The sequence below is a fragment of the Gammaproteobacteria bacterium genome, from assembly GCA_013817245.1.
Lineage (GTDB): Bacteria > Pseudomonadota > Gammaproteobacteria > HTCC5015 > HTCC5015 > JACDDA01.
The window spans coordinates 1-111,199 of record JACDDA010000008.1; the positions used below are offsets into that span (position 1 = coordinate 1).

Here is a 111,199-nt window from a genome sequence, read left to right on the forward strand (position 1 = left end):
ACTCATGCATGGCCATATTGGCTTCATAAGTACCGTGCATCCCGAGCATACCGATAAAATATTTATCGGTAGAAGGATAAGCGCCTAAACCCATCAAAGTACCCGTGGTGGGATAAGCTAAAGCACGCACAAAACGCGTTAACTCATCGGAAGCACCGCCCAACACCACGCCACCGCCAAAATAAATCATCGGGCGTTTCGCCGCTAATAACAAATCAACAGCTTTGCGAATTTGCCCAGAATGCCCCTGCACCGCCGGACGATAGGAGCGCAAACTGACTTCTTTGGGATATTCAAAAGGAATCTTCACCTTGGGATCGGTCGCATCTTTAGTAATGTCGACCACTACCGGACCGGGGCGGCCAGAGGTTGCAATATAAAAAGCCTTCTTCATAGTCACCGCAATATCTTCCACGCGATTAACTAAAAAATTATGTTTTACGCAAGGACGCGTGATGCCGGTTGCATCCACTTCTTGAAACGCATCGCTGCCAATTAACGTGCTCGGCACCTGTCCCGTGATCACAACCATCGGGATCGAATCCATATACGCGGTCGCAATACCCGTAATGGCATTGGTCGCTCCTGGTCCCGAAGTTACTAAGGCAACACCAGGCCGACCCGTGGCACGGGCATAACCGTCAGCGGCGTGAACCCCGCCTTGCTCATGACGCACCAACACGTGCGCCACATCTTTCTGCTGAAACATCGCATCATAAATGTGTAACACCGCGCCGCCCGGATAGCCGAAAACGTATTCCACGCCTTCGTGCTTCAGGCACTGCATCAAGATTTCGCCACCGGATAAAACCACAATTGCCTCCAAAAGGGACGCTCGAACAGAAGTATAAAAAGAGTGCGTCAAAAGAACCGGCAAAACTACTGCTTCTAAGCGCGAAGGTCAAGCGAATCAAGGGCTTGAAGGCTAAAACAGGCGGTAAATAGCGATTTCTAAAGGTGGCTTGCCGGGATAGTCATAGCCCGGCTTTATGCAAAGCTAAAAACTATGAAACTTACTCAAACACTCACCCAACTATTACTCAATTCAGAAGTTAACGTCGTACTTCGTCTTGTTCACGCTTATATTGTTCATAACTTTTATTCGCCGCGTCTAAACACAGTTCTCGTTCAGGACTCGTTAACACGTCTTGGCACTCTTGCTGACGCGCACCTTCTGACGAACTATAAATGTCTTTATTCGTGCAGCCCACAAGCAAACCCAAAATCAACCCACTTAACAATAATCCACGCATACCGTTCTCCAATTAAATGTTAGACGTTAAACGCTGCCATTTATCGCCATTTGCTATCACAGCATACCGCGCCCAATTCGCAAATTCATCTCTAGTGCATTGCACATTATTATTCCCACGATCACGTCCAGCAACTACTTGATAATCTAGTTGATGCGCATCGTCTGCGGTCATCGTTTCACTCAATACTCGCCGCACTGCCCAATCATCGCCCAAACGACCATTACTATAAAAACCACCGACTTCGATCAAACTCGTGTCTAAAGGTGTCATTTGCGCATGTTGATTCGCTAAAGCAAAAATTTGCGCAAGATCATCTTCACTGACATCAATAAAAGAATCAATTTGGCGCAACGCCCATGCAAAATCGCCGTGCGTAAATTGTGTTTGTGGCGGTGTGTTTATTTTCGTTTTACGCGCCCATGCGGCTGGATAACGTCGCCATGCAAACGGCGCATTCACTAGCAGCGCCACGATTAAAATAACGACTACATTGACGCCAATTGGAAACAACACATACTGCCAACCTAATGCGTGTACGGTTTCCCCACCAATCACCGCTGACAAAGCAGTGGCGCCACCCGGCGGATGAAGACAACGTGCGTAATGCATCGCGGCAATAGCGCAGCCCACCGCAATAGCGGCTGCGAATATAGGTTGCGAAATAAATTGCTGACAGGCAACGCCAATTAATGCGGATAATAAATGACCACCCACTAATGACCACGGTTGTGAAAGCGCGCCATGCGGTACTGCAAATAACAACACTGCACTCGCGCCCATGGATGCCACAATTAATACTTGTGCTTGCACGCCTAAACTGCGCGTACACTCCGTGCTGATTAGCAAAATAAATAAAATACCGCAGAAACCACCGATGGCAGAAATAATACGCTCTGCATGACTGACGGGGCTAAATTCTATGCCCCACCAATGTAATAATTTTGTTGACCAATGAACTGCTTGCACGCCATAAACCCTAATAACAATTGATCGTATTAATTCTGTATAAATTTTTCAGAACACACTTACTTCGATTTATTTAAAATATTAACAATTGATGGAGAAACCAATTCGATAGTTTCAAAAGGCATATTAATGCCTTCTTGCATGAAGGTTTTAAATATTTTTTCACGCAACTCATAACGCTTGTGTATATGTTGGCGCTCATTTTCAAGCCAAACCTGCAATTCCAAAGCAACATTATAATCATTCAACTGCGTCACAACCATTCGAGGTTTTGGTTCCGTCATATAGTCGGTGTCATGATTCACTAATTGCAATAATACAGCACGTACACGATCTAAGTTTTCATTAACATCTATCGTCACTGCCACATCCAAACGCAAATGCGGAAAATTTGTATAGGATGCGACCGTTTTATTCATTACCTCGGCATTGGGTACCGCTAACATACGGCCGTCTATTGTTACAATCCGCGTGGTGCGCAAAGTAATTCGGTCCACACGGCCGTATTTTCCATCGATCTCAACTAAATCATCAATGGTAAAAGGTCTGTCCAAAAAAATCAGAAAACCCGAAATAATATTTGATAACGTATCGCGCAAAGCAAAACCAATCGTCAAACTCAACACGCCTAGGGATGCCAACATCGTTGTCGTTTGCACACCAGCAACGCTCAAAGCAACTAAAATACCCGCGCCGATAAAAAAAGATCTAAATATTGCGTCCAATAAAGCCGCACTGGTCTTATCAACTTTTGCTCTAAACTTCGGCATTAATAAATTTTGCAACAGTCGCCACAATACGTAAAACAGAACAAAAACTATGATTATCAACAACACATTAATTAATGAATTTGCCAAAAAACCGCCTATCCGTGCCGCCGAAAAATAATCTCTTATTTGAGCAACAAAACCATCTAACACATAATCCATTTTATTCTCCCGCAGCGATGCCCTAGAAATACGTCAATGTCATTAAAACAGCTTTACAAAGTCTACACCATCAGGATTAACGCTGGCTCTTCAAAGTGCTCGCTAAAGCGAAGCAGCTGAACTCTTGATTACTTTGTTTAAAAAAGATCGCTCAAAATTACAATAATCGACCCAAATAAACTTTCTACAATAAAAACCGCCGCATGATTCTCTTGGCGTAGAGGCAAATGCGTTCTTGGCAATACTTGCTTTAAAGAATTTTGCAATACACCAAGTTCTGATTCGCACGCCATTGTCATTTGTTAACAGACTTATTACCTGCACATCTCTAAATTAGGAAAACACCTGATAATTAAATCAACAAGCTTATATTTAATTTCAATACTCACCAAACATTTTCCCAGAAAATTATCATCTTTCCAAGCCGAGCATTTTCTACTCTACCTGCCGCTATTTATTTCAAGGAGATAAGTTTATGTCAGAAACCAACACTATGATCGACAAAACGCGATTTGATTTTAATCTCCATAGTCTCCACCAGCGTCATCAAATTCAACCGCTGACTCTTCTCGCTTGCGCCTAGGAATAGGATGAGACATTTCTATTGATGGTGATTCAGAATCGACGCCTTTATAGTTTTCTAGTTCAATCACGCCTCTTCGCAAAGATCGCGCATATAAAAATCCAGAACCTAACAGAAAAAATAATGCACCTCCTATCGCTAGCCTACTATTTATCCACCAATACGTTGCAGCAAATACGCCGGCGCCAAGTGTCAAAATCAACACTATATTTTCATAAGCACTAAAGTTTCTTTTTTTAATCATTCGCATTCCCTTTGAGCGTGCGAGCAAAAATATATCGATCACTATTTATTCTTTTGTCGCCCAATCATTGAATATTTAGCGAAGACTATCAAGAACCCCTACGATAGAACCACAATATTCCCCACCAAGATATCTATTAATCGCAGACAAGATTAACCTTTGACTTTAATTTAATGAATTGTTAGCCAGCACAGATGTCAGTAGGATTACGACATTGTGCTGAATTGGCCAATAACAGGATAAACCGGGTGCAGTTGCCGCTCTTACCAATACGAAACAAAAACTACCTAGCTCAACGCTGGCTTACGCTGCTGTGCACCTGCACTTTATTACTAGCAATGCCAACAAAGGCCGCGAGTCCTTTTACGTCATTGGAGCGCGAGCCTTTATTACCTTCCATTGGCGATCCGGCTGATCGACATTTATCACCAAATGATGAACGTGTATTGGGCGCGGCTTTTATGCGCGAGCTGTATCGTCAAGGCAACATTTTAGATGATCCAGAAATTGTCGAATATATCCAACATTTGGGTAATACGCTGGTCACACATTTAGACGAACCCTTGTTTAATTTTCATTTTTTTGTGGTCAACGATGTTCGTATTAATGCATTTGCGGTACCCGGCGGTTACATCGGTGTTAATGCGGGTTTAATTTTCAACACGCGTAATGAAAGCGAATTAGCTGGCGTCGTTGGTCATGAAATTGCTCATGTCGAGCAACGTCATATCGCACGACAAATTGCGGATGCAAAAAGTAAATCTATTCCAACCCTTGGTGCAATACTGGCGGGCATGCTATTGACAATGGGCGGCGCGGGTGATGCAGGTGCCGCACTTATCTATGCGGGCATGGCAGGCGCGCAACAAAATCAAATTAACTTTACGCGCATCCATGAAATTGAAGCTGATCGGGTGGGCATGCAATTATTACAACGCGCTGATTATGATCCACAAGGTATGGCCAATTTTTTTAAAGTACTACAAGGCAAAAGCACGAGTCGTACGCCTGATTATTTAGAATTTTTACGTACTCATCCTTTAGATAATGATCGCATTGCTGAAGCTGAAGCACGCATCGCACAATTTCCAGCGCGCAAACACGTTAGCAGCGAACGCTACACGCTTGCGAAAATTCGTTTGACTACATTAACGAGTAATGAACCTACCGAATTACTGCGTCGTACTGCAATAAATCATGACGCTAGTCCATTAGCGAATTATGCTTATGCACAAGCCTTAGAACGGAATCGTAATTTTGCGGCCGCCGCTGACATACTAAAACTTTTGGTAAAACAATTTCCTGAAAATCTGCCGTATGTGTTGGCATTAGCCCGCGTGGAATTAGCGCAAAATCATGCGCAACAAGTGCAAGTTTTGTTATATAACGTGTTACAGCTTTATCCCGATCACTACGCCTTAGTCATGTTATACGCTGAAAGTTTAGCTAACAGCGAAAATGTAGTAGCAACGATTGCGGCAAATGATGAAATGCACAGCAATACTGAACCATTAAATAACAAAACACCTGAGCGACAAGATAAAAAAAATCTCTCTCCAGTTGCGCCGCTGCCACAAGCCATTCACGTTCTTGAACAATATTTACGTAAACACCCGCCGTTAACACCGGTTTTTTATCGGCAACTGGCAGAACTTTATAATCGTAACAAACAAAGTATTTTGGCCAATCAACAAATGGCTGAATATTATTTTTGGAAAGGTGATTATCAAGCGGCTATCGCGCAACTACGTGATGCCTTAAACGACAAACCTGGCATCATTACGCGTCGACAAATCGAAGAGCGTTTAAATGCTATTGTCAAAATGTCGCGTCGTGATAATAGCTAACAAAACAGCATTAGCTATTGAGAATCGGACTTTAGAATGCAGCCATTAGGCAAGTCGCTCGTTTCCCTCTCTATAATAAAGAAAACATTACACCACCGTCTTGGCGCCAAACCACATCCACCGCAAAATGATGAATGACGTGCGCTCGAATATTTTATGACGCCCATCAGCAACGACCAACCATTACAAAGCCTCAGCCAGCGACCTTAAAAGCGCCATAAAATTGTCACTTTTCTGGTTTACAAGCACTACAGAACTTAAAAAAACGTTAATATATCCATCGTTAACAAAGCTTCAGCTCAACAGCTGGTCATTACTATTTGTAATCTCAACAATGGCGCCTCTTGGTATTTGGTTATAGCATGCGGTCGAATAATTGACAGATGTTCATAGAAGTCAACAACATGACCGAGCAATCCCCCTCCTTGATTGGAGCCGTGGTCCGCGCTTTGCGAAAAGCACGGGGTTTAGGCGTCAATCAACTTAGCGCTGCCCTAGAAGTAGAAGCTGCCAACCTATCCCGCTTTGAGCGCGGGTTGCCTGGTGGTGTCAGCATTGCGCGCTATTTAGATGCCATCGCTTTTCGTTTAGGCACCTGTGGTTCGGTCATTTATGCCATTGCCGAATACACCAGTGATGATCCTGCTTTACTCGATAACCCAGAAAAACTCGGACTGATGACCGATCATTTAACAAATTTGGTAAAAAATTACCTGACGCTGCCGCTAGCTGCACAACAGGATATCGATGGGATCATCAAACACCATGCCAACACGCAAACTCAATGAACTAATCAATCAAGCCCAATTACCTTCGGCGGTTGATGTGATCGCCAAACTACAGCAAGCCGTTGCCGCCAGTAACAGCTCGACGCAACACATTGCCAACACCCTCAAAACCGATGTAGGTCTAAGCGCACGCATATTACGTTTAGCGAATAGCGCGTTTTACGGCAGTCAATCCATTGAAACGGTGGAACAAGCCATTGTTTTGATTGGCACGGATGATTTAATCGCCTTGATTATTTCCACCGAAGTCATTGATGTGTTCCGTGGTTTAGAAATGCACCTCGACATGCAGCGCTTTTGGCGCATTAATCTGTACGGGGCGCTCACCGCTAAACAATTGGGTCGCCGTACGCAATTAGATACTTCCAGCTTATTTACCGCTGGTTTACTCCGCGGCGTAGGCGAGCTGGTGTTATTTCGCGCGCTGCCCGACCTCATGTCCGAATTATTAAGCGGTACTTGTGCGGATCATCCTCGTCATGAATTAGAAAAGAACACCTTGGGTTTTGATCACGCGGCCGTCGGCGCGGCGTTATTAGAACGCTGGAAATTGCCCGAAAGCGTGACCATACCGGTACGTTATTACTTAGAACCGGCGCAAATCACGGGGCCTTATCATTATCATGCGGCCATTTTGAATTTGGGCCATCAAACCGCCCTATTCGCACATGACGCCTGTGCGACACCCATTATTGATCATTATTTAGGTGAACTCACCGGCGTGGGTGATGATGAACTAGTGGCCGAGATCAAGCCCATGATTGATGCGCAATTCGAAGATGCCGCGGGCGTCCTGTTAGGTAATTAAATCCCATCTCTATAAGTTCCGATCCGAGCTATTCAATGAATTGAATAGGTTGAATGGGGGGGCGTTTAAACTTAGAATGGCCGCCCTAAATTTCCATTCATACTGACTCAAAATAGCCTAATCTGATGAAAATTCTTGTCCCTATTAAGCGCGTCATTGATGCCTATGTCAGCATCCGCGTTAAGTCCGATGGCACGGGTGTTGAAACCGCCAATGTCAAAATGTCCATGAATCCATTTTGCGAAATCGCCGTTGAAGAAGCGGTGCGACTCAAAGAAGCCGGCAAAGCCAGCGAAGTCGTCGTCGTCACGATGGGTACACAAGCTTGCCAAGAAACTTTGCGTACGGCATTAGCGATGGGCGCTGATCGCGCTATCTTGATTCAAACCGATGTGGATGTGCAGCCGTTAGCAATCGCTAAAAGTTTAAAAGCATTAGTGGCTACTGAAGCGCCTGAATTAGTGATTTTAGGTAAACAATCCATTGATGCGGAAAATAACCAAACCGGTCAAATGCTGGCGGCTTTATTAGAGTGGCCACAAGCCACTTTCATTTCAAAATTAGAATTACAAAGCGGTCGTGTACAAGCCACGCGTGAAATTGACGGCGGCTTAGAAACCATTTCAATTCAAACACCCGCCATTGTTACCACTGATTTACGTTTAAACGAACCACGTTATGCAACGTTACCCAACATCATGAAAGCCAAAAAGAAACAGTTGGATATCGTTACGCCTGAAAGCTTAGGCGTTGATGTAACACCGCGCATCACCACTTTAAAAGTAGAAGAACCTGCCAAACGTTCCGCAGGTGTTATGCTCGAAAGCGTCGCCGATCTTATCGGTAAACTCAAAAATGAAGCCAAAGTGATTTAAATCATGAGCACAGTTTTAGTTGTCATTGAACACGATAATAGCCACCTTAAACCCGCCAGTCTCAACACGCTAGCGGCCAGCGCGCAACTCGGTGCGGTGACGGCACTCGTCATTGGTCACAATGCAAAACCAGTTGCAGATGCTCTGACAAAAGTAACGGACGTCAGCAAAGTATTATTAGCCGATGCTCCACATTTTGCACATCAATTAGCGGAAGATGTGGCTGCGCAAGTGATCGCAGTTGCAAAAGATTTTGATTATGTCATCGCACCCGCCACTACTTTCGGCAAAAACTTTTTACCGCGAGTCGCCGCCGTATTAGATGTTGCGCCTATTTCTGATATCACCAAAATTATTTCGGGCGACACTTTTATCCGTCCCATTTATGCCGGTAACGCGTTTGCAACTGTAAAAAGCAGTGATGCAAAAAAAGTATTAAGCATGCGTCCCACCGCATTTGATCCAGCGAAAACTGATGGCGGCAATGCCAGTGTTGAAACGATCAGCGCCACTGCATCAGCCGGCGTTTCGCAATTTGTGAGTCAAGAACTCACCAAATCTGAACGTCCTGATTTAGGCAGCGCGCGCGTTGTGGTGTCGGGTGGTCGCGGGGTTGGTAGCGCAGAAAATTTTCAACTCATCGAAAAACTCGCCGACAAATTAGGCGCAGCGATTGGTGCATCACGCGCAGCAGTAGATGCAGGTTATGTACCGAATGATTATCAGGTCGGTCAAACCGGTAAAATCGTTGCACCGGAATTATATATTGCGATCGGCATTTCCGGCGCTATTCAGCATCTCGCCGGTATGAAAGATAGCAAAGTAATTGTTGCGATTAATAAAGATCCTGAAGCTGCTATTTTCCAATTAGCCGATTACGGTTTAGTTGGTGACTTATTTAAAATCATACCTGAGTTGGTTGACGCGCTGTAAGCGTCAACCGACTGTACTTTATCTTCTAAATATCATTCATTATTAAAGTGGGAGTTGCCATGGAACGCGAATCGATGGAATTCGATGTTGTGATTGTGGGTGCAGGCCCAGCGGGTTTATCCGCCGCCATTAAACTCAAACAATTAGCCAATGCGGCTAATCATGAAATCAGCATTTGTGTCGTTGAAAAAGGTTCTGAAGTTGGCGCACATAGTTTATCCGGCGCCGTGTTTGAACCCAGCGCACTAAATGAATTAATTCCTGATTGGAAAAGCAAAGGCGCTCCACTACATACCGCTGTTATAAATGACGACGTGTATGTTTTTCACAATGCGACTAGCAGCATTAAAGTTCCCAATATTTTTGTACCAAAAACCATGCACAACGAAGGCAACTATCTTATTAGCCTCGGTAGTTTAGTGCGCTGGTTAGGCGAACAAGCTGAAGCATTAGGCATTGATATTTATCCTGGATTCCCTGCTGCAAGCATCGTTTACGCAGACAACGGCGCAGTGAAAGGTGTTGTTACTGGCGACATGGGTATTAGTAAAGAAGGCGAACACAAATCGAGTTTTGCGCCCGGCATGGAATTGCTCGCAAAATACACTGTCTTTGCAGAAGGTTGTCGCGGTCATTTAGGCCGCCGCTTAATTGAAAAATATCGTCTCAACAAAGATAAAGATCCACAACATTACGGACTCGGCATTAAAGAATTGTGGGAAATTCCTGCGGCGCAACATCAGCAAGGTTTAGTAGTGCACACTGCCGGTTGGCCGTTAAATGAAACTGATTCAGCAGGCGGTGGCTTTTTATATCACTTAGAAAATAATATCGTCGCGCTAGGTTTGATTGCTGATTTGTCGTATAGCAATCCACACATGAGCCCATTTGATGAATTCCAACGCTTCAAATTGCATCCTAAAATAAAACAATACATCACCGGTGGTAAACGCGTTTCTTACGGCGCACGCGCTATTACTAAAGGCGGCTTGCAATCACAACCAAAAATGCATTTTCCCGGCGGTTTATTAATTGGTGATGACGCGGGCACGATGAATTTCGCTAAAATTAAAGGCAATCACACCGCCATGAAATCGGGCATGGTCGCCGCCGAAAGTATTTTCAAAGCATTACAAGCCAATCGCGCCAATGACGATATCAAAGAATTTGCCGATGCTTACAAACAATCATCTGCTTATAAAGAATTATGGGCGCAACGCAATTTCGGTCCCGCACAACATAAATGGGGCAACATCATCGGCAGTGCTTATGCCTTTATTGATATCAACATCTTTAATGGTTATTTACCGTGGACTTTGCGTGACCCAAAAGCCGATCACGAACAATTAAAACTCGCACAAGACTGCAAAAAAATCACTTATCCGAAACCGGATGGCGTTTTTGTATTCGACAAACTGTCTTCTGTGTTTTTATCAAACACATTTCATGAAGAAGACCAGCCCGGTCATCTAACGCTAAAAGATGAACGCATTCCTATTCAATATAATTTGAAACACTTTGATGCACCTGAGCAACGTTACTGCCCCGCAGGTGTTTATGAGATTGTTGAAGAAGGCGATCAACCGCGTTTACAAATTAATGCGCAAAATTGCGTACATTGCAAAACCTGTGACATCAAAGATCCGCATCAAAACATTGTTTGGGTAACACCTGAAGGCGGCGGCGGGCCCAACTACTCGCAAATGTAATTCGCAAATACAATTCAATAATAACTTAACTAATAAAAATGCCGGCGTTGCCGGCATTTTTATGCGTGATCAAACATTTATTTAGCTATAAAAAAACAACGCCGGCTACTGCGGAACCGGCGTTGTTTGGCTCTTCGGAGGAGGTAAGCCAACCTCTTGCTCAACATGCTCTAACTAACCATCTTCAGGGGGTGTTGGTTCCCAATCCATGAGCCCCAACGCTAAGTTAGAGCACCCCCTGTTGGTGAAGTTCCAATAAGGTTTCATTTTTTTTAGCTAATAAACGCCTTAACACACCATCAGTATCCTCACCCAGGGTTGGCGGGGCTTTTTGACTTTGCGCGTTGGCTGCCGAAAATTTCACTGGCTGCAGCACTTGCGGCACTGTGCCATGAATATGCGCAAGCGACTGCTGTAAACCGCGATGTTGTACTTGAGGATCGGCAAATACTTGCTGCAAATTATTAATAGGTCCGGCGGGCACATGATGATTTTGTAATAGCATTAACCATTCCGCTACATTTTTTTTGCGTGTTTGTATTTGTAACAATGCAATCAGAGCTTCACGATGTTGCACGCGTGCCGCATTAGTCATAAAACGCGGATCTTCAGCAAGACTTGTACACTCCGCCAATCCGCAAAATTGTTGGAACTGCCGATCATTACCAATTGCCAACATAAAATAACCATCAGCTGCCGGCATCGCTTGATAGGGCACAATGTTCGGATGCGCAGTGCCCTGACGCTGCGGTATTTCATCACTCACCAAATAATTCAATGCTTGATTCGCTAACCATGCAACTTGTGTATCTAATAAAGCAACATCAAGGTGCTGACCAATGCCGGTACGTTGACGTTGATGCAACGCAGCCAAAATGGCATTACTCGCGTACATGCCTGCCATTAAATCCACTACGGCTACACCGACTTTTTGTGGTTGACCACTATTGTCACCCGTAATGCTCATCAATCCGCCCATGGCTTGAATCATCGCATCGTAACCGGCTTGCTGCGCATACGGTCCGGTTTGACCAAAACCAGTAATAGAACAATAAATCAAACGCGGATTAAGCGCTGACAAACTCGCATAATCCAAACCATATTGACTCAATCCACCGACTTTATAATTTTCAATTAATACATCACTAATACTTACTAATTCACGAATCAATGCTTGGCCCGCGGCTTGTGTAAAATCAATCGTCACCGAATGTTTACCACGATTCGCGGCTAAATAATAAGCGGACTCAGTAGTATCGTCGCCTTGCGCATTTTTTAAATACGGCGGGCCCCAACGACGCGTGTCATCACCCTCGCCTGGTTTTTCAATTTTGATAACCTCCGCACCATAATCAGCTAATAACTGACTAGCCCAAGGCCCGGCTAATATGCGACTTAAATCTAATACTCGAATATCGTTTAATAAACTCATACTATTTCCATTAATGAAGAGCACGGGACACTTTCTATTACCAACAATCTTTGCTAACGTAAGCCATACTTTATAAAAAACTTCAGCAGACATAATACAATGATTAATAAAAATAACTGCATTTCTTTATTTAAAAACGCATCTTGGTTTAACCGCGTCGCTCGATATTGTTCACTCGTTTTTGCGGCAATATTATTCAGCGGATGTGTGCCACCGCCCGCCAAAACACCTATGGATGCCATTCATATTAGCGCCGCTAATAATCCCGCAGATGCTCACATCATATTACTCCCGGGACGCGGCGATCATGCAGAAGATTACGTCAAAAATGGTTTTACAAAAATATTACAACAACGTTATCCGCATATTGGCATTACTGCGGCTGATGCACATATGGGTTATTACCGCGAACAACAACTGGATATTCGTTTGCAGCAAGACATTATTCAGCCAGCGCAAAGTGCTGGCCATAAAAAATTCATCTTGTGCGGTATTTCATTAGGTGGCTTGGGCGCATTGATTTATAGCAAAAATCATCCACAAGATATTAGCGAAATATGGTTAATTGCACCTTTTTTAGGTGAGGATAACATCATTGCAGAAATTAATGCAGCCGGTGGTCTTATGGAATGGCAACCGCAAAACATTGCTGAGAATGATTGGCAACGCCAACTTTGGTTATGGATTAAACAATGGCATATTGAAGGCCAAACCATTCCTATTTATCTTGCCTATGGCGACAAAGATTATTTACACGAAGGTCATGTGTTGCTCAGTAGCATTTTACCCGCCGATAAAATCGTGCATATTCCGGGCAAACATCAGTGGAATACCTGGCGGCAGCTGTGGCCTTTATTACTAAACAAGGTCGATCAACATTCTGCTAACTTAAAAAAACATTAACGCACACTGAACTTAACTGCAGACAATGTTTTAACTTCTTTAGTGCTTTTTAACCATATGGTCGCACTAAGAGAATATTGGCCGCGACGCACAGGCCATAAATAACGTCCGCCAGGACTGCTTTGCAATTTCCCATTAATGCGCCATTCCGTTTTTAAAATATCTTCGGGTTTGTTAATGACAAACTCGAAGTATTGTTTGTTCTGCGGAATACGCGGGTCATACGCAAGCTGCAAACTCATATTGGGTTGTCGAATAAAATACGTACTGGCTAATTCACCCCACTGTATTTTATTTGTTGGTAGGTAACGTTTATCAAACCATTCGGGTTCTGCAGCACATTGTTTATCGGCTAAACGCCCATCTTCAATACACACCGAATAACGTACTAAACCGGCACTCATTTTTAAAGCGGCGGTGTCACGAAAACGATTTAGCTCAGCCATCATCGAACGCACTGCTAATGCCGGGCCTGTCGAACCTGTTAATTCTTGCATCGCTTGTTGATCAAGATCGCCAAACCATGCACCGACTAAATAACGATCGTTAAACGCAAGCGTCCAAGCATCACGATAATTCGTTGACGTGCCGGTTTTAACCGCCGTTTGCGACGGATAATTTAATACGCCTGCATCGGAAAATTCTAAACTCCGAGCTTGTACGTCGGATAAAATATTGGCAATTAATGATGCGGATTGAGCGCTCAGCATTTGAGTATGTTGCATTGGCTGCGCTTGCAAACTCCGCAACGGCGAATAAACACCTTGGCGCGCCAATACAGAATACGCTTGCACTAATTCATACAAACTCAACTCACCATTACCTAACGCTAAACCATCACCATAGACCTTCACCGTTTGTTCAAGATTACGTATCCCAACACGACGTAACCATTGCAACAAATCACTAGCACCAACAAACTGAATGGTCCTTACCGCCGGCACATTTAAGGAATTTGCCAACGCTTTGCGTAAACTAATCCAACCATAATACTGACGAGAATAATTTCTATAATCATGCTGACCAAAGCCCACTGCTTCTTTTAAAGGCGCATCGTTAATTCGCGTTGCAGGTGTCCAACCTTTTTCTAACGCTAGCGCATATACAAAAGGTTTAATCGCCGATCCCGGTTGTCGTACCACTGTTACCGTGTCATACCATTGCGCAGCAGATTTAGCGGAATCTTGTTTTTGATGTGCAACCGCCCACGCCAAAATAGCATTGTCTTTTAAATCCACGACCAACATACCCGCGGCACTGGCGTTGCGTTTATGTAAGTTATTTAAACGTTGCTGCAAAATTCGTTGCGCTACCGCTTGTATATCAATATCCAAGGTCGTGGGCAGACGACCACGCTGTACCCCTGATGTTGGCGGCAAACTGTAAACATGTCGCGCAAAATACTCTGCGCCTTCTGGCGATTTCGGATATTCAATGGCGAGTTTTTGTTGATTAATTTTATCGATTAGTGTTTTTTCAATTAGCGCCTGCGCATACATGCGCTTTAATAATTGTGCAATCGCTTTCTCGACTAAAATAGAGTTTCGATGTAAATCATAACGACCCGGCGCACGTACCAACACCACCAAAGCCAACATTTCTTTTTCATTTAAGGTATCTAAATCACGCGCAAAATAATAACGTGCCGCTTGTACAACACCGCGTCGCTGCGCTGCATAAGGCACTTGATTAAAATAAAATTCTAATAACTCAATTTTGCTAAAACGTTGTTCAAATTGCTTAGCTTCAATTCCTTCTAACCAACGCGACCATAAGGTTCTCTCACGTGGATGCCATAAACGTACTACTTGTTCAGTCAGCGTACTAGCGCCGCGCACCGCATGACCCGCACGAATATTTTGCCAAACGGCATGGCCACGAGCCCGCCAATCAACACCGTTGTGTTTAAAAAATCGTGCGTCTTCCGAAATAACTAAGGCATTGACTAAAAAACGGGGCATCTCATGAATCGCGGCTACATCATATAAATTCCACTGATTTTCAAATGTCAGCGTTAAAATACGCCCGGCTTTATCCGTTAATTGTGGTTTTTGAATATGCTGGTAAACATTCAAACTTTTTGGTGCGGCTTGAATAAAAAAAACAGTCGCAATTAACACGCATAAAAAAACAGCGGCCAAAGTGGCCGCTGTATAAACAATGACACTTTTATAGTTGACTGCCATTAAGGCGCCATTTTCTTATCAACTACCGTAGCAGCGTCACGCACTTTTAAAGTCGCAGGCGTGCCCTTACCAAACACATCTGGATCATACATTTCTTCTACATTTACCGGCATCACACTGAATTCGCCTTCGGCAATTACTTGCGCGCTATAGGACACATGATAATTACCTGCCGGCAAATAATCCGAATAAAAACGCACCGCATCATGACGTAGTTCTCTATGATAAAAATTCCAATAAGAAATGCCATAATCTTGCCAGTCACCAAATTTGAAATACCATGAACCACTCGCAGGTTTAAATGCACCTTTGTCCGTATCGATAGTAGAGCTAGTGGCTAAATCACGATTTACAGGTTCCAAACCGCCAGGCACAGGATCATCAATCACAACAAAATGTCTGACCGTAGGCACGGACACATAAATATCCACACGCACTACATCACCGCGTTGCAACAACATAGGCGTAGCCAATATTTCCCAGCCATTTTTACGTTCTATACTGTATTCACGATGTACTTCAATGCCGGCATTAATTGCTTTGCTCGACACTTCCGTATTAGCATATTGAAGACGCGTCGCATAATACATGCGGCCCGTGCCTTCGCGATTAACAGTTAAATTCGTCTTCAAGCCAGATTTTATTTCGGCTTGAGCATCTTTTAAGGTAACAGCAGGTTGACGCAAATCACTAAAGCTTGTTTTGCCAACCAAGCGTTTCTCTATCATCGCGGTAGCGGTGAAATTAACCGGATCTTTTTCATAAACTCTGGCGAATTCCAACAAGCTATTCATACAAAACATATTCTCTTGGGTATTTTCCCAATGATCTCTATTACCACGACTTTGCGTAATGGCTCGCACCATTTTAAAAGGAATATCGCCAACTTTAGCGAAGCCCTTGTCAGTTACAGCCGTGACTAATAAAGCCGACAACACCGCACAATTAGAACGCAAGGGCGTTGTTAATAATTGGCTATAGCCATCAGTCAAGGTTTCGTTAAATTGAAACTTACCGCCCGATTGACTAGCACTCGCTAAAATATTATTTAATACCGTAGTTACTTCCGTTGAAGAGCCATCGATTCTATTCGCAGCCATTAATAAATGGGCTTTGCCAAACAAATCCATTTGCGTTGCATAAGGAGCGTAACGCTTGATATCACTTGCATCGACCACGCCTTGATCTGCCAACGCGGCTAAAGCCACTGCACGCACCGTTGAAGCCATGCCTTTTGAATAAAAACTGGGCGCTGAATCTTCGCGTAAAAAGGTTTTTAAATAATCTTGCAGACGTTTCTCAACATCAGCAGGAATATCTTCACCAGCAGCGCGTAACCAATTAAATGCTAAAGCCGTATATGCACTTAAATAAGGATCAACGTATTCGTTATTGGCAACCCAATACGTCATACCGCCATTAGGTGCTTGAAAACTTGCGGCATTGTCTAAGGTAGTTTGAGCTAAGGTTTTCGCATCCGCCCACATTAAGCTATCCGGTAAGTATTGACGCATACCATTGTAATGCGAAGCCATCACCGCTTTAGTTAAACGTTGCTCCCAACAGGCATATGGATAATCGCGCACATAATCAAATGCACCCGCAACATTGCCTATGACGCTAGGCGAAACAACGACACTAATGCCACCGACATCGCTGTAAATATTTTGCGGAAATTGGATAACTTCGGTGACGTGATCTTGAGTCGTAGTGCCGTAATTTGCAGCAGTAATTAACGAACGTCGTTTATTAATCGGCAGTTTGTATTCTAAAGCGTCACTGTCCACTGCATCGTTAGCATTCGCTCTGAAAACTAATTGACCCGCTTGTTTAGTTTTAACATTCAACCAAACCGATTCACGTTTATAAGGCAACAAAGTAATCGACTGCTCAAAAGTAGTTTGGCTTTGTGGATCTAACGCGGCACCACTGACGGCGGCGCGCACGGTTACTGTTTTCGCTTTATCAGTACGATTCATTACCGTAAAGCCCGCTTTAAATTGATCACCTTCCAATGCTTGATTCGGCATCACCGGACGAATCTCGATGGGTTGATTGACGGTGAAGCGCGTTTCACCTAAACCCATACGTTCATTGGGCGTAACCGCTAATACAAAAATTCGCCAGCCGGTTAAATTATCCGGCACTTTAAATTCTATATTCACTTTGCCATTAACAGTTTTAATAGAAGGATTCCAATACGCGACGTATTTTATTAAGTTACGAAAATGTTCATTGGAGCTCGACAAACCATCACCGCCCGGATTCGCGCCTTTTTTCTCAAACTTTTGCAAACCAACTAATCGCGTCAGAGTATTAAAATTTTTCAAATCCAAAGAATCTAATTGATTAAAGCCCGCATAAGGATCGTAATAATCACGCTTCTTGGTATTTAAATCCAAAACAGCTTCATCTAATACTACTACCGCTAATTCAATGGGCTCTTTTAATACGCTGGCATCTTTGGGATTAACTGTAATACTGGCTTTCACTATTTGACCCGGTTTATAAGTGCTTGCCGTAGTTTTTGCTTTTACTGTCAACGCACGACTATCATCTTTGACAATTACACGTGCATAACCTATTCGATAAGTAGGTTTACCTAAATCCACACCGGTGGGACTTAACGGTTGCTCGACACGCGGCGATGTCACTAAGACCGACACGTACACGCCCGGGAAGTCATCTGGCTTTAAAGGCACTTCAATAATCGGCGTACTCGAATCCAATACTTTGATCCATTGACGCATCACGCCATAACGCTCGACCGTGATTAATGCTGTTGCACCTGGAAATGGATTTTTAACTAAGAAGCGTGCGGTTTGACCAATTTTGTAATCTTCTTGTTCCGCGATCATGCTTAAACGCGCATCATCACTTTGTTCCCACACCACATTGCCTTTACCGCTTACCCACGTATGCGTAGTGGCGCTGTGTTTGCGCTTTTGAGTATCTTGAATATTGGCCGTGATTTTATAATAACCAGGATTTTTCGGCGTAAAGTGACAATTACTAATCACCAGTTGCGAGGACGCTTTACAATTGGCAACATTCACCCATTCAGTAATATAACGCGTTAAATAAGCATTACCTGCGCCTTTAACTCGCGTTGCTTTAGTCTCTTGATATTCAATGGCAATCGTTACCGGTGTTGATGATTTTAATTTTCCATCGAGACCAATCACCGCATATTCTACGCGCGCAGGTTTATCTTGCTCATACACCCACTGCGTATTATGTAACCCCACAAAACGATCACGGCCTGCGTATTCTGCGCTAACTAATGTAGCAATGGATTTGCCTCTATCATCACTAACCGCAGCCTCCACCTCGAGTCGGCCATAAATAATATTATAATCATCCAGCTTTAATACGTCGTTAAGCTCACCCATGTTATTAGAAACGAGTTCTTGCTGATGAATCGTTTGTGAATTTCCATAAGCATCTGAGCCAAATTCAAAAGATTTTAATTTCGGATCGTTAACAGGAATATCCATCGTTTTTAATTGTACGGTCAGCCGCGTTTTAGCATTCGTATAAGGCCCGCCTGCATGCAATGCTGCACTCACGCGCATATCTAATTTATCATTAGGTTTAAATTGCTTACCATTCAAATCAGCAGAAACTTTAAACGCCGCAGGGACAAAATCCGTTACCAACACCGACATGGCCGACAGCGTATCGTCACTGCTTGATGCTTTTATAGAAAATTCATATTGGCCGGTCGTCGCGGCTTTTTCTAAAACTAATTGATCAGCAAAACTACCGAATTCATTTAAGCTAACATTTTCTTTTTCATAAACGGATTGTCCTTGCGGATCCATTATTTGAATTTTGTAGCCTTGCTTCGGCGGAGCAACCCAGCGCGTATTACTTTGGTTACGCACATAAATTTTAAATTGAATCGTATCGCCGGGTTTATAAATGCCTTGCGCTGTTGTACCCCACGCTTTCATATGACCGTGTTGTTTTTGTAAACTCGGCCATATATCCGACACCGGCACATCAAACTGATTATCTAATGGTAAAACCGCCATATCCCGGCCATCATCAACACGCAGCATAAAACGCGCATGCTTATCATCATAACTTCTATCTACTATGCTTAATGAAGGATCCAAATTAACAATGCCCGGCAACCACGCGCGACCTTGCGCATCGGTTTTAGCTTCCGCTAAAGCTTTGCCTTTTAAATTTAATTCAGTGTAAGCAGTTTGATAAATTTTTAACGTTGCGTTAGCTACCGGCTTGCCATTATCAAAACGCGTCACCCACGCTAATGAGGAAAAGTGTCCTAATTTCACATGCACCATAAAAGGCGAAATTTGCGTAAAAAATCGATGCTGATTTTCATATGAGTTGATCGCAGGAACCGTTTGCAAATGCCCATACAACAAAGCACTTTTGCCCGCTAACAAGGGACGTACATTGAGTGGTGTCGCAAAAGCCACATCTTTTACTTTGGGTAATGTTAAGCGCGCCGTGCTATGGCCATCGCCTTCTGGAAAAACCACATGATAGCTGACATCAATATAATCAAGATTGGTCACATACAGCGGCAATTCGCTATTCACATTTTTTTCTAGCACTGCAATATTATTCGGCATGCGCAAGTCAGGGCTGCGATGCGCCGTGGCAAATTTCATATCAACATTATTAGTTAAACTACGGCCAAACTCGTCAACAATTTTTTTATCTATCAATAAAGTGTACAAGCGAAACGCTTTTAAATATTCGGGGATCCAAACAATATATTCAGCACCTTTTTCATGCGGCGAATCTAGTCGACTATAGTCTTCTGAATTTTCCCAAGGATCATAATCTTTACGACCACCCGCTAAATCGGGTGTTAGTTTCATCGACTTTTTAACTGCACTAGAAAGTACCGGCGCGGTGAATACTAAACCGACTGAAGATAAAGGGTTACATTGCATTTGTTCTGGCGTTGCATCTTTTGAATTTTTTATATCAGTGGGAGCAATTAATTTCTGCGTATAATTTTTTTCATCAGATTTTTCAGTATTTTTTGCCGCTGCTGCTTTAACTGTACAGCGCACACCTAAAAACTTAAATGCAGGGAATGTATTAAAACTTACGATGGCGCGTGATTCCTTGCCTTTTACAGGCCCTTCACTGGAAATCAAGCCTGGTTTAATCCATAACGCAGTGGTGCTATCCAAGGGTAATTCTTTACTAGGTGCAATCCACCAAATAGTACTAGTCGTTTTATTTCCTGTTGATTGCGTCGCGTGTTTTTTTACGGCTACCCAAATGTCAGTAAAGGTACCACTTATCCACGGCTGATCTGCATTTGCTCGTAAATTTTCGGCATCATCAATAATGTCCACGGGCACTGAGCGACCATCAGCATCAAATACAAAATTTTCGATTACGGATTCACGAGTTACGGCTTGATTAAATACAACTTGTATGACGGGCAGGCTCGGCGACAACCATGTTTGAAAATTATAATAATCAACAACGGGACGTTGTGTGTTAAAAACATGTTCATACGCTGTATTTAAAACAGAGCCATCTTCTGCGGTGATGCCGGCTTTTATTTTAAGCGTATAGTGGTGTGCTAATTTGAAGCGGTTTTTTTCTGTCAACTGACACGCTAATGCACTGGTATTTAACCAACGCCATTCGCAATTAATAGTCGGTTCAATCGTAATGCCTAGTTCTTTACTACTAGCAGCCATGTCACCAATAGGTACCACTGGCCGATCAAATTGAATAACGATTTGACGTTCGGCAGGAGCGTCATCACCTTCCGGTGTAATACGCTGGATGCGCAGTTCTTTATCTTGTGGCACTAAAGCCGAATCAAATGCACGGGGGGGTGCGGCTGCGCTGCTGCCCAGCAATAAAATACTACTGATGACACAAACCAAAATACTGCTGCGCATATCGTACCTTTTTTTTAAAAAGTGACTTTATTGACGTGCCAGAAAAATATTACAACGACAATCCGCGTTCATTTAATTCGACAGCGGAGGATTTTATTTTATTGAGTAATAGCATCAGCGTTTCTAATTCTTCTGTGCTGAGACAAGCAAATATTTTGCGCACATAATCTTCGTGCATTTTTGCCATGGTTTTAAACTCAAGCAAACCTTTATCGGTTAATTTCAAATAATGCGTGCGCCTATCATCGGGTGACGGCCAACGCTCTACTGAACCATCTTTAACTAAGCGATCTGCGATATTAGTAATGTTGGCATTGGTAACCATTAACCAATGTGACAATTCGCCCATGCTTAAACCTTCCGGCGCACGTTCGAGTGCCGCCATCACATCAAAACGTGGCAAGGTAGTATCATGACGAGTGCGTAATAAAGTACGAATACCATGAGTAATATGGTGTGAACAAGTGAGTAAGCGCAACCAACCACGCAATACTTGCTTACGACCCGCAACATTGCCGAGTTTATCGTCCGCAAAATCCAATCGGTTTGTTGCCATTTTATTTAGCCAGGTTATCTATAAAGAACTTTCACTTTCTAAGATAAAGGCCTGCTGTATGCAGGCCTTTATGTATTTCTATCACTTCAATAATATTTAAAACGCGTTTTCACCCGTTAAGGCCATGCCCACTACTAATTCGTGCACAGTTTGTGTGCCTTCATAGGTGATCACGCTTTCTAAGTTCAATGCATGACGAATCGCGCTGTATTCTAGTGAAATACCTGCGCCACCCAACATGTCACGTGCATCACGTGCAATGTCGATTGCCATACGAATATTATTCCACTTCGCCATTGAAACTTGTGCTGGTTGCAATTGGCCTTTGTCTTTCAAACGACCTAAACGCAATGACAATAATTGCGCCATGGTAATTTGACGCGACCATTCGGCTAAACGAGTTTGAATAGTTTGCGTTTTATTTAATGAACGACCGAACACTTCTCGTGTTTTGGTGTAGTCCAACAATTCTGCTAAGCAAGCCTGCGCTGCGCCAATACCACCCCAGGTTATGCCATAACGCGCATTGGTTAAACACATCAACGGCGATTTTAAACCTGCCGCTTTCGGCAAACGCGCAGATTCTGGCAAACGTACATCTTCAAAAAACAATTGTGACGTTACTGATGCACGTAATGACATTTTGTGTTTAATTTCCATCGCCGTAAAACCTTTAGTATCGGTTGGGACGATGAAACCGCGAATACCTTCTTCGGTATCTGCCCAAACAATCGCGATGTTGGCGATGTTGCCATTGGTAATCCACATCTTCGCGCCATTCAGAACCCAATCTGAACCAACACGCTTAGCTTTGGTTCTCATGTTTGACGGATCAGAACCACCGTGCGGCTCAGTCAAACCGAAACAACCAATGACTTCACCACGCGCCATGCGCGGTAAGTATTGTTGTTTTTGTTCTTCAGAACCAAATTCATAAATCGGATACATGCACAAGCTAGATTGCACAGAAGCAAAACTACGCAAACCAGAATCACCGCGCTCTAATTCTTGGCAAATCAAACCATATTGCACGTAATTCAAACCCGCGCAGTCATAACCTTCAATGGTCGCGCCCAGCAAACCTAAATCGGCCATACCTTTAATTAATTCTTTTGGAAACTTACCTTCTTCGAAGCATTCGCCAATAATCGGCAATACTTTGTCGTCTACAAAACGTGCAACAGAATCTTGCACCATACGTTCGTCTTCGCTGAGCTCATCACGAACATTGTAAAAATCCATCGGGTTAATCGCCATGGCTTTATCTCCAGTAAAATTCTAAAAATGCAGGTTAATAAAATGAATCAGATTAGCCGTCGATAACGGCAGTGGTTTCAATTTCAATCTTGGCGCGATCTTCCATCAAGGCAACAACTTGTAACATTGCCATCGGTGGAAAAACCTTACCGAGAACTTCGCGATAAGCTTGGCCAATTTCTTTTTGGCGGCTTATATATTCTTTTTTATCTGTAATAAAACAAGTCATGCGCACGATGTGCTTAGGCTCTGCACCACCCTCTTTCAACACCGCAACGGTGTTAATTAAGGTTTGTCTAAATTGTTCAACAAAGTCATCCGTTTCAAATTTGCATTCGGCATTCCAACCGATCATGCCTGCAACATAAAGTGTGTTGCCCGTTTTAACGCCGTTTGAATAACCAAGTGGTTTTGCCCAACCTGCGGGTTGCAATACTTGCATTGTTTTTCCTCGTTAAGTAAATACTTATTCGCCTGCAAAATCGCTTAAGACTGCGCGGGCAATAATGATTTTTTGAACTTCACTTGCGCCTTCATAAATACGCAAAGCGCGAATTTCACGATACAACTCTTCAACCACACTGCCGACTTTAACGCCAAGTCCGCCAAACATTTGCAACGCTTTATCAATGGTTTCTTGCGCATGATCGGTTGCATACAACTTCGCCATTGCCGCTTCGCGCGTGACGCGTTCTTGCACGCAATCTTTCGTCCAGGCAGAGCGATAAACTAACAACGCACTCACATCAATATCTAAAGCCATCTCGGCTAACTTCGATTGCGTAATTTGCATTTCTGACAACGGCGCACCAAACAAAATACGTTTAGTCACACGACCTAAGGCTTCATCTAATGCACGTCGCGCAAAACCTAATGCGGCTGCGCCGACAGTGCCACGAAAAATATCTAAGGTGGCCATCGCAATTTTAAAACCTTGACCAGGTTTGCCTAACATGCGCGTAGCAGGTACGCGCATGTTAGTAAATTTCAAACGCGCTAAAGGATGAGGTGCAATCACTTCAATACGTTCTTCGATTTCCAAACCCTGCGTATTAGCGTCTACAACAAATACACTTAAACCTTTTGCACCAGGGCCTTCGCCGGTACGCACAAACACGGTGTAATAATCGGCAATGCCACCGTTGGAAATCCAAACTTTACCACCGTTGATAATATAATCATCACCGTCTTTAATCGCCGTGGTTTTTAATGCAGCGACATCTGAACCCGCTTCTTCTTCGGTTAATGCAAAGGCAGCAATTTTTTCGCCCGTTGCAACTTTAGTAAGAAATTCTTTTTTAATACTGTCCGATGCAAATAAGGACAATGCACCTGAACCTAAACCTTGCATGGCTAACGCAAAATCCGCTAAGCCCGAATAATAAGCCAAAGTTTCGCGCAACAAACTAATGCTACGCACATCCAGTTTTTCATTAACGCCGCCGTAAGGCGCAATCACACAATGTTTTAACCAACCTGCTTTGCCCAGTAATTTCACTAAGCGCTTACAAGCTGCGTCAGTGCCGCCACTGTGATCTTCAAGCTCAGCATGATGCGCTTGGCACCAAGTTTCTAATTCAGCTTTGAGTTGACGATGACTATCATCAAGAAAAGGCCACTGTAGATAAGATTTTTCTGCCATCTTAATTACCTTCGAATTTAGCTTTTTCTTTATTTACAAAAGCCTGATAAGCACGTTCAAAATCTTTGGTCTTCATGCAAATCGCTTGCGCTTGTGCTTCCATTTCAATCGCGGTATCTAATGACACATCCCATTCGATATTTAATTGATTTTTAGTCATCGCATGCGCGAAGTTAGGACCTTCTGCTAAACGCTTCGCCGTTGATTTGGCTTTTTCTAATAACTGATCGGCTGGCACGATTTCATTAAAGAAACCCCAACGCTCGCCTTCTTCCGCACTCATGATGCGACCGGTAAATAATAATTCCGAAGTGCGACCTTGACCAATCAGACGCGGCAATATTGCGCACGCACCCATATCACACCCAGCTAAACCTACGCGCGTAAACAAGAAACCCGTTTTAGTATCGGGCGTGCCATAACGCATATCAGATGCCATCGCGATAATTGCGCCCGCGCCTACCGCAATACCATCCGCTGCACAAATAACCGGTTGCGGACAATGACGAATCGCTTTTACTAAATCACCGGTCATGCGTGTGAATTTTAATAAATTACCCATGTCCATATCAGTCAAAGGCCCGATAATATCTAGCACGTCGCCACCCGAACAAAAGTTGCCGCCCGCGCCAGTGATAATCACGACTTTAATTTCATCGATATAAACTAATTTGCGAAAGGTATCGCGTAACTCGGCATACGATTCAAACGTTAAGGGATTTTTACGATCAGGACGGTTCAAAGTCACAATCGCAACTTCGCCTTCAACTTCCCACAAGAAATGTTGCGGCTTAATATCTTTTAAACTTGCATCGCTTACCGTAATGTCTGTCACGCGTGATCCTCTTTGTTGCTTTTAACTATAGAGCTACATTACTTCGCCGCCGGAAACCGAAATGGCTTGACCGGTAATTGCATCTGAACCTGCACCACATAACCATCCGACCGCTGTTGCAACTTCCGCAGGTTTTACTAAACGTGCTTGTGGATTATCAGCGGTTAACGCTTGTAGTGCTTGCGCTTCTGTTTGGCCCGTTTTGGCCACGATGTTTTGTAAAGAACTGGCGACGATGTCGGTGTCAGTATAACCCGGACATACTGCATTCACGGTGACGCCTTTACGCGCCAATTCCAACGCCAACGCGCGGGTTAAACCGATCACTGCGTGTTTGGATGCAACATAAGCCGTCACATACCGATAACCTTTTAAACCAGCGGTGCTAGCAACCGTGACAATGCGCCCCCAACCCGCTTCCACCATCCCGGATATCACTTGTTGGCAGCACAAAAACACGCCGGTCGCATTCACGTCCATGGTTTTTTGCCAACTGGCTAAAGACGTTTTAGCAAAAGGTGCTGACTCAGCAACCCCCGCATTATTGACCAAAATATTGATAGGCCCGAATTGTTTAACGGCGGTAGCAAAAGCGCTTTTAACCGAAGCCTCATCACTAACATCAACTTGCACGCCTTGGGCTTCAACGCCGGACTGCTCAGCTAATTGAGCCGCTTGCGCCTGTACCCGTTCTTGGTTGCGGGCCATCAAAGTGACTTTCGCACCGGCATCGGCTAATTCTCGCGCAATCGCCAAACCGATGCCTGTGCCGCCGCCGGTGACCACGGCATGTTTATCTTTCAAACTGGCCAAATTCGCTGTGTTCATGACTTAAATATCGTCTCGTTTGCTGTTTATTCTGCTTAATAATCAATAGCTAAGCGTTTGGTGACGGCGCGGATCCCGCTTGCAGCGTTAACTTACTGCTGTCACTCAAAAACCCGCCGTGGTGCAAAATCTACTAGAAATTAGTTTAAACTTAAAATAATATTAGTTTAAGCTTAAAGTAATTCGCGGGTATTGTAAGCTTTGCGGCGATAAGTTCAAGCCAAAACCCGATCCCGGCTCATCGTGCTGGGGCTATTATCACTCGAATTTTACAGCTGGCGTAAACGTCAACTCACCGGAGAACCAACATGGCAAAAGGCCTGAAAATAGTCTGCCTGGGCGGCGGCCCATCATCCTTGTATTTCTCGATTTTGATGAAAAAACAGAATCCAAATCACGATATCACCGTCATTGAACGCGGTCCGCGTCATGCGACCTGGGGTTTTGGCGTGGTATTTTCCGATGAAACCTTAAAAGGCTTCATGGAAGCTGATGCGCCTACCTACAAGCGCATTGTTGAACAGTTTGCGTACTGGTCGGAAATCGACACTGTCATTCATGATAAAAAAATTACTTCTGACGGCCACGGTTTTTGCGGCATGTCACGTTTACGTTTGCTCAATACTTTCCATGATCGTTGCGATGAACTCGGTGTGAAATTACGTTTTGAAACCGACATTACCAATCTCGATCAATTGGAAATGGATCAATACGATTTAGTATTAGCCGGTGACGGCGTTGCATCGATGTTACGCGAAAAATACAAAACCGAATTCGGCGCTGACATGGATTGGCGTGCGAATAAATTTTGTTGGCTCGGCACCACATTACCACTCGATGCGTTCACGTTTATTTTCCGCAAAAACGAGCACGGCTGGTGGTGGGTACACGCCTATCGTTACGAAGAAGGCATGAGCACGTGGATTGTAGAATGCTCTGAACAAACCTGGCGTAATGCTGGTTTAGATAAACTCGAAGGCGATGTTGCAAAAACAGAAGCGTTTACCAAAGCGTATATGGAAAAATTATGGGCGCCGGATTTAAAAGGACATCCATTAATTACCAATCGTTCTATTTGGCGCACCTTCCCCGTGGTTAGTAACCAAAAATGGTTCCACAAAAATATTGTGTTAATGGGTGACGCAGTACGTTCAGCGCATTTCTCCATTGGTTCCGGTACCAAATTAGCAATGGAAGATGCAATTCATTTAAACAATTCGCTGAAACAACATAGCGATGTACAAACCGCATTACAAAGTTATCAAGATAGTCGCAAACCTGATGCCGATCGTTTGATTCGCACCGCGATTACCAGCTTGAGTTGGTTTGAACATTTAGATCGTTATGCTGAAACCCAAAGCGCTGAACAATTCACTTTCAATATGTTGGCGCGTTCTAAACGCATCACTTATGAAAATTTACGTTTACGTGACCCTGCTTACATTAAATCCGTTGATCGCTGGTTTGCTGAAGAAGCCAAAGCGGCGAGCGGCTTTGATGATATCGATTTAGAAAATCCTACCGTGCCCATGTTTCAACCTTTCAAGATTGGCAATATGCGCGTAGAAAATCGCACTGAGTTATCGGCGATGTGCCAATACTGCGCAACCGATGGCTTACCGGATGATTGGCATTTGATGCATTACGGTTCGCGTGCAGTTGGTGGTACCGGTTTAATCAATACTGAAATGACGTGCATTTCACCTGAAGCGCGCATCACTCCCGGGTGCACCGGCATTTGGAATGATGAACAAACGCAACAATGGAAACGCATTGTGGATTTTGTGCACGCACACAGCAAATCCAAAATTAGTTTGCAGTTAGGTCACGCCGGTCGCAAAGGCTCGACCTGCGTACCGTGGAATGGCGGTATCGATCAGCCATTAAAAGAAGGTGCATGGGAAATTATTGCGCCGTCCGCGATTCCTTATTTGAAAAACAGCCAAGTGCCACGCGAAGCAACGATTGCTGACATGGATAAATACGTTGCTGATTTTATCAACGCTACCAAGAACGCTGAAAAAGCCGGCTTTGATATGATCGAAGTGCATTTTGCACACGGTTATTTATTGTCAGGTTTCATCAGTCCTTACACCAATAAACGCACCGATGAATTTGGTGGTTCTATCGAGAACCGTTTGAAATTTCCGTTGCGCGTTTTAAAAGCAGCACGTGATACGTGGCCAAAAAACAAACCTATTTCAGTGCGTATTTCTGCAACGGATTGGGTTGGTGAAGGTGGTTTAACCGAAGCGGAAATGTTAATCGTTGCGCGCAAGATTAAAGAATACGGTGGCGACATCATTAACGTTTCAACGGGTCAGGTTACTAAAGACGAACAACCTATGTATGGTCGTATGTTCCAAGTGCCATTTGCAGATCAAGTGCGTAACGAAATTGGTATTCCTACCATTGTTGCCGGTAACTTCACGACAGCAGATCAAGTGAACACGGTGATTGCTGCAGGCCGTACTGACATCGTGGCATTGGGTCGTCCGATTATGAACGAACCACACTTTGCATTAACCGCCGCTGCGCATTACGGTTTTGATAAACAGTATTGGCCACCGCAATATATCTCCGGCAAATTCGCCGCGAAGATTAAAGCTAAAACCGAAAATGCAGATTTGTTGGAATTACGTTTAGCTGCGAAGCCGCCGAAACCCCAAGAAGCGTTAGCGATTGCATTGGCACGGGGTGAGTTACTCGCGAAAGATAAAAAATAATATTTTAAGTAATGCCATCAAAAAGCCCCGTAGCTAGACCACGGGGCTTTTTTTATGTCGGATGGTTTTGATAAATAACCGCTATCAGTTACGAACAGAAAAACCAGCAGCGGCGCAACGAATCGACAAAAGACGTAGAGAAAATGGTGGGTCGTGCAAGATTCGAACTTGCGACCAATTGGTTAAAAGCCAACTGCTCTACCGGCTGAGCTAACGACCCGATATGACAGCGGAACAGGTTCCGCAAAAGAGCGCGCATGATAGCGAAGTCAGGCAGCAGGGACAAGAGAGAAAAGACCGACCGCGCCAGATTTCTATAGGACTTCTATAGAATTTCTTTGGCAAATTCACGCTTATTGATAACGCGTAGGATCCACCACGGCAGCAGCGGCAAAACCCGCTTTGCGCAAACGACACGCATCACACACCCCACAAGCAAGACCTGTGGATGTAGGTTGATAACACGATACCGTCAGGCTGTAATCCACACCTAACGCCATACCTTGCTGAATAATTTCAGCTTTGCTCATGTTAATCAGCGGTGTTTCAATCTTAAACCGCCTGCCTTCTACACCCGCTTTCGTGGCAAGATTCGCCGTCGCTTCAAAAGCTTCAATAAACTCAGGGCGACAATCAGGATAACCCGAATAATCGACTGCATTCACACCAATAAATATATGTCGCGCTTCCAAGACTTCAGCCCAACCTAACGCAATCGACAGAAATACCGTGTTGCGTGCAGGTACGTACGTCACTGGAATGCCACTGCTCAAGGTTTCGGGTACTTCAATAGCATCATCGGTTAATGCAGAACCACCAATAGTGCGCAAATCTAAGGTCACGGTTTTATGTGTTAACGCGCCCACCGTTTCAGCAATCTGTTTTGCGGCAATTAATTCTGCGCGATGTCGTTGGCCATAATCAAAGCTCAAGGTGTAACACGCAAAACCCGCTTGTCGCGCCATCGCCAACACGGTCGCCGAATCTAAACCACCGGAAACTAATACGACTGCTTTTTTATTTTGATTCATCAATATAAAACCGAGTTAATGACCAGGCGTATCGCCCCAAATATATTTATGCAATTGCACCTGAAAACGTACCGGCACACCGTCTTGCAATATCCACTCAGCTAATTCGCGATTAGATAATTGTCCATGACTAGGCGAAAACAATAACTCGCAGCGACTGCTTAACGCATATTGTTGCAAAATAGTTTTAGCCCATGCGTAATCAGCGCGACTACAAATTACAAATTTAATTTGATCGTGCTTAGTAATGTAATCTAAATTAGTCCACAGATTCCGCGCTTGTTCACCTGAATCGGGCGTTTTGATATCTAACACTTTGCTGACACGCACATCGACTTTGCTAACATCAATCGCACCACTGGTTTCTAAAGAAACCTCATAACCCGCATCACACAATTTTTCTAACAAACCAAAACAATTTTTCTGCGCCAACGGTTCGCCGCCGGTGACCGTCACATAACGCGCAGAATAACTCGCCACTTTTGCTAATACGTCTTCACATGTCCACCATTCGCCACCGGTAAAAGCATAAGCTGTATCGCAATAATGACAACGTAAAGGACAACCGGTTAAACGCACAAACACCGTGGGCAAACCCACCGTGCGCGCTTCACCTTGCAAAGAGAAAAAAATTTCTGTTAGTTTGAGTCGTTGTCCAGCCGCTTCAGGCTGAACATTCACCCGAATAGATTCGAGAATAGATTCGAGCATTGATTAATGACCTTCTTGCGTCATTCTTAATAAACGTTTTTCCGCCAAAGGCGCGACCGATGAGGCTGCATGTTGCTGAACAACCATATTTAAATATTGGCGCGCGTTGTCCCACTGCTGCATTTCATAATAGGTATAACCTAACTTCAAACGCGTATCTGCAATTTTTGAGCTTTGCGGATATTTTTCAATCACGGTAGTGAACTCTTTAATCGCTTGATTAAAATTTTTCGAAACATAATTCGCCTCACCCAACCAATATTGCGCATTATCAATTAACTTGCCGTTGGGATATTTTTTTAGAAATGCCTGAAACCCTGCAATCGCTTGATCGTAACGACCATTGCGCAATAAATTAAAAGCCGATTGGTAATCGGCTTTTTCTTGCGCGGGATCTACACTGACAGAACCCTCTATAGGCACAGGTGGAACACCACCAGTGGAACTTATCGGCATGCCCGGCGTAATGGGAGTAACAGGCGTAATGGGTGTAGCGGGCGTAACTGCATCAGTGGTAGGTGGCGCACTCGTTTGGCCGCCGCCTAATTGCAGATCATTTAAACGTCGATCAATATCCAGATACAAATCTTTCTGCCGTTTTTTAATACCTTCAATATCATTGCGCTGCACTTCCAATTCGCCGCGCAGTGCTTGCAAATCGGCACGCACACTTTCTATTTGTTGCTGCAAATCTGTTAATACCTGATTTTGCAAAACTGCTTCTAAACGCTGCAAACGCTGATCCATCTGCACCAGACGCTGCTCAGCAACAATGTTCGCAGCTGCGGCATTACCCAAGATGGGTAATGCCAACAATGCTGTAAACAGTGTTACCTTATTAACGAGCGTCATAAACTAATTCAACACGACGATTTTTTCCCCATGCTTCATCACTATGATTTACATCAATAGGTAATTCTTCACCAAAGCTCGTAACACCGATGTTGTCTTTAGGTGCGCCTTGCAACAATAAAAATTGTTGTACAGATTTTGCACGCTGTTCGCCTAACGCTAAATTGTATTCACGCGAACCACGTTCATCGGTATGACCTTCTAAACGAACTTTAACACTAGGATTCGAAACCAAGTATTGGCTATGTTTAATTAACAATTCTTGATATTCAGGTGCAATATCTGCTTTATCAAATTCAAAATACACGACGCGCTTAGCTAATGGGCTATTAGGATCATCAATTGCGCTTTTTGGAAAAGTACATGGCGGCAAACAATCATTTAAACCGCTCGTTTCTACACCAGCAGTATCCGTTGCAGCTGCTTGGTTAGCATCTGCCGCTGCGGCATCTTCTGGTTTGGTAGGACTAGCTGTTTCACAACCACTAAACAAAACGGTTGCTGCTAATAGTGCAAGTGTGGCTATACGTAGTTTCATATTAAGACTCCTAAATAAACAATAAAAAAAACAAAAAATTAATCAGTAATAAAAGGACCCCAGGTCGGCTCGCGAATATCGCCTTCACTGGAACTAAAACGCTGTTGCACGCGCCCATCTATGGACACCGTTGCTAATACACCTCTGCCGCGATACTCGGTAGCGTACAGCAACATCGCACCATTCGGTGCAAAACTCGGTGATTCATCTAATTTACCGCGGGTTAACACGCGCAAAAATCCACGCGCACGATCCAATACACCCACATGATAACCGCTACCATCACGAGTGATAAAGGCTAAGGATTTACCATCCGGTGATAATGATGCGCTCGCATTATAATTACCTTCAAAGGTTATGCGTTTAGCACGCGCATCGCCATCACTGACGGGCATTTGATACAACTGCGGCGCGCCACTACGTCCTGAAGTAAAAATAATATCTTGACCATCTTTTGTCCATACGGGTTCAGTATCAATCGCACCGTTTCGTGTTAGCTGACGTACTGCTTTAGTCTTTACATTTAATACGTAAATATCAGGATTACCGCCGTAAGAAAGCGTCAACGCTAATTGTTGCCCATCAGGTGAAAAACGCGGCGCACCATTAATACCGGCAAAGCCTGCTAATTTTTCCCGCGCGGCGGTTGCAACATCTTGCAAGAAAATTTCTGGTCTGCGATTTTCAAATGACACATAAACTAATTTACGACCATCAGGCGACCAAGCAACGGACATCATAGGTTGTCGCGATTTCAAAATAGTCCGTGGGTTACGGCCATCGGAATCCGCTACTTGCAAAATATATTTACGCACGCCGGCTTCACTCACCGCTTCTATATAAGCAATTCGTGTATTAAACGCGCCTTTAGTGCCGGTGATAGCTTCATAAATTAAATCGGCTATCGCATGCGAAGTGCTCACTAAACGATCCGGTTTAGCTGGCAAACGATGACCTAACAGTTGTTTTTCAGTGGCGACATCAAACAATTGAAACTCAGCAACATACTGACCGTCTTGTAATAACAAACGACCAATCGCCACATGTTGAATGCCTAGGGCACGCCAATTTTTAAAATTGATTTGATTCGCTTGCGTGGGTTTTTCTAACATATCGGCGGGCGCTAGCGTTTTAAATTGTCCACTGCGATTTAAATCAGCTGAAATAATATCGGCCATCTGCAATGGCGTAGCCGTTGTACCATTCCATGCAAACGGCACAATCGCAATCGGTCGCGCAGCATCGCTGCCCCCGACAATTTCAAATTGAATAACCGCATTCGCGGTCAGTGGCAACATACTTAATAATATTAAACACCAACGTAATATCATGCTTATTCCTGTTTAGGACGAATATAAAATTCAATGCTTCGATCAAATAATGCGGCATTCTGTGGTTCTGGTAAAGGTGAGGCGCGATAAGCAGCGGCTTCAATAGACTGCTTAAATGCATCATCCCCATTACACTGACTTAAGGTGACATCTACTACTTCACCTCCGGGTATTTGTTTTACAAACACCTTGCATACATAGTCCGCTTGAGTCGACGGTGGTTCAATCCAATTCCGCTGAATTTTCTGTTTTATCGCCTCAATATACAAGGCACGCTCAGCTGATAATGTTTTTGCGCGTGCTGCTTGCTCATTGGCTAGTTGATCAGCACGGTGTTTTTCATCGGCTAGGCGCTGTTGTTCTTGTACGCGCTGTTGTTCTTGTACGCGCTGTTGTTCTTGTAATTGTTTTTGCTGCGCTAGTTTTTCTGCAACTTTAGGATCGGGTAACGCAGGCACCGAAGGTTTTACAGGTACTGGTTTTGGTTTCGGCGGTTCCGGTTTAGGCGCAGGTTTAGGTGGTTCGGGTATAGGTTCTGGTTTGGGTGGCTCAGGTATAGGTTCTGGCTCTTCTGGTTTTACCGGCGCTGGTTTTGCCGGTTCAACTTGTTCAATGGCTTTACCTTCTATAACAAAGGCATCGATTATTTTGGCGGGCATTTCTTCGTTAGCACGTAAACGAAAATCCAAATTAATCCCCAATACCGCTAATAATCCTACGTGAATCAAAATAGAAATCACTAATGGTGCAATATACGATTGCTGCTGTGTTTGCTCTGTTCGCTGGCGCACGCTCTATAATCTCACATCACTACGCACATTAACGAACAGAATTAGCATGTTTCGCCGGTTCCGTCATAAGGCCCACTTTTTCTGCGCCCGCGGTTTGTAATGCGACCATCGCCTGCACTACTTTGCCATAATCAGTTTTATGATCGCCTTTCACCACTACCGGCGTTGTTGGTTTGTGTTTTAACACCGTGCTGACGGTTTTTTGAATCGCAGATAAATCGGACGGCTTATTCGGCGCTTTGCCAATATTTAAATAATAACGTCCTTTCGCATCAACGCTGACAACGATAGGTTCTAACTTATCAGGCGGCAAAGGTTTCGCGCTCGCTTCCGGCAACGTCACTTCCACACCTTGCTGCAACATCGGTGCAGTCACCATAAAAATAATTAGCAACACCAGCATAACGTCGATATAAGGCACAACATTAATGTCAGACATTGGTTTACGACGTTTATTTGTAGAGCTCGCCATAGCTATAACTCTCGATCTTTAATCAACGCGAATAAAATTATCATTCTTTTGCAAACGCTTGACGTTGAATCAAGGTAGAAAACTCATCAACAAAGTTTTCATAACGATTTGCTAAACGTTCAACTACATTTGTAAATCGGTTATAGGCAACCACCGCAGGAATCGCCGCGAATAAACCAATAGCGGTTGCGACTAACGCTTCTGAAATACCGGGCGCCACCATGCTTAATGTCGCTTGTTGCACATTCGCTAAACCACGAAACGAATTCATAATGCCCCACACGGTGCCAAACAATCCCACATAAGGACTGGTTGAACCTACCGTTGCTAAAAAATTTAAATGGGTTTCGAGTCGATCAATTTCACGCGATAACGCAACTTTCATTACCCGCTGCGTGGTTTCGACAATGCGTTCAGGGGATTTCTGAGTGCGGCTTAAACGCGCATACTCAGCAAAACCTGCTTCAAAAATCCGTTCCACTCCCGACAAACTACCGGCACGTTCATTCACTGCGGTGTACAGCTCTCGCAGATCACCACCTGACCAAAAGGCTTCTTCAAAATTATTAGCTTGGCGTTTGGCTTCCGACAACATGCGAATTTTTTGCACAATGAATAACCACGATGCTATTGAAACTATCAATAACAAGGCCATTACGCACTGCACCACAAAACTAGCTTGAGTAATTAAATGTAAAAAAGACATATCAGTATTCACGTTAGAAACTCTCCAAAACAGCATCTGGTATACGTACAGGTTTAAAACGACTCGCACTTAAGCAAGCCAGTTTGATAGTAGCATCTAATAAAAGTTCTTGCGGCTGCTGCACTCCATCGGCGCGCCAAATTTGTTGCGCAAATATTAAAGTAACGCGACTTGCTTCAAGGGGTTTAGCGATGATGATTAATTGATCACTTAAACGCGCCGGTTTAATATATTTAACGTGAGCTTCGGCGACCGCAAACATAATATCGTCTTTATGCTGCATTACTGACAATTCAAAACCACGCACAGATAAAAATTCGCTGCGCGCATGATCCAAGTATTTCAAATAGTTCGCATGATAAACCACACCGCCGCCGTCGGTATCATCAAAAAAAACTTTTCGATGAATTCGGTGCTCGTTAACTAACGCCTGACTCACGAAGGGACTCACAAATTGATTCACGAAATTCTGCTCATATTAATTACGGTAACAACGATGGCTGCGTCAAGGAGACATCGACATTACTTGTCACATCATTAGCTGCATCACGTGACGGCGCTTTTAAACCGAAATGCTGATACGCCAAATCAGTGGCGACCCGACCGCGTGGCGTACGCATCATAAAACCTTCTTGAATTAAATACGGCTCCACAACTTCTTCTAAGGTACCGCGCTCTTCACCAATCGCCGCCGCTAAATTATCTAAGCCTACCGGCCCGCCGGAAAATTTTTCAATCATGGTTAACAATAAACGTCTGTCCATGTTATCCAAACCGTGCATATCAACGGCCAGCATATCCAAGGCTTTGCTCGCGACGTCTAAACTAATAATCCCATCAGCTTTAACTTCAGCGTAATCTCGCACGCGTCGCAATAAACGATTAGCAATGCGCGGCGTACCACGCGCACGCCGTGCAATCTCGCGCGCGCCTTTTAAGTCCGTTTGCAAACCTAAAATATTCGCCGAACGCGTTACAATACTAGTCAAGTCATCTATTGAATAAAATTCTAAACGTTGCACAATGCCAAAACGATCACGCAACGGTGATGTCAACAAACCCGCACGCGTGGTGGCACCTACTAATGTGAACGGCGGCAAATCTAATTTAATCGAACGCGCGGCAGGTCCTTCGCCAATCATAATATCTAATTGATAATCTTCCATCGCGGGATATAACACTTCTTCAATCACGGGACTTAAACGATGAATTTCATCAATAAATAATACATCGTTGGTTTCAAGATTGGTTAACAACGCCGCCAAATCACCCGGGCGTTCTAACACGGGCCCGGAAGTGTGACGAATATTCACGTTCATTTCATTGGCAATAATATTGGCGAGCGTCGTTTTACCTAAACCCGGCGGGCCAAAAATCAATACATGATCCAACGCTTCATTGCGTGAGCGCGCAGCAGAAATAAAAATTTCCATTTGCTCGTGTACGACTGGCTGACCGATATAATCAACTAAACGCTTAGGACGAATCGCCCGATCCACCGCATCGTCATCGTGTTGCGTGCGCGGCGCGATCAGTCGTTCATCTGACATGAAAAATTATCCTTATTAACGCTAATGACATGATACGCATAAGCATTATTTATTAACGCTAGGTCTAACTGATTGTTTCAGCGCTTGGCGAATTAAATCTTCGACGCTGCTTTCTTCTTTGCTTCCTTCTTTGCTTCCTTCTGTACTGGCACCCTCTACTTTAGCGATCATGCGACTGGCTTCAGCGGGTTTATACCCTAATGCAATCAGTGCATTCACCGCTTCATCTACTGGCGAACTGTTACTCACTTGAATGCGCGTATTATTCTGCGGCAAACTAACATGAGCATTTTTCAAACGATCTTTTAATTCAATAATTAAACGTTGCGCCGTTTTAGTACCCACGCCCGGTAGACGTGTTAACAACGCGGCATCTTCGCGTTGCACACATTGAATAAAGGCCGCTGCATCCATGCCCGATAAAATCGTTAAAGCCATACGCGCACCAACACCGCTGACTTTTATTAATTCACGAAACAAACTACGATCGGCGTCTGCCATAAAGCCATACAATTGCAAAGCGTCTTCACGCACATGCGTGTGTATCCACAAACTTACTGACTCGCCTAGCGCAGGCAACACATAAAACGTCGACATCGGCGCTTCAATTTCATAACCCACACCTTGCACATCCACCACCAAACCGGGCGGTTGTTTGTGAATTAAAATACCTGATAAACGTCCGATCATATTGTTTTTATACTCTGCTTAAATACTTTGGCGACGCACAACACGACGGCGTGTCGTTTGTAATGCAATGCCGCCGCGCAATTGCCGACTATGCCCATGACATAATGCAACCGCTAAAGCATCTGCGGCATCGGCTTGGATCTCGCCTTTAAAATTTAATAACGTTTTTACCATGTGCTGCACTTGTGTTTTAGTGGCATTACCATTACCCACAACCGATTGCTTCACTGACTTTGCAGAGTACTCTGCAACGGGCAAACCATTTATCACACAGGCGCAAATCGCCACACCACGTGCTTGACCTAGTTTTAATGCTGATGCAGCATTGTTATTCATAAACACTTGTTCAACCGCCGATTCAGTGGGTTGCCATTCGCGAATTTTTTCGCCCAGTGTTGCAAAAATAGTCGCCAAGCGATCTGGCATCTCGCCATCACCTAAGCGCACACTACCATGCGCAATATAACGATTGATGACACCATCGCTTTCAATAACCCCATAACCGGTTACTACTGAACCAGGGTCAATGCCAATGATGCGAATTAAAGCAGCGATGCAACTACCCTACCGCTGCCCAAGCATCATCAGCAATATCTGCATTGGTATAGACTTCTTGCACATCATCTAAATCTTCGAGCATATCAATCAGCTTAATAATTTTGGCGGCATCATCGCCACTCGCAACAACATCGAGCGTTGCGCGCATAGTGACTTCTGCATGCACAGCGATTAAACCCGCTTTGAGTAATGTTTCTTTAACATCGATAAAACGATCACGCGTCGTTAACACATCAATCGAACCATCATCATGGCTTTGAATATCATCCGCACCAGCGTCTAATGCTATTTCCATAATTTTGTCTTCGCTGATGCCGGGCGCAAAACTAATCACGCCTTGCTGCAAAAATAAATACGCCACCGAACCATCAGTACCTAAATTACCGCCGCATTTAGTCAGCGCATGACGCACATCTGAAACCGTGCGTTGCCGATTGTCCGTCATACAATCAACCATTACCGCCACACCACCCGGCGCATAACCTTCGTAACGAATTTCTTCAAAATTATCGGCATCCATTGCACCGGAGCCGCGTTTAATTGCGCGCTCAATGGTGTCACGCGTCATGTTAGCGGTCAGCGCTTTATCCATCACTAAACGTAAACGCGGATTGGTTGCAGCATCGCCGCCACCTAACCGTGCCGCCGTCGTAATTTCGCGAATTAATTTGGTGAATAACTTGCCGCGCTTAGAGTCTTGGGCATTTTTACGATGTTGAATATTCGCCCATTTACTATGGCCTGCCATATTACGCTCACACGTTAGAGTAGCTGGATGGTCACCATTTTAACATTGCTTTGGCATTGCGTTCGATAAGATCGCCGCTAACACAAAACCCAATAACGGAAATCTATTGGCTAATATCCAACATCCGTTGCAAGGCAATCACCGCTTCGCGCGCTTCGTGCTCCGGCACTTTCACTTGATTGATCACTTTCCCGGCAACCAATGATTCCAACACCCAGGCTAAATGCTGCGGATCCGTACGAAACATAGTCGAACACATACACACCGTCGGCGACATGAAATGCACGTGTTTGCCATCGGCTTTAAGTTGTTCAGCTAAGCGGTTCACCAAATTCAGTTCGGTGCCCACCAACCAACGCGTGCCCGCAGGTGCAGCAGTAATCGTCTTTACTATATATTCAGTAGATCCCACATAGTCCGATTTTTGACAAACCTCTAAACTGGCTTCAGGATGCGAAATAACTAATGTTTCTGGATACTTTTCTTTAAATTTGTCGATCTGCGATGGCTTAAACATCTGATGCACTGAGCAATGGCCTTTCCACAAAATCATGCGTGCTTTTTGAATTTGCTCAACGCTTAAACCACCCATAGGCTGGTCATAATCCCACACCACCATTTCATCTAATGGAATACCCATGCGAAAACCGGTGTTACGACCCAAATGCTGATCCGGGAAAAACAGGATTTTTGGGCGACGCGCAAAACCCCAATTAATGACGCGTTCGGCATTCGACGAAGTACACACAACACCGCCATGCCGACCACAAAATGCTTTCAAATCAGCGGCTGAATTAATATAAGTAACCGGCGTGACCATCTCGTCCGGTGCCAACACGGTGGCCAGCTCCTGCCAACAACGCTCAACATTGGTTAAATTGGCCATATCCGCCATCGAACAACCGGCGGCCATATCAGGCAAGATACTAATCTGATCCGGCCGCGACAAAATATCCGCCACCTCGGCCATAAAATGCACACCGCAAAATACAATATATTGAGCAGTGGAGTCAGCCGCGTAACGTGACAGCTTCAAAGAATCACCCGTCACATCGGCGTGCCGATAAACCTCATCACGTTGATAGTGATGACCCAAAATCACCACCTTATCGCCCAATGCTTTTTTAGCAGCCACAATACGGCGCTCGCATTCCTCATCGGAAAGCATGGCATAACGGTTAATTTCGACAGCGACTGCAGACATAGCGGCTCCGCATCAGAGGTATAAAAAAGGCCTTGCAGTATACACCAAGAATTTGGGGAGTACCTGATTGAAATACTAGGGTATTAACTAACGACTGATCCCTCTTTTGCGAAGGATAGTGTGCGAAAAATGCGATCAAATCACGCTTTTAAGCGGCAATTTGCTCAAAAGAAAAATGGGGAATATCCGCACGTTCACTCGCATGCTCAATGGTAATGCTGACAATGTTTTGAGCCGCATCTAAATCCAACACGGTGTTTTCATCTAAATCTTTCGACTCAACCACCGCCGCAGGCCGTAGCTCTATATATAGAGTATCTGTTTCTTGGAAATACTGAATTTTCATGGCTCAAACCCGCGATCAAAAAAAGCATTCTGAATCGTTTCACCGTCACTCAAGAGTATAACCCGTACATACCGGCCGTCCATCTGTTCAATCCTCGCCCAACGACGAATGCGACCGTCAGCCTAAATATGTTCTTTGAGGGGATATTTCACAACATAATCTATCCATTCAAGCCGAATATCTGCCCTATCAGATCGTTGACGCATCAACTCAAAATAACGGGTGGTTTTAATCATTATCCATTCTCAATGTCCACGATGTCACAACTCTAATAATAAACGCTGAATCGCCTGCCGATTAGTCCACGCCCACGTCAATTTCGCCGCTTCGGCCGCCGACACCCACTGACTAGCGTCATGCTCTGTGGGATCCAACTGAATCGCTTGCACTGCGGGCAACTCAACTCGAAACACATGCTCCAAATTTTGCGTCGTACCCGGCGGATAACGATGGCGTGACTCCGGCACAATCTCAAACCACGCATTCATACCGCAATCTTCCACCACGCAATTCTGCAATCCCGTTTCTTCCGCTAACTCACGCACCGCAGCGGCGGCCGGCAATTCATCCCACTCCAAACTACCCGTCACCGATTGCCAAATACCTACCGGCGGCAAACGTCTGCGCAATAACAATACCTGCTGCTCCGCATGCACTAACACCAACACAGATTCCGGTCGTTTATAAATTTGCATGATTACCCATCATTTGCGTTCACACGTTACACTAGCGTTATTCTGTTAACGTTAAATACTGCCAACCCTAAAAATATTATGTCATCAATACTTAAAGTTTTAACTTACAACATCCACAAAGGTTTTAGCGTCGGCAACATGCGCTTTGTGTTGCATCAGATTCGCGAACACCTGCAACATCTTGATGCCGATTTAGTATTCCTGCAAGAAATTCTCGGCGCACACAGCAAACACGCACAAACGATTAGCGATTGGCCTGCTGCCACCCAACTCGAATTTCTCGCCGATAAATTATGGCAACATCATGCCTATGCAAAAAATGCCATCTATGCCGACGGTCATCATGGTAACGCCATTTTAAGTCGCTATCCCATCATCAGCTGGGAAAACATCAATGTGTCATCCATGAAATTCGCCAGTCGCAGCTTCTTACACGGCATCATTCACATTCCTCACTTACAACGTAAAGTCCACGTCATCTGCGTACATTTTGATTTATTCGAACACCATCGCAAACGCCAAATCAACATCCTCAGCGAACGCATTCACTCACACATACCCAGTGACGAACCCTTAATTATCGCAGGTGACTTTAACGATTGGCGCGGTCGCGCCAGCGGCTACTTCGCAGAAAATTTAAACTTACAAGAAGCCTTCAAAACACAACACGGCAACTACGCACGGAGCTTCCCCGCATGGTTTCCCACGCTACCGGTAGATCGTATTTATTATCGCGGCATTCAACCGATAAAAGCAGAATTACTAAAAGATCGCGGCTGGAAAAAACTTTCCGATCACATGCCGCTGTATGCGGAGTTTGAGCTAGTTTAAAAAAGAACATGCCGCACAACGCGATCATAACAATCGCCACTCAACTTTACAGACGGCTTGATTTTTTCAATCTCTTTATATATGGTTGCCGCCGTCAAATAAGTTTAAAAAATAAAATTACAAAATGAGAAACAGTATGCGTAACGGGCTAATATTCCTCTGCTTTTTATTAAGTCAATCCACCGCTATAGCGGGCGATTTTTATTACGGCGTAGCGCTGGGTTTAAGTCATGCAGACTGGACTGAAGCCTACGAAGAAACTTCTGAATACAGTACATATATAACAAATGAAAGCTATGGCGTTTCCAACTCGTCCACCAGAATCGAACATCAGCTTGAAAAAGATAATAATAATTTACAACTACGCGTCTTTAGCGGTTATGCATTTAATGGACGTTATGCTTTAGAACTCGGCTGGGTAGATTTTGGCAGTAGCAAAACCGAAGATACAATAAGCGAATCTGGAACGGCGCTATGGCTGAACACTATTAATACGGAAGCCACCGGCTTTTATCTTGTGCCGACGACAACATTATCAATTAACAAACATTCTAATCTCACAATTAAAGTGGGATTATTAATATGGAAAATGAATGTTGAACACAATTCTACTTCGCTCACCGCCCCTATAGTATTCTCAATTCCAAACCCTAATATGTCCGTGCCAACTCTTGATTTACCTGCCACTGAAACGACACCAAACAATTCGCCGGATTTATATGCGGATCGCAATGGAGTTTCTCCGTTTATCGGCATTCAATATCACTATCGCAGCATTCTTGTCGGCTGGCATCACTATGTATTGGCCGATGGCAATATCGGCGTGAATGTTGATACATTAGAATTCGGTTATCAGTTTTAACAGCATATATAAAAGAGAAAAAACTATGCGTATCGAACTACTTTTAATCTGTATTTTACTCGCGCCACCAGCAGTCAATGCCAGTAAATTTTATTACGGCGCATCGATTGGCTTAACTTACGCCGACTGGGCGGATGCTTATGAAGAAACCGAGTTATACGCCATCTATCTCAATCCTTATTCCGCAGCGTTTCCCAGTATCGACCATAAACTTGAAACAGATTACGACCGTCAATCTTTGCGTATTTTTACAGGCTACTCATTAAGCGAAAGCTACGCTTTGGAACTCGGGTGGATAGATTTAGGTAATAGCGAAACACGTTATACTAGTGATTCTATCTATTACACAGACACGACGATATTAAGCGTGATCGACGCAGACGCCAGCGGATTTTATATTGCCCCGATAGCTATATTGCCCATTTCTCCACGATCGCATGTTGCGCTACGCGGCGGTATATTAAATTGGCGATTGGATGTAGAAGAAAAGACAACTACCTCCAATGGCTTGCCTGCTATACCAGAACCTATTAACAACTTTCCAATCGTTCAACCTCTTGAACCACAAGAAAACATTGAACCTGAGCCCCCTAATCTTTATAAAAATCGCAGTGGCCTCTCGCCGTTTTTTGGAATTGAATACCATCATCACGATATTATTCTTGGATGGCACTATTATGTATTAAATGATGGCAATGTTAATTCCACTATCAACAACTTCGAAGTGGGTTATCAATTTTAGTGAAGTCATTGCCATCACGTTCAAGCCGAACCAATTTCAAACCAAGATAATTTAAATTAACCCTAACAAAGTCGCAACGTTGATTGCACCTTGGCTTATTATCGTGGCATTATCTCGGAACAGAATTCTATAAGGTCAACATTAAAAAACGTCATAACGCCTCTTAAAAAAACATATAGCGTAATAACACTTATTAATCACTCTCAGGAGAAGAAAAATGTCAGGGCTCTCATACACAATCCACGGTTCAGATTTGCAATATGTAGAAGTTGTATTGCCGCCTAATGCCGCTTTTATTGGCGAGCAAGGCGCCATGATGTATATGGATGACAGAATTACGGTCACCACTGTATTGGGTGATGGCTCGCAATCGGCTTTTGGTGCTTTAGGTCGTTTTTACAAAGCAGTAAAACGCAAATTTACTGGCGAAGCTTTATTCAGCAGTCGTTATAGCAATGAATCAAATACGCCTCAGCGCGTCGCGTTTGCTACGTCCAGTATTAGCAAAATCGTCGCGATTGATTTAGATAGTTTAGGTGGCGAATTGATTTGCCAAAAAGGCGCTTATTTAGCCGGTGAAGAAGGCATAGAAGTAAATTTAGCGTGGCAAAAAAGATTGCGCGTCGGTTTCTTTGGTGGTGAAGGTTTCATCATGCAGCGCATCACCGGACACGGCGTAACATTTATTAGTTCTAATGGTGCATTAACTGAAATGACGCTAGCACCCGGCCAATCATTAAAAGTAGATAGCGGCTGTTTAGTGGCATTAAGTCCTACGGTCTCTTACGAAATTAATTATGCCGGTAAATTAAAAACCGCTTTTTTTGGCGGCGAAGGTTTGTTTTACGCTAGCTTAAACGGCCCTGGCAAAGTATGGCTGCAATCATTACCAGAACGTCGTTTGGGCGCAGCACTCATGCGCGCGGCCACGCTGGGACAAACTAAAGGCATAGGCGGAAAAATTTATCTGTTGCTGATTATCATCGTCGTCATTGCGTCTATAGCGGGCGGTTTAGAAAAATAAAATATTAATTATGCAAACATTTAAAGCAAAGTTATTTGGTGCGGAATTACCGCTTACGGGTATGGATGTCGAAGCTTACTTCTCAGGAGAAAGCTTGCGCATCACTACCATGTCAATAGTAGTCAATACGAATGACATCTCGCCTCGCGTAGGCGGTTTTGAACACGATGATCTTTTTTTAAATTGGCGTACAGCTGACGATATTTCTTATGCTTTAAAACCTACCAGCAAAAACGATACTGCATTAGTCATCGCTAACGCTCCGCCCTCGCTCCAAAAACAATTTAAACAATGGCATCAGCGCAAATCGACTATTAAATGGGTATGGGGGACTTTAGCTACGGTAACCGTAGTCTTCATATTATCCATAAGTCTTTTATGGTGGCGTTATGATCAAGCAATTTCGTGGGTAACTGATCAAGTCTCAATCAAAAATGAAGAAAAACTAGGAAATTCAGTATTAGAACAAATTGAAAGTGAAGGCGACATTATCAAAACGGGGTTAGCGGCGGATGCCGTTAAACAAATTGGTACGCGTTTAACTAAAGATTCTAAATTTCACTATCGCTGGTTTATCCAAAAAGACAAAAAAATTAATGCGTTTGCATTACCGGGCGGCATTATCATTATCAACTCCGGACTAATAACCAAAACCGACAACGCAGAAGAACTAGCCGCGGTCTTAGCGCATGAAGTACAACATGTAGAACAACGCCACGCATTAAAAAATATGATTAAAAGTATGGGCTGGGCAGCAGGTTTAATGTTGGTGTTAGGCGACGTAAACGCCGCCACCGCCGTCATTGCTCACCAAATGGGCAATATGTACTTTAGCCGCGAAGTAGAAGCAGAAGCAGATCGACTAGGATATCAAAACTTAATCAAGGCAAACATCTTGCCAAGCGGCATGGTGACCTTGTTACAAAAACTCGAAAAAGAAAATCGCGTAAACAAAACACCGCAATGGCTTTCATCTCATCCTGATATTGCCGAACGCATAAAAAAAATTGAAGCGCTACACGCTCAACAACCTTGCCCCGCTTGTAAGCCATTGACGCTTGATTGGAAGAAAATACAGCAAGATAAGATGTTGTTGCGAAAAGATATATAATTGAAGCAGACCAAGCGCAGCTTTGGATTTATTGTGCTGCAATGTGGTTTCTTTATTGATGTATAAAGACTGGCACTGTCAACATCATCGTTTTTATTTCAGCCTCTATAATCATAAAACATACCGCTTTATTCACACAACATTTTTGAAAGTACTCGGCTAATAGACCCCTTAAACCAAGAATTAACTTGAGCTCATAAAACGTCTTATCAACAACGATTGTAAGTCACGTCGACCATCTACGATTAAATAAATAATTACTCGCTTATCTATCACTCGATAAATTACGCGATAAGGCTTAAAAAACACTTGTCTATACTCATGAATGCCTAACGCTGCCAATTCTTTTGGATACGATCCGCGATTTGGATTTATTATTAGTTTTTGCACTAATCCCATTAGTTGATCTAAGACATGATCAGCATGTTTTCTAGAATCAGATGTGGCTATATAGTCGTAAATATCTTCCAAATCATAGCGCGCGCCTGTTGTTAAAAAAACCTCATGGCGCATTAATCTTCGAGCTCTTTGTTACGCAAATGCTCAATAACATCTTTAATAGGTTTTATTTTGCCAGCACTAACATCCTGATTACCCAAGGCTAATATCTTTAATAAGGCCAAGGTTTCTTGAGTTTCTTCATAACTAGTCAAATCTTGCAGCACCGCTTTCGCTTCACCATTTTGAGTAATCACAAACGGCTGCCGCTGCTCTGCCAATTCCAACAAAACCTCAGCAGCATTGGCTTTCAAATAACTAATCGGTTTTATTTGAGATGAATATCGCATATGTATACCCTCTGCTCTGCAAAATAGAGGTCTAAATATAGTCCTTTAAAAGACTTCGTGCAAGCCGCCCAAAACTAAAAACTCAGAGGCTCCTGAAGGTATCGCGTTACTCAATCCTTACTGACCTTAACGTTTAAGGGAAGAAAACACAGCAAGATAAAATGTTGCTGCGAAAAGATATATAATTAAAACAAGCGAAGCGCAGTACATAGTTCCGCATGTTTTAATTAAAAATCAGAACGTTTCGCTCGTCGCTGCGCGACTACAGCGAGTAACTTTTGATTACCATGGATGGTATGAATGCAGATTTTGCAGGAGCAAAAATCTGCTGTCGTAACAAAAAGTCACCAAAAAGTACTGTGCCGGATGTTGCGTACTTGAATGAAATTACATTTCATTCAAGTATTCCCTCGCAGTGTTTAAGGGCTCACGCGTCGCCTCAACGCAACATCCTGTTGCGCTCGGCTCACATGAACATCCCTGTTCATGTGTCGCTATCCCTTAAACACAACTCGGCACACCATAACGGGCATTATCCCTTCGTTTGAGCACAAAAAGATTTTTAACCTCTCAAGATGTTTATTCATTCGTGAATTTAAACAAAGGAACATTCCCCTCATGGCTCGCCGAGTGTTGCGAGGCTTGTCGGGGAAAACAAACAGGAGGTTTGTTTTAGCCCCGCCGCGACAAGGACGTCGCGTCGGGACGCCCCGTTACAAGTCACGCCATACGAGGGTACTGCGCGTGTTGTTTACGCGCAGCGAGACATTGGGGAAAGTATTTTTTGGTGACTTTTTGTTATGACAAAAAGTTACTCGCTATAGTCGCGTAGCGACGGGCGAAACGCTTATGTTCTTTGATTTCAACAGCATGTTGCCTACCACTTTATTTCACATGCTTACAAAAACATGCGGCGCAATGCGCTACGCTTATTGCACCCTACATTACTAGATAAATAATTAAGCCAACAATACACCAAAACATAAGACCTAAAAACGTGCCGGCGTCTGCGCTAATAACGCGCGGCTCACTTACATCAAGGCGCATATTTTTTAATGATGACCGGTATTTTGGTTTTCGCACAATGCGCTCAACTCGAAAAAGCCCAAAACTAAATGCTGGAACAACAATACAACCTGTAAGATAACCAAACACTTGAAGAACTAACTCGAATAAAAATCGAAGAAAAACTTCACCTGTTGCATTTATTGGCATTTGATACCTGGCGATTAAAATAAATTACATTATCAATCTAATTCAACAATGCAAAATAATGGATATTCTATATTTATATAAAACATAAACCCCGAATGTCTGACCACTCGAGGTTTATTTTATTATTATTTTTCTGTTTTTTCTATCGCTGGTTGCCGCACTCTTATTGATAGTTCTTTTAACTGCGCCTCCGACACATTCGCTGGTGCGTCGGTTAACAAGCATGCAGCGGATTGTGTTTTGGGGAATGCCATAACGTCACGAATGGATTGTGCGCCAGCCATTAACATGACTAAGCGATCTAAACCAAATGCTAAACCGCCGTGTGGTGGTGCGCCGTATTTAAGTGCTTTTAATAAGAAGCCAAATTTTTCTTCGGCTGCTTCGGCTTCGATGCCTAAAAGTTTAAATACGGTTTGTTGCATGTCGTTGTTGTGAATACGAATCGAGCCGCCGCCAATTTCGGTGCCGTTTAATACCATGTCGTAAGCGCGCGAAACTGCATGACCTGGATCGGCCATTAATGCATCAATAGAAGGTACTTTGGGCGCGGTGAACGGATGGTGTAATGCTGCCCAACGTTTGTCTTTTGCATCCCATTCAAACATGGGAAAGTCGATGACCCATAAGAAACGCCAATCGCCTTCGATGAGTTTTAAGTCGTGACCAATTTTGACGCGTAATGCGCCCAGTGATTCATTGACGATATTCGCTTTGTCGGCACCGAAGAAAACAAGATCGCCGTTTTGTGCTTGCGTGCGTTGCAAGATAGTGGCGATAACGTCGTCTGGTAAAAATTTCAAAATCGGTGATTGCAAACCTTCGCGACCTTGCGCGAGGTCGTTGCATTTTATATACGCTAAACCTTTTGCACCGTAACGACTGACAAATTGCGTGTAGTCGTCAATATCTTTACGACTGAGTTTTTCGCCGCCATTGGGTACACGCAATGCTGCGATGCGACCTTCTGGATCATTCGCGGGACCGCTGAATACTTTGAAATCTACGCTGCGCATCGCATCGGTTAAGGTGACCAGTTCTAATGGAATACGTAAATCCGGTTTGTCGGATGCAAAACGTTCTATGGCTTCTGCATAGGTCATGCGTTGCACGGGACGCGGAATGTCGATGTTCATGATGTCTTTAAATAAACTCACAATCATGCTTTCCATTAAATCCATGATGACGGTTTCGTCGATGAACGACATCTCGATATCGAGTTGAGTAAATTCAGGTTGACGATCAGCGCGTAAATCTTCATCACGAAAACACCGCACGATTTGGTAATAACGATCTAAACCACCCATCATCAATAATTGTTTAAACAATTGTGGTGATTGCGGTAATGCAAAAAAACTGCCGGGATGCGTGCGACTGGGAACAATATAGTCGCGTGCACCTTCGGGTGTGGCTTTGGTTAGCATCGGGGTTTCGATATCTAGAAAACCATTGGCTTCTAAAAAGTTGCGCATTTTATGCGTGACATTGGCGCGCAGACGCAGCCGTTGTTGCATTTGCGGACGACGCAAGTCGATATAACGAAAACGTAAACGCACATCTTCGTTAACGTCGTTATCATCAATTTGGAACGGCGGTGTTTCAGCGGTGTTGAGTACTTCAACATCCAGCGCGAGGATTTCAATTTGACCGGTGCTTAATTCTGCATTCACAGTACCTGCAGGACGTGCGCGTACACGTCCGCGAATTTTTAATACGTATTCGCTACGTGCGCGTTCGGCTTTTGCAAATATGTCGGCACGGTCCGGATCAAAAACGATTTGTAATAAACCGGTGTGATCGCGCAGATCGATAAAAATAACACCACCGTGATCGCGACGACGATGTACCCAGCCACAAGCCACAATTTCTTGATCAATTTCGCGTTCAGAAACAACGCCACAATAATGAGAACGCATGGTCATCCCAATAATTTAACTAACGATAAAGTGAGCAGCCCTACCCGGGGCGGACTACCCTACGTGATTTATGTGTTTGCTTAATGTATCCGGCCAAATATATCTGGCCAATGATCCCAATGAATCGTTTACTACACATTCACTAGACGCTAAGCAGTACACAAAGTGTGTGGAATATTACGGATTGGTCTAGCTGATCGCAATGCGCAGCGGCAATTATTCCTTGCTGGCAGCGGGTTTAGCTTTGGTTTCGGTTTTCGGTTCACTGCTACCACTGCTGCTACCACTGCTGCTACCACTGCTGCTGCCACTACTGGCGTCACTGCTGCTGGTGCTACTGCCCTCGACCACATTCCGTTTGTTTTTGCTTTTAAAATCCGTTTCATACCAACCACCGCCTTTTAAGCGAAAACCGGGGGCGGAGACGCATTTTCTCAATTCGGGCTTGCCGCACGCGGGACAATCGACGAGGGCATCTTCGGACATTTTTTGCAGCGCTTCGAGCGCATGGCCACAGGCTTTACATTCGTATTCATAAATAGGCACGACTAACACCTCATTGCCAAGAAGAAGCGCGATTATAGGGATAGGTGCACAGGATGCAATTTCAATTTAGCCATCGGATAAGGAAAGTTAGTCAAGATAGATCAACACTGGTCGGCCTTAGTAAGTTCGTATAAAATCCGCGCCACTTGTGAGGTCTTTGTGCAGTGATGGCACAGCTTCTTCGCCTAACTCAATACTCTAGAAATGGGGATTTACCCGTGATCAAGTCTACTTTCAACGCTATTTTCGCCCTGCTCTTAGCCGCTAACACCCTGCCCGCTCTTGCGAATGGTGACGCTGTTGCCGGTAAATCCAAAGCCGAAACGTGCTTGGGTTGCCATGCACAAGCTGGCTATTTCAATGTTTATCCTTCTTATCGTGTGCCGAAATTGGGCAATCAAAATGAAGCGTACATTCTGGATGCTTTAAAAGAATACAAAAGCGGTGAACGTAGTCATCAAACCATGCGCGCCAATGCCAGCGGCTGGACTGCACAGGACATGGCGGATATCGCTGCGTTCTTAACCCAAGCGGGTAGAGGCAAAAGCTCATTCATCGGAACAGCCGGAAACGTTGCGGACGGTGAGAAAAAATCGGCTACTTGTGTTTCTTGTCATGGCCCTGCGGGCGCTAAACCCATTTTGCCGCAATACCCTATTTTAGCGGGTCAATACGCGGATTATCTTTATCAAGTATTACAGGCTTACAAAATCAAAGACCATTACGCGTCGCGTAATCATCAGATCATGAACAGCCAAGTTGTTAATTTAAGCGATCAAGATATGCACGACTTAGCGGCTTATTTCGCCAGCCAAGAAGGTTTAACGGTAGTCGCACGTTCTGGTAAAGAACCTCAGCAATAACAATATTATCTGATTTAAAAACCCAGCCCGTCCTGTTTCAGGGCGGGCTTTTTTATAAGCGCAAGATGCATCTGTCATGATAAAACTAAACAGCATTAGTTTCGGCGAACAACATTCCACAACACCGTTGATTGTGTTGCACGGTTTATTGGGCTCAGCGAGTAATTGGCGCTTGCTAGCAAAACAATGGGGTGAATACCGCCCCGTGCATGCGCTAGATTTGCGTAACCACGGACAATCACCGCACACCGACAGCATGTCGTATCACGAGATGGCGGATGATATTCGATGGTTTATGGATGAACATAAGATTGAACGCACGCATTTGCTCGGCCATTCCATGGGCGGCAAAGTCGCTATGCAATTTGCGATGGACTTTGCTACGCGCTTAGATCATTTAATCATTGCCGATATTGCACCCAAACAATATCCCCGTAGTCATGATGCCGTTTTTGCAGCGCTGCAACGCATTGCCGCCATGAATATTCTTTCGCGTCAACAAGCCGACGATGCCATTCGTGATTTAATCCCCGACCTGAGCACACGCCAATTTTTATTAACTAATTTAGTTCGTACTGAACAAGATGATTATCGTTGGCGTGTAAATGTAACAGTGATTCAAAATAGTTATGAACAAAATATTTTAGCCGTGCCGGATTTCGCAGCAAAACAAACGTTTACAGGAGCGACTTTATTTATAGGCGGCGGTGATTCGCCTTATATCCAAACCAACGATCATGCTTTGATTAAACGCTATTTTCCGCAAGCAGAAATAACCATGATTCCAAATGCTGGTCATTGGTTACACGTCGATCAAACTGCATTATTTGATCAACAGGTACGAGATTTTTTAGCTGACCATTAGTAATACATTTCCCCGCAAGCAACTGACCACAAAATGCCGACGTATTCATAGACGGCCTTCTCAGCTTTTTGCAAACTAAATGTATTGGGCAAAAACGAACGAATGGTAAAACTATTGGCATCTTTAACCATATAACCCGCCGGTGCAGCGATCGGTTTGGCTTCTAATTTTTCAAACATGCGCATAGAACGAAACATGTGCGAGGCCGAGGTCACTAAAATAAAACGATCTTTGCCTAAAATAACACTCACTAATTTAGCTTGTTCATAAATATCACGCGAAATAGTTTCAAGAATAATATCTTGTTGGCGCACGCCTAATTGTTTAGCAACATCCGCCATAATTTTAGCGGCGGGCGCGCGATCAAAAATAGTGCCGCCCGATAACACTAATTTGCTATTAGGATAAGCGCGATGAATTTTTACGCCTTCCACCAACCGCACCATTGAGCCTTCATCTAATTGGCTAGTGACCGGCAATTCCGGATCCGAAGCATAACCCGCACTTAACACCACGATATATTTTATAGCAGTACGATCGTGCTGATTAACATGATAAGGCTGATAACGACTTTCCAAAGGGCCTAACATCTGATTTGAAACGGGATCAAGGCTCAAAGCCAACAACAATAAAATACCGATCGTCACAATAAAACGGCCGGTTTTTTGTTGTTTGGTAAACCATAAGAAATACAGCCCCGAGATCGGCAATAACAAAGTTACGGGGAAAGGCATGAGCACACGGGCGAAAATGCTTTTAAACATCAAAACTGTCTCGCTAAAAAATTAATAAACGCGGCTAGCACGAACGGTCTATTTTAACCCAAGTGCGTTCTATATATTAGCTAATCATCCGTTTTTCGACGCAGTGATTTAAGTTTTCCGTGTTTAGTTTTACTGTCCATGCGTCGGGTTTGTGAAGATTTTGTCGGTTTAGTTGCTTTGCGTTTTTTACGCACAATGCCGACGCCAATAATTAATTCTTGTAAGCGCAATAAAGCATCCGCTTTGTTTTGTTCTTGACTACGATATTGTTGCGCTTTAATAACAATGATGCCATCGGTAGAAACACGTTGATCATTTAACGCTAATAACTTTCCTTTATACATATCCGGCAATGATGAGGCGGCAATGTCAAAACGCAAATGAATAGCGCTAGACACTTTATTAACATTTTGCCCACCACTGCCTTGCGCGCGAATAGCTTGAATGTCTATTTCATTTTCAGGAATAATAATATGGCTATTAATTTTTAACATGTTACTTATGCCGATTTAAGCCAATACTCTAATTCAATGTCAACGACATCGGTGCCATCACTTAAACTCATAACATTTTCTTGAATAGTGCATTGCAATTGCATACTGCGTTTAATTAATTTACACAAGCCTTGTGTGGCTTCAGCGGCAAGATATACCACCGTTAAATTATCGAAGCGGGAAAGTTTGTTGTGTATATCGTTCCACCACGCTTGTGGCGCACGACCACCATAGGTATAAATCCAAACGTGTTTGGCGCGCCCACACGCTTTACGAATACGTTTTTCATCAGGCTGGCCCAGATCGATCCATAATTCCACTTCATCAATTAAAGATTTTTTCCACACATCGGGTTCGTGTTCATCACTCAAGCCCTTGGCAAAAGTTAGCTGTTCATCTGCGTGTTGCGCAAATGCAACTAAACGCACCATGACACGTTCATCGGTTTCGGAAGGATGTTGCGCAATGGTTAAAGCATGATCGTGATAATATTGTCTGTCCAAATCGGCTATCTGCACATGCACTTTCAAAATAGTTGCGTTTAACGCCATAAAATTACTCACTAACACGGAATCTGTGCTTCACATTCTAGCATTGTCACCGGTAACATAGCGCTCCGCTTTACGTGACTTTGAGCGGTTTTATCGAAGTCCATTCACTGAACATCGCGACAGGAAATAACATGACGCTAATAGGCACACCACTGACAGCTAACGCAAAACGCATTATGTTGTTAGGCAGCGGCGAACTCGGCAAAGAACTCGCCATTGAATTACAACGCTTGGGTTGCGAGATCATTGCAGTGGATCGTTATGCGAACGCCCCTGCTATGCACGTCGCTCATCGCAGTCATGTGATTAATATGTTAGATGGCGTGGCTTTGCGGCGCGTAGTCGAATTAGAAAAACCGCACTTAATTGTGCCCGAGATTGAAGCTATCGCAACCGATACTTTGATTGCATTAGAACAAGAAGGCTACACGGTTATTCCTACCGCGCGCGCCGCACGTTTAACCATGAACCGTGAAGGCATTCGGCGTTTAGCGGCTGAAAAACTAAAACTGCCGACGTCGCCTTATCATTTTGCAAATAATTATGCAGATTTTACAGTCAGCATTAATGCGATTGGCTTGCCTTGCGTAGTGAAACCGATCATGAGCAGTTCAGGCAAAGGTCAAAGTATTATTAAAACCAAGAACGATATACAAAGTGCGTGGGATTACGCACAAGCCGGCGGCCGCGCAGGTCAAGGCACCGTTATTATCGAAGGTTTTATTGAATTTGATTATGAAATTACTTTATTAACGATTCGTACTACAACCGGCACACAATTTTGTGCACCGATTGGCCATGCCCAAATCGCCGGAGATTATCGTGAGTCTTGGCAGCCCCAAGCCATGCCCGCTTCGGCTTTAGGTGCGGCTGAAGATATTGCTAAAAAAATTACCGATGCTTTAGGTGGTTACGGATTATTTGGCGTGGAATTATTTATCAAAGGTGATAAAGCCATTTTCAGTGAAGTGTCGCCGCGACCACACGACACTGGCATGGTGACTTTAATTTCACAAGACTTATCAGAATTCGCTTTGCACGCGCGCGCTATTTTAGGTTTACCGATTCCTTCGATTCGACAACGCGGCGCTGCTGCATCCTGCGCATTACTCGCCGAAGGCGATAGCAATAATGTGGTATTTGAAAATCTAGACGTTGCGTTAGCCGAAGCCGATACGCGTTTACATTTATTCGGCAAACCCACCGTTCAAGGCAAACGTCGCATGGGCGTGGCATTAGCCTTAGCAGATACTATTGAAGCGGCACGCGCCAAAGCCATCCGTTGTGCAAGCGCTGTTAAAATGCGTAATGCAAAAAACATCTCGCAGCCGTAATGTAATATTACTCGCGCAGAAAATAACTGTGCTGAATAAAATGCAGCGCCTGCGCAATGGCCTTGTCATCACGCATAATAAAAGGATGTGAAACCGGCAACACGAGAAAATCTTTCATGCCGCTTAATTTTGCACGATCCACAGAAACCTTGCCGTCATTTTCGGTTTTAAAACACAATGACAATAATTTATTAACTGAATGATTGCCGGTGATAATGCCCAACTCAAAATCAGCGGCGCCTAACGTGTTCGGCACACTATCGGGTGCAGTCCCTAATGAACGTCCCGCTTGACCATATAACAGTCCAAACAACCACCATTTACCTATCGTGTCCACTACTTCACTGCCTTGATTAGGCGGTGCGAGCATGACGACACGACCACAGTTTTTTATTAATTTATCGTGGCGCATTTGACGCAGCAAAATGCCACCCATTGAATGCGTAATAAAATTAATTTTTTCAGATGAATCAGAAGTAGACGCAACAGCCGCGTGAATTTTTGGATAAATATAATGATGCGCTAAATCATGCACCGTGTGACGACGAGAGGGATAACCAATATTAATAACATTATAACCCGCTTGCTGCGCAGCACTTTCAATCTTACTCATGGCTAACGCGGTACGACCTAAGCCATGCAATAAAACTAGATTTTGCTTAACATTTATATTCATATGTTAATCGTCACAACAATCACCACATTGCATACTTATGCCGCTCATTTCGTTAATAAGGACTTGCAAGGATAATGTCTACAATAAAAAAACGAGCATGCAGACGCATGCTCGCCTTATAAAAAATTAACGTGCGGCTAATTGGCTATTTTTGCGACTGTAAAAGAAATACACAACCAAACCTATTAATAACCAAACACCAAAACGCAACCAAGTCTGTAGTGGCAGGCTATACATTAAATAGCCACAAGAAAGAATGCCTAATACTGGAACGACTGGATTAAATGCAATCCGAAAAGGTCGCGGCAAATCCGGTCGGGTGTAACGCAAAATTAATACGCCTACACAGACCATTACAAATGCAGCCAGTGTGCCGATGCTAACTAATTTAGCCACTGCATCAATCGGCATAAAACCTGCGACTAATGCCATTAATACACCGCAAGCAGCAATGACCCGAGCCGGCGTTTGTGTTTTTGGATATAAGGTTTGAAATGCAAAGGGTAATAAACCATCCCGTGACATTGCCAATATCACGCGTGTTAATGCGTAAAATAATACCAACATCACCGTAGTTAAACCCGCGATAGCACCCGCTGCAATAAAACCAGCTGCAACGCGATGACCTAAGCTCAACAACGCTTCCGCAACCGGTGACGCTACATTCAATGATGTGTAAGGCACGATGCCGGTTAATAAACCTGCAACCACTACATAAATTACTGTGCAAATGCCTAGCGATGTCAAAATACCAATGGGTAAATCGCGCTGTGGATTTTTCGCTTCTTCGGCTGCGGTCGAAACCGCATCAAAACCAATATAAGCAAAGAAAATAAACGCCGCGCCTTGCATGACACCTTCCCAACCAAATGGCATAAACGGTTGCCAGTGCATTGGATTCACATTAAAGACAGCAACTGCAATAAATATCGCAATCGCTAATAATTTAATCACTACCATCATCGCGTTAAAACGTGCGCTGACTTGCACGCCAATGACCAATACTACTGTTAACAACAAAATAATTAATAGAGCCGGTAAATTAACAATCCCGCCAGCATCCGGCGCCGCTGTTAATGCAGCAGGTAATGCGATGTTCAGCGCGCTCAATGCATTCGTCACATAGCCCGACCAACCAATCGCTACCGCAGGCGTTGCAACACCGTATTCTAAAATTAAATCCCAACCAATCATCCAAGCGACTATTTCACCCAAACCTGCATACGCATAACCATAGGCACTTCCACAACCGCCGACTGCAGATGCTAATTCGGCATAACACAAGGCAGCGAATGCACAGGCAAAACCCGCTACAACATACGACAGCACAATCGCCGGACCTGCTTCAGTTGCCGCAGCAACGCCCGTCAAAACAAAAATACCAGCACCGATAATGGCGCCAATGCCTAACAGTGTTAAATCCAGCGCACTCAAACAGCGCTTCAAGCCGGTATCAACAACTAAATCAGCATTAATGGGTTTGGTACGTAACAACGACATGAATGACATAGCCCGGTCCTCGATGCAAAGTCGTATAAAAAATCAATTAGAATATTAGCGCGATTCTGCGCACGGGGCAAAAATGATTGTTTATGATTCGCGCAGAATAAATCCAGTAATGCGCGTCACCCACGCACGTGGCAATAAGCGCGTCGTAAATGCCATGAGTTTATTTGCAATACCAGGAATACCCACGGTGCGATGCGACAACATTAATTCAATACCATATTGTGCAACTTGCTGACTACTCATCAACGCACGATCACGCAAAGGATTGCCACGCGAACCCGAAGCAGCCCAAAATTCCGTACGCGTACTGCCGGGACACAATACTTTAATGCGAACGTTAGTCGACGCTAATTCAGCATTCACTGCTTCCGATAAACTTAGAACATAGGCTTTAGTTGCAGCATAAACTGCAAAATAAGGTGCGGGTTGAAAGCTGAGCAACGAAGCAATATTTAAAATACACCCTTGATTACGAGTCAGCATTGCTGGCAAAAATAATGTCATTAAGGTCTGTAAGGTGCGCACATTCACATTCAACATGTCCGCAACATCATCTGATGCGATATCTAAAAATCGCCCTACTTTACCAAAGCCTGCATTGTTAATCAGAAAATCAATCGCGTGTTTTTTGGCTTGAATATACTGATGCAATTTTGCTGGCGCATTGATATCCGATAAGTCTAATGCCAGCACTTCAACTAATACGCCATACTCTTTTATTAGTTGGCGCTGCAACGCTTCTAAACGATCAACGCTACGCGCCACAATGATAAGATTACAACCACGCTGCGCTAATAGCGTTGCAAAATCAACGCCTAATCCACTGGATGCGCCAGTGACAATCGCCCATTTATTATTTAAATTTTTCATATCAATCACGTTAACCTATCAAACGTTAGTTTTTTTATTCAACACATAAACAGCAGTAATACCGACCAAGCCGCCCGTAATCGTATGCAGGTTGGGCACCTCACCTAAAAATACCCAAGCACCTAATGCCGCCGAAGTCGGTACCAAAAAAATAAAACTACTCGCACGACTAGCGCCCAATTGCGTCGTGATGTAAAAATAAAAACTCGTAGCCAGCGCCGTGGTAATCGTCGCACTAAAAAACAGATTACCCCAAAACAAACCATCTGCCTGTTGTGCAATATGGAATATTTTTTGGCTGTCGATTAAAAACATCACTTGCAGCACCGATAACAAATACAGCCATAATGAAAATGTTAATGGTGACCCATACTTTTCAGTACGCGCGGTTAACAAACTAATAATGGCCCAAATGAAAGCCGCCAACAAAAAATAAACATTGCCAGATTCAAACACCTTTTGCCAATCAGCGATCAGATTTAATAACAAACACGCAGCCACCAAACCCAGTACTATTCCTAGCGTTTCTTGCTTATCCGGCAAACGCCGCGCCAGTAACAACATAATGACATACGACATCACCGGACAGAGCGTCGTCACTAAAACACCACCTGCTCCCGCATAACCCTGCAGCAAACCTTTAAAAAACAATACTGAATACGCCGTCATCAACACCGAGGTAATTAATAAACTCGGCAGTCCTCTACGACTAATAGTCCACTTCACTCGAAACAAGGGCAAAATGAATAACAGCGACAACACCGTAAACGCAAATCGATAAAACGTTATTTCAGTTGCTGCACCATAATGAGACAGCACTTTGCCGGATGTCCAACTGAGCCCCCAACAAAACATGCTCAGCATCATGCCGGGCAATAATAGTTTTTGATAATCACTAGAAGGTGATGAAGTATTTTGAGACAGATTAATGGGAGTCGACATAGAGGTCTTTTAACTACATAAGAATAAGCAATCGCGGGCGAAGCATACAATTAGCAGTGATTGCGAAGCAATCACTATTATTGAATGGGTTTATTAGTCAAGTGTCGCTTTTTCCATCCCTGAATCATGGCAGGCGTGACATCTTTAGAATAACAAAGTGGCGCATACCCGTTCTGCCTGGTGTAAGCACTTCTTCTTCCACATTTTGCCCCATTACTTGCTAAATTATATGGGCATGGGCATTTGCGCGGATAATTCGCAATAGATTCCTGAATTATGCTTTCAGTAATAAATTGTTCTGATAATTGCGGGTCGCTTGCCCATAATAAGCAAGGCATTAACAACATTCCTAACACCAAATTTTTCATCTTACTTTCATTCGTTAGTAGTATCGTCATAATGATAGTGAAGCATTATTACGAATACGTTATTATTTGAGTTTACTTCCTTATAAAAATTCGTTCGCTGCTGCGCAGATTTTGTAGGGTGCAATAAGCGCAGCGCACCAAATATCTTTAATAAATAAAAGCGTTTCGCTCGTCGCTACGCGACTACAGCGAGTAACTTTTTGTCGTAACAAAAAGTCACCAAAAAATACTCCCCTGATGTCTCGCTGCGCGTAAGTATTACGCGCAGTTCCCTCGTGTTTGATCTGTTGTTGCGGGTCGTCACGACGCGACGTCCTTGTCGCGGCGTGACTAAAACAAACTTCCTGTTTGTTTTCCCCGACAACCGCTCAAACACTAGGCGAGCCATATGGACGTTTGCTTCGTTTTAGTTTTAAAGAAAACCAATAGCATGAAAGTGTTTTAAGTTACGTAGATACAAACTAAAGGGATAATGCCCGTCATGATGTGCCGAGAAGTGTTTAAGGGGTAGCGACACATGAACAGGGATGTTCATGTGAGCCGATCGCAACAGGATGTTGCGTGGAGGCGACGCGTTAGCCCTTAAACACTACGAGGGCATACTGTAATGAAATGCAATTCCATTACAGTACACAACATTGGGGCAAGTATTTTTTGGTGACTTTTTGTTACGACAAAAAGTTACTCGCTGTAGTCGCGTAGCGACGAGCGAAACGCTTTTATGTTTTATCAAAACATTTGACACGTGAGAACACGACCATTCCCACCCTCCTTAGCTGCCTGGCTTAATAAGCAGTCAATCGAGATATTGCAACAAAAGATCCTATACCAAAAAATATTATGCCTAGCCCAACACATACGACAAGCCCATTAAACCAATATACATGCACAGGAGAATCTTTCTTATTTACTAGTTGGCTATAAATAGTTAGCTGAGTCCAATATGCCAAACATAACGCTATTCCACTTACCAATAAACCTAAAATGAAAAATATTAGAGGCTGCCGCATATCTGGCACATGTTCACCATCTGCCTTTGAAACCATATCACCTATAAAAGTAAGTATGGCAATAATCGCTCCGCCATTAATTATAAAAACGTAACGTAATACAGCATGCCCATATGTGATCAAAGATTTATATGTCTCTAAAGCATGCCAACTTTGATTTGATTCCGACATGTCATCCCTCTAAAAATGTAATAGAATTAAAAAACTAAAAATCAATGCAGCTTCCCCTTGGTAAAACTCAACGCCTCGCCATCCACATCAATCACCACCACATCCTTCGCTCCAAACTCCCCTGCTAATATTTTGTGCGCAAGTGGATTTTCCAATCGTTGTTGAATAACACGTTTCAGTGGTCGTGCGCCATAAACTGGATCAAACCCGGCTTCGCCTAATCTATCTAATGCCGCGATGCTAATTTCAAGTTTAATTTCTCGCTCTAGCAAACGTGCTCGCAGGTGTTCTAGTTGCACGTCGGCAATCGCACGAATGTGTTCTTTGGCTAATGGATGAAACACGACGACGTCATCAACGCGATTAATGAATTCTGGTCGGAAGTGTGTCGCCACTACTTCCATTACCGCTTGTTTCATTTTGTCGTAGTTATGTTCACCGCTTAATTCTTGGATAATTTGACTACCAAGATTTGAAGTCATCACAATCACAGTGTTACGAAAATCCACGGTGCGACCTTGACCATCGGTTAAGCGGCCATCATCTAATACTTGTAACAACACATTAAAGACATCGGGATGTGCTTTTTCGACTTCATCGAGTAACACAACGGAATACGGTTTGCGGCGCACGGCTTCGGTTAAATAACCGCCTTCTTCGTAGCCTACGTAACCGGGTGGTGCGCCGATTAAACGGGCAACAGAATGTTTTTCCATAAACTCGGACATGTCTATCCGTATCATCGCGTCTTCGGTATCAAATAAAAATCCCGCTAGTGCTTTGCTTAATTCGGTTTTACCAACGCCGGTAGGACCTAAAAATAAAAATGAACCATTCGGACGCTTAGGATCCGACAAACCTGCACGCGAACGACGAATCGCATTGGCTACAGCAGTCACCGCTTCGGTCTGACCAATCACGCGTAATGCCAAAGCCTCTTCCATGCGTAATAATTTATCGCGCTCGCCTTCCAGCATTTTAGAAACGGGAATGCCCGTCCATTTAGAAACAATTTCCGCAATTTCTTCTTCAGTGACTTTATTGCGCATTAACTGCGGTTCATTATCATCGAGCTTTGTATGCTCTGATGCTTGCAAACGTTTTTCTAATTCGGGAATACGACCATATTGCAATTCAGACATGCGCGTTAAGTTGCCGGCGCGGCGCGCAGTTTCTAATTCTAAACGCGCGCGGTCGAGTTCTTCTTTAATATGCGCTGAACCTTGCACTGCCGACTTTTCTGCTTTCCAAATTTCTTCGAAGTCCGCATATTCTTTTTCTAGCGTCTTAATACTGGCTTGCAATATTTTCAATCTATTTTTCGATGCTTCGTCATGTTCTTTTTTCAACGCTTCACGTTCAATTTTTAATTGAATCAAACGTCTGTCGAGTTTATCCATCACTTCCGGCTTGGAATCAATTTCCATGCGAATCAAACTGGCGGCTTCGTCAATCAAGTCAATGGCTTTATCTGGCAATTGTCTATCGCTAATATAACGATGCGACAAAGTTGCTGCCGCAATAATGGCAGGATCGGTTATATTTACGCCGTGATGCACTTCATAACGTTCTTTTAAACCGCGTAGAATCGCAATGGTATCTTCCACGTTCGGTTCATCTACTAAAACTTTTTGAAAACGCCGTTCGAGTGCGGCATCTTTTTCAATATATTTTCTATATTCATCTAACGTGGTAGCGCCCACGCAATGCAATTCGCCGCGTGCTAACGCAGGTTTCAACATATTGCCGGCATCCATTGCACCGTCAGCTTTACCGGCACCTACCATCGTATGAATTTCATCAATAAATAAAATGATTTGGCCTTCTTGTTTGGCTAAATCTTTTAATACGGCTTTCAGACGTTCTTCAAATTCACCGCGAAATTTTGCGCCCGCGATTAACGCACCCATGTCGAGCGACAATACACGTTTGTTTTTTAAACCTTCCGGCACTTCACCATTAATAATACGTTGCGCAAGACCTTCAACGATGGCGGTTTTACCCACGCCAGGTTCGCCGATTAATACGGGATTATTTTTAGTGCGGCGTTGTAACACTTGAATAGCGCGACGAATTTCATCATCGCGACCAATGACGGGATCTAGCTTGCCTTGTTCAGCGCGTTGCGTCAGATCGATAGTGTATTTTTCTAACGCTTGTCGATTTTCTTCTGCGTTCGCATCGTCCACACGCTGACCTCCGCGCAATTCATCTATGTTTTTTTCGATTAATTTTTTCAAGCCATCCGGTCTAGGACTAAGCTTTTTTAATATTTCAGCAGCTGCACCGCCCGCCTCTAAGATTGCAGGCAATAATAATTCGCTGGCAATAAATTGATCTTTGCGTTGTTGCGCAAGTTTGTCGCAAATATTAAATACTTTATTAAGCTCATTCGCGATTTGTAAATCGCCACCCGCTCCTTGCACGTGTGGCAAGCTATCTAAATAAGCATTCAACTCGGTACGTAACGCAGCGGTTTTGATTTCTGATTGCGTCAGCAAGTGATTAAAGGTGCTGTCTTGTTGATTTAGAATTGCAGCTAATACATGCGCCGATTCAATGAACTGATGTTCGCGTCCTACTGCTAATGACTGCGCATCGGCTAATGCTGCTTGAAATTTGCTGGTTAATTTCTCGATCCGCATCTGCAAAACCCTACCTTGTAAATGATTGATACCGGCCACTAAGACTTATGCTTTTAGCACTGAGTGAGCACAGAAGTATAGACGAAGGCAGGAAGTTTCAAGAGGACTTACAAAATTTCGCCTTCCCGTTGCAACTGCTGAGTGATTTGGCCAGGAGCTGCAACAAAACGTGCTAACACTATATAAACCGCTGGGATTAGAAACAAACTAACAAAGGTAGCAAACATCATCCCACCAATAATCACTATGGCTAATGCACTACGACTTTCTGCGCCTGCACCACTCGATAAAACTAATGGGACGGCGCCTAAGATAGTGGCAATAGTGGTCATCATAATAGGACGAAAGCGTTGTTTAGTGGCTTGCAATGCTGCATCGGCTACAGCATAACCTTCGCCGCGCAATTGATTAGCAAATTCCACAATCAAAATACCATTCTTAGCTACTAATCCAACCAGCATCAGCAAACCAATCTGACTAAAAATATTTAAGCTAATACCGGCTAACCATAAACTCAATAAACCACCTGTAATGGCAATGGGTACGGTCAACATGATGGTTAAGGGATGAATCCAGCTTTCAAATTGCGCGGCTAATACTAAAAACACAACTATTAACGCTAAGCCAAAAGTAATCCACAACGCGCCACTCGCTTCATAATATTCCAACGATAAACCGGAATAACTTATTGCTGCATCAGCAGGCAACGTTTGTTTAATGCGACGTTGCATATCATTCAAGGCATCACCTAAAGCATAATTCGGCGCGAGCGCTGCCGACAAGGTAACAGCGGGCAGGCGATTCACTCGACTTAATTCTTTGGGCGTGGCGCTTTCAGCAATATCAATATAATTGGATAAAGGCACCATTTGTCCATCCAGCGCACGAATATAACTACGACCAATATCTTGTGGCACTCGTCGCTGACTTGCTGGCAACTGCAAAATCACGTCATAAGTTTCATTACGATCAATAAAGGTAGAGACTGTTCTCGAGCCATACAACACTTGCAAAGTCTCCGCGACATCTGCGGCACTAATACCTGCTAACGCGGCTTTATCGCGATTGATACTGACATTAATGACTGGCTTCGCTGTTTTATAATCAATGTCAGGATTTAATAATTGAGAATTTTCACGCACGTTATCAAGCAATTGATTTGCCCACGTTTCAGCTTGCGCATACGTTGACGAACCAATCACTACTTGCAACGGGGTACGGCCCGCACCACTATTTTGTCCATAACCCATAGGGCTAATAGCAAATGCTTGCACGCCAGGTAATTTTAATAACTGTGGCAAAATTTGATTTTTAATTTCTTCTTGTGAACGCGTTCGTTGTTCAATCGGTACTAACCGCGCAATGCCCAACCCACTATTCACTTCGCCGATACTGTTATTAGACGGAGCCACCATAAAAAAGAAAGTGCCGAGCTCACCCGTTGCTTTTAATTGATTAACAATTTTTTCTATTTTCTGACCTTGCGCTCGCGTGTATTCAAGACTGGAACCATCAGGTGTAGAAAAGCGAATATAAATAATACTGCGGTCTTCAATCGGTGTGGTTTCTGCAGGCAATACCATATAAAGACCTACAGCCCCCAAAGCCAAAATAGCGCTGACAATAAAAATGCGGCCGCGATAATGTTGCGCAGTTTCCACCCAACGCGCAAAAGTATCATTAACAACTGCAAACCATTGGCCGGCTTTTTGATGTGCTTGCGACGATTGCAGCATTAACGCACACATCATCGGCGTAAGCGTTAACGCTACCACACTGGAAAACAATACTGCCGCTGCTAACGCTACGCCAAATTCAGTAAACAAACGACCGACATTGCCCTGCATGTACGACAAGGGTAAAAACACTGAAACCAACACTAAGGTTGTGGCAATTACTGCAAAGGTAATTTGTCGCGAACCGCGATACGCCGCAACTAAAGGTGATTCACCTTGTTCCATACGCCGATAAACATTTTCTAATACAATAATAGAATCATCTACTACCAAGCCAATAGCTAATACAAACGCTAACAAGGTAAGAATATTAATCGTGAATCCTAAGGCACCGAGCACCATGAAACTCGCGATTACAGATACCGGAATCGCCACTGCGGGAATCAAAGTAGCGCGCCAATTACCAAGGAATCCATAAATCACACCGACTACTAATAAAATGGCGATCCCTAAAGCAATGACGACTTCATGAATGGATTCTTCGATAAATAAAGCGCTATCATAAATAACATTTATTTGTAGAGCATCGGGCAATGCGTCTTGAACTTTTGCTAACTCAGCCCGCACACCTTTGGAAACATCTAAGGTGTTGGCTTTAGATTGTTTAACAATGCCTAAGCCGACAATACCTTTACCATTAAGATACATTTCACGACGATTCGTATCGGTATCCAAATTAATTTTAGCGATATCATTCAAGCGCACGATACGGCCTTGATTTTGATACACCACAATGCGACCAAAAGATTCTTTATCTAATAAACGGGTTTTTAAACGCACGCTGAATTCGCGCTGCAAAGATTCAATACGCCCAGCAGGTAACTCTACATTGGCTGCACGAATAGCTTGCACTACATCATTTGCAGTTACGCCGTAAGCTACCATCGCTTCACGATTCAACCAAACGCGCATCGCATAAAATTGTCCGCCGCCTAATGTTACTGAAGCAACGCCGGGGACACTGGAAAAACGGTCTTGTAAATTGCGCACCGCGTAGTCGGTTAATTCCAAACCAGAATATTGCGGACTGGATAAACCCATCCATAAAATCGGACTGGAATCAGCATCCGCTTTAGATACTTGTGATTCTTCTGCTTCATCGGGCAAAGCACGTCGTACGCGCGCTAATTTATCGCGCACATCATTCGCGGCGGCGTCTACATCGCGCGATAATTCAAACTCAATCGTGACACTCGATACTTCATCACGACTCGTAGAAGTAATGCGTTTAATACCTTCAACACCACTAACCGCCGATTCAATTTGTTGAGTGATATCACGCTCGATAACATCCGCTGCTGCGCCCACATAGACAGTGGAGATAGAAATTATAGGAGGATCAATATCGGGATATTCGCGGATAGGCAAACGATCAAATGCCGCCAAACCTAAAACGACTAACAATAGGCTTAAAACAATAGTAAAAACCGGACGTTGAATCGCAAGGTCAGAGGGATACATGATTTATCACTTGCTGTTGGCGGCAGTCGGTACGACTGGCGCAACGGATGATGATTCGGCAGTAGCAATCGTAACATCAACACCGTCACGTAATTTTTGCAAACCTGCCACTGCAATCATTTCGCCTACTTTTAAACCGCTGCGAATTTCTACAATCCCTGGTTGCCGCATACCGATCTCTATACGCTGCATACGCGCTTTATTATTTTCAATAACGTAAACAAATTTTGCTTCGCCATTCGCGACCAGCGCTTCTTCAGGCACTATCATCGCTGCACGCGTTAAGGTATTTAAATAAACTACCGCATATTGATTGGCGTGTAGATCAGCGCGAATAGCCGCAGGAATATTATCTAATTTACCTAACACGCCCAAGGTACGCGTGGTTTCATCTAATGCAGAATCAATCGCAACGACAGTACCTGAAAGTGTTGATTCGATTGCGGGGATTTTTAATTGAAATTTTAATCCGGGCCGTACTTGGTTGGCATCTTGACCCGCCACTTGAGTGCGCACCATCCAAACACTGTCATCAATCAAAGTCGTGATTTTACTACCACTTTTAATTAAGGCGCCGGGCGACACCAACCGTAAACCTACACGACCACTAAACGGTGCACGCAGACCGCTGCTGAGAAACTGATTGTTAAAATCTTGAAAATCTTTTTCTGCTTCGGTGACTTGCACCTGCGCTTGCGCATATTGCATCGCCGAAATGGTGCCTTTATCCAATAATTGTTTTTGTTGTGCGGCTTCTACGCGCGCGCGATCCATTAAAACGCGCGCCGCTTCTAGCTGCGCACTTTCTGCATCGGTATCTAAACTCACCAAGATATCGCCTTTTTTAACGCGACTACCTTCTTTGAAATACACTTTAGTTAAACGGCCATCTTGCCGTGCGGTAATATCAATAATTTCATTCGGCAACAAGATCGCAGCAGCCTCTACGGTTTCTGTGACCTTTTTTATTTCCACTGCGTGTAATTCAACAATCACTTGTTTAGATGGTTTAAAAGAATTACCCGCAGGCGTTAAGCGCGACCATATGATCCAGCCGACCACGCCAATCGCTAATAAAATAAAACCCCAACGAATATATGAGGATTGAGGGTTTGCGGTTCGCGCCACTATGAACTCCAGCTGCACTGGTTGTGCGTTTGACTAAATAGATATCGGCGGAATCTTACACCGACATTATTACAACAAGCATAACGAATATGGATATCACTAATATGTCTTCTAACTAACTTATAAGGAATGAGCTTCCTAGAATGGATAGCGCGGTTTTTATAAAGTTCAGGCGACGATTACGAATTTGCACATAAGCCGAACCAAATAGAAAAGCGCTATTTTTTAAATCTCTACTTGCATACCAAGTTCCACCACACGATTGGTAGGGATTTTAAAGTAGGAAGCGGGACTACCCGAATTGCGCACCATGCCAGTAAATAAATGTTCACGCCAAATCGCCATACCGGGCGTCTTCGATGCAATGACAGTTTGACGACTCAAGAAGAACGTGGTGTCCATCATGTCAAAATCCAAACCTTTCGCGATGCATAGATTTAATGCGTAAGGGATATTAGGATCATCTTTAAAACCATAATCCACTGTTACCCGATAAAAGTTATTACCTAAAGGTATAACTTTCACACGATCAACATCTTTTACGTAAGGAATATCGCGCGGCACTAAGGTTAATAAAATCACGCGCTCATGCAATATTTTATTGTGTTTTAAATTATGCAACATCGCATGCGGCATGGTGTTTTCACGATTGCTGGATAAAAACACAGCAGTGCCAGGCACTCGTTGCACAGAATGATTAACTAAATCATCCATAAAAGGTTCTAATGGAAATGCATTTGTTTGCATGCGTGCTGCCAAGATCTGACGGCCACGTTTCCATGTAGTTAATACCGTAAAAAACACGGCAGCAATGAGTAATGGGAACCAACCACCATGCACAATTTTCGGTATGTTCGCGCCAAAAAATGCTAAATCGATGGTTAAGAAAAATACCAGGCCGGCAATCGTAGTACCCCAGCCCCAGCCCCACACCGTGCGCACCACGACAAACGCTAAAATGGTATCAATCGCCATTGTGCCCGTTACGGCAATACCATAAGCAGCTGCTAAATTACTAGATGATTTAAAACCTAACACTAATGCAATCACACCGACGAACAACATACGATTTACAAATGGAATATAGATTTGACCAATAGCTTCATCAGAGGTGTGTTGTATAACCATGCGCGGTATATAACCTAGTTGCACCGCTTGACGTGTGATGGAGAATGCACCGGAGATCACCGCTTGTGAAGCAATCACGGTCGCCGCGGTTGTTAAAATAATCAGCGGATACAAACCCCAGCTCGGCGCTAATAAATAAAACGGACTTGTAACAGCCGTAGCATCGTGAATTATTAAAGCGCCTTGACCAAAATAATTCAGCAATAATGCTGGAAAAACTAAACCAAACCATGCAATACGAATCGAGCGTTTACCAAAATGTCCCATGTCAGCATATAAAGCTTCTGCGCCCGTGACCGCGAGCACGACTGAACCTAGTACAAAAAATCCTTGGGCTTTATGTTGAACAAAATGTTGTACTGCGTAATACGGATTTATCGCTGCTAATACTTCGGGATATTGCACGATACTTATCGCGCCCAATACACCCAGGGTTAAAAACCAAACGCACATCACTGGACCAAATAATGCGCCCATACCGCCCGTGCCTTTGTGTTGAAATAAAAACATGCCCGTTAAAATAATTAGCGCAATCGGAATAACAAAATGTTCTAAATGAGGCGCGGCGACTTTCAGACCTTCAGCCGCTGATAACACTGAAATGGCGGGGGTGATAACGCAGTCGCCATAAAATAATGCGGCGCCAAAAATACCTAGCGACATTAAGATCCAACTCAAACGTCCGTTATTACCGACTGCTCGTTGACTCAAAGCAATCAAGGCCATGATGCCACCTTCACCTTTATTATCGGCGCGCATAATGAAGGCAACATATTTTAATGCGACGACGAGTAATAAAGACCAAAAGATCAGCGACAAGATACCGAGCACATTAGCAACGGTGGGCGCTAAAGCGTGACCGCCTGAAAATACTTCGCGCATCGTATAAATAGGACTAGTACCGATATCGCCGAAGACGACACCGAGCGCACCTAACACCAGTGCAGATTGTTTTGTAGAATTTGACATAACGCTAAAATTAAATGGGGAAGTGAATGGCCGCGCATTATGCGCCGCGCGCAATCTTTTGTCTCTACATCACGACAGCCATATTAGGCTGGCCATCCGACCCGTCACGCCATCACGACGGTAGGAGTAAAAACGCTGAGATTCTTGGTAGGTGCAATATTCCCCTCCATATAATTGGTATACACCGACACTTTGCAAGGCCAGCCGCGCCGCGCGCAATCTTTTGTCTCTACATCACGACAGCCATATTAGGCTGGCCATCCGACCTGTCACGCCATCACGACGGTAGGAGTAAAAACGCTGAGATTCTTGGTAGGTGCAATATTCCCCTCCATATAATTGGTATACACCGACACTTTGCAAAGCCAGCCGCGCCGCGCCGACCATATCCAATAAGTAATGAGTGGGGCGTGCGGGAGAAACCTTGAACATAGCCGCATACGCAGGATCGGCTGCGCAAAATGTTTGGCGCACGTCTTCACCTACTTCATAAACAGCCGCGCCAATGCCGGGGCCCAACCACGCCAATAATTGCTCAGCCGGAACATTCATGCCTTGAACGGTCGCTTGCAATACACCATTGACTAAACCGCGCCAACCCGCATGCACGGCAGCGACCACGGTGCCGGCTTGGTCACACAATAAAACTGGCAAACAATCTGCCGTCATGACCACGGCTACTGCTTGTTGCGTTTGACTAATGGTGGCATCGGCGGCCGGCGGCGTTGTTAACATCGTCGCTGCATCGCCCGATGATGTGTCACGCAAATAAACAATGTCCGTACCGTGTACTTGATTTAACCAAACCGGTTCATTTGGTAAATTCAGCGTGTTGCGCAAGATAGCGCGATTGTTTTGCACACTGGACGCATCATCACCCACGTGCGTCGCTAAATTAAAATTCGCATACCCATTCGCATACCCATTCGCATACAGGGATGTTGCGGGTTCAGCAAGCTGACGCGTGGTGCTGACTGCTCTCACATTTTTTGGCGCCGGCCACAGCGGTGTAATCCAATCTTGATTGAGCGTTTTATTTACCATACGCAGGATTTTGTAGCTCAGCTTTTAAACACTGCAACAACTGCTGCATATCATCCGGCATGGGCACTGTGAAGTGCATGGCTGCTTCTGTATGCGGATGAATTAAATGCAATGTTTCCGCATGCAAGGCTTGACGCGGAAAAGCGCGCAAGGCTTGTTTTAATTCTTCGCTAGCGCCTTTGGGTAATTTTAAACGGCCACCGTACAAGGGATCACCTACAATCGGTTTACGTATATGCGCCATATGTACGCGAATTTGATGAGTGCGACCGGTTTCTAAACTCACGCGCAATAATGTATACGGACTTAAACGTTGTTCAACACGATAATGCGTGATCGCAACTTTGCCGCCAAATTGCAACACCGCACGCCGCTTACGATCGACGGGATGACGACCCATTTCGGTCTCGATAGTAGAACCTGCAACTAAAACACCATCAACTAAGGCGAGATATTCACGACCCATGCTGTGATCTTGTAATTGTTCTACTAAATGTTTATGTGCACGCTCACTGCGCGCAACCACCATCACGCCCGTGGTTTCTTTATCGAGACGATGCACGATTCCGGCACGTGGCAAATGCGCAGTTTCGGGAAAATGATGCAACAAAGCATTTTGCAAAGTGCCATCGGCATTACCTGCCGCAGGATGCACGACACGACCTGCCGCTTTATTAATAATAATAATGTCATCGTCGGCGTACAAAACATCCAACGGCAAAGGTTGTGCAATGGTCTTAACCTCAATACGTTCAGGCAAACTCACTTGCAACACTTGACCACTCAACACTTTGGTACGCGCAGCAACGGGTTCGCCATCGAGCAAAATATGGCCTTCTTTTAACCAGGTCTGTAAACGGCTGCGAGAATAATCAGGAAACAAAATTGCCAATACCTTGTCCAGACGTTCTCCCGCATGGTCCTCCGGTATAGCAACGGTCTGGGAATCAATCTGGGAATCAATCTGGCGATCAACATCGGTCATGGCAATGGTCTTATGAGCAAAAGGGGAAATAGGATACAATCTGCCGCCTCACGAGAACAGGTTTAAGTTTATGCGTACTGGGTTTATCGTTAAATCATCGCGTTTATTACGCCAAGCGTTATTGCTAGGCGGTGTTTTACTCTTAAACGCACTCAGCGGCTGCGCAAGTGATGGCAACGATGAGCAAGTATCTGCGCGAGTTTTGTACGAAAAAGCCAAAACATCGATGGAATATGGCCAGTTTGAAACGGCCATTGGCCATTTCGAAAGTTTAGAATCTCGCTTTCCATTTAGCGCGTACGCTTTGCAAGCTCAATTAGCGTTGGCTTATGCTTATTATCGTTTCGGTCAACCCGATCGTGCGATTGTGCAAGCTGATCGTTTTATTCGCATGAATCCTACTCATCCCAATGTTGATTATGCTTATTACTTAAAAGGCTTAGCCAACTTCGAACGAGAAAAAGGTTTTTTTGATAGTTGGTTTCCACGTGACCCCGCGGATTTTGAACTAAAACCCTTGCAAGATGCTTTTCATGATTTTGGTAAATTAGTCGAACGTTTTCCTAGCAGTGTTTACGCAGCCGATGCTCACCGTCGCATGATTTATTTGCGTAATGAATTAGCCGAACATGAAATTAAAGTTGCCGAGTTTTATTTAAAACGTAAAGCGTATATTGCAGCCGCTAATCGAGCGAATGGTGTACTAGAATTATTTAGCGAAACGCATAGCACTCAACGCGCTTTAGAAATTTTGGCCGAAGCTTATAATAATGTGAATTTGCCTGACCAAGCTGCAATCACTAACCAAGTGTTAATGTTTAATAAAACCGCAACGACCACCGATAAATAAATTTTATTTATCGTAAGCGTTAGTGATGGGATAACGACGTTCACGACCAAACGCACGCAGCGTTACTTTGACGCCAGGCGCTGATTGCCGACGTTTGTATTCGTTAAGATTTACTTTACGCACCACGTCACGCACGATTGTCGCATCAAAACCCTGCGCAACAATTGCTTCTATCGAACGTTCTTGTTCAACGTATAAACTTAAAATCTGATCAAGCATTTCATACGGCGGCAAACTGTCTTCATCTTTTTGATCAGGCGCTAATTCCGCTGATGGTGGCCGCGTGATAATTCGCTGCGGAATAACCATACCTAAACTATTTCGATAATGCGCTAAACGATAAACCCATTGTTTACTCACATCTTTTAAGGGTGCAAAACCACCGGCCATGTCGCCATACAAAGTTGCATAACCCATGGCCATTTCGCTTTTATTGCCCGTGGTTAACAATAATCGGCGCGCGTGATAACTTTGTTTATTCGACAATGCCATTAACAAAATACCGCGGCAACGTGCCTGCATATTTTCTTCAGTAACATCTGTTGGTAAATCACCAAACAATGGCGCTAAAGTTTGTTGTAGCGCGGTAAATGTTGCTTCGATCGACAACACTTGATAATCCACTTTTAATAATTGCGCCATCAATGCCGCATCATCTAAACTTATTTGCGCCGTATGACGTGACGGCAACATCACCGCTTGCACTGCTTCTGCGCCTAAAGCATCTACTGCAATCGCTAAGGTCACTGCAGAATCAATGCCGCCGGACAAACCTAACAACACACCTTTAAAACCATTTTTTATAACGTAATCGCGCACGCCACACACTAATGCTTCGTATAACAATGCATCATCAGATAAGGTGGCGTTGTTATTACTCAACGCTTGTAAATTTTTCCCGTCCCATTCAACTGCCGTAATGGATTCAACAAATACCGGTGCTTGCACAATAACAGCACCGTCAGCATCTAGCGCTAAAGATCCACCATCAAAAACTAATTCGTCTTGGCCGCCCACCATGTTGACGTAAATAATGGGGCATTGCGTTTCTTTAATGCGTTGTCGCAAAATTTCTAAACGTTTATGCGCTTTGCCTAAATGAAAAGGTGATGCATTTAAATTTAAAATAATCTGCGCACCTGCCGCGCAGGCTTGTTGCGCGGGTGTGACTTGCCAAATATCTTCACAAATAGTGAGACCCAAACGATAACCATGACAATCAAAAACGCCGACTTGATCACCTGCTTGAAAATAACGTAACTCATCAAACACGCCATAATTAGGCAGAGCATGTTTATCATAAACCAAGGTGCTTTTCCCTTGGCTTAATACAGTCGCGGCGTTATAACGCTGCTGCTGACCGTGTTGATCCTGATGTTCACGGGAATAACCAAGTACCAGCGTAATATTCAACTTCTTCGTTTGCTGTGCAATGTGCTGCACTGCACTCTCCATTGCCGCATGAAACCCTTCGCGAAACAATAAGTCTTCAGGCGGATACGCGCACAGCGCCAATTCGGGAAATACGACGATATCGGCTTGATAATCTGTGACCGCACGCTGGCAGGCGTTTATAATACGTTGCGCATTCCCGGCTAAATCACCCACGATGGGATTGATCTGCGCTAAAGCAATACGTAAGCTGGATTTCATGAGCACACACTAACACAAAGAATTGAAGGAGCTATTTTCCTTGAATATGTCGGCTGAGGCAAAATGCGTTTAATTATTTTTTTCATTGGGATTCTGCTCATCTTGTGGAGCTTACGCGGATTAATTCGCCAATTACGCGGCGACGCTGCTCATTCGTCTGAACCTCAATCCCCCGCAGCGCCTAATAAACCCTCCTCTCCTCCAAGAGGTAAACCCATTGGTGAATCGATGGTGCTTTGTAGTTTTTGCAGCTTACACATTCCCGAATCGGAGGCTTTGCGCACGCAAGATCGTTTCTTTTGTTGTGATGCACATCGTCAACAATGGCTGCTGCGCTAACACCCAAAACGCGTGGTTCTAATGCTGACGATGCAGATGATACTGGCACGCTGATCAGCAGTGCGGATGTTTCATTGCATCAACAACTGGATCAGCAATCGTGGTATTCCATCCAGTTATTTGCTTTATATCGTTTATTGTTAGGCAGTTTACTTGCCGCAGGATTTTTCTGGGGCATCGCTTTTGTGGATCCTTCATCCACCAAACAAACGTTGTTTGCACTGAGTTGCAGCGGCTTCACGCTGTTAGCGGTTATTTGGGTATTAACGACGCGTTTTAAATATCCGCATTACATCGCGCAGGTTTACGCCCAACTCACTGCCGATACTATTTTATTAGTCTTAATGATGCACGCTGGCGGCGGCATGAATAACGGCATTGCAATGTTACTGGTGGTCAATGTGGTTGCCGCCGGTTTATTACTGCCCGGCATGGCGAGTTTGGTATTTGCAGCGGTTAACACCTTAGCGGTTTTGTTTGAACAACTGTATTCCCATTTAACGATAGGCACGTCCACTGCTTCTTATACTCAAGCCGGTGGTTTAAGCGCCGCATTTTTTGCTACCGCTATTTTAACCATGTTGTTGAGCCGCCGTGTTTATGAGAGCGAACAACTGGCAAGCCAACGCAGTTTGGATATTCGCAATCTTGCCCAACTAAACGAACATATTATTCAACAAATGCAAAGCGGTGTAATAGTCGTTGATCCTACGCTACGTATTCGTCTCATTAATCGCTCTGCACGCTTACAATTAAATTTACATAATGATGTTGTATTGCAAACACTGGCAAGTATTTCTAATGAATTAAACGTGCGTTACCAACTGTGGCTTAATCGGCCCGCGCAACAACCCGCGCGCATTCGCAATCCCGGCAGCCCTTTTGAATTACAGCCTCATTTTATGCCATTAGGTGCAGAAGGTGCCGCAGGTACATTAATCATCTTGGAAGACACCACGCCTTATTCACGTGAATTACAACACGTCAAACTGGCTTCCTTAGGCCGCTTAACGGCGAGTATCGCGCATGAAATTCGCAATCCACTTTCGGCTATTCAACATGCGGCGCAATTACTCGAAGAAACCAATACGGAAGACGCACGTTTGTCGCGCATTATTCAGCAGCAAACCGAACGCATTAACAGCATTATTGAAAATATTATGCAGCTCTCACGCCGCGACGCGATTACACCTGAATGGATTACCTTGCACAGCTGTTTAGATGATTTTAAAAATGATTTTTGTCATCAGCAGCAATTACCGGCAACTACTTTCACTCTAAGTATTGACCCGCCAGAACTACAAATTGGTTTTGATCCTTCGCAACTGCATCAAATATTAACCAACCTCGCGATTAACAGTATGAAATACGGTCGGAATAACGCGGGCGATTTATTCATCACCATCACCGCAGGTTACGATAATCTCGGTCATTATTTTTTAGAATTTACCGATCAAGGTAGCGGTATCAGCCCCGAAGAAAGTGATCGTATTTTTGAACCCTTTTATTCGTGTGGCGAAAAAAGTGCCGGCCTCGGTCTTTATATTGTGCGGGAATTATGTGAGTTCAATCACGCGCATATTGATTGTCGTAACAGTAATATGGGTGCGTGTTTCCGCATAGAATTTGCTGATCCAGCACAACTCGGTTTGATCGATGCTACTAATTAATTACCCGTTAATCGCGAGTTACACATGAGCCCCATCCGCAAAGTTTTGATCGTTGACGATGAACCCGATATTTGTGAGTTACTCGAAATCACCTTAGGTCGTATGGGTTTACAAACGCATGCGGTACAAACTTTTCAAGCAGCTATTCAACAACTAAAAACTGAATCGTATGATTTATGTTTAACCGATATGCGTTTACCCGATGGCGATGGTCTTAACGTCATTGCCCATATTCAACAACACTGTCCCAACACACCGGTGGCGATGATTACCGCGCACGGCAATATGGAAGCGGCGATTAAAGCCTTAAAACTCGGTGCCTTTGATTTTGTATCAAAACCGGTGGACTTAAAAAATCTACGTGAAATGGTTAGCAGCGCTTTAAAACTAAGCAGTAATACTAATAAAACGCTGTCCGTTAAAACCAATGCTAATACTCAGTTATTACTCGGCGAATCTCCGATCATGCATGCATTGCGTGGACTCATTGCCAAGCTCGCACGCAGCCAAGCTCCGGTCTTTATATATGGTGAATCGGGCACCGGTAAAGAACGCGTGGCGCGATTGATTCATGCGCAAGGTCCACGGGCAGACAAACCCTTCGTGGCAGTCAACTGCGGCGCTATCCCCACGGAATTAATGGAAAGCGAATTTTTTGGGCATGCCAAAGGCAGTTTCACCGGTGCGGTAGCGGATAAAGAAGGTTTATTCCTGAGCGCCCAAGGCGGAACCTTGTTTTTAGATGAAATCGCCGAGTTGCCAGCACATATGCAAGTCAAATTGCTGCGCGCTATTCAAGAAAAAGCGATTCGCCCGGTGGGCAGCAACCGCGAACAACATGTCGATGTGCGTATCCTCAGTGCTACGCATCAAGATTTGCGTCAACGGGTTGAACAACAACAATTCCGCCAAGATTTGTATTACCGCTTGAATGTGATCCAAGTAGACGTGCCGGCCTTACGCGATCGGGTCAGCGATATTCCTTTATTGGCTAAACATTTACTCGACACTATCGCCCATGAATACGGCGCAACGAATGTGCAGTTAGAAGACTCAGCGATTGCATTACTGCAGGATTATCCATTTCCGGGGAATGTGCGCGAATTGGAAAATATTCTAGAACGCGCGGTGGCTTTAAGTGAGCATAGCCTTTTAACCGCCGCCGATATCAATTTGCCGGATGAAGCCCTGGCTAGCAACTATCCCTCAACCAAGGACCATCCTAATCTCGGTTATGACACGGACAACGATGCCAATCTTGACCATCAACTCGCCGATCAAGAACGTGAATCTATCCTGCAAGCCCTAGAACAAACCCGCTGGAACAAAACCCGCGCAGCGGAAGTATTAGGTTTGAGCTTTCGCCAACTGCGTTATCGCATCAAAAAACTCGGTTTAGAGTAAAGCTGTTAATGGCTAGTGACAGAATCTTGCCGCTTCAGCGGTAAAAGCCTGTCTAAAACTGACCAAGTCTGTCAGCTGGTTTTTTTACTTTGGCAATAAAAGTGTAACTGTTTGATATTTAAATAAAAAATAAGTTAATTCAGCATAAAACACTTGGCACACAAGCTGCTTTTCTTAACAGCAATCAGGTCAGCCCACGTTGATCGTGATGTTCAACTAACCTCTCTGGAGATCTCCCATGAAAAAAATGCAATCAGGTTTTACCCTCATCGAACTGATGATCGTGGTAGCCATTATCGGTATCTTAGCCGCTATTGCCTTACCCGCTTATCAGGATTACCTAGTCCGCGCTCGTGTTACTGAAGGCCTTAGTATGGCTGCTTCTGCTAAAACCACAGTAGCAGAAAATGCAGCTTCTGCTACTCCTCTAAACTCCGGTTGGAGCGCTCCTGCAGTCACCGATAATGTAGGCGGTGTAGATTTAGATGATACGAATGGTACGATTACCATATCTTATACCGATGCTTCTGGTGGTAATGGAAAGACAATCACGTTGGTACCCACTGATGATAACGGCGCTTTAGTATCAGGTACACCACCCACTGGTTCTATCAAATGGGATTGTACTGGTGGTGATTTAGACGCTAAATACAGACCTGCAAATTGCCGTTCGTAATATATAAGTCTTAGTAAACAAAGAGCCTGCACATTTGCAGGCTCTTTTCTTTGCAAAACAGAAAACTAGCCAGAAAATGTTACCTGTTTTTTTAACAACAAATGCTAACGTTACGTTTTAATTAAAGAATTGACATATTTTAAGCATCCCCTAACATGAAGCATCTCAAATGGACTCTCAATAACGAGGATGTGAACTTCTAATGGTGACACCTGCGTCCAATATAAAACTAAGCGGTTTAGCAAAACGACTGGTACAAGACGGTTTAATCACCGCCGACCAAGTTAATGACGCCCAGATTAACGCTAAAAAACAAAAAGTCAGCTTAGCTAGCTATTTAGTGGAAGAGAAAAAGCTTAATGCCGCCCACATTGCGATCGCCGCAGGCAGTGAATTTGGAATTCCCGTGTTCGATATCAGCACGTTCGACATGGATTCTTTGCCTAAAGAATTACTCGATGAAAAATTAAGCCGCACGCACCAAGCGCTGCCGCTTTATAAACGTGGTAATCGTTTATTTGTCGCCATCGCCGACCCGATGAATTTGGTCGCCTTAGATGAAATAAAATTTAACACTGGCACACCTACCGAACCCCTTATTGTTGAAGCGAATAAACTCAATCGTTTAATTGATGTGGCATTGAGTGCCAAAGATACCTCTATGCAAGATCTAGGGGATTTGGATGATGATCTAGAAAACTTAGATATTAGCGGCGGCGATGATGATGCCCGCGCTAAAGACACTGGCGGTGTTGAAGGCGCTAATGATACTCCAGTGGTGCGCTTTGTTAACAAAGTGCTGCTAGATGCTATTAATAAAGGCGCATCGGATATTCACTTAGAACCTTACGAAAAATTTTATCGAGTACGGTTTCGCATTGACGGCATGTTGTACGAAGTAGCCAAGCCACCTTTAAATATGTCGGTGCGTATTACCGCACGTATTAAAGTAATGTCGCGCATGGATATTTCCGAACGCCGCGTGCCACAAGACGGCCGAATTAAACTAAAAGTTTCTAAAACCCGCGCCATTGATTTCCGGGTAAACAGTTGCCCCACTTTATTTGGCGAAAAAGTTGTATTACGAATTTTGGATCCTTCTAGCGCTAAACTCGGAATTGATGCCTTAGGTTACGAGCCCGAACAAAAAGCCGCGTATATGAAAGCGCTAGGCAATCCTTACGGCATGATCTTAGTCACAGGTCCTACCGGCAGCGGTAAAACTGTATCTTTATATACCGGTTTAAATATTTTAAATACTCCGGAATGCAATATCTCAACGGCGGAAGATCCGGCCGAAATTAATATGCCCGGCGTTAATCAGGTTAACGTCAATCCTCGTGCAGGTTTAGATTTTGCTTCTGCGCTACGCGCCTTTTTACGCCAAGATCCTGATGTGATCATGGTCGGCGAAATTCGGGATTTAGAAACCGCAAACATCGCGATTAAAGCTGCACAAACCGGTCACATGGTCTTATCAACATTACACACGAATGACGCACCACAAACGTTATCGCGCTTGCTTAATATGGGCGTGCCACCTTTTAATATTGCATCTGCCGTTACGCTGATTATTGCGCAGCGTCTGGCGCGGCGTTTATGCGATTGCAAAGCGCTGGATAATGTCCCAGCGGAAGCTTTAAAAGCCGAAGGTTTTAGCCAACAAGAAATTGATGCCGGTATTAAAATTTACAAACCGGCAGGTTGTGATCGTTGCGGTGGCTCCGGTTATAAAGGCCGTACTGGTATCTATCAGGTATTGCCTATTTCAGATGCTATTGCGCGTATCATTATGGAAGGCGGCAATGCTATTCAAATCGCCGATCAAGCGCAGAAAGAAGGCATTAAAAATTTACGTCAATCCGCTTTAAAGAAAGTAAAAGATGGTTTCATCGGACTGACCGAAGCAAACCGCGTTACTAAAGACTAAACATAGCTAAGTATTATTGGGGAAGAACATGGCGGTAACAGCACGCGCAAAAGAATTTTTCCTTTACGAAGGCACGGATCGCCGTGGTAATCGTGTCAAAGGCGAAGTTGAAGGCTTCAGTCCAGAACTCGTTAAAGCCAATTTACGTAAACAAGGCATTAACCCGATTAAAGTTAAGAAAAAAGGCAAATCACTATTAGGTAGTTTTGGCAAAAAAATCACGCCCAAAGAAATTGCCATTTTCGCTCGACAACTGGCGACGATGATGTCTTCCGGTGTTCCCTTAGTACAAGCCTTTGAAATTGTCGGTCGTGGCCACGCTAATTTAGCCATGCAAGACTTAATTATGAATATCAAAGCTGACGTAGAAGGTGGCTCTAATCTTTCACAAGCCCTGGCTAAACACCCAGAACAATTTGATGATTTATTTGTGAACTTAGTAGCAGCTGGCGAGCAATCCGGTACTTTAGAAACACTACTCGATAAAATCGCCATCTATAAAGAAAAAACTGAAGCCATTAAAGGCAAAATCAAAAAAGCTCTTTTTTATCCGGCCGCCGTGGTCGTGGTTGCGCTGATCGTATGCACCATCTTACTGTTATTTGTAGTACCGCAATTCCAAGAGGTTTTTAAAGGTTTCGGCGCAGATTTACCGGCCTTTACGTTAATGGTTATCGGCTTATCCGAACTTTTGCAAGCTTATTGGTGGGCGGTTTTTGGTGGAATAGTAGCGGGTATTGCTACTTTAATTGAATTTAAAAAACGTTCTGAAAAATTTCGTATTTTAATAGACCGCTTGGTACTAAAAGCCCCCGTCTTCGGCGACATTCTAGTCAAAGCTTCTATTGCTCGTTTTGCGCGTACCATGGCCACTATGTTTGCAGCAGGCGTACCATTAGTTGAAGCCATGGACTCTGTCGCACGTTCTGCTGGAAATCTTATTTACACCGCTGCTATTTTGAAAATGAAAGATGAAATTGCAACAGGTGAACAATTACAAACCGCGATGCGACGCACCGGACTTTTCCCCAACATGGTGGTGCAAATGGTGGCCATCGGCGAAGAATCTGGCTCGGTGGACGCTATGTTAAGCAAAGTGGCCGACTTCTATGAAGATGAAGTCGATAACGCGGTTGATGCATTAAGCAGCCTTTTAGAACCAATGATCATGGCTATTCTCGGTGTGCTCGTTGGTGGTCTAGTGGTTGCCATGTATCTACCTATTTTCAAAATGGGTTCCGTGGTGTAAAAAATCAGGGAAATCATTGTGCTAAATATATTTTCTGCTTTACAAGCTAATATAGGCTTGCTGTTGTTCGCCGCTATTGTGGTGGGTTTAGTAGTCGGTAGTTTTCTAAATGTGGTGATGCACCGCCTACCGATTATGATGATGCTAGAGTGGCGCGAAACAGCGGAAGACTATCAAAAAAATCCTCCGCAGAATTTGCCTGCAAATATATCTGAAAAAACTTTTAATCTGATGACACCGCGCTCGCGCTGCCCTCATTGTGGACACGCGATTAGCGCATGGGAAAATATTCCCGTCATCAGCTTTCTATTATTACGTGGTCGTTGCGTACAATGCAAAACGCCCATTAGCTGGCAATATCCTATTATTGAATGCGTCAGTGCAATACTCGCGGCAATTGCAGTATGGCAATTTGATTTTACGATCCTAGCATTATGGGCGGCCGTTTTATCTTGGGCGTTATTAGCATTAACGGTTATCGATTTTAAAACTTATTACCTGCCCGATAAAATTACTTTACCTTTTATTTGGTTAGGTTTATTAATTAATTTACAAAATGGTTTTGTCAGTTTATCTGCTGCGGTCATAGGTGCAACCGCAGGATATTTAAGCTTATGGCTGTTTTACCATCTCTTCAAATCCATCACAGGTAAAGAAGGTATGGGTTATGGCGACTTTAAACTTTTTGCCATGCTCGGTGCGTGGCTAGGTTGGCAAGCACTGCCAGGAATTATTGTTCTATCTGCAGTAGTAGGTTCAATCGTTGGATTAAGTTTAATTATTTTCTTTAAACGCGATCGCCATCACGCTATTCCCTTTGGACCTTATCTTGCGGGAGCAGGTTGGATTTATCTATTATGGGGCACTGCCATTAATCAATCATATTGGCGTTGGCTACAACCTCTGTAACACAAAGAAGCACATTTATGTTAGTAGTTGGACTCACTGGCGGCATTGGAAGCGGCAAATCCACGGTTGCGGAATTATTTGCTAAACGTGGCATCAATGTTATTGATGCTGATATTGTAGCGCGTGAACTTGTCGAACCTGGACAAGCAGCGCTACACGATATTATTGATACTTTCGGTCGTCAGGTATTGAATGCTGAAGGTCGACTCAATCGTAGCGCCTTACGTGAAATTGTATTTAACGACTCTTCACAACGCGCCAAACTTGAAAGCATTCTACATCCGCGTATTCGTACTGCCATGTTAGAACAATTAGAGAATGTTAAATCTGAATATTGTTTATTTGTTATTCCATTGCTAGTGGATACTGGCTATTGGGATATGATCGATAAAATTACGGTAGTCGATCTCGAAGAACATTCACAAATTGAACGCGTCATTGCGCGTGATGGCGTGAGCCGCGAACAAGTGGCTAATATTTTAGACGCACAAATTAGTCGAGAAGAAAGAGTCGCTGCAGCTGATTACATTATCAATAATGAACAAAATAGCGACACACTCGATTCGCAAGTTGAACATTTACACCAAGAATTTTTAAATTTAACTCGACAAAAATATAACACGCCTGCTCCACAAAACGCCAATACCGAAGAAGACCGCGTTATTTATGAACACCCTCTCACCGAACGTATACGAACATTTCTACGTTTAGAAAATTTATTTAACCGTGCCGATTACCATTTGCAGCAAAACTCCGAATGGGATGCGCATGCGCTGGTGCATACACTGGTAGAGCTAACCAATCTCGCCAATCGTGGCGATTTAAAAAGTGAAATCATTAAAGAACTTGAGCGTCAACAGAGCGCCATTGCTCGCAATCGCACCACACCTCATATCGAGCGCAGCCAAGTCGAAAAAATACTAATCGACCAACAACTGTTATTAAAAAATTTACTCGAAAATCGCGAACAACTTGGACAACACATGAAGACGGATGGCTTTTTTAGCACCCTACGTCAACGTTTATCTATTCCTGGTGGCGCCTGTGAATTTGATTTGCCGGCATACGCCCATTGGTTACGACTCAACGGTGACCAGCGTCGTAAAATTGCTGAACCTTGGTTAACGCCTTTTAAAACAGCTATTGATGCAATTAGTTTATGTTTAAATGTCATTCGTCAGAGCACACCAGCGCAAGCTAAAATTGCAGGCTGTGGCTTTTTTGAAGAAAGCTTGCAATCACATCAAGACACTCAACTATTGCGCGTTTTTGTACCCAAAACACTTTCTTGCTACCCTGCTATTAGCGCTGGTCGACATCGTTTTAGCATTCGCTTTTTACAAGCCACCGCAACCGATTTACATTCGGGACAATCAGATCGAGATATTCGTTTCCAATTAGCGCTTTGCGGTTTTTAAAGTCTATTTTTTCCAAAACGCACTAATGCCCGCAACACCTTGCGCACCTAAAGCTTGCACTTCTTTTATCATGCTCGAATTCATGCCACCCAAAGCATAAATCGGAAAATTCGCTTGCGCTGTTAATTCAGCAAATTTTTCCCAACCGAGTGGCGTTTTTTCAGCATGACTGCGCGTTACACAGACAGGGGAAATAAGCGCAAAATTCACACCTAATTCTGTAGCACGCTGTAATTCAGTGACATCGTGACAAGCTGCAGATACCCATGCTATATCAGTTAATGTATTTTTATTTATCGCGTGCAGATAATGTGACGATAGATGTAGGCCATGTCCAATAGATGAATCAAATTCATCAGGCGGCATATTAAGCATTAATTTAGCGCTTTTTGTTTCACATAAGTTTTTTAACGTCTGCGCCAAACTAATAAATCTATTTTTCGGTAAACTTGGACAGCGAAGCTGCAATAATTTTGCGCCATTTTGTAATACTGATTTTGCCACTTCAATAAATTCAGTTTCCTCACCTATTTTACAATCCGCGCTAACCACATACACAGGCGGCAATTGTAAAGCGTGAATAATCGGCACGTTTGCCGCAGGAAAATTTTCTGGATTTAATTCGTCGGGCCAGCACCAAGCTAATGGTTGATTTTCTAAACTTCTAGGACAATCCAAATAATCATTTACGCGAAATACATGTAATGAAATAGATTTATCAGAATAATCATGCTGGATGCTAATTAATGGTGCGGTTTTTTGTATATGAATGCCTAACTCTTCTTCTAATTCACGTGCTAACGCTTGCAAAAGCGATTCACCAACTTCTAATTTTCCACCCGGAAATTCCCACTTTCCACCTTGATGAGCATCGTTATGTCGTCTCGCGATTAAAACACGTCCAGCACTATCTTGAATAACGCCAGCAACAACCGTAATTCTTTTGCGAGTATCAGGTGCGGTATTCGGCGTTGATAGTGACATAATCGTGACTTAAATCTGAAGTCCAAACCGTGGCTGTCGCTGCACCTCGGCTCAAATCAATTACAATTGTAATTTCAGCGGGCTGCATAGCGGCAGCACCTTGTGCTTCGGTATAACTTGTTGATCTTGCACCATCCACTAAAACCACAACATCGTTAATGCTAATGCTCACACCATTCACATCAAGTTCATCAATCGGTGCGCGTCCCACGGCTGCCAAAATTCGACCCCAATTCGCATCACTGGCATACAAAGCGGTTTTAACTAACGGCGAATGCGCAACGGTATAAGCTACGACCAAACATTCTTTCTCATCACGTCCACCGTGAACTTTAATTGCTACAAATTTATTTGCGCCTTCAGCATCTCTGATAATAGCCTGCGCCAGAAAACGATACACTTCTAATAAAGAATTTTTAAACTCTGTGTATTGTGCATGTTTTTCTGTTAATTCCACCGTTTTATTGGTTGCAATCAATACCGCGGCATCATTTGTCGAAGTATCACCGTCAATAGTAATGCGATTAAAACTTTCATCAATCGCTTCACGATGTAATTGATTTAATAAATTCTGGGCGATGCCCGCATCGGTAGCAATATACGACAACATCGTTGCCATATTAGGACAAATCATCCCAGCACCTTTAGTAATTCCAGTAATTGTGACGACTTTGCCATTGATATCAATACGACGACTAATTGCTTTGGGCAAAGTATCGGTAGTCATAATCGCTTGCGCCGCTTGCGGCCAATTATCTGCGCTTAAATTTGATAACAATGAAGGAATAACAGCGGTTAATTTATCCACCGGCAATTGCTCACCAATCACGCCAGTAGAAAAAGGTAAAATATTTTCTAAACTTACTTTTGCAGCAGATGCTAATGCAGAGCAACTTTGTCGCGCTGCTTGCATACCTTGCTCGCCGGTACCGGCATTCGCATTGCCAGCATTAATTAATAAATAGCGAGGTGTTGTTTTAGCTAAATGCAGTTTCGCTAACTGCACAGGAGCCGCACAAAACCGGTTTAAGGTAAAACTCGCAGCGACTGTCGCGTTTTCAGAAATTTCAATTAAAGTAACATCATCTCGCGGTTTGCGGCGGATACCCGCATACGTTGCGGACAAACGTAGACCTTCAACTGGCCATAAATCGTCATGCTCAAATAAACCTACCGCCATCTTATGATTCTAACCGGCCATGGCATTGTTTATATTTTTTTCCTGAACCACAAAAACAAGGATCATTACGGCCTAATTTTTTTTGTTCTCGTACATACGGTTGCTTTTCAGCCAACGCAGCAGGTTCTTCTACTGGCGCTTTTAACACGTTTTCAGCAGCAGGATGATTAAACTGCAAATCACGAGGTTCTTCACGTCGTGCAATTTCATCTAACACGGGTTCTTGCGATAACTGCACATAATATAAAACTTTCACCACTTCATATTTAATAGCATCCAATAAACGTGCAAACAATTCAAAAGATTCTCGTTTATATTCTTGTTTTGGATTCTTCTGCGCATAACCACGTAAACCAATGCTTTGACGCAAATAATCCATCGTGGCTAAATGCTCTTTCCAATGATGATCTAAAACTTGCAACAAAAAGAATTTTTCAACTTTACGCATTGTTGCTTCACCATTGACACTGCCGGCACTACTGGCTTTGGCGTGATAAGCATCATGCAACTGCGCTTTAATACGTTCTTGCAAACGACCCGCATCAAGCTGCTGATCTTCTCCAATCCATTGTTTTACCGGCAAAGGCTGCCCAAATTCCGTAGTTAACGTATGCTCCAATGCCTCTACATCCCATTGCTCTGGCAAAGATTGCAATGAAATATAACGGTTAAGCGTATTGTCAATTACATCATGTCGAATGGCTTCTATTGTTTCAGAAACATCTTCTGAGCGTAAAATTGCACTACGTTGATCATAAATGACTTTGCGCTGATCATTTGCAACATCGTCATACTCTAATACATGCTTACGCACATCAAAGTTATGCGCTTCTACTTTACGTTGCGCGCGCTCAATACTGCTTGATACCCATGGATGTTCAATGGCTTCATCTTCTTTCATACCAATACGCTGCATCATATTGGCTAAATTAGCGCCAAAAATACGCATTAAATTATCTTCTAAAGAAATATAAAATCTTGATGAACCGGGATCACCTTGGCGACCTGCACGACCGCGTAATTGATTATCGATCCGTCGCGATTCATGACGCTCAGTACCTATAATGTGTAATCCGCCTGCGGCGATTACAGCGGCATGACGCACTTGATATTCTGCACGAATCGCAGCAATGTCTGCATCACTTGGATTTTCTAGCTTCGCTATTTCAACTTCTGCATTTCCACCTAATACAATATCGGTACCACGACCCGCCATATTGGTTGCAATAGTTAAAGCCGCAGGACGACCGGCTTGTGCAACAATATCGGCTTCTCGTGCGTGTTGTTTTGCATTTAATACTTCGTGTGGAATACCCGTTTTAGTTAATAATTTTGAAAGGTATTCAGAAGATTCAATAGATGCTGTACCCACTAACACTGGCCGTTCAACTTTCAAACATTCTTGAATGTCATCAATGATCGCTTTATATTTTCCATCTTGCGTTAAGTAGATTTGATCTACACGATCATCACGCACCATAGGTCGATGGGTAGGAATAACAACAACCTCTAAACCATAAATTTCTTGAAACTCATACGCCTCTGTATCGGCAGTACCCGTCATACCCGCTAACTTGGTATACAGTCGAAAATAATTTTGGAAAGTGATTGATGCTAAGGTTTGATTTTCATTTTGAACTTTTACACTTTCTTTAGCTTCGACCGCTTGATGTAAACCTTCTGACCAACGTCGCCCGGTCATTTTACGACCCGTAAATTCATCAACAATTACGATTTCATTATTTTCAACCACATAATGCACATCGCGTTGATACAAAAAGTGAGCACGCAAAGATGAATCTACATGGTGCATTAAATTAATATTACGCGGATCATAAAGGCTATCGCCTTCTTCTAAAATTCCATGCTGAACTAATAATTCTTCAACATGATCATGACCTTCTTCTGTTAAATGCGCTTGGCGACTTTTTTCATCAACACTAAAATCCCCAACACCATTTTCTTCCATTTGACGTTTAAGTCGCGGAATTAATTTATTAATTTTTACGTATAGATCAGAATTATCGTTAGTAGGTCCAGAAATAATTAACGGCGTGCGCGCTTCGTCAATCAATATTGAATCGACCTCATCAATAATGGCAAATACAAGTTCGCGTTGTACGCGGTCTGCCAAAGAAAACGCCATATTGTCGCGCAAATAATCAAAACCAAATTCGTTATTGGTACCATAGGTAATGTCTGCAGCATAAGCCTGTTGTTTAGCTTCGCGTCCCATTCCTGCTACTACAACACCGACCGTTAAGCCCAGAAAGTTATATAATTTACTCATCCACTCCGCATCGCGGCGTGCCAAATAATCATTAACGGTAACAACATGCACGCCTTTGCCCGACAATGCATTTAAATAGGCTGCCAAGGTGGCAACCAGTGTTTTACCTTCACCCGTACGCATTTCAGAAATTTTGCCACTGTGCATAACGATAGCGCCAATCAGCTGCACATCGAAATGGCGCATTTTTAATACGCGTTTACCTGCCTCACGCGCCACCGCAAATGCTTCAGGTAATAGTTGATCAAGGCTTTCACCCTGCTGATAGCGCAAACGAAAGGCGTCTGTTTTGGCGCGCAATTCGCCATCGCTCAGCGCCGCAAGATTCGATTCTAAGTCATTAATTTCTTCAACGGTTTTACGCAGACGTTTAACCATTCGATCATTACGACTACCAAAAAATTTTCTTACGAGATTGCCCAGCATAGACCACTTCGTTTGACATAAGGAAAAGGTCCCGCATTATATGCGAGAGTATGTGAAGTTTTCACATGATCAGAAAATTAGAGTTAAAACTTAAAATGCAGAAGCTTGAACAAAACCACTAGGATCCACTTGCCGACCCGCCTGCAAAACTTCGAAGTGTAAATGTGGCCCAGTAGACCGGCCAGTAGAGCCTACGAGCGCAACAGCTTGGCCTTTTTTAATGGCCTCACCTTCTTTTACTAAGATCTGCGAGCAATGCCCATATCGAGTGGAATAACCATTTCCATGATTAATTTCTACCAAATTGCCATAACCCCAGCGGCGATCCGCCCATGTTACAACCCCACCAGCAGCCGCCAAAATTCGCGTACCTTCCTGTGCAGCGATATCTACACCTTTATGAAACTCACGGCGGCCACCAAAAGGGCTATTACGAAAACCGAATGAGGATGAAACCCAACCATTCTTAATAGGCTGCCCAGCGGGATAAACTTCTTCTTGCAAACTCCGGGTTTGCAGCACGCCCTCTAGTACAACGAGTTGTTGCTCACGCTGACCTAATTCGCTAGACAGGCCTTCAATAGCCTGCTGCAACCAAACGCCATCATCTTCACTCTGCGCTTCGCCCAATGACTCACTGGGGCCACCTAAAGCAGGAGGATTTTGAAATTCAAATTCACGGGCATCCAATTTAGCCATTTTGACCAATTTAGCGCCCAAAGCATCTAACCTCGTAATATGACCATGCATTTGCCCCAAACGCATCGTTAAAGCTTCAATTCGAGCTTGAGATGTAGCTTTTAAATCCACCAAAGCGCCACGTTGCGATTCAAGTTCACTTTTCCACGCCATAACGTAACTATTAGGATCGCGCTGCGCCCCTAACCAATACCCAAAACCCGCCAGACCAGCACAAAATCCGATCAAAACCAAGCCACACAACACATAGTGCCCGAACGAATTCAGGTCAATATGACGGCGTTGACGGCCTTTTTTAGTGATCAGGATAATATTCATTTAGCGAATTCAACAATATTTATCAATAAGATAATACACCATCCTTATGTAAGCTGGTAGTATCGGGGCTTCCCCCAATTGCCAGCATCCTAGCCTGATACACAGCCCCATGCAAAAACTGCGGCATTGCCTACCCCAGCATTTATTGATCCAACTCGAACAACATCAGCAAATCACTTTGCGGGTACGGAGCTTATTGCCGGTGGAAATAGCGCCTCACATTCAAGTCGCGCGAGCAGATAAAACCAGCCTATTTCTAATTTGTACTTCGGCAGCATGGGGCAGTCGTTTACGCTTTTTACAACAACAGCTGCTGAGCCAACTACAAGCAGAATGGCCGAAGTTGGAACTTATCAATCTTCAACTAGCCCCAAATACCAGCGAAATTGTACGTCCTGCGGCAAAACGACCTTTTAGCCGTAAAGCCGGAGAAATCATTCAGCAATTAGCTAATGCGATAGAAGATACTGAATTAAGCGAAGCCTTGGCGCGTTTAGCAAAACGCAGCAAGACCACTAGAAATTAGCCTACTGCGGCGATCGGCTGAGCATAAGAGATAGGCGCAGTCGCAGCGTCTTCAAAAATCACTTCTTCCCACGCATCTTCGTCCTTAATTAAGGCGCGCAATAAGCGATTATTCAACGCATGGCCGGATTTATAGCCAGAAAATGCACCGATTAAGCTATGGCCTAATAAATACAAATCACCGATAGCATCCAGAATTTTATGTTTAACAAACTCGTCTTCATAACGCAGACCATCTTCATTTAACACGCGGTAATCATCAACCACCACGGCGTTATCTAAACTACCACCGAGCGCTAAATTTTGCTCGCGCAACCGCTCCACATCCCGAATAAAACCGAAAGTGCGGGCGCGACTGATTTCTTTCATAAACGAGGTGCTAGAGAAATCTATTTCAGCGACTTGATTCGCTGTTTTAAAAACCGGATGGTTAAATTCAATAGTAAAACCTACTTTGAAACCATTAAATGGATCAAATCTAGCCCATTTACCATCTTCTTCAACGATGACGGCTTTTTTAATTCGAATAAACTTTTTAGGCGCATTTTGTTCGACAATGCCTGCCGATTGCAGCAAAAACACAAAAGGTCCGGCGCTGCCATCCATAATCGGAACTTCGGGCGCAGTGAGTTCTACATACGCATTATCAATTCCTAAACCCGCCATCGCGGACAACAAATGCTCTACCGTAGAAACACGCGTATCACCACTGCATAAGGTGGTAGATAACAAAGTATCACCTACATTTTCAGGTGCGGCTTTAATTTCAACCGGCACTTCCAAATCAACGCGTCGAAAGGTAATACCCGAATCGATAGGAGCCGGCCGCAAGGTCAGATAAATTTTTTCGCCAGTGTGCAAACCAATTCCGGTTGCCCGGATAACGTTCTTCAACGTACGTTGCTTAATCACTCAACAAACCTCTTATCATCGAAAACAGCCCAAAATCTGCATAGGTTCGGGATCATACACAAAAATGTCATACAGAGTAAGGCGCTAGGCTCACGGCCGTGAGCCTTACACTAACAAACACCCCTATAAAATAAATGGATCAATCAGCTTGGCGACGCAAGAAAGCCGGAATATCTAAATACTCTGTATCGATGCCGTTGCGGCCAAAATCACCACTGGGTATCGTGCGTTTATCACGAATGGCAGTAGGCGTTTCAAACTGTTTGTAATCAACATCGCCACCCGCTGCGCGTTCAACTAAGCGTACGGCCGGTTTAGTATTATCTTGGCCTTGACGCGCAGGTGAATTCAAACCGGTTGCAACTACCGTAACGCGTAATTCACCTTCTAACTCCGGATCAATAACCGTACCGATCACAATGGTTGCATCATCCGACGCAAATTCACGAATGGCTGTACCCACTTCTTCGAATTCACCAATTGATAAATCCAAACCAGCAGTAACATTAATTAAAATACCGCGTGCGCCACGCAGATTTACATCTTCTAATAACGGACTAGCGACCGCCATTTCAGCTGCTTCGCGCGCGCGATTGGGACCACGTGCAACACCGGAACCCATCATTGCCATACCCATTTCAGACATCACCGTGCGAACATCTGCAAAGTCGACATTAATCAAACCCGGTTTAGTAATTAATTCTGCAATGCCCTGTACCGCACCTTGCAAAACATTATTAGCACTTTTAAATGCTTCCAACAAACCGGTGTCTTTACCTAATACGGTTAACAATTTTTCATTAGGAATCGTAATCAATGAATCCACATGTTGACTCAACGCGCGAATACCTTCGTTAGCCAAATTCATGCGCTTAGTACCTTCAAAAGGAAAAGGCTTAGTCACAACGGCAACCGTTAAAATTCCCATATCTTTAGCCAGTTGCGCAATCACCGGTGCTGCGCCTGTACCCGTGCCACCACCCATACCAGCAGTGATAAACAACATGTCAGCGCCGGCAATTACGTTTTGAATACGCTCACGATCTTCTAATGCAGCTTGTCGACCAATTTCAGGATTAGCACCTGCGCCTAAGCCTTTGGTGATATTGCAACCAATTTGTAAATTAGTTTTTACTTGCGCATTTTTTAATGCTTGTGAATCTGTATTTGCACAAATAAATTCCACGCCGTCAATATGCGAACCTAACATATGACTAACCGCATTGCCGCCGCCACCGCCAACACCGATGACTTTAATAACCGCACTTTGGCTATAAGTATCCATTAATTCAAACATGATGCTTCCTCCAGTTTTATATTTAAAATTTAAATTTCGTAATTAAAAATTTCCACCAAACCATTCTTTCATGCGCTGCCAAACACCTTTAATGCCAGCATCACCATAAAAATCTTTACGTGCTTCTCGATTAGCATGACCAAACAACAATAAACCTACGCCTGTTGCATGAATTGGATTACGAACAACATCGAACAATCCACTCACATATTGCGGCACACCTAAACGCACCGGCATATTAAAAATTTCTTCTGCCAATTCAATAACGCCTTCCATTTTTGCACTGCCGCCCGTTAACACTACGCCTGCCGCGATTAAATCTTCATAACCACTGCGCCGTAATTCTGCCAGCACCAAATCCATCAACTCAGCGTAACGCGGCTCAACCACATCAATTAAAGTCATGCGCGATAATTTGCGCGGCTCACGATCACCCACACTCGGCACTTCAATCGTTTCTTCAGGATTAGCCAATTGACGTAAAGCACAAGCGTATTTAATTTTTATTTCTTCGGCATGTTGTGTAGGCGTACGCAATGCAACGGCAATATCATTCGTTACTTGATCGCCTGCAATAGGAATCACCGCAGTATGGCGAATAGCGCCTTCGGAAAAAATTGCGATGTCCGTGGTGCCGCCGCCGATATCAACTAAACAAACACCCAAATCTTTTTCATCTTCCGTTAACACCGAATAACTGGATGCTAGCTGCTCTAAAATGACATCATCAACTTCTAAGCCACAACGACGCACACATTTAATAATATTTTGTGCAGCACTCACTGCGCCCGTAATTAAATGTACTTTAGCTTCGAGCCGCACACCGGACATACCAATCGGTTCTTTAATGCCTTCCTGACCATCAATAATAAATTCTTGTGGCAGAATATGCAGAATTCGTTGATCCGCTGGAATCGCAACCGCACGCGCAGCATCAATCACACGCTCAACATCTGCCGGCATTACTTCACGATCTTTAATCGCAACAATCCCGTGAGAATTTAAACTGCGTACATGACTGCCCGCAATACCAGCATACACAGAACGAATTTGACAACCCGCCATTAATTCCGCTTCTTCAATAGCACGTTGAATAGAGTGCACAGTGGATTCAATATTAACCACTACACCTTTTTTCAAACCCCGCGATGGATGCGAACCAATGCCCACAATTTCTACTTCGTTCGCAGCATTAATCTCACCCACAATCGCTACGATTTTGGAGGTACCAATATCCAAACCGACAATCATAGGTCTCTCTGTTCTTTTTGACATAACGTTGCCCTTTTAAATCCGGTTCAAGGTAAGTACTTCAGGCGCTTGACCTGATTGCCAAGCAATCGACAAACCATTTGCATAACGTAAATCAATCGTTTGAATGCGCTCAGGATATGCATAAAAATGCTGCTGAAAGGCACTTATAAAACGTTGTAATCTATATATTGATAAATCTTTACCTAACGTTAGCGCGATGCCATTCGATAATTTTGCATGCCACGCTTTTCTATCGTCTAACGTAAGCTGCACTACCGTTAGATTTAATGGAACTAACTGCGTTTGCAACCATTGCCAGGTTTGCGCAATATGTTTGGCGTCTTGTGGAACGCCTTGAACAACAGGCAAAATCATGCGCGAATCAATATGCGCGTGTTTAAAAATAAAACCTTCTGCATCAATATACTGATCACTACCCCAGCGTGCGATAGGCTGACGCTCTACTAATTTTACGCGCAACGCATTTGGCCACTGCTTAGAAACTGCAGCAGTTTTAACCCAATCCACATTGGCCAACGTTTTTTGTGCGTCTTTTAATGTGATACCAAAAAAACCCTGCTGCATATAAGGCGTCATTAATTGTTGTATGTGCACTGCTTGTTGATTATCAAATTCTCCTTCAATTTGCAGTACATTAATTTGATACGAAGCCGAATAACGCTGCATACCCAATACAACAATTGAAATTAGCGCCGCTAATAAAACAATAACTATGGCCATTTTTATTATGCGGCGTTTACGCGCAACGGCATCTTCATCCACAGCAACTGGCGCAACAGTGGAACGACCTCCACGAATCGATTCAAAACGCGGTTCAATACGTTGCGTCGGTACGCGTCCCCGTTCACGTCCCCGTTCACGTCCCAGGTCACGTTCCGGCGCGCGCCGGTGTTTCGCTGGCGAGGGTAAAGATTTCATATCTAACAAAGCTTCACGCGCCATGAGATATTTCCTTCGCCGCAAAATTGAAATTAAAGCTGGTGTCTAAAATGCCTGCGACTAATTGTTCAAAAGAAAAACCGGCTTGTTTAGCAGCCATCGGTACCAAACTATGATCAGTCATACCCGGCACCGTATTAACTTCAATCAACCATGGCTCGCCTGATTCTTCTACCATCAAATCGACACGCCCCCAACCACTCGCGCCTACCGCATGAAATGCTTGCAACGCTAATGCTTGATAACGCAATTCTTCTGCAGTAGATAATCCACAGGGACAGTGGTAACGCGTCTGATTGTCTTGATATTTGGCATTAAAATCATAAAACGCACGCGGCGTTTCTAAACGAATTAAGGGCAAAGCCTGATCATTTAAAATAGATGCGGTGTATTCACGACCCGTAATCCATTTTTCTGCAAACACAGCGCCATATTTTTTAGCTTGTTGCCATGCGCCCGCTAAATCTTCGGCTTTTTCAACTTTACTCATACCGATGCTAGAACCTTCTAACGCAGGTTTAACAATCATCGGCAAACCAATTTGCTGCAGCACAGCAGGTAAATCTGCCGCGCTGTTAATTTCATAATGAATGGGTGTAGGCAACGCTAACCCACGCCATAACTGTTTAGTGCGTAATTTATCCATCGCAATTGCCGACGCCATTACACCGCTGCCGGTATAAGGTAATTCTAAAAACTCCAACACACCTTGCACCGTGCCGTCTTCTCCGCCACGACCGTGCAAAATATTAAACACTCGATCAAAACCACCGCGCTGTAAAACATCAATCAAATGATGATCTACATCAATCGCGGTTACATCTATACCTAAAGACTGCATAGCGGCGAGCACTGCGCCGCCACTGCGTAAAGAAATTTCTCGCTCTGCAGCCCAACCACCCATCAATAAAGCTACACGACCATATTGTTGTGCGTTAATGCTGCTCATGACGCATCCCCTACTACTCGCACTTCAGTCTGTAATGAAATACCGGTATCTCGCATCACTACGGTTTGCACATGACCAATCAAACGCTCAATATCAATCGCACTGGCTTTGCCACGATTCACAATAAAATTAGCATGTTTAGGCGATACCTCAGCATCACCCATACGGAAACCTTTTAAGCCGCAACTTTCAATAAGACGCGCAGCATAATTATTAGGCGGATTTTTAAAAACCGATCCACAACTATAAACACCAATCGGTTGTGTAGTGCTGCGTTGATTTAATAATTCTTTAATGCGTTCTTCGCCCGCTTTTATAGCGTCAGAACTTTCGACTTTAGAAAATTTTAATTCTGCAGCAAAAAACCAACCTTGCGCAGGTGTTGTAACATGACGATAAGCAGTTAAAAATTGATCCTTATTCATCCATTGATAGGATTCCGACATCGACAACCATTCAACACGCTGCACTACATTCCATGTTTCACCACCAAAGGCACCCGCATTCATGGCTAATGCGCCACCCAGCGTGCCAGGAATACCTGCAAAAAATTCTGCGCCGATTAAACCTTGACGCGTCACTGCGCGTGCGAGCTGTGCACAACTTACACCCGCTTCTGCTAATACAATGCCGGTTTCAGCATCGATTGATAATTTCTCAAACACACCTTGCAAACACACTACCCAGCCACGAATGCCGCCATCACGCACTAACAAGTTACTACCCAAACCAACAAATAAAATCGGTTCATGCGTCGTTTGCAATAACTGTATTAAGTCATCACGATCTGCCGGCTTAAAGAAATAATCAGCAAGCCCACCTACACGCCATGAGGTATGTTTAGCCATGGGTTCATTACGCAGTACTTGACCACGCAATCCTATTGATTTACTCGCGGCCATCATGCGCGCGCCTCTTGCAAGCGTTGCGGCAATTGCTGTGCCATCGCACCAATATCACCTGCACCCATTACTAAAACCACATCATTCGCTTGCAATACATCAGTTAAGGTGTCGGGCAAATCAACAATGCGCGGAATAAAAATCGGATTTAATTTACTACGTGCACGAACAGCCTGCGCAAGCGCTCGACCATCTGCGCCCGCAATTAAAGTTTCACCAGCAGAATAAACTTCACACAAACACAAAACATCCGCTTGACTTAAGACTTGTGAAAAATCATCCATCAAATCATGCGTGCGTGAATAACGATGCGGTTGAAATACTAAAACGATGCGGCGATCTGGCCAGGTTTCACGCGCCGCGGCCAACGTTGCACGAATTTCAGTCGGATGATGACCATAATCATCCACTAAGGTCACTAGACCCTTAGCCATTTTAATATTATTAGTAATTTGAAAACGACGACCGATACCTTGGAATGATGCTAACGCTTCTTGAATTTTATTTAATTCAATTCCAAGCTCAACAGCAACGGCAATAGATGCCAAGGCATTTAATACATTATGTCGACCTGGCAAAGCCAGATCCATAGTTGAACGTGCGCCGTCTTTAAGCACCACATCAAACCGTGTACGACCATTCCCTGGTTGTAAATTTTCAGCTCTAACGTCTGCAGCGGATTCAATGCCATACGTTAAAACGGGACGACCAATCTCCGGCAACAATTTATGCAACACCGGATCATCCGCACATAGAACCGCTAAACCATAAAAAGGCAGCTGATGTAAAAATTGTAAAAATGTCGCGGTTAATTTATTAAAATCATTTTCATACGTTGCCATATGATCGGCATCAATATTAGTCACTACGGCAATAATAGGTTTTAAATATAAAAACGACGCATCGCTTTCATCCGCTTCTGCAACTAAATATTCGCCTGCGCCCAATTGCGCATGCGTGGCGACACTATTTAGCTTGCCACCAATGACAAAAGTCGGATCTAAACCAGCGCCCGCCATAATGGTTGCAATAAAACTCGTGGTTGTGGTTTTACCATGCGTACCGGCAATCGCAATGCCTTGCCGAAAACGCATAATCTCTGCCAACATTTCAGCGCGAGAAACAACCGGAATTAAATGCGCATGCGCTGCTAATACTTCAGGATTATCATTTTTAACGGCACTCGAAATAACCACCACATCAATAGCATTTACATGTTGCGCATCGTGACCTTCAAATATAACGGCGCCGCGTCGCGATAAACGATCCGTTACAGTACCTAATTTTAAATCCGAACCGCTTACTTCATATCCCATGCCTAACAACACATCCGCGATGCCGCTCATACCTGCGCCGCCAATGCCAATAAAATGCACGCGCCGAACGCGACGCATGCGATGACGCCAAGCATTCATTTTGTGTTCGCTATTTGCAGTATTCATAACGTATCCATCAAACGACTATCAATTAATTCTAAACATTCGTGAATAACTGTTTCCGTTGCATCAGGTTTTGCTAAAGCACGCGCTTTGTTAGCCATATCACGCGTCCGGCCACGATCAATTAACATTTCACTTAACCAATCACCAATTAATGCAGGTGTCCATTGTGCTTGTGATGCCAACAACGCTGCGCCATTGTCCACCATGAAACTTGCATTAACGGCTTGATGATCATCCACAGCGGCAGGAAATGGCGTCAAGATTGCACCTAAACCAACGGCAGTTAATTCCGCAATCGTCATTGCGCCTGCGCGACAAATTGCAATATCCGCCCACGCATATGCTTCCGCCATATCTTCAATGAATGCACTTACTTGCGCTTCCACACCCGCTTCTTGATATAAATTTTCTGTTGCGGCGACATGATCACGACCACATTGATGACGCAACAATGGGCGAATATCTGGCGGCATGCTGCGAATCGCTTCAGGCATCGCACGATTTAAAAAAGTAGCGCCTTGACTGCCACCTAAAATCAACACACGCAAGGGTCCTGTTCTTCCTTGCAAACGCACTGCAGGATGAGGCAACTCTGCAATATCACGTCTAACTGGATTGCCGGTATACAAAGGCATATACACTGCAGAAAAAGCCTGCGGGAATGCTTGCATCACGGAATCTGCGACACGCGATAACATACGATTAGTTAAACCTGCGACTGCATTTTGTTCATGAATCGCTAATGGCACTTTTAATACATAAGCAGCTAAACCGCCGGGCGCTGCAACAAAGCCGCCTAAACCTAATGCTAAACGTGGTTTTAAACGTAGAAAAATACCAAGCGCACATAACACTGCGTAAATTAATTGAAAAGGCGCGCACACTTTACGAAAAATATTTTTACCACGCACACCTGCAATCGGTAACCACTCAACCGTAAAACCAGCAGCAGGCACTACTCGCGCTTCTAAACCTTGTCGCGTACCCAACCATACAACGGGGATATTACGTTCGCGCAATGCACGCGCCACCGCTAAAGCAGGATACACATGCCCGCCGGTGCCGCCCGCCATTATTAATACTGGTCTGTTATTATTTTTTTGCATCATTCATCACCACGTCGTGCAGATGCCAATGATGGCGTTAACGCTTGCGTTTCTTGCAAAGCAGTTTCTTTGTGAACACGTAACAACAAACCAATCGCTAAACACATCACCATCAAACTAGAACCGCCCGCACTCACTAATGGCAACGTTAAACCTTTAGTAGGCAACATTCCCATGTTGACACCCATATTGATAAACGCTTGCACACCGATCCATAACGTCAAACCATACGCTAAATAAGCGCCATACCATTGTTCACGACGCTCAGCAGCAGCGGCAATACAAACACCGCGCCAAATAATCACAAAAAATAGAATTAAAATAATAAGCACACCTAACAACCCTAATTCCTCAGCAATAATGGCAAACAGAAAATCATTATGCGCTTCAGGCAAATAAAATAATTTCTGCACACTCGCACCTAAACCGACGCCCGTAATGCCACCACTGCCAATGGCAATCAACGATTGCGATAACTGAAACCCGGTATTAAAAGGATCCGCCCATGGATTTAAAAAAGTGGTTAAGCGTTGCAAACGATACGGTGATGAAATGGCCAATACCGCAAAAGCAACTACAAAAGAAAATAACACGCCGCTAAAACGCCACATATTAGCGCCCGCTAAAAACAACATGCCTAAACCTGCGGACAACAACACGACGGTCGAACCGAAATCGGGCTGCAACAATAAAAAAATACCGGCAATGCCAAACACAATTAAAGGCTTTAACAAACCCATAACTTGCTCAGCAACTTCGGCATAACGCCGTACTACATATCCCGCTAAATACATTAATAAAAACAAACGCGCGGGTTCTGACACTTGCAGACTAACGCCGGCGAGACTTAACCAACGTGTGGCGCCATTCACAGAACGACCAATGCCGGGAATCAACACTATAATTAATAAAAACAAACCAAAAATCATCAAGCTACTGCTCGCACGTTGCCAATGCGCTAACGGAATATGCTGCGCCATCACGGCTAAGGTCACACCTAAACCCATATATAAAATGTGGCGTTTAAAATAATAAAATGGTTCCCCTAATTGCTGATCCGCCATGGTGATAGATGCGGATGCCACCATCACTGCACCTAACATCAACAAAACGATAACCGCCATGATCAAGTAATAATCAACACCTAAGGTCAATGGCACCGCCGGACGCGCCGCTTTGCCGTTTGAACCAAGACCAATATGCACAATCGCGTTCATTGCGTTAATGCCTGCACACAGCTAGTGAACTCATCACCGCGATGCGCATAGTTACGATACATATCTAAACTGGCGCACGCGGGAGATAACATCACCACATCGCCCGCTGTCATCAGCGTCATACTTTTAGCCACAGCGGCTTGCATATCGCTAACGAAATAACACTGCGTCAAATCGCTTACTGCATCTGCAATGTGTTGCGCATCACGGCCTAATAAAATAATCGCCTTTACTTTATTTTTAACGCTTTCTCGCAAGGTTTTAAAATCGGCGCCTTTGCCATCACCGCCAGCAATTAAAATCACAGGCTGAGTCATGCCGTTCAAAGCGGCTGCGGCTGCGCCAATATTGGTGGCTTTTGAATCATTATAAAAACGCACATCTTTATATTGCGCGACTAAATTACAACGATGTGGCAAACCTGCAAATTCACGCGCTGCTTGCAACATAGCCGTCATCGGTAATTGCAAAGCCTCACCCATAGCCAAACAGGCTAAAACATTCGCTGCATTGTGTAGACCTGCGATTTTTAATTCACTAACCGCTAATAATTTTTCATTGCCACGCATTAAATAATTTTGCTCATCAATGAAAGACAAACCATATTGCTGTGCAGCGGGCTGATCTAAACCAAATGAAATGACGTTACTTAATTTTTCTGCCATTGCCTTAACAACCGCATCATCACGATTAACGATATTAAATTTAGCGTATTTATAAATACGCGCCTTCGTATCGGCATAAGCTTGCAGATCAACATAGCGATCCATGTGATCTTCACTTACATTTAACACAATCGCGACTTCTGGTTTCAAACTAAACGTCGTCTCTAACTGAAAACTTGATAACTCCAATACATAGGCCGTCGGTGCTGGCGTAGTTAACAAATCTAACGCCGCCGTTCCTAAATTTCCGCCAACACATACGCTGCGATTGGCAGCCGCAATCATTAAGCCGAATAAAGTCGTAACAGTGCTTTTACCATTTGAACCTGTTATCGCCACAACCGGCGCATTAACCGCTTGCGCAAATAATTCAATCTCACCAATAACTTCAATGCCTTGTGCTAATGCACTTTGCACGATGGGCAGCTCTAACGCCAAGCCCGGACTTAAAACAATACGGTCGATACCGTCTAGTGAAAGATTTGCAAAATCACCAAGGTATAAATCACTATTAACAAAGTTAGTTTTGAATTCCACTAAACCGGGTGGTTGCGCGCGCGTATCTGCCATTACGAATTTAATATTTTGCTTTGACAAATAACGCGCACACGCCATTCCACTAATGCCCATGCCGAGCACTAAAGTAGTTGTTGCTGTTTGCTGTTTTGTCATCGCTGCTAACATCTCAACGGATCTTTAACGTCGCTAATCCAACTAACACTAAAATCACGGTGATAATCCAAAAACGCACTATCACACGCGGCTCCGGCCAACCTTTTAATTCAAAATGATGATGCAAAGGTGCCATTTGAAAAATACGCTTACCCGTTAACTTAAATGAACCTACTTGCAACATGACTGAAACCGCTTCAATCACAAATACACCGCCCATAACGAACAACACTAATTCTTGACGCACTAACACCGCAATCAAACCTAATGCCGCACCCAACGCTAACGCACCCACATCACCCATAAACACTTGTGCGGGATACGCGTTAAACCATAAGAAACCTAAACCTGCGCCCATGAGCGCAGAACAAAATACAATTACCTCACCCACACCACGCACATAAGGAATCGATAAATATCCAGAATAAACAACGTTACCCGCCGCATAAGCAAACACCGCTAAACCACCTGCTACTAATACGCAGGGTAAAATCGCTAAGCCATCAAGCCCATCCGTTAAATTCACTGCATTGCTGGTACCTACGATTACAAAATAAGTAAACGGAATAAATAACCAACCCAGATCAAACGTTAAATTTTTAAATACGGGAATTAACAACATAGTTTCTGTATGACTGGTTGCGGTGTAGTACAAATAAAAACCAACACCTAACGCTACGACTGATTGCCAGAAATATTTATAGCGCGCTGATAAACCTTTAGGATTACGCAAAGCAATTTTTTTATAATCATCGACCCAACCAATCGCGCCATACAAAGCCGTCACTATTAATAAAACCCAAACATAACGATTACTTAAATCCGACCACAGCAAGGTCGATGTAAAAATCGCTACTAAAATTAATGCGCCACCCATCGTCGGTGTACCGGCTTTTACTAAATGTGTTTTAGGACCATCATCACGTACACTTTGACCCATCTTATAAGTAGTCAACCAGCGGATCATTGCTGGACCAATTAAAAATGAAATGAATAAAGCCGTTAACGCGCCACAAATGCCGCGCAACGTTAAGGCTTGAAAAGCAGCAAACCCTGGATGATATTGTTTCAGTATTTCAAATAATTCTAATAACACAGGCTCACCCTTTTTTCGCGATCGGTTTAGTGACGCTGCTGGTATCAAGCAAACCAGCAATAACGCGTTCCATTTTGGCGGCACGCGAACCTTTAACTAAGACATTAACATTCGCACGCGCTACGCTCCGCACAGCCGCGACTAATGTTTCTATATCAAAAAATATTTCTGCACCGTCTCCGAATGCTTTAGCAGCAGCAGTGGCGAACTCACCGATAGCATACAAACGAGTGATACCTAATGTTTTTGCACGCACACCAATATCGGCATGCATAGCAATACTGTTATCACCTAACTCACCCATATCGCCTAACACCAACCATGCTTCACCAGGCAATTGACTAACCACATCTAAAGCGGCGCGTAACGAAGCAGGATTTGCGTTATAAGTATCATCTAATAAATTTAAACCATTAATACCTGCGACTGGCATCAAGCGACCTTTAACTGGCGACAGCGCAGCTAACGCTGCAATCATGCTGTCAAAATCTAATGCGAGTTCAGCTCCCACTGCTAATGCAGCCAATGCATTACGCATATTGTGCGCACCCGGTAATTGCAGTTTTAAATGTGCTTTATGCGCAGGCGCAATCACCTCCGCACTGCCATCGGCGTTCAACTGTGCACGAATGTCGGTAGTCACATCATTATTCAAACCGAAACGGCGCACTACACGGGGCTCAGCTAAACTTTGCCAATACGACGCATATACATCATCAGCATTAATAATCGCCACACTACTAGCAGGCAATTCTTCGAATAATTCACCTTTTGCTTTAGACACACCTTCCACGCTTCCAAAACCTTCTAAATGCGCAGGCCCAGCATTCGTAATCAAACCATGCGTAGGTTTTACTAATTTTGTTAAGTAACGAATTTCTTCAGGATGATTTGCGCCCATTTCAATCACGGCGGCACGATGTTGCGCGGTAATACTCAGCAAAGTCAGCGGCACACCAATATCATTATTAAAATTGCCTTGTGTTGCTAACACTTCACCACCTTGACGCAACACTGCTGCAATCATTTCTTTCACAGTGGTTTTACCATTGCTGCCGGTTAAACCAATAACAGGAATTGCAAATTGCGCGCGCCATGCCGCCGCAAATAATCCTAATGCGATGCGTGTATCGGCTACTACAATTTGTGGAATCTTTACCGCTTGCGCTTGACTAACCAAACAAGCTACAGCACCTTGTTTTTCCGCTTCCGCCACAAACGCATGCGCATCAAAACGTTCGCCAGCTAATGCTACAAAAAAATCACCAGCTTTTAATTGGCGACTGTCCGTACAAACACGGGTATAAAAACCATCCGCGCCGACTAATTGGCCATTGACTACGTTTGCAATTTCACTAAAACGCCATTCACGAATACTCATACAACACGCTCCGTGGGTGTTGCATATTGCGTTAATAAAGCATTTACAGTTTCAATATCGCTATAGGCTAAACGTTGTTGACCGATCAGTTGATAATCTTCATGGCCTTTACCCGCCACTAAAATACAATCGCCTGCTTGCGCTTCTGCAAGCGCTTGCGCAATTGCAGTCGCACGATTCAATTCTGTTGATACATGTTGAGTGTTGGACATGCCAACAATAATAGCGTCGGCAATTGCAGCAGCGGATTCACTGCGAGGATTATCACTCGTCACAATCACGCGATCAGCTAAACTGGCCGCAATACTGCCCATCAGCGGACGTTTACCGACATCGCGATCACCACCGGCCCCGAATACACAAAACACTTTGCCAGTTGTATGCGCGCGTGTTGCGTGTAGTGCAGCTTCTAAAGCTTGTGGCGTATGCGCATAATCAACAATAACAGTAGGTGAATTATTTTGCTGCAGGCCTTGCATGCGTCCAGCAACGGGTTGTAACGATGCTACTGCTTGTCGAATATCAGCAACAGAAAATTTCCAGCCGTGCAGCACTGCAACCACCGCCAAAACATTCGCTATATTGAAACCGCCTAACAATGCACATTCAACTTCAAACATTTGCTGCTGAATTCTGATCCGCAGACTCAAGCCTTGCGCTGAATACTGGACATGAACAACGCCGATATCGGATTTTTTATTATTAATATCAGCAGAATACGTGACAGCATCAGGATACTGCTGCTTAATTGCTTGACCAAAAACATCATCAATATTTAATACGCGTGTACGCACATCTGGCAAAGCAAACAAACGCATTTTCGCTGCACGATACGCTTCGATAGTGCCGTGATAATCCAAATGATCACGCGCTAAATTTGTTAACACAGCGGTATCGAATAACAAGCCATCAACACGTGCCTGTGCCAAACCATGCGAAGATACTTCCATTGCCGCATAATGCGCGCGTGCATTTACAAATTTTGCTAAAAGACTATTTAAGGTAATTGCATCCGGCGTGGTGTGTGCAGTTACTTCTAATTGCCCATACAAGCCATTGCCTAAGGTCCCTATCACACCGCAGGTTTTATTCAACGCCGACAATGCTTGCGCAATAAACTGACTTACCGACGTTTTACCGTCTGTGCCAGTCACACCAACCAAACGCAATGATTTTGAAGGCTCAGCAAAAAAGCGATGCGCAATCAAACCCGCCACCGTATTTAATGCGGGCATTGCTAATAAAACGACGCTTTTTTCTTGAGCGTGACGCACTACATCAAGCGCGGGCATTGTTTGAGTAAGTACCGCAGTAGCGCCTTGTTCTATTGCTGCTTTTATATATAAAGAACCGTTTTGTTGCTGACCATCCAATGCTAAAAATAAACAACCTGTACTGACTGCGCGACTGTCTAGCGCGATAGCATTAATTAAAACAGCAGGTGCCGACACCTGAACAATACCGGCCAGCAGTTGATCTAAGGTCCAATCTGGTTGCTGATGCGCCGTCATCATGTACGATCCTCATGCGCAACAACAATTGGCAGTGCTGATTGTGCAAGTAAACTTTGCGGATCATCAGGCGCAACATTTAATAAACGTAACGCTTCGCCCGTTACTTGCGAAAACACCGGTGCGGCAACATCACCACCGTAGTACAAAGAACCGCGTGGATCATTCACCACAACCACTGTCACTAAACGCGGACGCGTTGCCGGCGCCATGCCAGCGAAAATTGAAACATAACGACTTTCTTTATAACCGCCATTCATATTTTTCAGCGAGGTGCCGGTTTTGCCAGCAACTTCATAACCTTGAATGCGCGCTTTGCGACCCGTGCCTTCTTCAGTTACCACCGCATGCAACATCGCGCGTACCGAACGTACCGTGGTTTCACTAAACACACGTGGTGCATCTAAAAAATTAGCATTACTTTTTTTCGGTAACAAACTAATAGGCACATCACGTCCACCATTTGCTAACACGGCATACGCATGCGCCAACTGCAATGGCGTTACCGAAACACCGTAACCATATGCAATCGTAGCTTTATCAACCGGCACCCAACGTGAAGCATTAGTTAAATAACCGCTCGATTCACCAGGAAAACCGCTTTGTGTGTTACGCCCAAAACCAACACTGTTATAGGCATTCCATAATGTACTGCCCGGCATGCTTAAAGCAATTTTGGACATACCGACATTACTAGAGTATTGAATAATATCGGTTAACGAAATCACACCGAGATTTTTGTGATCTTTCACCGTTAAATTATTTACTTGCAGTCGACCGGGGTTAGTATCAATTTTAGAATCTGCTTTATACGCACCAGTTTCTATAGCTGCGGCTAATGCAAACGGTTTAATTGTTGAGCCCGGCTCAAATACATCGGTGATAGCGCGGTTACGATATAAATCACCACGACGGACACTGCGATTGTTGGGATTAAATGACGGCTGATTCGCCATTGCTAATACTTCGCCGGTATAAGCATCCAGCATCACCACTGAACCGGAGGTCGCATGCGTTTTTTGCATGGTGGCTTTTAATTCGCGATACGCTAAATATTGCAAACGCGCATCTATGCTCAATTGCACATCTTGACCAGCTTGCGCTTGTTTTATTTCTTCCAAATCTTCAACGACATAGCCGAGCCGATCACGAATAACGCGCTTAGAACCCGGCTGCCCTGCTAACTTTTTATCAAACGCTAATTCGATGCCTTCTTGACCTGCATCATCAATATTCGTAAAGCCTAACAAATGCGCAGACACTTCTACGGTAGGATAATAACGACGATATTCACGCTGAAAATATACGCCTTGTAATTTCAGCGCTTTAACTTCATCAGCACGCGCCGGCGGTAAATGACGCAACACATAAACAAACTCACGATCACGCAAAGCCATTAAACGGCGCGCTAATTCTTCACCCGGTAATTTTAATTCTTTAGCTAAGGTATAAATTGTTTTGCGATTTTGCAACACTTCGCTGGGATTGACCCACAAGGAATCAACAGGAGTACTGACGGCTAATGGCTCGCCATTACGATCCGTAATCACACCACGATACGCCGGTTCTTTTACGACGCGCTGTTGACGCGCATCACCTTGCTGCGTCAAAAAATCTCGATCAATCACTTGCAAATAAACGGCGCGCACGCTTAACGTTAACCATGCCACCGCTAACAAAATAACGATGACTAAGCGTCGATTGGAATAAGCTTTTTGACGAATCGCCGCAGCCATTATTTCAGCCTCACGATCGCGACACGACCCGCACCGGGAATTAACATTTTAAGTTTTTCATTGGCGGCTTGCTCGACACGACTCGGCGTCGCCCACGTGCTTTGCTCTAATTGCAGCTGACCATATTCAACTGACAAGCCATCATGCGTACGTCGCAATTGTTGCAACTCAGAAAATAATTTACGCGTTTCATGTTTGGTGTAAACCACCGACAACGCGGATATTAATACCACACCCATCAACACTAAGATCAGCATCGAGTCACGCATCATGCGAGCAACTCCGCTATGCGCATAATGGCACTGCGTGCACGCGGATTACGCATCGTTTCTTGTTCGCTAGCACGCACTGGTTTGCCCACCACATGCCAACGCAAACTCCGCTCAACATTCACCGGCATACGACGCGGCACCCGCACTTGGGTACTTTTTTCACGCACAAAATTTTTCACCACACGATCTTCCAGTGAATGAAAACTAATCACGACCAAACGTCCGCCGACTTTTAACAAATCTACACTCTGGGTTAACACTTGTTCCAATACATCCAACTCACGATTAATAAAAATACGAATCGCTTGAAAACTACGCGTAGCAGGATGTTTATGTTTATCTTTGCGCGGCACCGCCGCCGCTACCACTCGGGCTAATTGCAAAGTCGTGGTGAAAGGTTGCTCGATGCGCGTTTCAACAATGGCAGCAGCAATGCGGCGTGAAAAACGTTCTTCGCCTAATTGCCACAACACCGTCGCAATCTCATCTTGCGCAGCACTGTTCAACCATTCTGCAGCCGTCATACCTGCGGCGTTATTCATGCGCATATCTAAAGGACCATCGCGCATAAAACTAAAACCACGTTCTGCATCATCAAGCTGTGGTGATGACACACCTAAATCAAATAACAAACCATCCACACGACCTGCCACACCCCAGTGCTGGCAAAATTCATTCAAGTTCGCAAACGAGCCATGCTCAATCACAAATCGGGATTCCCCTGCAAAACGAATCTGTGCTGCCGCAATTGCTTGCGGATCTTGATCCAACGCAAACATCCGACCCGCTGGACCTAAACGATGCAAAACAGCCGCGCTATGTCCGCCGCGACCAAACGTTGCATCGATATACACGCCATCCGGTTTTATGTTCAAAGCTTCAACAGCGGCTTCAAGCAATACGGTTTGATGCGGCATCTTATAAAGACAACGAACTTAAATTACTGGGCAAATTTTCAGCATCCGTCACCGCGCCATCTAACCAAGCTTCGCGACAACGATTCCAATGTCCTTCATCCCACAATTCCAATTTTTTACCTTGGCCAATCAACACAATTTTTTTGTCCATGCCCGCGTATTCGCGCAAAGCCGTTGGCAACAAAATGCGGCCACTGCCATCCATCTCCACATCATCCGCATGCCCCACCAACAAACGCTGCACTTTGCGCGACGCAGCATCAAAACTGGATAAAGCATCAATCTTGGTTTGAATCACTTCCCATTCCGGCAAAGGGTAAAGCAGCAAACACGGCTCACGACTCGAATTCGTCGGATCAATCGTGATCACCAAACAACCGGCACAACTCTCCAGCAGGCGCTCGCGATACTTCGCTGGCATCGCCATTCGCCCTTTTGCATCCAGATTAAGTTGAGTAATGCCTCGAAACACAGTCCACTCCAAGTCGATTAACCAAACTGCAGGCGTTTCAAGCACCCACAATTTCCCACAATTCTCCACGTGAAGACACTATAGGAGTGAAATCTCCACTTTGCAAGTCAATTCAAGACACAAAACAGGGAATTTCTGCTTTAAAGACAAAGACTTAGCGAGTTTGAAGAGAGCTTTACGAGAGCATTCATGAGCTTAATTTGACAAGCTCAGAAGTTACTTTAAGTATGAAATAAAAATGTTTTGCAGCCGCAACGGGCCAAATTGAACAATGACGCAGAAATAAATCAGAAACGAACAAGAAAAGCCGAAATAGAACCCAAATAGCAAAATGCCCAGCACGCTATATATAGGTATATATAGAACGATGGGCAGATTAAAAAAAAGGAGTTAGCCGATAAGCCGGGTTCTGTCGAGGGCAATCATTCCTCTAGGACGTTTGTCACCAAACGCCTCCAGCAACCTACCCGGGAACAGCGCGGGCCACGCCAATGTTCCCCTATTTGGTCTTGCTCCGAGTGGGGTTTGCCCTGCCACACCTGTTGCCAAGTGCGCGGTGCGCTCTTACCGCACCATTTCACCCTTACCGTTTTGTTGCCAAACCGGCGGTATATTTTCTGTGGCACTTTCCGTCGACTCGCGCCGCCTAGGCGTTACCTAGCACCCTGCCCTATGGAGCCCGGACTTTCCTCCCGATCTTCAACGAAGATCCAGCGATTGCCTTGGCCAACTCCGGAGCGGAGAGTAGAGGTTTACGTGCGCGAGCTCAACCTAAATCGATAGAAGATTTGCTCAAATGAATAAGGCAAATTTACGTGAAATAACAGTAGCGGCTGTTCTTCGGCAAATTACCGATCTGGCTATTCGTTACAAAAAATCAAAAAGTATGACTTCTTGATTTTGAAAAAGAATTTCCCGAAGGATTATTTAATGTTGCACTTGTACATTGAGTCTAAGCTGACCCCTTTAATTATAGGGTGCACTTGGAACTTGAATTCACCTCTTTAATTCAAATAAGCGATAACCAGTTTTTTACCAATCGATTTTTCATATTCACGTGCGAATTTATGATGCCAATACCAAGAGCACAACAACTCATATGCTCCCCCCACACAATAACCAACCATTAACAATATTATTATGGAAGATGCAGAACCTGTTAAACCTGCAATAGCTGCTAGAGCCGCTCCCGCGATTCCATAAGATTGCGCCTCCTTAGAACTGATGTATTTTCTTACATAAGCTGTTCTAATATCTAAAATGCCATTTTTCAAGTTATCATCGTCGAGCATATTATATTGAGAAGTAACGATAAATTTTTTTGTAACGCTTTTTTTACAATAAAGAAATGTAAAGACCATTGAAAAAATAATTAGTAGGAAAATAATACACTTAATATAAAAAGAAAAATTATATTGAATTACTAATCCGCGCATATTGAACAATGAAAACCCCAACTGACCAGCCAAAAGCATGTATATAACGTATGTACAAGATTCTAAATTAATGTATTTAATATAACTATGACGATCCAAAAGATAAGCGCCATAGAATAAAACATAAACCACGAGGCAAAATAACGACCCACGATAAAATAATGGCCATACGCTATTATCTTCGCTTAAAAACAAGAAAGATAAAAACCAAGTAAGCAATAAGCAATACGGCATCATGCACAATAAAAGATTTATCCTATTTTGCGGAGGTCCAAATTCTCTATAATTATGAAGCTTTTTAGCCAGCCATTTACCCATCAGAAAGAAATCTCACCATATTAGCCACTGACCCCTATAGTAACGCCTTTAGCCATTAAAGGGGTCAGAGCCCTTAAAAAAACAAATTTCATCATAGTCTTCGCCCTCTATAAAATAATTTTTCTGTATTTACAAGTTTTCGCAAAAACAAACTAGCTTTTTTAGCTGCCTATAATAATAC

100 protein-coding genes, 1 tRNA gene and 1 other RNA gene are annotated in these 111,199 nt (G+C 43.9%); 26 read left to right on the top strand and 76 right to left on the bottom strand.

What is annotated here, in order from left to right; translation table 11 throughout:
* The 5 genes from H0W44_09630 to H0W44_09650 form a co-directional block, all read right to left on the bottom strand.
* Positions 1-814 (bottom strand): acetolactate synthase 3 large subunit (locus tag H0W44_09630; GenBank protein ID MBA3582698.1); only part of this gene is annotated, 814 nt, incomplete at its 3' end.
* A gap of 238 nt (positions 815-1,052) precedes the next feature.
* Complete coding sequence (locus H0W44_09635; GenBank protein MBA3582699.1) at positions 1,053-1,253, bottom strand: hypothetical protein; 201 nt, start codon at positions 1,251-1,253, stop codon at positions 1,053-1,055.
* 12 nt (positions 1,254-1,265) lie between these two features.
* Positions 1,266-2,222 (bottom strand): HPP family protein, encoded by a 957-nt coding sequence (locus H0W44_09640; protein MBA3582700.1) that lies wholly within the window; start codon positions 2,220-2,222, stop codon positions 1,266-1,268.
* Positions 2,223-2,281: 59 nt separating this feature from the next.
* Complete coding sequence (locus H0W44_09645) at positions 2,282-3,151, bottom strand: mechanosensitive ion channel family protein (protein ID MBA3582701.1); 870 nt, start codon at positions 3,149-3,151, stop codon at positions 2,282-2,284.
* Positions 3,152-3,669: 518 nt separating this feature from the next.
* Positions 3,670-3,978, bottom strand: a complete 309-nt coding sequence (locus H0W44_09650) for a hypothetical protein (GenBank protein MBA3582702.1) — start codon at positions 3,976-3,978, stop codon at positions 3,670-3,672.
* Positions 3,979-4,316: 338 nt separating this feature from the next.
* Between H0W44_09650 and H0W44_09655 the strand changes: the two genes are divergently transcribed.
* The 6 genes from H0W44_09655 (at position 4,317) to H0W44_09680 (ending at position 10,938) form a co-directional block, all read left to right on the top strand.
* Complete coding sequence (locus H0W44_09655; protein MBA3582703.1) at positions 4,317-5,825, top strand: M48 family metallopeptidase; 1,509 nt, start codon at positions 4,317-4,319, stop codon at positions 5,823-5,825.
* A 404-nt stretch (positions 5,826-6,229) separates the two neighbouring features.
* Positions 6,230-6,613, top strand: coding sequence for a helix-turn-helix domain-containing protein (locus H0W44_09660; GenBank protein MBA3582704.1), 384 nt, complete (start codon positions 6,230-6,232; stop codon positions 6,611-6,613).
* Positions 6,591-7,421: an HDOD domain-containing protein gene (locus H0W44_09665; protein ID MBA3582705.1), complete on the top strand. Its 831-nt coding sequence runs from the start codon at positions 6,591-6,593 to the stop codon at positions 7,419-7,421. Before H0W44_09660 ends, H0W44_09665 begins: the two co-directional genes overlap by 23 nt.
* A 125-nt stretch (positions 7,422-7,546) precedes the next feature.
* Entirely contained in the window at positions 7,547-8,296 is a 750-nt protein-coding gene (locus H0W44_09670) for an electron transfer flavoprotein subunit beta/FixA family protein (GenBank protein MBA3582706.1), read from the top strand.
* 3 nt (positions 8,297-8,299) lie between these two features.
* Complete coding sequence (locus tag H0W44_09675) at positions 8,300-9,229, top strand: electron transfer flavoprotein subunit alpha/FixB family protein (protein ID MBA3582707.1); 930 nt, start codon at positions 8,300-8,302, stop codon at positions 9,227-9,229.
* Between the two features lie 59 nt (positions 9,230-9,288).
* The gene (locus H0W44_09680; GenBank protein ID MBA3582708.1) at positions 9,289-10,938 is read left to right on the top strand and encodes an electron transfer flavoprotein-ubiquinone oxidoreductase; all 1,650 of its coding nucleotides are present in this window, start codon (positions 9,289-9,291) and stop codon (positions 10,936-10,938) included.
* A 226-nt stretch (positions 10,939-11,164) separates the two neighbouring features.
* On the opposite strand, the gene H0W44_09685 is transcribed toward H0W44_09680, so the two are convergent.
* The gene (locus H0W44_09685) at positions 11,165-12,370 is read right to left on the bottom strand and encodes a CoA transferase (GenBank protein ID MBA3582709.1); all 1,206 of its coding nucleotides are present in this window, start codon (positions 12,368-12,370) and stop codon (positions 11,165-11,167) included.
* A 53-nt stretch (positions 12,371-12,423) separates the two neighbouring features.
* A complete protein-coding gene (locus tag H0W44_09690; GenBank protein ID MBA3582710.1) occupies positions 12,424-12,612 on the bottom strand; it encodes a hypothetical protein in 189 nt (62 codons plus the stop codon).
* On the opposite strand from H0W44_09690, the gene H0W44_09695 reads away from it, so the two are divergent.
* Positions 12,602-13,273 (top strand): alpha/beta hydrolase, encoded by a 672-nt coding sequence (locus H0W44_09695; protein ID MBA3582711.1) that lies wholly within the window; start codon positions 12,602-12,604, stop codon positions 13,271-13,273. The genes H0W44_09690 and H0W44_09695 overlap by 11 nt on opposite strands.
* Here the strand turns inward: H0W44_09695 and H0W44_09700 are convergent.
* From H0W44_09700 to H0W44_09735, 8 genes are all read right to left on the bottom strand, one after another.
* Positions 13,270-15,459 (bottom strand): transglycosylase domain-containing protein, encoded by a 2,190-nt coding sequence (locus tag H0W44_09700; protein MBA3582712.1) that lies wholly within the window; start codon positions 15,457-15,459, stop codon positions 13,270-13,272. The genes H0W44_09695 and H0W44_09700 overlap by 4 nt on opposite strands.
* Positions 15,459-21,368: a large extracellular alpha-helical protein gene (locus H0W44_09705; GenBank protein MBA3582713.1), complete on the bottom strand. Its 5,910-nt coding sequence runs from the start codon at positions 21,366-21,368 to the stop codon at positions 15,459-15,461. The genes H0W44_09700 and H0W44_09705 overlap by 1 nt, the downstream gene beginning before the upstream one ends.
* Positions 21,369-21,417: 49 nt before the next feature.
* Entirely contained in the window at positions 21,418-21,924 is a 507-nt protein-coding gene (locus H0W44_09710; GenBank protein ID MBA3582714.1) for a MarR family transcriptional regulator, read from the bottom strand.
* Between the two features lie 96 nt (positions 21,925-22,020).
* Complete coding sequence (locus H0W44_09715; GenBank protein ID MBA3582715.1) at positions 22,021-23,181, bottom strand: acyl-CoA dehydrogenase family protein; 1,161 nt, start codon at positions 23,179-23,181, stop codon at positions 22,021-22,023.
* Between the two features lie 52 nt (positions 23,182-23,233).
* Positions 23,234-23,623: a RidA family protein gene (locus H0W44_09720; protein MBA3582716.1), complete on the bottom strand. Its 390-nt coding sequence runs from the start codon at positions 23,621-23,623 to the stop codon at positions 23,234-23,236.
* 24 nt (positions 23,624-23,647) lie between these two features.
* Positions 23,648-24,823: an acyl-CoA dehydrogenase family protein gene (locus tag H0W44_09725; protein MBA3582717.1), complete on the bottom strand. Its 1,176-nt coding sequence runs from the start codon at positions 24,821-24,823 to the stop codon at positions 23,648-23,650.
* Between the two features lies 1 nt (position 24,824).
* A complete protein-coding gene (locus H0W44_09730) occupies positions 24,825-25,649 on the bottom strand; it encodes an enoyl-CoA hydratase family protein (protein MBA3582718.1) in 825 nt (274 codons plus the stop codon).
* A 42-nt stretch (positions 25,650-25,691) separates the two neighbouring features.
* Positions 25,692-26,486 (bottom strand): SDR family oxidoreductase, encoded by a 795-nt coding sequence (locus tag H0W44_09735; GenBank protein ID MBA3582719.1) that lies wholly within the window; start codon positions 26,484-26,486, stop codon positions 25,692-25,694.
* Between the two features lie 320 nt (positions 26,487-26,806).
* On the opposite strand from H0W44_09735, the gene H0W44_09740 reads away from it, so the two are divergent.
* Positions 26,807-29,212: an FAD-dependent monooxygenase gene (locus H0W44_09740; GenBank protein ID MBA3582720.1), complete on the top strand. Its 2,406-nt coding sequence runs from the start codon at positions 26,807-26,809 to the stop codon at positions 29,210-29,212.
* Between the two features lie 144 nt (positions 29,213-29,356).
* Here the strand turns inward: H0W44_09740 and H0W44_09745 are convergent.
* The 17 genes from H0W44_09745 to nudB all read right to left on the bottom strand — a co-directional run bounded on the left by H0W44_09745 (position 29,357) and on the right by nudB (position 41,435).
* A tRNA-Lys gene (locus tag H0W44_09745) sits at positions 29,357-29,432 on the bottom strand.
* A gap of 133 nt (positions 29,433-29,565) precedes the next feature.
* Positions 29,566-30,243 (bottom strand): 7-cyano-7-deazaguanine synthase QueC, encoded by a 678-nt coding sequence (gene queC, locus H0W44_09750; GenBank protein ID MBA3582721.1) that lies wholly within the window; start codon positions 30,241-30,243, stop codon positions 29,566-29,568.
* 15 nt (positions 30,244-30,258) lie between these two features.
* Complete coding sequence (queE, locus tag H0W44_09755; protein ID MBA3582722.1) at positions 30,259-30,954, bottom strand: 7-carboxy-7-deazaguanine synthase QueE; 696 nt, start codon at positions 30,952-30,954, stop codon at positions 30,259-30,261.
* A gap of 3 nt (positions 30,955-30,957) precedes the next feature.
* The gene (gene ybgF, locus H0W44_09760; protein MBA3582723.1) at positions 30,958-31,806 is read right to left on the bottom strand and encodes a tol-pal system protein YbgF; all 849 of its coding nucleotides are present in this window, start codon (positions 31,804-31,806) and stop codon (positions 30,958-30,960) included.
* Positions 31,793-32,344, bottom strand: a complete 552-nt coding sequence (pal, locus tag H0W44_09765) for a peptidoglycan-associated lipoprotein Pal (protein ID MBA3582724.1) — start codon at positions 32,342-32,344, stop codon at positions 31,793-31,795. Before pal ends, ybgF begins: the two co-directional genes overlap by 14 nt.
* Before the next feature lie 38 nt (positions 32,345-32,382).
* Positions 32,383-33,681: a Tol-Pal system beta propeller repeat protein TolB gene (gene tolB / locus H0W44_09770; GenBank protein MBA3582725.1), complete on the bottom strand. Its 1,299-nt coding sequence runs from the start codon at positions 33,679-33,681 to the stop codon at positions 32,383-32,385.
* Complete coding sequence (locus tag H0W44_09775; protein ID MBA3582726.1) at positions 33,678-34,466, bottom strand: TonB C-terminal domain-containing protein; 789 nt, start codon at positions 34,464-34,466, stop codon at positions 33,678-33,680. Before H0W44_09775 ends, tolB begins: the two co-directional genes overlap by 4 nt.
* A gap of 28 nt (positions 34,467-34,494) precedes the next feature.
* The gene (gene tolR / locus H0W44_09780; GenBank protein MBA3582727.1) at positions 34,495-34,938 is read right to left on the bottom strand and encodes a protein TolR; all 444 of its coding nucleotides are present in this window, start codon (positions 34,936-34,938) and stop codon (positions 34,495-34,497) included.
* A 40-nt stretch (positions 34,939-34,978) separates the two neighbouring features.
* Entirely contained in the window at positions 34,979-35,656 is a 678-nt protein-coding gene (gene tolQ / locus H0W44_09785; protein MBA3582728.1) for a protein TolQ, read from the bottom strand.
* Between the two features lies 1 nt (position 35,657).
* Positions 35,658-36,107 (bottom strand): YbgC/FadM family acyl-CoA thioesterase, encoded by a 450-nt coding sequence (locus H0W44_09790; protein MBA3582729.1) that lies wholly within the window; start codon positions 36,105-36,107, stop codon positions 35,658-35,660.
* Positions 36,108-36,126: 19 nt separating this feature from the next.
* Positions 36,127-37,194, bottom strand: a complete 1,068-nt coding sequence (ruvB, locus tag H0W44_09795) for a Holliday junction branch migration DNA helicase RuvB (GenBank protein MBA3582730.1) — start codon at positions 37,192-37,194, stop codon at positions 36,127-36,129.
* Between the two features lie 45 nt (positions 37,195-37,239).
* Complete coding sequence (gene ruvA, locus H0W44_09800; protein MBA3582731.1) at positions 37,240-37,884, bottom strand: Holliday junction branch migration protein RuvA; 645 nt, start codon at positions 37,882-37,884, stop codon at positions 37,240-37,242.
* 18 nt (positions 37,885-37,902) lie between these two features.
* A complete protein-coding gene (gene ruvC / locus H0W44_09805) occupies positions 37,903-38,427 on the bottom strand; it encodes a crossover junction endodeoxyribonuclease RuvC (protein MBA3582732.1) in 525 nt (174 codons plus the stop codon).
* A gap of 16 nt (positions 38,428-38,443) precedes the next feature.
* Positions 38,444-39,190 (bottom strand): YebC/PmpR family DNA-binding transcriptional regulator, encoded by a 747-nt coding sequence (locus tag H0W44_09810; GenBank protein MBA3582733.1) that lies wholly within the window; start codon positions 39,188-39,190, stop codon positions 38,444-38,446.
* 103 nt (positions 39,191-39,293) lie between these two features.
* Positions 39,294-40,394 carry a quinolinate synthase NadA gene (gene nadA / locus H0W44_09815; protein MBA3582734.1) on the bottom strand — a complete coding sequence of 367 codons (1,101 nt, stop codon included), beginning with the start codon at positions 40,392-40,394 and terminating at the stop codon, positions 39,294-39,296.
* A gap of 148 nt (positions 40,395-40,542) precedes the next feature.
* Positions 40,543-40,740: a DUF2283 domain-containing protein gene (locus tag H0W44_09820; protein ID MBA3582735.1), complete on the bottom strand. Its 198-nt coding sequence runs from the start codon at positions 40,738-40,740 to the stop codon at positions 40,543-40,545.
* Positions 40,741-41,000: 260 nt separating this feature from the next.
* A complete protein-coding gene (gene nudB / locus H0W44_09825) occupies positions 41,001-41,435 on the bottom strand; it encodes a dihydroneopterin triphosphate diphosphatase (GenBank protein ID MBA3582736.1) in 435 nt (144 codons plus the stop codon).
* Positions 41,436-41,513: 78 nt separating this feature from the next.
* Between nudB and H0W44_09830 the strand changes: the two genes are divergently transcribed.
* From H0W44_09830 to H0W44_09850, 5 genes are all read left to right on the top strand, one after another.
* A complete protein-coding gene (locus H0W44_09830; GenBank protein MBA3582737.1) occupies positions 41,514-42,266 on the top strand; it encodes an endonuclease/exonuclease/phosphatase family protein in 753 nt (250 codons plus the stop codon).
* A 136-nt stretch (positions 42,267-42,402) separates the two neighbouring features.
* A complete protein-coding gene (locus H0W44_09835) occupies positions 42,403-43,128 on the top strand; it encodes a hypothetical protein (protein ID MBA3582738.1) in 726 nt (241 codons plus the stop codon).
* Between the two features lie 25 nt (positions 43,129-43,153).
* Complete coding sequence (locus H0W44_09840) at positions 43,154-43,870, top strand: hypothetical protein (GenBank protein MBA3582739.1); 717 nt, start codon at positions 43,154-43,156, stop codon at positions 43,868-43,870.
* Positions 43,871-44,087: 217 nt separating this feature from the next.
* Complete coding sequence (locus tag H0W44_09845; GenBank protein ID MBA3582740.1) at positions 44,088-44,894, top strand: AIM24 family protein; 807 nt, start codon at positions 44,088-44,090, stop codon at positions 44,892-44,894.
* Positions 44,895-44,904: 10 nt separating this feature from the next.
* Positions 44,905-46,005, top strand: a complete 1,101-nt coding sequence (locus tag H0W44_09850; protein MBA3582741.1) for a M48 family metallopeptidase — start codon at positions 44,905-44,907, stop codon at positions 46,003-46,005.
* Positions 46,006-46,188: 183 nt separating this feature from the next.
* On the opposite strand, the gene H0W44_09855 is transcribed toward H0W44_09850, so the two are convergent.
* The 4 genes from H0W44_09855 to H0W44_09870 all read right to left on the bottom strand — a co-directional run bounded on the left by H0W44_09855 (position 46,189) and on the right by H0W44_09870 (position 50,470).
* Positions 46,189-46,518 carry a type II toxin-antitoxin system RelE/ParE family toxin gene (locus H0W44_09855; GenBank protein MBA3582742.1) on the bottom strand — a complete coding sequence of 110 codons (330 nt, stop codon included), beginning with the start codon at positions 46,516-46,518 and terminating at the stop codon, positions 46,189-46,191.
* Positions 46,518-46,793, bottom strand: coding sequence for a type II toxin-antitoxin system Phd/YefM family antitoxin (locus H0W44_09860; GenBank protein ID MBA3582743.1), 276 nt, complete (start codon positions 46,791-46,793; stop codon positions 46,518-46,520). The genes H0W44_09855 and H0W44_09860 overlap by 1 nt, the downstream gene beginning before the upstream one ends.
* A gap of 1,340 nt (positions 46,794-48,133) precedes the next feature.
* The gene (gene aspS / locus H0W44_09865; protein MBA3582744.1) at positions 48,134-49,924 is read right to left on the bottom strand and encodes an aspartate--tRNA ligase; all 1,791 of its coding nucleotides are present in this window, start codon (positions 49,922-49,924) and stop codon (positions 48,134-48,136) included.
* A gap of 216 nt (positions 49,925-50,140) precedes the next feature.
* Positions 50,141-50,470, bottom strand: coding sequence for a zinc ribbon domain-containing protein (locus tag H0W44_09870; GenBank protein MBA3582745.1), 330 nt, complete (start codon positions 50,468-50,470; stop codon positions 50,141-50,143).
* Between the two features lie 218 nt (positions 50,471-50,688).
* On the opposite strand from H0W44_09870, the gene H0W44_09875 reads away from it, so the two are divergent.
* Both H0W44_09875 and H0W44_09880 read left to right on the top strand, forming a co-directional pair.
* Positions 50,689-51,333: a c-type cytochrome gene (locus H0W44_09875; GenBank protein MBA3582746.1), complete on the top strand. Its 645-nt coding sequence runs from the start codon at positions 50,689-50,691 to the stop codon at positions 51,331-51,333.
* Between the two features lie 76 nt (positions 51,334-51,409).
* Positions 51,410-52,198 carry an alpha/beta fold hydrolase gene (locus tag H0W44_09880; GenBank protein ID MBA3582747.1) on the top strand — a complete coding sequence of 263 codons (789 nt, stop codon included), beginning with the start codon at positions 51,410-51,412 and terminating at the stop codon, positions 52,196-52,198.
* On the opposite strand, the gene elyC is transcribed toward H0W44_09880, so the two are convergent.
* The 3 genes from elyC to H0W44_09895 all read right to left on the bottom strand — a co-directional run bounded on the left by elyC (position 52,195) and on the right by H0W44_09895 (position 54,007).
* Positions 52,195-52,962, bottom strand: a complete 768-nt coding sequence (elyC, locus tag H0W44_09885; GenBank protein MBA3582748.1) for an envelope biogenesis factor ElyC — start codon at positions 52,960-52,962, stop codon at positions 52,195-52,197. The genes H0W44_09880 and elyC overlap by 4 nt on opposite strands.
* Positions 52,963-53,042: 80 nt before the next feature.
* Positions 53,043-53,456, bottom strand: coding sequence for an aminoacyl-tRNA hydrolase (gene arfB / locus H0W44_09890; protein MBA3582749.1), 414 nt, complete (start codon positions 53,454-53,456; stop codon positions 53,043-53,045).
* A 5-nt stretch (positions 53,457-53,461) separates the two neighbouring features.
* A complete protein-coding gene (locus tag H0W44_09895) occupies positions 53,462-54,007 on the bottom strand; it encodes a YaeQ family protein (protein MBA3582750.1) in 546 nt (181 codons plus the stop codon).
* A gap of 131 nt (positions 54,008-54,138) precedes the next feature.
* On the opposite strand from H0W44_09895, the gene purT reads away from it, so the two are divergent.
* Positions 54,139-55,341 carry a formate-dependent phosphoribosylglycinamide formyltransferase gene (gene purT / locus H0W44_09900; GenBank protein ID MBA3582751.1) on the top strand — a complete coding sequence of 401 codons (1,203 nt, stop codon included), beginning with the start codon at positions 54,139-54,141 and terminating at the stop codon, positions 55,339-55,341.
* Between the two features lie 7 nt (positions 55,342-55,348).
* Here purT and H0W44_09905 read toward each other — a convergent pair whose 3' ends face one another.
* The 13 genes from H0W44_09905 to rluD all read right to left on the bottom strand — a co-directional run bounded on the left by H0W44_09905 (position 55,349) and on the right by rluD (position 71,983).
* The gene (locus H0W44_09905) at positions 55,349-56,017 is read right to left on the bottom strand and encodes an alpha/beta hydrolase (protein ID MBA3582752.1); all 669 of its coding nucleotides are present in this window, start codon (positions 56,015-56,017) and stop codon (positions 55,349-55,351) included.
* 126 nt (positions 56,018-56,143) lie between these two features.
* Positions 56,144-57,517 carry an amino acid permease gene (locus tag H0W44_09910; protein MBA3582753.1) on the bottom strand — a complete coding sequence of 458 codons (1,374 nt, stop codon included), beginning with the start codon at positions 57,515-57,517 and terminating at the stop codon, positions 56,144-56,146.
* A 90-nt stretch (positions 57,518-57,607) separates the two neighbouring features.
* On the bottom strand, positions 57,608-58,396 hold the full coding sequence (locus H0W44_09915) for an SDR family oxidoreductase (protein ID MBA3582754.1): 789 nt from the start codon (positions 58,394-58,396) through the stop codon (positions 57,608-57,610).
* Between the two features lie 18 nt (positions 58,397-58,414).
* A complete protein-coding gene (locus H0W44_09920; GenBank protein ID MBA3582755.1) occupies positions 58,415-59,338 on the bottom strand; it encodes a DMT family transporter in 924 nt (307 codons plus the stop codon).
* Between the two features lie 77 nt (positions 59,339-59,415).
* On the bottom strand, positions 59,416-59,706 hold the full coding sequence (locus tag H0W44_09925; protein ID MBA3582756.1) for a hypothetical protein: 291 nt from the start codon (positions 59,704-59,706) through the stop codon (positions 59,416-59,418).
* Positions 59,707-60,491: 785 nt separating this feature from the next.
* Entirely contained in the window at positions 60,492-60,887 is a 396-nt protein-coding gene (locus tag H0W44_09930) for a hypothetical protein (GenBank protein ID MBA3582757.1), read from the bottom strand.
* Positions 60,888-60,928: 41 nt separating this feature from the next.
* On the bottom strand, positions 60,929-63,532 hold the full coding sequence (gene clpB, locus H0W44_09935) for an ATP-dependent chaperone ClpB (protein MBA3582758.1): 2,604 nt from the start codon (positions 63,530-63,532) through the stop codon (positions 60,929-60,931).
* A gap of 107 nt (positions 63,533-63,639) precedes the next feature.
* Complete coding sequence (locus H0W44_09940; protein MBA3582759.1) at positions 63,640-66,729, bottom strand: efflux RND transporter permease subunit; 3,090 nt, start codon at positions 66,727-66,729, stop codon at positions 63,640-63,642.
* Positions 66,730-66,735: 6 nt separating this feature from the next.
* Positions 66,736-67,857, bottom strand: coding sequence for an efflux RND transporter periplasmic adaptor subunit (locus H0W44_09945; GenBank protein MBA3582760.1), 1,122 nt, complete (start codon positions 67,855-67,857; stop codon positions 66,736-66,738).
* Between the two features lie 225 nt (positions 67,858-68,082).
* Complete coding sequence (locus H0W44_09950; GenBank protein ID MBA3582761.1) at positions 68,083-69,954, bottom strand: potassium transporter Kup; 1,872 nt, start codon at positions 69,952-69,954, stop codon at positions 68,083-68,085.
* Positions 69,955-70,023: 69 nt separating this feature from the next.
* Positions 70,024-70,173: a laccase domain-containing protein gene (locus H0W44_09955; protein MBA3582762.1), complete on the bottom strand. Its 150-nt coding sequence runs from the start codon at positions 70,171-70,173 to the stop codon at positions 70,024-70,026.
* Between the two features lie 15 nt (positions 70,174-70,188).
* Entirely contained in the window at positions 70,189-70,998 is an 810-nt protein-coding gene (pgeF, locus tag H0W44_09960; GenBank protein MBA3582763.1) for a peptidoglycan editing factor PgeF, read from the bottom strand.
* On the bottom strand, positions 70,988-71,983 hold the full coding sequence (gene rluD, locus H0W44_09965; GenBank protein ID MBA3582764.1) for a 23S rRNA pseudouridine(1911/1915/1917) synthase RluD: 996 nt from the start codon (positions 71,981-71,983) through the stop codon (positions 70,988-70,990). Before rluD ends, pgeF begins: the two co-directional genes overlap by 11 nt.
* Before the next feature lie 70 nt (positions 71,984-72,053).
* Here rluD and H0W44_09970 point away from each other — a divergent pair, with 70 nt between their 5' ends.
* On the top strand, positions 72,054-72,833 hold the full coding sequence (locus H0W44_09970; protein MBA3582765.1) for an outer membrane protein assembly factor BamD: 780 nt from the start codon (positions 72,054-72,056) through the stop codon (positions 72,831-72,833).
* Between the two features lie 3 nt (positions 72,834-72,836).
* Here H0W44_09970 and H0W44_09975 read toward each other — a convergent pair whose 3' ends face one another.
* A complete protein-coding gene (locus H0W44_09975; GenBank protein MBA3582766.1) occupies positions 72,837-74,486 on the bottom strand; it encodes an NAD+ synthase in 1,650 nt (549 codons plus the stop codon).
* Between the two features lie 63 nt (positions 74,487-74,549).
* On the opposite strand from H0W44_09975, the gene H0W44_09980 reads away from it, so the two are divergent.
* The 8 genes from H0W44_09980 (at position 74,550) to zapD (ending at position 84,081) form a co-directional block, all read left to right on the top strand.
* The gene (locus H0W44_09980; GenBank protein ID MBA3582767.1) at positions 74,550-74,825 is read left to right on the top strand and encodes a hypothetical protein; all 276 of its coding nucleotides are present in this window, start codon (positions 74,550-74,552) and stop codon (positions 74,823-74,825) included.
* Positions 74,810-76,495, top strand: a complete 1,686-nt coding sequence (locus tag H0W44_09985; protein ID MBA3582768.1) for a HAMP domain-containing histidine kinase — start codon at positions 74,810-74,812, stop codon at positions 76,493-76,495. The genes H0W44_09980 and H0W44_09985 overlap by 16 nt, the downstream gene beginning before the upstream one ends.
* Before the next feature lie 24 nt (positions 76,496-76,519).
* Positions 76,520-77,899 (top strand): sigma-54-dependent Fis family transcriptional regulator, encoded by a 1,380-nt coding sequence (locus H0W44_09990; protein ID MBA3582769.1) that lies wholly within the window; start codon positions 76,520-76,522, stop codon positions 77,897-77,899.
* A gap of 238 nt (positions 77,900-78,137) precedes the next feature.
* Positions 78,138-78,575 carry a pilin gene (locus H0W44_09995; GenBank protein ID MBA3582770.1) on the top strand — a complete coding sequence of 146 codons (438 nt, stop codon included), beginning with the start codon at positions 78,138-78,140 and terminating at the stop codon, positions 78,573-78,575.
* 202 nt (positions 78,576-78,777) lie between these two features.
* A complete protein-coding gene (gene pilB / locus H0W44_10000; protein MBA3582771.1) occupies positions 78,778-80,505 on the top strand; it encodes a type IV-A pilus assembly ATPase PilB in 1,728 nt (575 codons plus the stop codon).
* A 28-nt stretch (positions 80,506-80,533) separates the two neighbouring features.
* Positions 80,534-81,754, top strand: a complete 1,221-nt coding sequence (locus H0W44_10005; GenBank protein MBA3582772.1) for a type II secretion system F family protein — start codon at positions 80,534-80,536, stop codon at positions 81,752-81,754.
* A 27-nt stretch (positions 81,755-81,781) separates the two neighbouring features.
* On the top strand, positions 81,782-82,663 hold the full coding sequence (locus H0W44_10010) for a prepilin peptidase (protein ID MBA3582773.1): 882 nt from the start codon (positions 81,782-81,784) through the stop codon (positions 82,661-82,663).
* 17 nt (positions 82,664-82,680) lie between these two features.
* On the top strand, positions 82,681-84,081 hold the full coding sequence (zapD, locus tag H0W44_10015; protein ID MBA3582774.1) for a cell division protein ZapD: 1,401 nt from the start codon (positions 82,681-82,683) through the stop codon (positions 84,079-84,081).
* A 3-nt stretch (positions 84,082-84,084) separates the two neighbouring features.
* Here the strand turns inward: zapD and H0W44_10020 are convergent, their stop codons facing one another.
* The 4 genes from H0W44_10020 to H0W44_10035 all read right to left on the bottom strand — a co-directional run bounded on the left by H0W44_10020 (position 84,085) and on the right by H0W44_10035 (position 89,978).
* The gene (locus H0W44_10020; protein MBA3582775.1) at positions 84,085-85,065 is read right to left on the bottom strand and encodes a Nudix family hydrolase; all 981 of its coding nucleotides are present in this window, start codon (positions 85,063-85,065) and stop codon (positions 84,085-84,087) included.
* The gene (gene argJ, locus H0W44_10025; protein ID MBA3582776.1) at positions 85,034-86,245 is read right to left on the bottom strand and encodes a bifunctional glutamate N-acetyltransferase/amino-acid acetyltransferase ArgJ; all 1,212 of its coding nucleotides are present in this window, start codon (positions 86,243-86,245) and stop codon (positions 85,034-85,036) included. Before argJ ends, H0W44_10020 begins: the two co-directional genes overlap by 32 nt.
* A gap of 1 nt (position 86,246) precedes the next feature.
* Positions 86,247-88,961, bottom strand: coding sequence for a preprotein translocase subunit SecA (gene secA / locus H0W44_10030; protein ID MBA3582777.1), 2,715 nt, complete (start codon positions 88,959-88,961; stop codon positions 86,247-86,249).
* Positions 88,962-89,051: 90 nt separating this feature from the next.
* Complete coding sequence (locus H0W44_10035) at positions 89,052-89,978, bottom strand: M23 family metallopeptidase (protein MBA3582778.1); 927 nt, start codon at positions 89,976-89,978, stop codon at positions 89,052-89,054.
* Between the two features lie 109 nt (positions 89,979-90,087).
* On the opposite strand from H0W44_10035, the gene H0W44_10040 reads away from it, so the two are divergent.
* The gene (locus tag H0W44_10040; protein ID MBA3582779.1) at positions 90,088-90,504 is read left to right on the top strand and encodes a DUF721 domain-containing protein; all 417 of its coding nucleotides are present in this window, start codon (positions 90,088-90,090) and stop codon (positions 90,502-90,504) included.
* Here H0W44_10040 and H0W44_10045 read toward each other — a convergent pair.
* The 19 genes from H0W44_10045 to H0W44_10135 all read right to left on the bottom strand — a co-directional run bounded on the left by H0W44_10045 (position 90,501) and on the right by H0W44_10135 (position 111,018).
* A complete protein-coding gene (locus H0W44_10045) occupies positions 90,501-91,415 on the bottom strand; it encodes a UDP-3-O-acyl-N-acetylglucosamine deacetylase (GenBank protein ID MBA3582780.1) in 915 nt (304 codons plus the stop codon). The genes H0W44_10040 and H0W44_10045 overlap by 4 nt on opposite strands.
* A gap of 139 nt (positions 91,416-91,554) precedes the next feature.
* Complete coding sequence (gene ftsZ / locus H0W44_10050; GenBank protein MBA3582781.1) at positions 91,555-92,712, bottom strand: cell division protein FtsZ; 1,158 nt, start codon at positions 92,710-92,712, stop codon at positions 91,555-91,557.
* 42 nt (positions 92,713-92,754) lie between these two features.
* A complete protein-coding gene (gene ftsA, locus H0W44_10055; protein ID MBA3582782.1) occupies positions 92,755-93,987 on the bottom strand; it encodes a cell division protein FtsA in 1,233 nt (410 codons plus the stop codon).
* Positions 93,988-93,999: 12 nt separating this feature from the next.
* Positions 94,000-94,929 carry an FtsQ-type POTRA domain-containing protein gene (locus tag H0W44_10060; GenBank protein MBA3582783.1) on the bottom strand — a complete coding sequence of 310 codons (930 nt, stop codon included), beginning with the start codon at positions 94,927-94,929 and terminating at the stop codon, positions 94,000-94,002.
* Positions 94,919-95,875 carry a D-alanine--D-alanine ligase gene (locus H0W44_10065; GenBank protein ID MBA3582784.1) on the bottom strand — a complete coding sequence of 319 codons (957 nt, stop codon included), beginning with the start codon at positions 95,873-95,875 and terminating at the stop codon, positions 94,919-94,921. The genes H0W44_10060 and H0W44_10065 overlap by 11 nt, the downstream gene beginning before the upstream one ends.
* Positions 95,872-96,780: a UDP-N-acetylmuramate dehydrogenase gene (murB, locus tag H0W44_10070; protein MBA3582785.1), complete on the bottom strand. Its 909-nt coding sequence runs from the start codon at positions 96,778-96,780 to the stop codon at positions 95,872-95,874. Before murB ends, H0W44_10065 begins: the two co-directional genes overlap by 4 nt.
* Positions 96,777-98,192 (bottom strand): UDP-N-acetylmuramate--L-alanine ligase, encoded by a 1,416-nt coding sequence (gene murC, locus H0W44_10075; GenBank protein MBA3582786.1) that lies wholly within the window; start codon positions 98,190-98,192, stop codon positions 96,777-96,779. The genes murB and murC overlap by 4 nt, the downstream gene beginning before the upstream one ends.
* Positions 98,193-98,215: 23 nt before the next feature.
* On the bottom strand, positions 98,216-99,325 hold the full coding sequence (gene murG, locus H0W44_10080) for an undecaprenyldiphospho-muramoylpentapeptide beta-N-acetylglucosaminyltransferase (protein MBA3582787.1): 1,110 nt from the start codon (positions 99,323-99,325) through the stop codon (positions 98,216-98,218).
* Positions 99,325-100,542 (bottom strand): putative lipid II flippase FtsW, encoded by a 1,218-nt coding sequence (ftsW, locus tag H0W44_10085; protein MBA3582788.1) that lies wholly within the window; start codon positions 100,540-100,542, stop codon positions 99,325-99,327. Before ftsW ends, murG begins: the two co-directional genes overlap by 1 nt.
* A complete protein-coding gene (locus H0W44_10090; GenBank protein MBA3582789.1) occupies positions 100,539-101,879 on the bottom strand; it encodes a UDP-N-acetylmuramoyl-L-alanine--D-glutamate ligase in 1,341 nt (446 codons plus the stop codon). The genes ftsW and H0W44_10090 overlap by 4 nt, the downstream gene beginning before the upstream one ends.
* A gap of 13 nt (positions 101,880-101,892) precedes the next feature.
* Positions 101,893-102,975, bottom strand: a complete 1,083-nt coding sequence (locus tag H0W44_10095) for a phospho-N-acetylmuramoyl-pentapeptide-transferase (protein MBA3582790.1) — start codon at positions 102,973-102,975, stop codon at positions 101,893-101,895.
* Between the two features lie 4 nt (positions 102,976-102,979).
* Positions 102,980-104,356, bottom strand: a complete 1,377-nt coding sequence (locus H0W44_10100) for a UDP-N-acetylmuramoyl-tripeptide--D-alanyl-D-alanine ligase (protein MBA3582791.1) — start codon at positions 104,354-104,356, stop codon at positions 102,980-102,982.
* Positions 104,353-105,870 carry a UDP-N-acetylmuramoyl-L-alanyl-D-glutamate--2,6-diaminopimelate ligase gene (locus H0W44_10105; GenBank protein ID MBA3582792.1) on the bottom strand — a complete coding sequence of 506 codons (1,518 nt, stop codon included), beginning with the start codon at positions 105,868-105,870 and terminating at the stop codon, positions 104,353-104,355. The genes H0W44_10100 and H0W44_10105 overlap by 4 nt, the downstream gene beginning before the upstream one ends.
* Positions 105,867-107,603, bottom strand: a complete 1,737-nt coding sequence (locus H0W44_10110; protein MBA3582793.1) for a penicillin-binding protein 2 — start codon at positions 107,601-107,603, stop codon at positions 105,867-105,869. The genes H0W44_10105 and H0W44_10110 overlap by 4 nt, the downstream gene beginning before the upstream one ends.
* Positions 107,603-107,872 carry a cell division protein FtsL gene (gene ftsL / locus H0W44_10115; GenBank protein MBA3582794.1) on the bottom strand — a complete coding sequence of 90 codons (270 nt, stop codon included), beginning with the start codon at positions 107,870-107,872 and terminating at the stop codon, positions 107,603-107,605. The genes H0W44_10110 and ftsL overlap by 1 nt, the downstream gene beginning before the upstream one ends.
* Positions 107,872-108,792, bottom strand: a complete 921-nt coding sequence (gene rsmH / locus H0W44_10120) for a 16S rRNA (cytosine(1402)-N(4))-methyltransferase RsmH (protein MBA3582795.1) — start codon at positions 108,790-108,792, stop codon at positions 107,872-107,874. Before rsmH ends, ftsL begins: the two co-directional genes overlap by 1 nt.
* Before the next feature lies 1 nt (position 108,793).
* Positions 108,794-109,264 carry a division/cell wall cluster transcriptional repressor MraZ gene (gene mraZ, locus H0W44_10125; GenBank protein MBA3582796.1) on the bottom strand — a complete coding sequence of 157 codons (471 nt, stop codon included), beginning with the start codon at positions 109,262-109,264 and terminating at the stop codon, positions 108,794-108,796.
* 382 nt (positions 109,265-109,646) lie between these two features.
* Positions 109,647-109,998: RNase P RNA component class A (gene rnpB / locus H0W44_10130), an RNA gene on the bottom strand.
* A gap of 270 nt (positions 109,999-110,268) precedes the next feature.
* Entirely contained in the window at positions 110,269-111,018 is a 750-nt protein-coding gene (locus H0W44_10135; protein MBA3582797.1) for a hypothetical protein, read from the bottom strand.
* Positions 111,019-111,199 lie beyond the last annotated feature (181 nt).

Bases quoted from the DNA above. Each gene is read 5' to 3' on its own strand.
- H0W44_09635 (MBA3582699.1), bottom strand. From the start codon at position 1,253: ATGCGTGGATTATTGTTAAGTGGGTTGATTTTGGGTTTGCTTGTGGGC.
- H0W44_09645 (MBA3582701.1), bottom strand. From the start codon at position 3,151: ATGGATTATGTGTTAGATGGTTTTGTTGCTCAAATAAGAGATTATTTT.
- H0W44_09650 (MBA3582702.1), bottom strand. From the start codon at position 3,978: ATGATTAAAAAAAGAAACTTTAGTGCTTATGAAAATATAGTGTTGATT.
- H0W44_09655 (MBA3582703.1), top strand. From the start codon at position 4,317: ATGCCAACAAAGGCCGCGAGTCCTTTTACGTCATTGGAGCGCGAGCCT.
- H0W44_09660 (MBA3582704.1), top strand. From the start codon at position 6,230: ATGACCGAGCAATCCCCCTCCTTGATTGGAGCCGTGGTCCGCGCTTTG.
- H0W44_09665 (MBA3582705.1), top strand. From the start codon at position 6,591: ATGCCAACACGCAAACTCAATGAACTAATCAATCAAGCCCAATTACCT.
- H0W44_09670 (MBA3582706.1), top strand. From the start codon at position 7,547: ATGAAAATTCTTGTCCCTATTAAGCGCGTCATTGATGCCTATGTCAGC.
- H0W44_09675 (MBA3582707.1), top strand. From the start codon at position 8,300: ATGAGCACAGTTTTAGTTGTCATTGAACACGATAATAGCCACCTTAAA.
- H0W44_09680 (MBA3582708.1), top strand. From the start codon at position 9,289: ATGGAACGCGAATCGATGGAATTCGATGTTGTGATTGTGGGTGCAGGC.
- H0W44_09685 (MBA3582709.1), bottom strand. From the start codon at position 12,370: ATGAGTTTATTAAACGATATTCGAGTATTAGATTTAAGTCGCATATTA.
- H0W44_09695 (MBA3582711.1), top strand. From the start codon at position 12,602: ATGGATGCCATTCATATTAGCGCCGCTAATAATCCCGCAGATGCTCAC.
- H0W44_09690 (MBA3582710.1), bottom strand. From the start codon at position 12,612: ATGGCATCCATAGGTGTTTTGGCGGGCGGTGGCACACATCCGCTGAAT.
- H0W44_09700 (MBA3582712.1), bottom strand. From the start codon at position 15,459: ATGGCAGTCAACTATAAAAGTGTCATTGTTTATACAGCGGCCACTTTG.
- H0W44_09705 (MBA3582713.1), bottom strand. From the start codon at position 21,368: ATGCGCAGCAGTATTTTGGTTTGTGTCATCAGTAGTATTTTATTGCTG.
- H0W44_09710 (MBA3582714.1), bottom strand. From the start codon at position 21,924: ATGGCAACAAACCGATTGGATTTTGCGGACGATAAACTCGGCAATGTT.
- H0W44_09715 (MBA3582715.1), bottom strand. From the start codon at position 23,181: ATGGCGATTAACCCGATGGATTTTTACAATGTTCGTGATGAGCTCAGC.
- H0W44_09720 (MBA3582716.1), bottom strand. From the start codon at position 23,623: ATGCAAGTATTGCAACCCGCAGGTTGGGCAAAACCACTTGGTTATTCA.
- H0W44_09725 (MBA3582717.1), bottom strand. From the start codon at position 24,823: ATGGCAGAAAAATCTTATCTACAGTGGCCTTTTCTTGATGATAGTCAT.
- H0W44_09735 (MBA3582719.1), bottom strand. From the start codon at position 26,486: ATGAACACAGCGAATTTGGCCAGTTTGAAAGATAAACATGCCGTGGTC.
- queC (MBA3582721.1), bottom strand. From the start codon at position 30,243: ATGAATCAAAATAAAAAAGCAGTCGTATTAGTTTCCGGTGGTTTAGAT.
- queE (MBA3582722.1), bottom strand. From the start codon at position 30,954: ATGCTCGAATCTATTCTCGAATCTATTCGGGTGAATGTTCAGCCTGAA.
- ybgF (MBA3582723.1), bottom strand. From the start codon at position 31,806: ATGACGCTCGTTAATAAGGTAACACTGTTTACAGCATTGTTGGCATTA.
- pal (MBA3582724.1), bottom strand. From the start codon at position 32,344: ATGAAACTACGTATAGCCACACTTGCACTATTAGCAGCAACCGTTTTG.
- tolR (MBA3582727.1), bottom strand. From the start codon at position 34,938: ATGGCGAGCTCTACAAATAAACGTCGTAAACCAATGTCTGACATTAAT.
- ruvB (MBA3582730.1), bottom strand. From the start codon at position 37,194: ATGTCAGATGAACGACTGATCGCGCCGCGCACGCAACACGATGACGAT.
- ruvA (MBA3582731.1), bottom strand. From the start codon at position 37,884: ATGATCGGACGTTTATCAGGTATTTTAATTCACAAACAACCGCCCGGT.
- H0W44_09810 (MBA3582733.1), bottom strand. From the start codon at position 39,190: ATGGCAGGCCATAGTAAATGGGCGAATATTCAACATCGTAAAAATGCC.
- nadA (MBA3582734.1), bottom strand. From the start codon at position 40,394: ATGTCTGCAGTCGCTGTCGAAATTAACCGTTATGCCATGCTTTCCGAT.
- H0W44_09820 (MBA3582735.1), bottom strand. From the start codon at position 40,740: ATGAAAATTCAGTATTTCCAAGAAACAGATACTCTATATATAGAGCTA.
- nudB (MBA3582736.1), bottom strand. From the start codon at position 41,435: ATGCAAATTTATAAACGACCGGAATCTGTGTTGGTGTTAGTGCATGCG.
- H0W44_09830 (MBA3582737.1), top strand. From the start codon at position 41,514: ATGTCATCAATACTTAAAGTTTTAACTTACAACATCCACAAAGGTTTT.
- H0W44_09835 (MBA3582738.1), top strand. From the start codon at position 42,403: ATGCGTAACGGGCTAATATTCCTCTGCTTTTTATTAAGTCAATCCACC.
- H0W44_09840 (MBA3582739.1), top strand. From the start codon at position 43,154: ATGCGTATCGAACTACTTTTAATCTGTATTTTACTCGCGCCACCAGCA.
- H0W44_09845 (MBA3582740.1), top strand. From the start codon at position 44,088: ATGTCAGGGCTCTCATACACAATCCACGGTTCAGATTTGCAATATGTA.
- H0W44_09850 (MBA3582741.1), top strand. From the start codon at position 44,905: ATGCAAACATTTAAAGCAAAGTTATTTGGTGCGGAATTACCGCTTACG.
- H0W44_09855 (MBA3582742.1), bottom strand. From the start codon at position 46,518: ATGCGCCATGAGGTTTTTTTAACAACAGGCGCGCGCTATGATTTGGAA.
- H0W44_09860 (MBA3582743.1), bottom strand. From the start codon at position 46,793: ATGCGATATTCATCTCAAATAAAACCGATTAGTTATTTGAAAGCCAAT.
- aspS (MBA3582744.1), bottom strand. From the start codon at position 49,924: ATGCGTTCTCATTATTGTGGCGTTGTTTCTGAACGCGAAATTGATCAA.
- H0W44_09880 (MBA3582747.1), top strand. From the start codon at position 51,410: ATGATAAAACTAAACAGCATTAGTTTCGGCGAACAACATTCCACAACA.
- elyC (MBA3582748.1), bottom strand. From the start codon at position 52,962: ATGTTTAAAAGCATTTTCGCCCGTGTGCTCATGCCTTTCCCCGTAACT.
- arfB (MBA3582749.1), bottom strand. From the start codon at position 53,456: ATGTTAAAAATTAATAGCCATATTATTATTCCTGAAAATGAAATAGAC.
- H0W44_09895 (MBA3582750.1), bottom strand. From the start codon at position 54,007: ATGGCGTTAAACGCAACTATTTTGAAAGTGCATGTGCAGATAGCCGAT.
- purT (MBA3582751.1), top strand. From the start codon at position 54,139: ATGACGCTAATAGGCACACCACTGACAGCTAACGCAAAACGCATTATG.
- H0W44_09905 (MBA3582752.1), bottom strand. From the start codon at position 56,017: ATGAATATAAATGTTAAGCAAAATCTAGTTTTATTGCATGGCTTAGGT.
- H0W44_09910 (MBA3582753.1), bottom strand. From the start codon at position 57,517: ATGTCGTTGTTACGTACCAAACCCATTAATGCTGATTTAGTTGTTGAT.
- H0W44_09915 (MBA3582754.1), bottom strand. From the start codon at position 58,396: ATGAAAAATTTAAATAATAAATGGGCGATTGTCACTGGCGCATCCAGT.
- H0W44_09920 (MBA3582755.1), bottom strand. From the start codon at position 59,338: ATGTCGACTCCCATTAATCTGTCTCAAAATACTTCATCACCTTCTAGT.
- H0W44_09925 (MBA3582756.1), bottom strand. From the start codon at position 59,706: ATGAAAAATTTGGTGTTAGGAATGTTGTTAATGCCTTGCTTATTATGG.
- H0W44_09930 (MBA3582757.1), bottom strand. From the start codon at position 60,887: ATGTCGGAATCAAATCAAAGTTGGCATGCTTTAGAGACATATAAATCT.
- clpB (MBA3582758.1), bottom strand. From the start codon at position 63,532: ATGCGGATCGAGAAATTAACCAGCAAATTTCAAGCAGCATTAGCCGAT.
- H0W44_09940 (MBA3582759.1), bottom strand. From the start codon at position 66,729: ATGTATCCCTCTGACCTTGCGATTCAACGTCCGGTTTTTACTATTGTT.
- H0W44_09950 (MBA3582761.1), bottom strand. From the start codon at position 69,954: ATGTCAAATTCTACAAAACAATCTGCACTGGTGTTAGGTGCGCTCGGT.
- pgeF (MBA3582763.1), bottom strand. From the start codon at position 70,998: ATGGTAAATAAAACGCTCAATCAAGATTGGATTACACCGCTGTGGCCG.
- rluD (MBA3582764.1), bottom strand. From the start codon at position 71,983: ATGACCGATGTTGATCGCCAGATTGATTCCCAGATTGATTCCCAGACC.
- H0W44_09970 (MBA3582765.1), top strand. From the start codon at position 72,054: ATGCGTACTGGGTTTATCGTTAAATCATCGCGTTTATTACGCCAAGCG.
- H0W44_09975 (MBA3582766.1), bottom strand. From the start codon at position 74,486: ATGAAATCCAGCTTACGTATTGCTTTAGCGCAGATCAATCCCATCGTG.
- H0W44_09980 (MBA3582767.1), top strand. From the start codon at position 74,550: ATGCGTTTAATTATTTTTTTCATTGGGATTCTGCTCATCTTGTGGAGC.
- H0W44_09985 (MBA3582768.1), top strand. From the start codon at position 74,810: ATGGCTGCTGCGCTAACACCCAAAACGCGTGGTTCTAATGCTGACGAT.
- H0W44_09990 (MBA3582769.1), top strand. From the start codon at position 76,520: ATGAGCCCCATCCGCAAAGTTTTGATCGTTGACGATGAACCCGATATT.
- H0W44_09995 (MBA3582770.1), top strand. From the start codon at position 78,138: ATGAAAAAAATGCAATCAGGTTTTACCCTCATCGAACTGATGATCGTG.
- pilB (MBA3582771.1), top strand. From the start codon at position 78,778: ATGGTGACACCTGCGTCCAATATAAAACTAAGCGGTTTAGCAAAACGA.
- H0W44_10005 (MBA3582772.1), top strand. From the start codon at position 80,534: ATGGCGGTAACAGCACGCGCAAAAGAATTTTTCCTTTACGAAGGCACG.
- zapD (MBA3582774.1), top strand. From the start codon at position 82,681: ATGTTAGTAGTTGGACTCACTGGCGGCATTGGAAGCGGCAAATCCACG.
- H0W44_10020 (MBA3582775.1), bottom strand. From the start codon at position 85,065: ATGTCACTATCAACGCCGAATACCGCACCTGATACTCGCAAAAGAATT.
- argJ (MBA3582776.1), bottom strand. From the start codon at position 86,245: ATGGCGGTAGGTTTATTTGAGCATGACGATTTATGGCCAGTTGAAGGT.
- secA (MBA3582777.1), bottom strand. From the start codon at position 88,961: ATGCTGGGCAATCTCGTAAGAAAATTTTTTGGTAGTCGTAATGATCGA.
- H0W44_10035 (MBA3582778.1), bottom strand. From the start codon at position 89,978: ATGAATATTATCCTGATCACTAAAAAAGGCCGTCAACGCCGTCATATT.
- H0W44_10040 (MBA3582779.1), top strand. From the start codon at position 90,088: ATGCAAAAACTGCGGCATTGCCTACCCCAGCATTTATTGATCCAACTC.
- ftsZ (MBA3582781.1), bottom strand. From the start codon at position 92,712: ATGTTTGAATTAATGGATACTTATAGCCAAAGTGCGGTTATTAAAGTC.
- ftsA (MBA3582782.1), bottom strand. From the start codon at position 93,987: ATGTCAAAAAGAACAGAGAGACCTATGATTGTCGGTTTGGATATTGGT.
- H0W44_10060 (MBA3582783.1), bottom strand. From the start codon at position 94,929: ATGGCGCGTGAAGCTTTGTTAGATATGAAATCTTTACCCTCGCCAGCG.
- H0W44_10065 (MBA3582784.1), bottom strand. From the start codon at position 95,875: ATGAGCAGCATTAACGCACAACAATATGGTCGTGTAGCTTTATTGATG.
- murB (MBA3582785.1), bottom strand. From the start codon at position 96,780: ATGATGGCCGCGAGTAAATCAATAGGATTGCGTGGTCAAGTACTGCGT.
- murC (MBA3582786.1), bottom strand. From the start codon at position 98,192: ATGAATGCTTGGCGTCATCGCATGCGTCGCGTTCGGCGCGTGCATTTT.
- murG (MBA3582787.1), bottom strand. From the start codon at position 99,325: ATGCAAAAAAATAATAACAGACCAGTATTAATAATGGCGGGCGGCACC.
- ftsW (MBA3582788.1), bottom strand. From the start codon at position 100,542: ATGAACGCGATTGTGCATATTGGTCTTGGTTCAAACGGCAAAGCGGCG.
- H0W44_10090 (MBA3582789.1), bottom strand. From the start codon at position 101,879: ATGACAAAACAGCAAACAGCAACAACTACTTTAGTGCTCGGCATGGGC.
- H0W44_10100 (MBA3582791.1), bottom strand. From the start codon at position 104,356: ATGAGTATTCGTGAATGGCGTTTTAGTGAAATTGCAAACGTAGTCAAT.
- H0W44_10105 (MBA3582792.1), bottom strand. From the start codon at position 105,870: ATGATGACGGCGCATCAGCAACCAGATTGGACCTTAGATCAACTGCTG.
- H0W44_10110 (MBA3582793.1), bottom strand. From the start codon at position 107,603: ATGGCTGCGGCGATTCGTCAAAAAGCTTATTCCAATCGACGCTTAGTC.
- ftsL (MBA3582794.1), bottom strand. From the start codon at position 107,872: ATGCGTGACTCGATGCTGATCTTAGTGTTGATGGGTGTGGTATTAATA.
- rsmH (MBA3582795.1), bottom strand. From the start codon at position 108,792: ATGCCGCATCAAACCGTATTGCTTGAAGCCGCTGTTGAAGCTTTGAAC.
- H0W44_10135 (MBA3582797.1), bottom strand. From the start codon at position 111,018: ATGGGTAAATGGCTGGCTAAAAAGCTTCATAATTATAGAGAATTTGGA.